This window comes from Pirellulaceae bacterium, assembly GCA_029243025.1.
Taxonomy (GTDB): domain Bacteria; phylum Planctomycetota; class Planctomycetia; order Pirellulales; family Pirellulaceae.
In genome coordinates this window covers 1-115,343 of the sequence record JAQWSU010000047.1, presented here as the reverse complement: position 1 = coordinate 115,343, position 115,343 = coordinate 1, and the positions used below count along the sequence as shown (strand labels likewise).

Annotated in this window: 77 protein-coding genes and 1 tRNA gene (1 of these 78 running past the window's edge); 44 read left to right on the top strand and 34 right to left on the bottom strand. The window is 52.7% G+C overall.

The genetic code is table 11. The features are described 5' to 3' along the window. On the top strand, window positions 1-384 hold the 3' portion of the coding sequence (gene deoC, locus P8N76_23650; protein ID MDG2384684.1) for a deoxyribose-phosphate aldolase. The gene continues 297 nt to the left of window position 1, outside the view; the window shows 384 of its 681 coding nt (coding positions 298-681); its start codon lies off the left edge, out of view; its stop codon occupies window positions 382-384. A 770-nt stretch (window positions 385-1,154) separates the two neighbouring features. On the opposite strand, the gene P8N76_23645 is transcribed toward deoC, so the two are convergent. Continuing rightward, window positions 1,155-1,739, bottom strand: a complete 585-nt coding sequence (locus P8N76_23645; protein ID MDG2384683.1) for a VanZ family protein — start codon at window positions 1,737-1,739, stop codon at window positions 1,155-1,157. A gap of 432 nt (window positions 1,740-2,171) precedes the next feature. Here P8N76_23645 and P8N76_23640 point away from each other — a divergent pair, with 432 nt between their 5' ends. The 5 genes from P8N76_23640 to P8N76_23620 all read left to right on the top strand — a co-directional run bounded on the left by P8N76_23640 (window position 2,172) and on the right by P8N76_23620 (window position 11,339). Continuing rightward, complete coding sequence (locus P8N76_23640; GenBank protein MDG2384682.1) at window positions 2,172-3,020, top strand: alpha/beta hydrolase; 849 nt, start codon at window positions 2,172-2,174, stop codon at window positions 3,018-3,020. A gap of 26 nt (window positions 3,021-3,046) precedes the next feature. Next, window positions 3,047-4,594, top strand: a complete 1,548-nt coding sequence (locus P8N76_23635) for an amidase family protein (GenBank protein ID MDG2384681.1) — start codon at window positions 3,047-3,049, stop codon at window positions 4,592-4,594. 189 nt (window positions 4,595-4,783) lie between these two features. After that, entirely contained in the window at window positions 4,784-5,398 is a 615-nt protein-coding gene (locus P8N76_23630) for an ECF-type sigma factor (protein ID MDG2384680.1), read from the top strand. Beyond that, window positions 5,391-8,447: a protein kinase gene (locus tag P8N76_23625; GenBank protein ID MDG2384679.1), complete on the top strand. Its 3,057-nt coding sequence runs from the start codon at window positions 5,391-5,393 to the stop codon at window positions 8,445-8,447. The genes P8N76_23630 and P8N76_23625 overlap by 8 nt, the downstream gene beginning before the upstream one ends. 21 nt (window positions 8,448-8,468) lie before the next feature. Then, window positions 8,469-11,339 carry an Ig-like domain-containing protein gene (locus P8N76_23620; GenBank protein ID MDG2384678.1) on the top strand — a complete coding sequence of 957 codons (2,871 nt, stop codon included), beginning with the start codon at window positions 8,469-8,471 and terminating at the stop codon, window positions 11,337-11,339. Window positions 11,340-11,648: 309 nt separating this feature from the next. On the opposite strand, the gene P8N76_23615 is transcribed toward P8N76_23620, so the two are convergent. Continuing rightward, on the bottom strand, window positions 11,649-11,843 hold the full coding sequence (locus tag P8N76_23615) for a hypothetical protein (GenBank protein MDG2384677.1): 195 nt from the start codon (window positions 11,841-11,843) through the stop codon (window positions 11,649-11,651). Between the two features lie 132 nt (window positions 11,844-11,975). Next, window positions 11,976-13,634, bottom strand: coding sequence for a SpoIIE family protein phosphatase (locus P8N76_23610; GenBank protein ID MDG2384676.1), 1,659 nt, complete (start codon window positions 13,632-13,634; stop codon window positions 11,976-11,978). 331 nt (window positions 13,635-13,965) lie between these two features. On the opposite strand from P8N76_23610, the gene P8N76_23605 reads away from it, so the two are divergent. The 5 genes from P8N76_23605 (at window position 13,966) to P8N76_23585 (ending at window position 34,580) form a co-directional block, all read left to right on the top strand. After that, window positions 13,966-14,037, top strand: a tRNA-Gln gene (locus tag P8N76_23605). Between the two features lie 1,202 nt (window positions 14,038-15,239). Further along, entirely contained in the window at window positions 15,240-29,654 is a 14,415-nt protein-coding gene (locus tag P8N76_23600; protein MDG2384675.1) for an NF038122 family metalloprotease, read from the top strand. A gap of 503 nt (window positions 29,655-30,157) precedes the next feature. Continuing rightward, on the top strand, window positions 30,158-31,990 hold the full coding sequence (gene mnmG, locus P8N76_23595; protein MDG2384674.1) for a tRNA uridine-5-carboxymethylaminomethyl(34) synthesis enzyme MnmG: 1,833 nt from the start codon (window positions 30,158-30,160) through the stop codon (window positions 31,988-31,990). Window positions 31,991-32,549: 559 nt separating this feature from the next. Then, entirely contained in the window at window positions 32,550-33,134 is a 585-nt protein-coding gene (locus P8N76_23590; protein ID MDG2384673.1) for a response regulator, read from the top strand. A 39-nt stretch (window positions 33,135-33,173) separates the two neighbouring features. Further along, the gene (locus P8N76_23585) at window positions 33,174-34,580 is read left to right on the top strand and encodes an ATP-binding protein (GenBank protein ID MDG2384672.1); all 1,407 of its coding nucleotides are present in this window, start codon (window positions 33,174-33,176) and stop codon (window positions 34,578-34,580) included. Window positions 34,581-34,642: 62 nt separating this feature from the next. Here P8N76_23585 and ispH read toward each other — a convergent pair whose 3' ends face one another. The 4 genes from ispH to P8N76_23565 all read right to left on the bottom strand — a co-directional run bounded on the left by ispH (window position 34,643) and on the right by P8N76_23565 (window position 39,854). Next, a complete protein-coding gene (gene ispH / locus P8N76_23580) occupies window positions 34,643-35,590 on the bottom strand; it encodes a 4-hydroxy-3-methylbut-2-enyl diphosphate reductase (protein ID MDG2384671.1) in 948 nt (315 codons plus the stop codon). Between the two features lie 111 nt (window positions 35,591-35,701). After that, entirely contained in the window at window positions 35,702-36,691 is a 990-nt protein-coding gene (locus P8N76_23575) for a dihydrodipicolinate synthase family protein (GenBank protein ID MDG2384670.1), read from the bottom strand. Window positions 36,692-36,848: 157 nt separating this feature from the next. Then, entirely contained in the window at window positions 36,849-38,504 is a 1,656-nt protein-coding gene (locus P8N76_23570; GenBank protein MDG2384669.1) for a Na+/H+ antiporter NhaC family protein, read from the bottom strand. Window positions 38,505-38,630: 126 nt separating this feature from the next. Then, window positions 38,631-39,854 carry a hypothetical protein gene (locus tag P8N76_23565; protein ID MDG2384668.1) on the bottom strand — a complete coding sequence of 408 codons (1,224 nt, stop codon included), beginning with the start codon at window positions 39,852-39,854 and terminating at the stop codon, window positions 38,631-38,633. A 163-nt stretch (window positions 39,855-40,017) separates the two neighbouring features. Between P8N76_23565 and P8N76_23560 the strand changes: the two genes are divergently transcribed. The 4 genes from P8N76_23560 (at window position 40,018) to dnaA (ending at window position 44,020) form a co-directional block, all read left to right on the top strand. Further along, window positions 40,018-40,440, top strand: a complete 423-nt coding sequence (locus P8N76_23560; GenBank protein ID MDG2384667.1) for a hypothetical protein — start codon at window positions 40,018-40,020, stop codon at window positions 40,438-40,440. Between the two features lie 144 nt (window positions 40,441-40,584). Further along, on the top strand, window positions 40,585-41,316 hold the full coding sequence (locus P8N76_23555; GenBank protein MDG2384666.1) for a hypothetical protein: 732 nt from the start codon (window positions 40,585-40,587) through the stop codon (window positions 41,314-41,316). A gap of 74 nt (window positions 41,317-41,390) precedes the next feature. Next, window positions 41,391-42,245, top strand: coding sequence for a GNAT family N-acetyltransferase (locus P8N76_23550; GenBank protein MDG2384665.1), 855 nt, complete (start codon window positions 41,391-41,393; stop codon window positions 42,243-42,245). Window positions 42,246-42,655: 410 nt separating this feature from the next. Then, a complete protein-coding gene (gene dnaA / locus P8N76_23545; protein MDG2384664.1) occupies window positions 42,656-44,020 on the top strand; it encodes a chromosomal replication initiator protein DnaA in 1,365 nt (454 codons plus the stop codon). 174 nt (window positions 44,021-44,194) lie between these two features. On the opposite strand, the gene P8N76_23540 is transcribed toward dnaA, so the two are convergent. The 16 genes from P8N76_23540 to P8N76_23465 form a co-directional block, all read right to left on the bottom strand. Next, complete coding sequence (locus P8N76_23540) at window positions 44,195-45,511, bottom strand: Gfo/Idh/MocA family oxidoreductase (GenBank protein MDG2384663.1); 1,317 nt, start codon at window positions 45,509-45,511, stop codon at window positions 44,195-44,197. Between the two features lie 151 nt (window positions 45,512-45,662). Further along, on the bottom strand, window positions 45,663-46,880 hold the full coding sequence (locus tag P8N76_23535) for a DUF1570 domain-containing protein (GenBank protein ID MDG2384662.1): 1,218 nt from the start codon (window positions 46,878-46,880) through the stop codon (window positions 45,663-45,665). A 30-nt stretch (window positions 46,881-46,910) separates the two neighbouring features. After that, window positions 46,911-48,503: an ABC transporter permease subunit gene (locus P8N76_23530; GenBank protein ID MDG2384661.1), complete on the bottom strand. Its 1,593-nt coding sequence runs from the start codon at window positions 48,501-48,503 to the stop codon at window positions 46,911-46,913. Window positions 48,504-48,790: 287 nt separating this feature from the next. Beyond that, the gene (locus P8N76_23525) at window positions 48,791-50,197 is read right to left on the bottom strand and encodes a neutral/alkaline non-lysosomal ceramidase N-terminal domain-containing protein (GenBank protein MDG2384660.1); all 1,407 of its coding nucleotides are present in this window, start codon (window positions 50,195-50,197) and stop codon (window positions 48,791-48,793) included. Between the two features lie 7 nt (window positions 50,198-50,204). Beyond that, the gene (locus P8N76_23520) at window positions 50,205-53,186 is read right to left on the bottom strand and encodes a HEAT repeat domain-containing protein (GenBank protein ID MDG2384659.1); all 2,982 of its coding nucleotides are present in this window, start codon (window positions 53,184-53,186) and stop codon (window positions 50,205-50,207) included. Window positions 53,187-53,272: 86 nt separating this feature from the next. Next, window positions 53,273-54,211 (bottom strand): hypothetical protein, encoded by a 939-nt coding sequence (locus P8N76_23515; GenBank protein ID MDG2384658.1) that lies wholly within the window; start codon window positions 54,209-54,211, stop codon window positions 53,273-53,275. Between the two features lie 28 nt (window positions 54,212-54,239). Beyond that, a complete protein-coding gene (locus P8N76_23510; GenBank protein ID MDG2384657.1) occupies window positions 54,240-55,133 on the bottom strand; it encodes an NAD(+)/NADH kinase in 894 nt (297 codons plus the stop codon). A 49-nt stretch (window positions 55,134-55,182) separates the two neighbouring features. Continuing rightward, a complete protein-coding gene (gene dxs, locus P8N76_23505; protein MDG2384656.1) occupies window positions 55,183-57,069 on the bottom strand; it encodes a 1-deoxy-D-xylulose-5-phosphate synthase in 1,887 nt (628 codons plus the stop codon). Window positions 57,070-57,073: 4 nt separating this feature from the next. Beyond that, window positions 57,074-57,973 (bottom strand): polyprenyl synthetase family protein, encoded by a 900-nt coding sequence (locus tag P8N76_23500; protein MDG2384655.1) that lies wholly within the window; start codon window positions 57,971-57,973, stop codon window positions 57,074-57,076. A gap of 153 nt (window positions 57,974-58,126) precedes the next feature. Continuing rightward, window positions 58,127-58,522 (bottom strand): exodeoxyribonuclease VII small subunit, encoded by a 396-nt coding sequence (gene xseB, locus P8N76_23495; protein ID MDG2384654.1) that lies wholly within the window; start codon window positions 58,520-58,522, stop codon window positions 58,127-58,129. Window positions 58,523-58,551: 29 nt separating this feature from the next. Then, window positions 58,552-59,814: an exodeoxyribonuclease VII large subunit gene (xseA, locus tag P8N76_23490; protein ID MDG2384653.1), complete on the bottom strand. Its 1,263-nt coding sequence runs from the start codon at window positions 59,812-59,814 to the stop codon at window positions 58,552-58,554. Between the two features lie 79 nt (window positions 59,815-59,893). Further along, a complete protein-coding gene (locus P8N76_23485; protein ID MDG2384652.1) occupies window positions 59,894-60,685 on the bottom strand; it encodes a lysophospholipid acyltransferase family protein in 792 nt (263 codons plus the stop codon). 189 nt (window positions 60,686-60,874) lie between these two features. Next, window positions 60,875-63,931 carry an AsmA-like C-terminal region-containing protein gene (locus tag P8N76_23480; protein MDG2384651.1) on the bottom strand — a complete coding sequence of 1,019 codons (3,057 nt, stop codon included), beginning with the start codon at window positions 63,929-63,931 and terminating at the stop codon, window positions 60,875-60,877. 838 nt (window positions 63,932-64,769) lie between these two features. Beyond that, window positions 64,770-66,347, bottom strand: coding sequence for an MFS transporter (locus tag P8N76_23475; protein ID MDG2384650.1), 1,578 nt, complete (start codon window positions 66,345-66,347; stop codon window positions 64,770-64,772). A 543-nt stretch (window positions 66,348-66,890) separates the two neighbouring features. Then, window positions 66,891-67,922 (bottom strand): tRNA lysidine(34) synthetase TilS, encoded by a 1,032-nt coding sequence (gene tilS / locus P8N76_23470; GenBank protein ID MDG2384649.1) that lies wholly within the window; start codon window positions 67,920-67,922, stop codon window positions 66,891-66,893. Between the two features lie 422 nt (window positions 67,923-68,344). Further along, the gene (locus tag P8N76_23465; GenBank protein ID MDG2384648.1) at window positions 68,345-68,647 is read right to left on the bottom strand and encodes a hypothetical protein; all 303 of its coding nucleotides are present in this window, start codon (window positions 68,645-68,647) and stop codon (window positions 68,345-68,347) included. A gap of 223 nt (window positions 68,648-68,870) precedes the next feature. Here P8N76_23465 and rny point away from each other — a divergent pair, with 223 nt between their 5' ends. The 12 genes from rny to P8N76_23405 all read left to right on the top strand — a co-directional run bounded on the left by rny (window position 68,871) and on the right by P8N76_23405 (window position 79,377). Beyond that, window positions 68,871-70,424, top strand: coding sequence for a ribonuclease Y (gene rny, locus P8N76_23460; GenBank protein MDG2384647.1), 1,554 nt, complete (start codon window positions 68,871-68,873; stop codon window positions 70,422-70,424). Between the two features lie 46 nt (window positions 70,425-70,470). Next, window positions 70,471-71,271 (top strand): TIGR00282 family metallophosphoesterase, encoded by an 801-nt coding sequence (locus tag P8N76_23455; GenBank protein MDG2384646.1) that lies wholly within the window; start codon window positions 70,471-70,473, stop codon window positions 71,269-71,271. A gap of 304 nt (window positions 71,272-71,575) precedes the next feature. Further along, window positions 71,576-72,355, top strand: coding sequence for an alpha/beta hydrolase-fold protein (locus P8N76_23450; protein ID MDG2384645.1), 780 nt, complete (start codon window positions 71,576-71,578; stop codon window positions 72,353-72,355). 248 nt (window positions 72,356-72,603) lie between these two features. Then, entirely contained in the window at window positions 72,604-73,101 is a 498-nt protein-coding gene (locus P8N76_23445) for a hypothetical protein (GenBank protein MDG2384644.1), read from the top strand. A gap of 105 nt (window positions 73,102-73,206) precedes the next feature. Continuing rightward, entirely contained in the window at window positions 73,207-74,595 is a 1,389-nt protein-coding gene (locus P8N76_23440) for a hypothetical protein (GenBank protein ID MDG2384643.1), read from the top strand. A 26-nt stretch (window positions 74,596-74,621) separates the two neighbouring features. Continuing rightward, a complete protein-coding gene (locus P8N76_23435) occupies window positions 74,622-75,275 on the top strand; it encodes a hypothetical protein (GenBank protein MDG2384642.1) in 654 nt (217 codons plus the stop codon). 166 nt (window positions 75,276-75,441) lie between these two features. Next, window positions 75,442-75,819, top strand: coding sequence for a FliM/FliN family flagellar motor C-terminal domain-containing protein (locus P8N76_23430; GenBank protein ID MDG2384641.1), 378 nt, complete (start codon window positions 75,442-75,444; stop codon window positions 75,817-75,819). A gap of 41 nt (window positions 75,820-75,860) precedes the next feature. Next, window positions 75,861-76,433, top strand: coding sequence for a flagellar biosynthetic protein FliO (locus P8N76_23425; GenBank protein MDG2384640.1), 573 nt, complete (start codon window positions 75,861-75,863; stop codon window positions 76,431-76,433). 22 nt (window positions 76,434-76,455) lie between these two features. Beyond that, a complete protein-coding gene (gene fliP / locus P8N76_23420) occupies window positions 76,456-77,433 on the top strand; it encodes a flagellar type III secretion system pore protein FliP (protein MDG2384639.1) in 978 nt (325 codons plus the stop codon). Between the two features lie 26 nt (window positions 77,434-77,459). Continuing rightward, on the top strand, window positions 77,460-77,720 hold the full coding sequence (locus P8N76_23415; protein MDG2384638.1) for a flagellar biosynthetic protein FliQ: 261 nt from the start codon (window positions 77,460-77,462) through the stop codon (window positions 77,718-77,720). A 31-nt stretch (window positions 77,721-77,751) separates the two neighbouring features. Continuing rightward, the gene (locus P8N76_23410) at window positions 77,752-78,534 is read left to right on the top strand and encodes a flagellar biosynthetic protein FliR (GenBank protein MDG2384637.1); all 783 of its coding nucleotides are present in this window, start codon (window positions 77,752-77,754) and stop codon (window positions 78,532-78,534) included. Between the two features lie 54 nt (window positions 78,535-78,588). Beyond that, window positions 78,589-79,377: an EscU/YscU/HrcU family type III secretion system export apparatus switch protein gene (locus P8N76_23405; protein ID MDG2384636.1), complete on the top strand. Its 789-nt coding sequence runs from the start codon at window positions 78,589-78,591 to the stop codon at window positions 79,375-79,377. Here the strand turns inward: P8N76_23405 and P8N76_23400 are convergent. Continuing rightward, window positions 79,374-80,504, bottom strand: coding sequence for a sulfotransferase (locus P8N76_23400; protein ID MDG2384635.1), 1,131 nt, complete (start codon window positions 80,502-80,504; stop codon window positions 79,374-79,376). The genes P8N76_23405 and P8N76_23400 overlap by 4 nt on opposite strands. A 186-nt stretch (window positions 80,505-80,690) precedes the next feature. Between P8N76_23400 and P8N76_23395 the strand changes: the two genes are divergently transcribed. The 14 genes from P8N76_23395 (at window position 80,691) to P8N76_23330 (ending at window position 97,215) form a co-directional block, all read left to right on the top strand. Further along, a complete protein-coding gene (locus tag P8N76_23395; GenBank protein ID MDG2384634.1) occupies window positions 80,691-82,757 on the top strand; it encodes a flagellar biosynthesis protein FlhA in 2,067 nt (688 codons plus the stop codon). Beyond that, window positions 82,750-83,943 carry a flagellar biosynthesis protein FlhF gene (gene flhF, locus P8N76_23390; protein MDG2384633.1) on the top strand — a complete coding sequence of 398 codons (1,194 nt, stop codon included), beginning with the start codon at window positions 82,750-82,752 and terminating at the stop codon, window positions 83,941-83,943. The genes P8N76_23395 and flhF overlap by 8 nt, the downstream gene beginning before the upstream one ends. A 60-nt stretch (window positions 83,944-84,003) precedes the next feature. Next, window positions 84,004-84,837: a hypothetical protein gene (locus tag P8N76_23385; GenBank protein ID MDG2384632.1), complete on the top strand. Its 834-nt coding sequence runs from the start codon at window positions 84,004-84,006 to the stop codon at window positions 84,835-84,837. A 375-nt stretch (window positions 84,838-85,212) separates the two neighbouring features. Continuing rightward, window positions 85,213-86,031 carry a FliA/WhiG family RNA polymerase sigma factor gene (locus P8N76_23380; protein MDG2384631.1) on the top strand — a complete coding sequence of 273 codons (819 nt, stop codon included), beginning with the start codon at window positions 85,213-85,215 and terminating at the stop codon, window positions 86,029-86,031. A 530-nt stretch (window positions 86,032-86,561) separates the two neighbouring features. Next, a complete protein-coding gene (locus P8N76_23375) occupies window positions 86,562-88,337 on the top strand; it encodes an ATP-binding protein (GenBank protein ID MDG2384630.1) in 1,776 nt (591 codons plus the stop codon). 295 nt (window positions 88,338-88,632) lie between these two features. After that, window positions 88,633-89,547 carry a substrate-binding domain-containing protein gene (locus P8N76_23370; GenBank protein ID MDG2384629.1) on the top strand — a complete coding sequence of 305 codons (915 nt, stop codon included), beginning with the start codon at window positions 88,633-88,635 and terminating at the stop codon, window positions 89,545-89,547. Continuing rightward, window positions 89,534-90,547 (top strand): phosphate ABC transporter permease subunit PstC, encoded by a 1,014-nt coding sequence (pstC, locus tag P8N76_23365; GenBank protein MDG2384628.1) that lies wholly within the window; start codon window positions 89,534-89,536, stop codon window positions 90,545-90,547. Before P8N76_23370 ends, pstC begins: the two co-directional genes overlap by 14 nt. Beyond that, on the top strand, window positions 90,540-91,868 hold the full coding sequence (gene pstA / locus P8N76_23360) for a phosphate ABC transporter permease PstA (protein ID MDG2384627.1): 1,329 nt from the start codon (window positions 90,540-90,542) through the stop codon (window positions 91,866-91,868). Before pstC ends, pstA begins: the two co-directional genes overlap by 8 nt. Next, window positions 91,869-92,627 carry a phosphate ABC transporter ATP-binding protein gene (locus P8N76_23355; GenBank protein MDG2384626.1) on the top strand — a complete coding sequence of 253 codons (759 nt, stop codon included), beginning with the start codon at window positions 91,869-91,871 and terminating at the stop codon, window positions 92,625-92,627. It begins immediately after the preceding gene. 25 nt (window positions 92,628-92,652) lie between these two features. After that, window positions 92,653-93,459, top strand: a complete 807-nt coding sequence (locus tag P8N76_23350; GenBank protein MDG2384625.1) for a phosphate ABC transporter ATP-binding protein — start codon at window positions 92,653-92,655, stop codon at window positions 93,457-93,459. 57 nt (window positions 93,460-93,516) lie between these two features. After that, window positions 93,517-94,185: a phosphate signaling complex protein PhoU gene (gene phoU, locus P8N76_23345; GenBank protein MDG2384624.1), complete on the top strand. Its 669-nt coding sequence runs from the start codon at window positions 93,517-93,519 to the stop codon at window positions 94,183-94,185. Window positions 94,186-94,265: 80 nt separating this feature from the next. Then, window positions 94,266-94,544, top strand: coding sequence for a response regulator (locus P8N76_23340; GenBank protein ID MDG2384623.1), 279 nt, complete (start codon window positions 94,266-94,268; stop codon window positions 94,542-94,544). A 33-nt stretch (window positions 94,545-94,577) separates the two neighbouring features. After that, the gene (locus P8N76_23335; protein MDG2384622.1) at window positions 94,578-94,955 is read left to right on the top strand and encodes a response regulator transcription factor; all 378 of its coding nucleotides are present in this window, start codon (window positions 94,578-94,580) and stop codon (window positions 94,953-94,955) included. A 262-nt stretch (window positions 94,956-95,217) separates the two neighbouring features. Then, window positions 95,218-97,215 (top strand): ABC transporter ATP-binding protein, encoded by a 1,998-nt coding sequence (locus P8N76_23330; protein MDG2384621.1) that lies wholly within the window; start codon window positions 95,218-95,220, stop codon window positions 97,213-97,215. Between the two features lie 531 nt (window positions 97,216-97,746). On the opposite strand, the gene P8N76_23325 is transcribed toward P8N76_23330, so the two are convergent. The 3 genes from P8N76_23325 to P8N76_23315 all read right to left on the bottom strand — a co-directional run bounded on the left by P8N76_23325 (window position 97,747) and on the right by P8N76_23315 (window position 100,006). After that, the gene (locus P8N76_23325; protein MDG2384620.1) at window positions 97,747-97,974 is read right to left on the bottom strand and encodes a BON domain-containing protein; all 228 of its coding nucleotides are present in this window, start codon (window positions 97,972-97,974) and stop codon (window positions 97,747-97,749) included. A gap of 198 nt (window positions 97,975-98,172) precedes the next feature. After that, window positions 98,173-98,847: an adenylyl-sulfate kinase gene (gene cysC / locus P8N76_23320; protein MDG2384619.1), complete on the bottom strand. Its 675-nt coding sequence runs from the start codon at window positions 98,845-98,847 to the stop codon at window positions 98,173-98,175. Between the two features lie 55 nt (window positions 98,848-98,902). Further along, window positions 98,903-100,006, bottom strand: a complete 1,104-nt coding sequence (locus P8N76_23315) for an acyl-CoA/acyl-ACP dehydrogenase (GenBank protein MDG2384618.1) — start codon at window positions 100,004-100,006, stop codon at window positions 98,903-98,905. A gap of 295 nt (window positions 100,007-100,301) precedes the next feature. On the opposite strand from P8N76_23315, the gene glgP reads away from it, so the two are divergent. Further along, the gene (gene glgP / locus P8N76_23310; protein ID MDG2384617.1) at window positions 100,302-102,506 is read left to right on the top strand and encodes an alpha-glucan family phosphorylase; all 2,205 of its coding nucleotides are present in this window, start codon (window positions 100,302-100,304) and stop codon (window positions 102,504-102,506) included. Between the two features lie 146 nt (window positions 102,507-102,652). On the opposite strand, the gene P8N76_23305 is transcribed toward glgP, so the two are convergent. After that, complete coding sequence (locus P8N76_23305) at window positions 102,653-103,555, bottom strand: class I SAM-dependent methyltransferase (GenBank protein MDG2384616.1); 903 nt, start codon at window positions 103,553-103,555, stop codon at window positions 102,653-102,655. Further along, on the bottom strand, window positions 103,548-104,627 hold the full coding sequence (gene waaF, locus P8N76_23300; protein MDG2384615.1) for a lipopolysaccharide heptosyltransferase II: 1,080 nt from the start codon (window positions 104,625-104,627) through the stop codon (window positions 103,548-103,550). The genes P8N76_23305 and waaF overlap by 8 nt, the downstream gene beginning before the upstream one ends. Window positions 104,628-104,946: 319 nt before the next feature. On the opposite strand from waaF, the gene P8N76_23295 reads away from it, so the two are divergent. Then, window positions 104,947-106,140, top strand: a complete 1,194-nt coding sequence (locus tag P8N76_23295) for a glycosyltransferase (protein MDG2384614.1) — start codon at window positions 104,947-104,949, stop codon at window positions 106,138-106,140. 23 nt (window positions 106,141-106,163) lie between these two features. Here the strand turns inward: P8N76_23295 and P8N76_23290 are convergent, their stop codons facing one another. From P8N76_23290 to P8N76_23270, 5 genes are all read right to left on the bottom strand, one after another. After that, entirely contained in the window at window positions 106,164-106,949 is a 786-nt protein-coding gene (locus tag P8N76_23290; protein MDG2384613.1) for a glycosyltransferase family 2 protein, read from the bottom strand. Then, entirely contained in the window at window positions 106,939-108,465 is a 1,527-nt protein-coding gene (gene rfaE2 / locus P8N76_23285) for a D-glycero-beta-D-manno-heptose 1-phosphate adenylyltransferase (protein ID MDG2384612.1), read from the bottom strand. The genes P8N76_23290 and rfaE2 overlap by 11 nt, the downstream gene beginning before the upstream one ends. 171 nt (window positions 108,466-108,636) lie before the next feature. Further along, on the bottom strand, window positions 108,637-109,701 hold the full coding sequence (lpxK, locus tag P8N76_23280; GenBank protein MDG2384611.1) for a tetraacyldisaccharide 4'-kinase: 1,065 nt from the start codon (window positions 109,699-109,701) through the stop codon (window positions 108,637-108,639). 70 nt (window positions 109,702-109,771) lie between these two features. Continuing rightward, window positions 109,772-110,986, bottom strand: a complete 1,215-nt coding sequence (locus tag P8N76_23275) for an NADP-dependent isocitrate dehydrogenase (protein ID MDG2384610.1) — start codon at window positions 110,984-110,986, stop codon at window positions 109,772-109,774. A gap of 161 nt (window positions 110,987-111,147) precedes the next feature. After that, a complete protein-coding gene (locus P8N76_23270; protein ID MDG2384609.1) occupies window positions 111,148-112,716 on the bottom strand; it encodes an altronate dehydratase family protein in 1,569 nt (522 codons plus the stop codon). 236 nt (window positions 112,717-112,952) lie between these two features. Between P8N76_23270 and P8N76_23265 the strand changes: the two genes are divergently transcribed. Continuing rightward, window positions 112,953-115,343 (top strand): hypothetical protein (locus tag P8N76_23265; GenBank protein MDG2384608.1); only part of this gene is annotated, 2,391 nt, incomplete at its 3' end.

Below are 115,343 nucleotides of genomic sequence, written 5' to 3'. Positions count from 1 at the left end.
TCGAAAGCTTTGAGTGGTGACTGGGATTATGTGGCAAAGGACATTCAGGCAGTGATCGATCTGGCGCACGCAGCAGGGCAGAAAGTTAAAGTGATTTTTGAAAATGCGTCTCTGCAGGATGAACACAAGATACGACTTTGTCAGATTTGTTCTGAGTTAGATGCGGATTGGGTCAAAACGTCTACCGGCTACGCATCGGGGGGCGCAACACACGAGGATCTCAAGCTGATGCGCGAGCATTCCGCCACCCATGTTCAAGTCAAAGCCGCTGGCGGTATTCGTGATTTTGATGCGTTGCTCGCCGTTCGTGAACTTGGCGTCACACGTGTGGGGGCGACACGAACCAAGCAGATGCTTGACGAGTGTCGTCGAAGACTGGGCTAGAGCAAAGTCATTCGCTGCCTGCGCGGTTTCCAGCTTTCAATCAGCATCTGTCCCGAAGCCGCTGGCATTATCGCCGACAAAACGTTGTGCGATTATTTTGAATGCAGCGTTTCGAAGTTGGGGGGGGAGCTTTCGCTGAGAAAGCCACGAGCTTCACCGATTATCCAAGTCTCGTCCGCCGCATGCCGAGCGAATCAATCCGTGCCGCCGCTTGTTAGGCAAGGTCCCCTGAACTCGATTGGCGAAGCGACGGGGACTGTGAGTCTTCCGTGAGTCGAGGTTTCAGCGATGGTTCGGTCGTCGATCGACGTCGGTCTTCATAATGCCAGGAAATCCAGCTGCCCAGCAGAGCTCCTGCGATCGCCCCGATGGCATCGGTGATGCTCGGGTAGCGACCAATGACCCAGCCTTGGCTGATTTCGAGAGGCAATGCGATTGCTGCAGAGACAATTGCGGAGACGAGGATCAGCACACTGCGAGTAGGGTAGATTGATGGCAGCAGAAATCCTAACGGAAAAAAGACAAGTGCCGATTGATTGAAGTTTGAAATTGAAGCAAGTGACGTTCGATCGAAGTGCAGAAAGAAAGGCAGCCAGTTCAACGAACGATAGTGGTTGGTCCACTGACAGAGGTGCCAGATTGTGTACCGCTGAGGAAATGGCGGTCACGAGTATCACGACTGTTGTCCAGATCAAGCGAGGGATTTTTTCAAAATCAATAAACGAAAAAAGTACTCCCAGCAGAGAGCTGACCACGGCGACGACCGCGTCCTAAAACGTTGGTATGCGTGATGTGACGATGAATTGGCTACACTCAAGTGCGATCGCCCAACCGATCGCGAAGGTAATTCCCGCCCAAGGATAGGAGCGCTTGTCAAAAGAGCGGAAAAAGAGGGAGGCCGAGCAACCCAAGAGGAAGAAGCGAAAGCCGACGACTAATTCGTCGCGGATGTTTGTGCTTAACTGAAAGGGTTGACGCAAAAAGTGATTAAGCTTCCATCCCACGATGCCAGCGTCCAGGCTGAAATTGAACGGAGCCAGAGCTCCAATCACGGTGATTACCAGGGCGACGAGAAACAGAAACGCCATCCGATTCTCACGCAGGCTCAATTTCAACGAAGCAGGGGTTTGTTGGATTGAGAAGTTTACCGAATTGGCGATCAACAGACCTAGGATCGTTCCGATCGTGTTCGTAGCCACGTCAGTTGGGGATGTGATGCGATAGATGGTCGTGAGTTGTAGAGCTTCTACTGTGAAACTCAACGTCATGCCAGCGGTCACGATCGCCGTGTAGCAGATCCAAGAATGACGACGGAACGAAAAATAGCCGAGGAATCCAAAAGGAAGAAAAAAAATACATTCTGGATCATATCCGGAATCGGGGGACGCGATCCGTCACGATTAAAGAAAGGAAGCCAACTTGTTCTCGCCAGGTTGGCAGCAACGATCTCACTGAGCGTGATACCGTCCATGCGATAGAACGGCATCAATGTTCCGTAGATGATGAATCCTACATAGAGGAGCCACAGCCATCGAATCTGGTGAGTTAGGCTATCTGTTCGGGGTGTTGGCAAGGGACGATTGGGCCGTTGAGTTGGCGATGTCGGATGCGGTAAGTCATTTAGTTTAACATCTGATTTGGCGAAGACGAGAGCAACGGGGGCCAATCGGGCTCTGATCGATGCGAGGATCTGTCCGAATTGGATTTGTCCAGCATCAGTCAGTTGGTAGGATGATGGTTGGTCGTTAGCGCTCTTAATATTCCTGGCCGCCTATTAGGCTCAATCCATGTGGAGTTCTCGAAAAATCAGTTGGTTGCTTCTTAATTTATTTATCTTGTTTTTCGTTGCCAATTTGCTGTTTCTCCTTGGTCTGATGTACTTCGAAAATTCGATGGTCTTTCCCGCACCTCGGTTTCCTCATGGCGATTGGGATGCGTCTTGGTTGGATCATGAGGACGTGACATTTTTTTCCGAGGATGGAACGCAATTACATGGATGGTTGGTCGAACATCCTGAGCCACGAGGGTTTGTTTTGTTCTGTCATGGTAATGGGGAACATGTGGCTTATTTGGCCGACGAGTTGGCTGCGTTTCGGGATCGCTTACAAGTAACGGTATTTGCTTTTGACTATCGAGGCTACGGTCGCAGCCACGGTAAGCCCAATGAAACCGGTGTTTTGGCTGATGGACGTGCTGCACAAGCGTGGCTTGCGGATCGCGTGAGGCTTGATCCGGATCAGACGATTGTGGTCGGTCGTTCGTTGGGGGGAGCCGTGGCGGTCGATCTTGCCGTCCAACAGGGCGCGCACGGTTTGGTTCTCGACCGCACATTTTCCAGTCTTCCTGATGTAGCCGCGCGCCAGTTTCCCTGGTTGCCCGTGCGTTGGTTGATGCGAACTCGCTTGGCGTCGATTGGTAAGATAAGCGATTACCAAGGCCCGCTGTTGCAGTTTCATGGAACGGCTGACGAGATCGTTCCATTCGAATTTGGTCGCGCATTATTTGATGCATCGACTTCTGATCAAAGGCGATTTGTCGCTGAGAAAGGTGGTGGACACAATGCCCCTCACCCTCCAGAATTCTGGAGCGAAGTGGATTCATTTATCGAGTCGCTTGTTGCTTCACCCAAATCGTAGCCGCTTTAGCGGAAATGGTCTCACAAATGCCGTCGGATCCCTTGGTAACAGATCTTAGTGCCAGCGAAATTGCTGGCCGAATTGGCAGGCAGGAATTGCGTGCGATCGATGTCTTGGAGGCTTTCATTTGCCGAATTGAAAAAGTCAATTCTGATTTAAATGCGGTCGTCGTCGATCGCTTCGAGGAAGCAAGGCAAGAAGCAATTTCCGCTGATGCGGCAATTGCAGCCGGACAGTCGACGGGGGTTCTGCATGGTGTGCCAGTGACGATTAAGGAAATGTTCGATGTTGTCGGTTTGCCTACCACAGCCGGGTTGACAACGTTGAGACATCATCGTGCAACCAAAGATGCCGTGGTTGTTTCTCGCCTGCGCCAGGCGGGTGCGATTGTGATGGCAAAAACTAATGTGCCACAACTTGGCATGACGGCTGAATCGGATAATCCAGTCTATGGTTGCACGAACAATCCGTGGGATGTGACGCGTGGCCCAGGCGGATCAAGCGGAGGAGAGGCTGCGATCATCGCTGCGGGAGGATCTCCATTGGGCTTGGGCAGTGATGGGGCAGGCAGCATTCGTTTTCCCGCGCATGTCTGTGGGATTTGCGGCTTTAAGCCGACCGGAGGCCAACTCTCGATGCAGGGACATCGACTTTCCGCGAATTGGCCCTCCGATTGGGTGCAGCCAGGCCCGCTGTCTCACTCGGTCGATGATTTGATCCTGGCGATGGAAGTTCTTACCGCGACAAACGCTCGCAACTTTGACGAGGTTGCCTTGCCGTTGTCCAATCCGAAACGAATCGATCTGTCGAAGCTGCGAGTTGGTGTGTATGACGAACTTGAATCGCTTCCAGTTGCTCCTGCCGTAAAACGCGCTGTGCATGAAGCCAGGGCCAAACTGGTGGGGCAAGGGGTGGAAACGGTCGCCTACAGGCCCGCTTGTCTTGAGGAAATCTGGGCTCTTTACACCCGGATATTCTATGCGGAAGGGCTCAGTGACATTCATGAGCAATTGCGTGGGTCGACCGTCGATTGGCGAACTCGTAACTACCTCCGTTTGGCTCGAATCCCAGCACTTTTTCGTCCGCTCGCAGCGGCAGTGGCAACCCGGATTGGGCAACAACGATTGGGAGCGACGTTGTCGAATCTGCGGCGATCAATTTTAAACGCGAAAGAGTATTCACGCCTGCTAACGCAAGTTCGAGAATTTCGTAGGAGGTTTCAACGGGAATTGGCAGATCAACGGATTGATGCTTTGATCGCGCCGCCAGCGCCGATCGCTGCCTTCTATCACGGTGACTTCTATGCAAATTACGCGCTAATTTATAATGGCGTCTACAACCTTCTGGGAGTTCCTGCCGGCACGGCACACGTCACCTGTGTCAGGCCAGATGAACAATCGGTTCGTGAAAGTCGTCGCGATTTGGTGGATCGGTCAATGGCTCGCAGCGAGGCGGGCAGTTCCGGTTTACCCGTTGGGGTGCAAGTGATTTCGACCCGTTGGCGAGATGATCGGGTTTTGGCCCTGTTAAAAGCGATTCATCAGCCAATCCGTGCTCCCAGATCGTTGAGTTAAGTGCAGATCTGAATTAAGCTTAGGATGGGCTGCCGGGTTTTTATCTCGGCCAAGCGAAAGCTGTTTCTATCCGCTCCTGGAGGATCCGAGAGACGCGCTGGGGAGGGTGGGAAACCGTCGGATTGGTTTTCTGGGATTCTGCTTGGCGGATGGGAGCTGTCAATTCGACTCTCCTTGGAGGGTAGCTGGATGACCGTTTTTGATCACGATGAATCTGAAAGATCGGATCGTTCGTTGCTGCGTCGGTTTCGAGGAGGTGAACCGGATGCTGCGACGGCGCTATACATGCGCTATGCGGATCGTTTGCAGGCCTTAGCCAGGGCACAGACCTCCGGGCAGTTATCGACTCGTTTTGATCCCGAAGATGTCGTTCAGTCAGTTTTTCGAACATTTTTTCGCCGTGCGTCCGAGGGGCTTTATGTCGTCCCACCCGGCGAGCAACTCTGGCAGTTGTTGTTGGTCCTGGCCTTAAATAAAGTTCGAGCTTTGGCTGTTCACCATCGGGCGAAGAAACGAGATGTTTTTCGTACGGTGGGGTCGCCCGGGTTGGAAAGTTATCGGGGCGTTCAAGATGAGAGTCCGATGCAGATTCTTTCCATGATCATCGACGAAGTCGTGGGGAGTTTGCCCGATGTCCAACAAAGAATGATCAAGCTACGAATTGAGGGGAATGAGGTCCAGCAGATTGCCGATGAAACGAGTCGCTCGAAACGTTCCGTCGAACGTGTTCTGCAAAAAGTTCGACAACAACTCGCCCAATTGATTGATGATGATGCCGCCCAGGTCGAGGCACAAGATGAATAGGTCATTGTTAGACGCACAGGAAGATCGCATCGATGCGTTCGAGCGCGCCCGGGTCGAGGATCCAGAGGTTGCGTTGAATGAATTTTTGCCGCCTTCCGACGACGATGATTATGCGATTGTCGCTGTTGAATTGATGCGGATTGATCTCGAGAGTTGTTGGCGACAAGGGACACCGAAACGCTTAGCTGAGTATCAAAACAATTTTGCCAATGTCCTGAAAGATCGAGAACTACTCAGCGAATTGGCATTTGAGGAATATCGTTGTCGTTTGCAATCGGGATCCGACGTAAAACCCGAGGAATACGTGGAACGCTTCGCGATTTCAATCGACCACTGGCCCCTTACTGAATCGTCCACCACCGATCGGTTGCCTCACCAGTTACAGGAAACAATTGATGATTTGGGCCCTGAGTCGGATCGATTAGTTAACGCGATCCAACGGTTTCCTCAACCGGGTGATTGTTTCCAAGATTTCCAGCTTTTGGAGACGCTGGGGCAGGGGACTTTCGGAACGGTCTTTCGAGCGAAGCAAGCTCAACTTGCCAATCGGCTGGTTGTTTTAAAGATTTCAACGGGGCGATCGGTTGAACCTCAACATCTGGCTCGATTGCAACACACCCATATCGTACCGATCTATTCGACGCATGAGTCCGACCAATTGCAGGCAGTTTGCATGCCATATTTTGGCCGCACAACTTTGGCAGACGTTGTGCGATCGCTGAAAAAGCTCAATCGGCTGCCGACCAGTGGACAACTTATTGGTGAGGTGATTCGTGCTCGATCTGACGGCCGTGATACGGATGATTGGGCAGTCAAAAGTCAATTGGAATCGCTCGAAAAACAGAGCTATGTCGATGCTGTGATCCAAATCATGTGGCAGATAGTTGCCGGTCTGGAGCATGCCCACCAACGTGGCATTCTCCATCGCGACATTAAGCCCGCGAACGTGTTGCTGACCGATGACGGTCGTCCCATGCTCTTGGATTTCAATGTTTCAGACGAAATCGTGGTGGGAGGACGTGCCTGCTTGATGGTGGGTGGGACCTGGCCTTACATGTCACCCGAGCAGAAGCGATCGATGACCACTGGGCATCCAATTGATCAACGCAGCGATATCTTCAGCTTGGGCGTTTTGCTTTACCAGCTGCTCTGTCGGCAGCTGCCTAATCCGGAAGAATCGTCGGAAGTCGGAGCGTTTGCCACTCCCGCAGGTTGCCCCATCGATGTGCCTCACATTCGAGACCAGAATCCGTTGGTGCCCCGTAGTGTAGCGGCCGTGGTTTGCCGCTGTCTTCAGCCGGATCGCGAGCGGCGATACCAAACTGTTAATGAGCTTAAGCAGGATCTCGAGTGTCATCTCGAGAATCGCCCGCTTCGATTTGTAGCCGATTGGTCGGTCACTGAGCGAGCTCAAAAATGGTGTCGTCGACATCCACGCATCCTGTCGGCATCGACCATTTCGGTCGTCGCCGCCATTTTGTTAGGGGTGGCGGCTTCGATGGCCTGGATACGAGATCAACAGTTCCAGCGAGCCCATCTCATGACGGTCGGGCAGACAATCGATCGGGAGCTGCCTCGGCTGCGAGTCCTGTTCGGCGCACACGATTTGGATGCCCATCTCGCACTTGACGCGACGGAGCGCGCTCAGGAGCTTATTCAACAAGTTGATTTAGAACCGGCGCTGGCCTGGAGTGCGAATCCACTTGTTCGCCATTTCGATCGGATGGAGCGACAGGAGTTGCGTGATGATTTGGCCGAATTGTATTTTCTATTGGCTGCGGCCAGTGTGAGGCAGGTGGCGGATAGCACGCTGTCGACAGATCAGCTCCAACGCGCGCAGTTGCACAACCAGTTGGCTCAACGTCTCTTTGTAGACGATCGATTACCAGCAGCGTTATCCGAGCAGCAGTTGACGCTCGAAAAGCTGGGGCAGGATGAAGAGCTAACTCCTACACGACAGGACTTGAGCAAGGGTTGGGTATCTTCTGGACAACGAATGATGTTAGCTCAACAGCTGATGTCACAAGGTGATTATGTTGCTGCAGTGAATCACTTTGAGCAGCTCAGAGCCGCCGATCCGTTTGATTTCTCTTCCTGGTTCCTGCTGGGGAATTGCTACGTTTCACTCGAGCGGCTTTCAGCAGCCGATGGTTGTTTCACCACCTGCGCTACCCTGTGGCCGGACATGTATTTGACATGGTTCAATCGTGGGCTCTGTCGATTTCAATCGGGTGAATTCATGGATGCCAAGCATGATTTCGACCGGGTATTGGAGTTACAGGAAGACTTTGCACCCGCTTTATTCAATCGAGCACTCTGTCAGAAGAGACTCCGGAATTTCAAGGCGGCGATTCAGGATTTGACAGAAGTCGTTCGTCTTCAAGGACACCGTCCGCGAACCTTGTTGGTTCGAGCTCGCGTCTACGATCAATTGGGCGAAAACGACCTGGCTGAGGCCGATCGCCAAAAGGCGTTCGCGAGCGCGCCGGTCGACGCGAAGGGATGGATGGCCCTGGGACTGGCTCGTGTCGAAGAAGATCCTCAACAAGCGTTGGCCGATATCCAACGCGCTCAAGAACTGATGCCTTTTTCCGCTCAAGTCGGTCGTAATCTGGCTTTTGTCTACGGAGAACATTTGGAGCAACCAGAAGCCGCCGCTGATGTTTTGTTTGACTTAGTTCAGCGTTTTGAAGATCCCACCGATAGGATGGCTCGAGCCGTCATGTTGGCTCGTATGGGAAACCAAGCCCTGGCGGTTCAAGAGGGCCAGCAAGCTTTGCAGCTTCGTCGGGATGGAAAACTCCTTTTTCAAATGGCCTGTGTCTATGCTTTGGGGGTGGCGAAGGATTCGGAGCAAACAGAAAACGCTGTGGCTTATCTCGCAGAAGCCATCTCGATCGATCCGTACTGGTTGACGAAAGCTGCCAGTGATTCTGATTTAGATTCGATTCGTCGGACAGATGGATTTCGCAATCTGGTGCGGGCTGCATTGGTAATCCAGAAAAGGGTCCAATCGAATCGAAGTACAACTATTCCTGCGTCAAATTAGCTACTCAGCTTTGAGGGTATCATGTCAACGAATTGGTTTCGTTTGCCGAAGGGTGGGAAAGACCGTCGATTGACGACGCATCGGCGCCTGCAAGTAGAAAGTCTGGAAACTCGTTGTTTGCTCGCAGGCTCAGGCCTTGTCTGGAATGATACGTCGCAATTGACGCTGAGTTTTGTTCCGGATGGCACCGAGATTGGTGATGAACCGAGTACGCTTTTTCAGGAATTTGACGAATTGGCGGCACCGCGTGTCTGGAGGGCCACCCTGTTACGCGCTTTCCAAACCTGGGCGGTGCACACGAACGTCAATATTGGAGTTGTGACGGATCAAGGGCAACCGATGGGGACACCGGGACCTCGGACTCAGGATTCTCGATTTGGTGATATTCGCATGGGAGCTCGGCCGTTAATGGGCGATGCGATGGCGCTGGGCGTCTCTCAAAACTCCGTGATTGCCGGTACCTGGGCTGGCGATGTGTTCTTTAACACCGAAGCTGAAATCAACTCACTCGATCAACTGTATGCCGTTGCGCTTCACGAAGCGGGACACGTTTTTGGGCTAGATCATAGTGAAAACCATGATTCCGCGATGCATAGTCACAATCTGCCTCAGTCTCAAAGATTGACAAGAGAGGATATTGAACACGTACAGAGCCTGCATGGTAAACGAGTTCCCGATCTGCACGAACCGAACGATACATTTCGCACGGCGACTGACCTGTTGATCCCGGATCCTGATCTGGAGGCACAACTGCCCCCCATCGTAGTTTACGGCGATCTGATGACTCGGAGTGATAAAGATTATTTTGCCATGCCAGATGAGGGATTTGGCAGCACCGTCACGGTCCGTTTGCAGTCGAGTGGGATTAGTATGTTGGCTCCCCAGCTGCGAGTGCTGACTCGAGATGGAGTGGAAGTTGGCAGCAGCTCGTCTGCAGGAGCCGAGGGGGCTACGCTGCTGGTACGTTTCGATGAGATTGATGCGGATGCAGGTTATTTTATTGAAGTGAGCTCGGCACGAAGCGATCAATTCGCAGTTGGGGCGTACTCGCTCGTTGTTTCGTTTGACAGTCTTCCGCAAGTGGACGCGCGAGCTGTCGATGATGTCGTCACAGGACGTCTTCGTAACCTGAAAGCGGAGCAATTGCAAACACTGATTTCCGATCCAAAAGCTCTGCTAAACAGTGATCTGAGTCAAGATGATCAGCTGGAAAACGCCAGCGATTTGCAGGTCAGTGACGGTTTTACTGCATCCAGACGTTTTGAACAGATTGCTAGTATTTCGAATAAACATGATGTCGACTACTTCCACTTCGCGACCAATGAAATTCAGAAATCCCCTGTGCTGAATTTGACAGTGCGCTCGTTGAATCTTGCTGGTCTCATACCGGAGGCCATTGTGTTGGACTCCAGAGGAAGACGGGTTCAGTCTGAAATCTTGGTCAATGGAAATGGGGAACTCGTACTTCAGGCACGCTTGAAACCGAATTCACAGTATTTTGTGCGCGTGCAGCCCAACGATACGCAGGGAGCTTTTCGGGTCGGGAATTACCGCTTGTTGGTGAATTTGGTGGACGAGTGGGTGCGCATGGACAGTTTCATGGAGGGAGTCATCAGTCGAGATCATCCGGTTGTGGTCCAAGCGCTCTACGTTGCACGCCCACAACTATTCCATTTTGCTGTCGATACGGTAGGTAATTTACAGCAAAACGACGGTCAGGTCGTGCTCGTGCATTTTTGGAATGAAGATCGCGAGTTGCTCTCCAGAGTCTCCGGACCGCTGAATGCCACGCGAACCTCCCACGGGATTCTCTTGATGCCTGGCAGTTATGCCGTGCAAGTATCGACCGATCGGGTGGGTGGACGTCCCCGTCAGCTGGCCGAATTCGTCCTCCGGGGGGCCTCTTTTTCAGATCCCTTCGGGATCGATCCCCACGATCCGACGGAAGACCCGATTTTCGAGTGCCCCGACGAAGAAGATTTATTTTGCTATCCCGGAGGCGTTATTTCGGATGACCCGTTCCTTTGGGACGAATTCCTGGATACGCTCCCCGACGTACCCGATTTAGACCTATCGGAGCTCGTGTCTGCCTTGCTCGGTGATTGGTGGTCTTGGTATTGGTTGGCGATCGGGCAAAACGGTCCCGTGCTGTCTCTGGAGGATGCGTACGAAACGCACGTCGGAGTTCCCTTGGTCGTGGATGAATCGGCGGGCGTGTTAGCAAATGATTTCGATCCGGAGGGCGACGCGAAAGCTGCGTTTGTGGTGAGTGATCCGAACCATGGTTTGTTGGATTTTAATATGGATGGCAGTTTCACCTACCTGCCGGAGACCGGATTCGCTGGTTTCGACGAGTTTTCGTATTTTGCCACCGACTTTGGCATCGATTCCGATCCGGTACTCGTTCGCATCGAAGTGATTGGGACCGGCTTTTTACTCGGTGACTTTAACGAAGATGGGCTCATTCTTGTCGACGATGTGGAGCTGCTTTGCGACGCAGTAAACTATGGCGACGACGACGAGTGGTTTGATCTAAATCAAGATTTACAAGTGAATGTGTTCGATGTGTATTTCCTGATGACCGACATCTTGGGCTCTGTGATTGGTGATGTCAATCTTGATAAACGTTTTGGTTCAGAAGACATGGTCGCAATTTTCCAGGCGGGCTACTACGAAAATCCTGCGGCCGGCGAGGCGTCTTGGTCTTCCGGCGATTGGAATTGTGATGGCTTGTTCGATTCGAGCGATTTGATTGTCGCTTTCCAAGCGGGAGGGTATTCGATGGAGGCAGGTTTCGCCAGCCTACCGGCACGGCCTACCCCGGATCAGCTAGAGGAGATGCTCCATCCGAAACAGCTACTTGGGCGCCGACAAGCGGTTTACGTGGCTTGAGTCTAACTCGTGGCAGTTAATCATCTCGTAAGATTGACAGCCTAAAGAATTCTCGCGACGTTCATCATCGCGTCATCAGATCTTCACATTCGATGTTTAAACTGATCAAAGTCGAGGCATGAGTGGAGTACATCAAAGATAAATCACGAGCCTCGACATCACTTCGGTTACTTGCTCGTCGCCTCGCAAGTTACTGATCCTGAGGGCAGTGGTTGAGTTGATCCACTGCCCTCTCTTTATTTGGGAAAGTCCCATAAAAAAAGGGAACAGACTTGGTGCCTGATCCCTTTGATCCCAAACCGGACGAGCTTAGTTGCCTTCGTCGGCGTGGGTGTCGTCTTTCTTGGTATCATCTGCTGCCGCAGCATCCTTGTCCGCTGGAGCATCAGTTGCAGCTGGAGTTGCAGCTGGAGTTGCAGCTGGAGTGCTGGATGGTGTCTCCGACTTCTTACAGCCTAAGCTAACGAAGCTAACCAGCGCCAAAATAACAAACAACTTCTTCATAATGAAACCTTTCAAATTGAAATCGGGTCGTCTTGTAGCTTTCCGTTGGAAACACTCCGCCGGATGCGTATTTTTTTCGATACCGCTGCCTGGCTACTTATTCCCCTGAATGGTTCAAGTATTGGTTATAACTTAACTTTTATCCCGTCCACAGCAGACTAGACACATATCATCCTTCGCGGGACCCGCATCAACAAAGTTGTGGACATCAGCCACAATTTGCTGCCCAATTTTTTCGGGCTGTGAGATCGCGATACAGTCACGTAATCGTTCAATTCCGTACAATTCGTCCGCTTTGTTCATGGCTTCTGTAACGCCATCCGTGAATAAAACGAAAGTATCACCTGGACCGATTTGATCGACATGTTGTCGATATTTGTAGTCTGCGTCAATCATGAGCGGCAAACCAGCCTGCTCGGCTCCAATTTCGGTCAGTAAACCATCCGAGCGACGAATTAGCGGAGGCATGTGGCCGGCATTGAGAACGGTGATTTGGCTGGTTGTTGGATCGAGGATCAGCATCACTAAGGTGATAAAGCGACCGTCGAACGTCGCCGGTGCCAAGGATCGATTTAAATGTGTCAGGGCCTCGGATGGGTAAGGCTCGGATACGAGAGAAAATCGAGCAGCGGCTGAAAGCTTTGACATGAGTAAAGCGGCTGCCGCGCCATGTCCTACGACGTCCGCAACGATGATTGCCAGCCGACCGTCAGGCAGTTGGATGTAGTCGAAATAGTCACCACCGATGTGATTAGCGGGTTGGTAGAAGTCGAAAAACTCATAGCCGGGAACGACGGGACGATGGTCGGGGAGAAAGCTCTTTTGGACCTCTCTTGCCAGTTCAAGATCTCTTTCATACTCACGCTGTAAAAGCGCACTTTCGTGCATTTGAGCGTTGTCGATTGCGATGCCCGCTTGTGTGGCAATACTTGCCAATACCTCCAAGTCCTCTTCGCGAAATCGATTTCGCTGATTGTCCGTGTCAATCTGCATTGCCCCAATCACTTCGTGTTCGCTGTTGACCAGCGGAGCGCAGATCATCGATCGGATGTGGAAATCAGCAATACTTTGGCTCATCTCAAATCGTGAATCCTCGGCTGCGTCTGCTGAGAGTATCGCTTGTTTTGAGCGGATCACTTCATCGAGGATCGTTTTGCTGATCCGAAACGTCTGTTGGGATTCGTGGCGAACTTTCGACCATTTTGTCTCTAGTTCACCCTTTTCGTTTTTCAAAATGATGAAGCCCCGATCTGCCTGAATGAAAATTCTGAAAAGACTTTTCAGGACTTGCGGCAGGACTTGGTCTAACGCGACTGATTTCCCCAGACTTTTGGTGATCTCGAGCAACGCCTTTAACTTCACATCGGCGGAGGCGGAAGAGTGAACACTGCCATTCTCCAAAGATAGATCCACCTTCGACATAATGGTGGAAGGAGATGATTCCTGTGTGTCGTCGAACAGAATTGCTTTGTTTGACGATTTGGAATCTTCGGTTTGGTTCGCCGAATGAAAGGTAAACGAAATGTCACATACTCGGATCACGTCGCCCGGTTGTAAGCGATGTTCACCGCTGATGGGCTGGTCATTGACGAAGGTGCCATTTCGACTTCGCATGTCCTCGACAAAAAAGGTCTCACCAAGTCGTTTCAGCCGCGCGTGCACACGACTGACGGCACCCCCATCGGCGACAATGTGGCAATCAGGGCTCCGCCCCAGTGTTTGTGTATCTGCCAGGCCGAGCTCGTACTGGGTGCCGGCGCTAGGACCGTTATTGGCCTCGAGGTAAGCCATTCGTTCACCGCTGTAAAAATAAAAAATCCCTAGATTTCAATTTTAGATGCCGATCGAACGGGTCGTCAACGGGCAGGGTGCCAGCCGACGTATGACGGATTCCCCGTTCTCCCCAGCTGGAGGGCGAAATTCTTTTGGGCTCAACGACCGGGTCGATCGAGCGGGGCGGGCCGACAGAAAAGTGGTCGTGGGGATTTGGGAGACCCAGGAAGAGCCAGGTAGAGTCTGCTGAATTGGCCCGATTTCGCCGACTCAACCGTCAGCTGCAGATCGGTACCCGCTACGGACTTTCGTGGAAGATGGTGGATGTGTTAGATTAACCGCACTGCATTGGGGCGTGGTGTAATTGGTAGCACGACGGATTCTGGTTCCGTTGGTCGGGGTTCAAGTCCCTGCGCCCTAGCTTCTCTCTTCTGCTTCTCGATAGGCACTCAATCGTCCGTTGAAACGGCCGATTGGTGGGGACACCTTTTCGAGCAGGCGGCGTGTACTCGGCGTGTACTCGGCGATGAATCGGCCGTTTTGCATTGTTTTGCTCATTTGATCGCTTGAAATTCATTTTGAAATTCGGCATCATAGGGCTCTGGTGCAGGCAAGGCGGAATAGGTAGGGATAGGCAACGGAATGAAATGTCGTAGAAGATGCTTTTGTAGCAGCTGTTGGAGAGAGGAATATCACTCTCCGCTTCAGTTGGATGCTATTTCGAGGTTCGTATTGATCGCTGTGACTTTTGGGGTTGCTTCGATTCTCTGGCCGTACCGCTGTCGGTGTTGTGGAAGTTTGCGACCCCAGCACTGGTTTGCAAAGCGAGCTTAACGTCGCTTTTCTGGAACAGCGCCTTCGCGAGATCAGCCACGAATGTTTCTGCTGGAACGCTATTTTCTTCGCAAATAGGTGGTTGGCTGAACGAGGGATCCGTCCCGATCCGCGATTGGGCGTGATTACCCTCCGGACTTACTCCTGGTTCGGAAACTGGTTCGACAGCGGGCAGGGCTCAGCGTTCTCAAGAGCCAAATCTGGTCTCCGTATTCAAATCCGACGAATGCTCTGGTTTTTCTCACAATTGATAAGCCATCCCTTGCTAAAATGGTGCGATTAGGCTGGCTGTGGTGATTGCATTCTTGAGGTTGGCCTTTGCGAGACTATAATCGGTTCTTACACAAGTACTTTTACTTCAATTAGTTAACAGCGGCAGGTCGCAAGTGTGGGCGCGTCGAGTGCCGACCGGGCGCTTGTCTTTTAAGCACTTTTTTGCGGAGCGTGCGATTGGATTGCGTCTTAATCGATCGGGAATGCTGAGTCGTTATCGATCGGTTGTCGCAAAATGCGACAGTCGCGCGGAACTTATTAGGTTGTCGTAAGTTGTTTGGTTTCAGAGGTTTGTTGGAATTTGTGTTGCGCAGAGTCTCAATGGTACGCCGGTTGCATGCAGGGCGGACTTCAAAACCGGGATGGTTACTGCGCGAGGGGAGGATCATGTGTTGGTTGGCCCATTCAACCTGCACCTGCGCCACCGGCCAGATGCGATTCCAAGGATCCGATTCGGGCTCTGACATGAAATTCAGAGCCATTCACCGAAGTCGCGAGATTTTCGAGGATTAATTCATGAGCGAAAGATACGCTCGTCGTTCGAAGTTGCTACACGGACTTTCCCATCGCAAACGACGCACACCGCTTGATCGATCGATCGCGCAACGAGCTCTTCAGCAAGAGTCGTTAGAAGATCGTGTTTTGTTGGCAGTCGCACCCCAGCTGATTTCCATTCAGCCGAATTTCGGTGATGTTTTGCGCGACGGCGCGATTCGCAACATTGCGCCGCAAGAACTTACATTCGTGTTTGATGAATCTCAACGCATCGATGGTGAGACGTTGGATGGGATTCAGATCACACGCGCCGGATTTGATAATTCGTTCGATGGTGTTTCCGATATCATCGTGCAGCCCGGTTACGTGGGAGTGGATGAAACCCGTACCAACGAAGTGGTGATGCGCTTCGCGGAAACCCTGCCTGATGATCTTTATCGGATCGAGGTGTTCGCGATTGATGATACGAATAACGACTACGTCGCTCTACGTAACGAGGAAGGCGATGCTTTCCGCCCGGAAGTGCCGGGTGCAGATCGAACTCGAGTTGGATTTGAGCTTGATTTGGGTGCTCAGTTGATCGCCGTTGTCCCACAGCCGCTCAGTCGCAATGAGCAAGGTGGACTTGAGCAAGCGACCGACCGCATCGACATCCATTTCAACGAAGATGATTTGGCTGCAGACTCCGCGACGAATCCTAATTTTTATCAATTGATCTTCACGAATGGTACCGTCACCAACACGGATGACGTGATTCACGCGCCAAGTTCTGTGCTGTACGACCCGGCGGAGAACCTGGTTAGTCTGACATTTGCCTCGAGCTTGGACCAGCTTTCGACTGGGGCGGGCACCTACCGGCTCCGCGTGGGCACGGACGAAGCAATTCCTGAGGTTCCTGTTGCCATTCAACCGGATGCGGACGCCGGATCCAGTTTTGATCTGGCCAATGATTTGGGTGTGTTGGCAGCAAGCAAGATCGTTAGCGAGAGTATCGATCCAGATGGCTACCCACTTGATTTTCCAGGTGCGATAAATGAACCGGGGCACCGAGACATCGAACACATTCAATCTCATTTTGATTACGAGGATGGGAAGGATGTTACAGATGGTTTGTTGACGATTGAATACAACTTCCAGGAAGCCTACGGGCAAGATCCGTTCGGTAATCCACTGTTCAATCTGATTACAGAGAATCAAAAGCAACGTGCTCGCGAGATCTTCGGTCTATACGCCTACTACCTGGGGGTTCAATTTACTGAGACGCCGGACGCTGGCATCACCGTGGTGACAGGCGACATGCGCGTTTTGGACCCAGGCGCGGTCGTGGAGCCGGGCGGAGATCTCGGGCTCGCGGGTTTGCATCCGGAAACTGAGCTACCGATGGCGATCATGGACAGTACTGAACTCTGGGATGATTCGTTCGGTGAGACGATCGACCCGGTTCGCTACAGTTGGTTTGAGAACGCGATGCATGAGATCGGTCATTTGCTTGGATTGGGGCACACGGACGAACTACCGCCATATACCCTGATGGGCAACGACCTCGACTTAGCATTCACGAACGAAATCGAGTATGTCTTCCCGGGGCCGCACGACATTGTGCACGGGAAGTACTTGCACCGTCCGGAGTCTAACGACATTGATATGTTCCGTTTCTCAGTCGATGAGCCGGGGCTGTTTGCGGCAGAGATTATTGCGGAACGGTTGGATGATTCGAGCCATTTGGATTCGGTTGTGACCTTGTATCGCGAGGCGGACGGTCAACGTACCGTCATGGCTCGCAACGATGATTACTTCAGTGAAGATTCGTTTGTCTCCGTTGAATTGGACGCCGGAGTTTACTTCCTGGCGGTGACGTCGACTGGCAATGTAGATTTCGATCCGACGGTGGAAGATTCGGGTTTTGGTGGAACGAGCCAGGGGCGGTACGACCTGCGATTAGATTTTCGTCCCCGCGTTGATAACTTTTTGACGGATGTGACCGGGACGGCCTTGGACGGAGATGCCGATGGAGTTCCCGGAGGCATTTTTAATTACTGGCTCCAAGTTGCCTCGCCGGAGGATCATGTATTTGTTGACAAAGCTGCAGCCGACGGGGGTGACGGAAGTTTGCTGAGTCCCTTCAACAATCTGATCGATGCGGTTGACGATGCGGAGAACGGAGTTCAAGCAGGTCAAATCATGCGGGTCGTCGGTAACGCTGGTGCAGATGGTGATCTGGCAACGGTCGGCGACAACCTGGCCTACGAACTGGGGGTCTCGAACGGAAATGTGCTCAGCGATGGTCCTGACTTCATCTTGCCCAAAGGCGTCACCGTGATGATTGACGGTGGGGCGATTTTCAAACTGCTCAAAACAAATCTCCAAGTTGGTAGTGCTTCGGTGACCATTGACCGAAGCGAGTCCTCGTTGCAAGTTTTGGGAACTCCTGAGCACAACGTGATCTTCACCTCGTATGACGATGAAGAAACCGGTGTCGATACCAATCCACGCATTACGCAACCCAAAGCCGGGGATTGGGGTGGAATTATTTTTCAAAACGACGTGGACCGAGCCGAAGAACGCTTTGACTACGAACAGGTCGGTATTTACCTCAATCATGTCGGGCAGGCGGACATGCGCTATGGCGGTGGGAACGTGACCGTCGATTCGATTCAGCAGGTGATCGATCCGATTCATATGATTCAGTCTCGACCGACGGTGAGTTACAACACCATCACGAACAGTGCTGATTCGGCTTTGTCTGCTGATCCCAACAGTTTCGAAGAGACCAATTTCTCAGCGGTTGATTCGCTCGGTGTGAATTATCAGGAAGTGCCGTTCACGCCCGACTATGCACGAGTTGGACCCGACATCCGTGGAAATCGAATTGTTGACAACAGCATCAATGGCATGTTTGTAAGGATTCAGACGCCGGCAGGAGATTCGCTGCAGCGAATGACGGTCACCGGTCGTTGGGATGACATTGATGTGACGCATGTCCTGCCGGAAAACTTGCTGATCGACGGTCGGCCAGGTGGTCCGATGGCTGGCGAGGATGCGCTACTGGCTCGCACGGATGCCGGCCTCAAAATTGACCCCAGCATTGTTGTCAAGTTGGACGGGGCTCGAATTGAGGTCACCTTCGGAGCGCAACTCTTAGCAGAGGGTCTTGCAGGTCAAGAGATCATCATCACGTCGTTACAGGACACTCGATATGGTGCGGGCGGTACTTTCCGCACGAGTAATCCTCGCCAAGGTAGTTCCGAGGCACCGGAGGCAGCTGATTGGGGTGGGATTTTTGTTGCACCCACGGCACGAGCCAGTATTGATTATTCGGTGATCGCCTACGGCGGTGGGCTTACTCGTTTAGAAGGATCATTTGCCGGTTTCAACGTCGTTGAGACACACCAGGGCGATTTGCGACTTACACGTAGTGTGCTGGAAAACAATGCAGACGGTCGCGGTGGGCAAGCTGAAGTGACTCGTGAGGGACGCGGTACCAATACCTCGTCCGCAATTTTTGTTCGCGGAACTCAGCCCGTCATTGCAGCGAATATCATCCGGAATACGGACGGCTTTGAGACGCCGGCTATCAGCATTAATCTGAATTCGATCAATCAAGAGCTCTTACCCGATGTGGGACGTGCGACCGGAGCCATCGATCGAATTCAAGGTGTTGAAGAGAATCGCGGCCCGTTGATTCGTTACAACCGCTTGGACGGCAATAGCATTAATGGAATGGTGGTTCGTGGGCAGACCTTAAATGTTGAAAGCGTTTGGGACGATCCGGATATTGTTCATGTTGTGTTCGACGAGATTTCCATTCCTGATTTCCATACTTACGGTGGCTTGCGGTTGGAGAGTAGTGCGACCGAGAGTTTGGTGATCAAGCTTAGAGGCGAGAATGCTGGCTTCAAGGCGACGGGTCGTCCGCTAGATATCGATGATCGCAAAGGTGGATCGCTGCACGTTATTGGGCAGCCAGGTCACCCTGTGGTGATGACTTCGCTATCCGATGATTCTATCGGTGCGGGCTTTACGCCGGCGGGTGCCCCTCAAAATGACACGAATGGCGGGGGACGTCCCGATCGTACGCAACTTCCTGGTAGCTTCCAGATCGATCTGAATTTTGGCCCGATTATCACGGGTCGTCCTCAGATTGTCGGGGCGTTAGAAGAAGCTGCGCGAGTATGGGAGCAGCTACTGGAAGATCCCATTACCGTTACCATCGATGTGGAACTGGCTGATTTGGGAGACGGAACACTTGGGCTGGCGTTACCGGAAAATGCGCTCGTCGATTTCGACACTTTCCGCACATTACTCATCAATGATGCGGGTGAGCATGAATCGATCGTAGAACAGCTGCCGACGTTCTCTGAACTTAATTACACATTGCCGGATGATCCTCTCAGTCCTTTCACGGTGTCGCCTACCATCAGCTTGAGCGTACCGAATGCCAAAGCGGTTGGAATCGATCCGGGTTTTCTCTTCTTGCCTGCCTCGCAATTTGATCCAACCGAAAGTCGGGATGCCGTAATCCAATTTAATGCGGATCCACATCTGCTGGATGCAGGCGGTGGCGCTCCGGCATTCTTTGATTATGATCGCTCGAATGGGATTCAGCCGGGCTACACCGATTTCACCGGGGTCGCGATCCATGAAATCGGTCATGCTCTCGGTTTTGTTAGTGCGGTTGACGATGTTGACGCAGCGCTTGGAGCGGGTGGAGGAGGGCTCCGAACGATCCAGATGAAGCCGCTTGATTTATTCCGTTTTGAACCTGGTGACGGGGCTGAAGACTTCACCGAAGGGGCCCGCGCACTGGACCCGAATCTTGTGCACGTTTTCTACGACGGTGGTGAATTCGATCCGATTAATCTGGATGCCGCGATTCCGGGCATTGGACGTGGTGATATTCCGCTTTCAACGGGAAACAACTTTGGTGATGGACAACAAGCAGGACACTGGAAAGACTTGTTGGATATCGGTCTGTTGGGACCGACCGCTCTTCAGTCGGTTGAGGAGAATTTGTCAGAGCAAGACCGAATAGCCTTCGATCTAATTGGTTGGGACGTGGTGGGTGATGGTGTTCCCGGGGATTGGCGAGGAATCACACTCGAGCAGAATTCCAATGATCGAAATGTGGTCTTAGCAACGGAGCTTGAAGCCAATACGGCGACGGCACCCGGTACGAATGCTTTGCCGACGACGGCGGAATTCCTAGGGGCGATGGGGCGCGGCGAAAAGAATAGCGACGACAACCTCCGCTTGGGTTTTGAAGTCCACGGATTCCTTAACGCACCAGCTGACGTTGATGTTTACAGCTTCAATGCTCGGGCTGGTTCCGAGGTCTGGTTTGATGTCGATCGAACGACGTCATCGTTGGATTCGGTTGTTGAATTAATTGATGCTAATGGCCGCGTGCTTGCCCGTAGCGACAATTCATACGCAGAGCAGTTAGGGGAAGAGGCTGTCTTCTCGGCAGCGGGCGTGAATGCCTACATCTTGCAGAAGTCAGTTTTTCAGCCGGAGGATTTCTGGACACTCAATCCGAAAGACGCCGGTTTCCGTGTTGTCTTGCCCGGTGCCGAGGGTGGCGAAGGCACTTACCACGTCCGAGTTCGCAGTTCGAGCGACAATCTGGATGTAATTTCAGCCGGGGAGACTTCTGGAATCTATCAATTGCAGATTCGTTTGCAAGATATCGACGAATTTCCCGGTTCGACGGTGCAATTCGCCGACATTCGTTACGCGGTGGACGGAATCCGCATCAAGGGATTGCCTCAACATTCACCTCTCACGGGTGAAGTCGGTGAAGATCTTGGTATTGTGTCCGATCTGAATGATGCACCGGCCTTACCGTTTAATTCCAAAGCGCTGCTTCGACCCTCTGCCAATGGATTTGCAGTTCCTGATTTTCAGAGTTCGCAGTACATCGGAAACGTACTCGTCAGCGATCGCGCCGCCATCAGTGTTGGCGGAAAACTCGACGCTTCCGTCCAGGACCAGCAAGACTGGTACATGTTCGATGTCACCTTTGATTCGTTGAAGGAGCCGGGTGGGAATACGGCCGAGTTGATTTTCGATTTGGATTACGCAGACGGTCTTTCCCGAGCGGATCTTTCGTTTGGGATTTTTGAGGCACTTCCTCAAATCGTGACGGATTCGGGGCCTGAATACGCGCCGGGTACCTTGATTTATTCCAGTAAGGATTCGGTTATCGGCGATGATCTTCCGGCACCTTTGTCGGGCGACGACTTAGATGATTTGTCTCGGGGTACGGTTGGACGACTGGATCCCTTCGTCGGACCCATCTCGTTGGCGGAAGGCACTTATTTACTGCAAATCACCACGGCGACCATTCAGCCTTGTGATCTTGGACAATTTACCGAGGAACTGCCGTGTAACACTTACGTTCGGGCTGAGCCGATCGACGCCCTGCAACGAATCGCCGATGATCATGTGGGCGACATGGGCCCCTTGGTGAGTGCGGCGGCAGAAGATCCCATCGTTCCCGTGCTCGTCAATCGGAAAGGCATCGTGCCGTACACGCTCGGTGATGTTGAACTGTTTGTGAGTTCGTCGACGAGCCTGTTCACCGTGGATCCTTTCACCGGTAAGCGGGAAACACGTCTGGGGGCTTATACGGGTCCATTCAATCCGGTGATTGGTGATTTCGCCCTTCGTGACAACCCGGCCTTCGATCCGACATCGGACGATCCTGAGATTGCTCGAAGACAACGTTTTTATGCCTACAGCAACAGTGATGGTGCCAATCCACCGACCGACGCGACAACCGGTAATTATCTCTGGCTTGACCTCGATCCGACCGATCCGGCATTGCGTTTGAACGATGGAGTCCTGGTGAGGGGTACCGGTGAAGATGGAGCCATCACCGATGATATGGTGGAAACCTATGAGGATGCTGCCGATCCGGATGCCGATCCGCCGCCGACAGAACCTCAGATCGCTCGACCCAACGAAGGCGCCGGGTTTGGGATGCAGTACGACGCCATCACCTTCGGTCTGCCCGGTGGACCTTTGCAAGATATCCAGTTTGGTTACGCCGTTGGCCGGCGATTGCAGACCGACACCGAGCTGGCTTATGAACCCGTCGAAACGCTACGCTATCTTCCCAACATTCTCTACCGGTTTGAAGCGGTGATGGGAGTCGCACAGAGCGCCACGGGCGCCGAACGTGCTGACGTGGAACGCATTCCGATCGGGAAGCCTTTCAGTCCGCCTGATCCGGACTTTCCTTTCCCGGAAGAACGACCCAATGCGGGAACGCAAGTGGTCGAATCGGGCGTCATCGAGGTGACCTACGAAGACGAAAACGGCATCGAAATCTTTGGTGGCAATATCACAGGAATTGATTTCGTCGGTTCTCGCATGTACGCCGTGACCGACGAAGGCCACTTCTATCGGATCTCTGGACAAGATGGTCCTGGCGCTCGAGCTAGGTATATCGCATCGATCACTGACGAAGAGGGTGAGTTTGTTTCCTTTAGCGGCCTTTCCGCTGGACCGGCCAACGCGGATGACGGTCTGTACCGGGACGTCCTCTTCGGAATTGCTCGAAACGGTGATCTCTACGCCTTTAACGTGGATGGAGAAGTCCAGCCCGTATTTGTCGATGGACAAACATCGATCAAGACAGGAGTGGGTGGAGCCGTTGGTCTACAATTTGGAACTGTTGACGAAAACCTTTGGCACACGACCACGGCACGTGGTGACGATTTTGGCCATACGAGCGGATTCAGTTTCTATTTTGGTGAGGACGATGTATCGCCTAATTTGGGCCGTCACTATGATTTCCTGGGCGGAGCCCACGGAAGTCTGATGAGTTCAGAATTTGACCTCGCTGGATACACGGGTGCTGACTTACCAGCGTTGTATTTCACCTACAACCTTTCGACCGAAGAGGGCTTTGCCGGGACGGCTCGCGATACGTTCCGGGTCTTTATCTCGGATAACAGTCGACCTGATAATCCTGGGCAATGGCATCTATTGGCGTCGAATAATCCGAATGAGCTCGGGGACTTACTTGACTTCGATCCTGATGATGACATCCTGCTCGACGTTCAACAGTTGTATGACAACACCTGGCAGGATGTACCCTTCCCGAACGGTCGAAACGGACAGCGAGATCCATTCCCCTATCCGGATGATGATGCTCGACGGCCTTTCGATCCAAGCGGGAATCCCTGGGGAACCTTCGATCCACCCCTGAATGAGACCGAGACGGTTTGGCGACAAGCGAAACTTGATCTGAGGCAATTTGCAGGTCAAAGTAATTTGCGACTGCGATTTGACTTCAGCACGGCTGGGTCGATGGATTACGGTGGAGCTCGTTCAACGGGCGGTACCGAGTTGCACGCGATCGCGGGAGCCGACCTTCGAGATGGGGATACATTCGTCATTGATGAAGAATCGTTTGAATTCGACCTCGGATTCACTGCGGTACTCCAGGCTGCAATTGATCTGCCCGAGGGTGAAACCATAACGCTCGGTGATGGTCTGACCGAAGTTACTTATGAATTCACTCGTGACGGTGAAGTGGAAGGGACCAATGTCCCGGTCACCATTACGGATGACTTGACAGCCAACGATGTGGCTGCCTTGTTGGCCGAGTCGATTGTGGCAAACGGTCCGGCAGCAGTGATTCCTCATCAGCTGAGCGAACGACTTAATCTCGAGGGAGCTCTGAGTCTGACTCAGAGTGCCGATCCGATTGTTGTAGTCGAAGGTGAGCCTGGCACAGTGGGGCGATCGGTCGTCGTTCATTCCGAGATGGATCCCGATGAAGTTGCCGAAGCAATGATCCAACCTTTGGCCGATACCTTTTCCGGTGGAGTCCTTGAGGTGATCAAATTCCACGATTTCAAGGTTCAAATCATTGGACATGACGTTGTCGATCCTGGTCCGCTCGGTATGACTCAAGTTTTACCCGCTGATCAGCTCGGTAGCTTCGGTGTTCGCAATCGTTTTGAAGCGAATACGCAGGTCTTGTACGATTTTGGTGATGAAGAGTTAGACTTTGCCGTTCTGCAAGAAGGTGTCTATATCGATGACCTGTTGATCGGTTTTGCCGGTCAAGGCGAGGAATTGATTGATACACGTCCTGACTATCCAATGTCCGCTGAAATTCCGGATGTATTTGCAATCGATCAGGGAGCAACAATCACAACACCTACGGCTGGGATTGAATATGGTGAATACCAAATCGAGATTCGTCGCGCCTCGCAGTACACTTTGGGAGGAGCACCGGATCGCAGCTTCGATCCACGCGATCGACTGACGAATGTTGTTACCTTGTTGGCCCCAAATGGCGCTGATGTGTTCGATGGTAAGACATTCACGATTGGTGATGGCTTGCGAGAAGTGGTTTTCGAATATGAAAACGTTGCGTTCAACGACGGCGTCGCAGCCGGTCATATCCCGGTTAACTTTGATGTGACCGATCCCGGATTCGTGCTTGCTGCTCAACTTCGTGACTTGATCAATTCGGCGGATGTCAATCTGGATTTGATCGCGTCACTGTCGGGCGGAGTGGTCGTGGGAGAAACGACTTCGAATCGAGTCGACTTGTACGGCAATGTACTGATTGAAGTCGAGGCGGCTCCGAACGGCATTGAGTTCATGGCGTTTGACGAGTTCGGAACGTCGAATAGTAAACGTGACCAAGGCCAGATTATTGTTCACTCGAACAATATTCAGAGCTCGCGCCAGTACGGAATTGTTGTCGAAGATGGTTTGCGAGATCTGCCCGAATACACGTTTTATGATCCGCTGAATACAGTCAAAGATGCACAGTTTGCGAACGGCGATTATATCCCGCATACGGGAGCAGTCCGTAACTTGCGTGAGATCAACCAGGATGAATTGGCGCCTGGCGTGACAATCACAAACAATGTTATTGCCTTCAATAATGCCGGCGGTATTCACTTCAGTGGAGATCCCAATGGTGTCTTGATGATCGCACCCGTTGCGGCAGCTGACGGGGAAGCTCGTGATGGTTTCCTCTTCAGTGTGGTCGACTTGCACGGAAATTCGCAGACATTCCAGATTCAAGCGGGTGCCGCCACGCGTGATTTGGCCAACGGGGTGATTCCTGTGCTCTGGCAGGCGAACGGCGGCTGTCTGGCGGTTCATGGTCTGAACGATTGTGCCAGCCGATATGATCAGTTAGGGCGAGACATGGCTGACGCTCTCATGCACGCCATTGATAGCTCAAGTCTTGACGTATCACTCCTTCGTGGACGGGGGGATGAGATCTTCATTGAGGGTGCTGCCGAGGTGATCAGTCCTGGTAATTGGACCGATACCTTCACCCAAGAAGTGCAACACGGTGCCGTGCCTTACGGTCGGATCGTCAATAATACGGTGGTTGGACTTGGTGGAACACTCACCAGCAATAACCTCTACGACACGGATGATTTCCAAGATGTGGGGATCTATCTCGAAGACAATGCCAATCCGACAGTGATGAACAACATTGTTGTGAATTTCAAACAAGGTATTTTGTCTGATCTTTCACAAGCCGCGATGTCAACCATTGGTGGCACGCTCTATCAAGGCAACGTTGACAATGCAGTGAATCTCAATGTGGGTGACTTTCCAATTTCGATCAACCCCGATGAAGAATTGTTCGTTGATCGAGAAGATGGAAACTTCTATCCCGCAGAGGCGTCACGAGCGATCGACAGTGCGTTGGACTCCCTGGAGGACCGGCCCAATTTGGTGACGGTGAAAAATCCACTTGAGATTTCGCCCTCGCCGGTGTTGGCCCCCGAATTTGATGTCCTCGGACAATTACGAGCAGATGATCCGTCCGTCGAACCTTCGGGAGGAATCGGCGAAAATATTTTCAAGGATCGTGGGGCGATTGATCGAGTTGACTTCGCTGGACCGACCGCACAGTTGGTCCGACCCGTTGATAACGATGCGGAAGGCACTGATCAAAATCCGATTGTCGACAGGGTGCGTGTCGAAGATGCCAATCTGACTTCGTTTGTCGTGAAGGTCCTCGATCTGGGTGAGTCAGGAACGGCAAGTGGCACCGGGGTGGATGACAGTTCGATCACGGTCGATTCGGTTGTTTTACTGCGAGACGGAGTTCCACTCCAAGCAGGTCTCGATTACCGATTCGATTATCAACCGACGAGTGATGAAATCCTACTTACTCCTCAAGCCGGTGTTTGGGCGCCTGGTTTTACCTATGAAATCGAATTGATTAATACTGATCGCCATGTGATCGCCACCACTTCGGCTGATCAAATTCCGGATGGTTTCGAGTTCCTTGTCGCGGATCAGGGGCAACTTGCGACTCGCTTCGAATTTGAAAGTGGTTACACACTGGAAATGCCCAAACCTTTGGCGTTAATTGTCCCAGCGGGTAACAGCGGCTTGTCGGCAGTTTCGGACGAGGAGTTGTTCACCTTGAGCAATGGTATTGGTCTTGTGACTTTTGAATTTGATTCAAATCAAGAATTTAGTCCCGGACGAATTCCGATCCAGTTCGCACCGTCCGATACTCCCGATGACGTGGCAAATCTGATTGTGAACGCCATTGAATTAGCCGATCTTGGCTTGGCACCACTCAATTTGGGCGATGGACGTGTTCACGTCGGTGGTCCGACGAATACTCTGATGGACACTTCGCTGTCCGCTCTCGTCCAAGAGGGCATGTCGGGCGCTGTTCTCGATGGTCAGACCTTTACCATCGAGGATTCACGGCAGTTGGTGACGTTTGAGTTCGACGATGACAATGTTTTCGGTGTTGGAAACGTTGTGATGGATTTCAACGATAACGATACTCAATTCAAGACTGCTGCAACGGTTGCTGACGCCATTGCGTCGGTCGAATTTGCCACGCTTAACCCTGCGGATTTGGGCAACGGTAGAGTGCACTTGGGCGGGACCGAAGATGTTCAAATTCGAACACAATCGAGCAGCATCACCGTATTGGGTGAACCAGGGCTGAGCTCGGAAGGGACGGGGCAATTAGTCCCGATCACCTTTGTTCCATCTCCAGAAATTGACCAAAACGACGTGGCTCAGCTGATTGATTCCGCGATCAAGTCGAGTTCGCTCAACGGCATCTATAGCTTTGTCACCGAGGGTGATGAAGTGGCGTTGATTGGCGCCGAAGAGGTGCTTGGAGTGAATGCCCTGATCATCGAGGGCGTCCAAGATAACGCGGGTAACAAACTTCAGACGAACCAAGACGAAGCTCCCTTCTCGGTTCGCTTTGTGATCGACCTACCGGCTCCGTTGGATTTTGGTGACACACCCGATCCTACTTATCCGACGTTGTTGAACGAAAATGGGGCACGGCACGTCGTTGTTTCAAACGTGTTCTTGGGGCAAAATGTCGATTCGGAGCTTGATGCAAATACAAGTCCGGATGCCTCTGGAGATCTCTTTGATGACGGGGTTGAATTCTTGGGGCCGATCGCTCCTGGCGGCAGCGTGCCCGTGCAAATTCTCGCCTCAACTGCCGGTTTTATCGATGCTTGGATTGACTACAACGGCAATGGAACGTTTGACGATGACAGCGACCGCGTCTTGGACAGCGTCTCGCTTGATCGAGGCTTGAACAGCCTCTTGTTGAGTGTGCCGAGAGATGCAGTAATTGGCGATGCGTTTGCTCGCTTCCGATTCAGCACGGGCGGTGGTTTGTCACCGATTGGCCGAGCTGACAATGGTGAGGTTGAGGACTACTTGTTGGTGGTCGAAGATATTGATCCACCAGTCGCTCGTGATAATCAGTACAGTCTGGAAGAAGATACGGAAATCGATGTTGCACCTGTCGACGGTGTCCTGACCAACGACGAGGATCCGCAGGGTGGATCATTAACTGCCTCGCTTGTCAGTGATGTGACCAACGGAACCTTGACGTTCCGTCCAGACGGCTCGTTCACTTACACACCGGACATGAATTTCTTCGGATTTGATTCATTCAACTATGTAGCTTCAACGAGTATTCTTTCCTCCGATCCAGCCGTCGTGACACTCGAAGTTGTTCCGGTTCCCGATCCTCCCTTTGCCGGTGACGATCAAGTGACCACGGAGGAAGATACGTCCGTTTTGATCGACATTCTGGCGAACGACTTCGATCCTGATGGTGCGATTGATCCGAGTTCGGTTGAGGTGGTCACCGATCCTGCCAATGGTGTCGTACAAGTGAACCCTGATGGCACAGTACTTTATACGCCTGCTGCAAATTATTTTGGTCAAGACTCTTTTGAGTACACCGTCCGAGATATCATGGGCGTCTCTTCAAACGTTGCCACGGTCACCGTCACCGTTGAGAAAGTCAATGATCCACCAGTAGCCGTTGATGATGTGCTGTTCACGCAGGTAGGTTCGTCTCAGACGATCAGCGTGATTGCAAACGATTATGACCCTGATGGTGAAATTGATTCGAAGTCGGTTGTGGTGACTTTGATTCCGAAGAGCGGAATTGTTGATCTGAATGGTGACGGGACGGTCACGTTCACACCGTCGCTGAGTTTTCTTGGAACAGACACTTTCCGGTATACCGTTCGAGATGACGAAGGTGCTGTTTCTAACGAGGCAGTGGTGACCGTTAATGTGTCAGATGAAAATCAACCACCGGTTGCGAATGATGATTCGGCTGAGACCACGCAAGGTGAATCGGTCACAATCGACGTGATTGGAAACGATCTGGATGCGGATGGCATTATCATCCCTGGCTCAGTCAATATTGTTTCGCCAGCAACCAACGGATCGGCCGTCTCCAACGTTGATGGGACGGTGACTTACACGCCCGATGTCGATTTTGTCGGTGTCGATAGCTTCCGGTATACGATCCGCGACGAGTTCAATTTGATTTCGAATGCGGCAACAGTAGCCGTCGATGTGATCTCTGTAACGCCGCCTTGGCAAAATCAGACTGACCGGTTGGACGTTGATGCCAGCGGATTTGTCGTACCGCTTGACGCCTTATGGGTGATCAACGAGCTCAACAGCGGCGGTTCCCGGCCACTCGATCCGCCACCGGCGTCGCAGGAACCAATCGAGCCGCCACCCTATCTCGATGTGAATGGCGACAATTTCTTGTCTCCCGTGGATGCACTCCTGGTAATCAATCATCTCAATCAGAATTCGGCAATGGCTGCCGTCAAAGCGATCGCCACGCCGGACACACAAATTGTCGGTGCGGCACTCGACATCGAACCGCGTTTCCAAGTTGGCGAAGCGCGAACTGGGGCGGTTGAGCAAGCGTTCGCTGAGGAGTCCATGAAAATGCACGGCACCCTTTCGCACGACGCAGTGTTGGGCGAAGACATGCTCAGCAAACAATCGGATGCTCTCTTCGCTGAGCTTGCCGACTCGACGAGGTCGCAAGAAGCTGACATACTCGATGACTTGGTGATCGAACTGTTAGCTGACGATGCAGAGCGAAAGCGAGCTGCCGAATTCTAAACAAGGATGGGGCAAGGCTACCCGCTTCACACGGGGAGCGGACGATCCAGTACGGCGCCAGAGGCGCCGCACTGGAATCCGTTTTTTGCCTCAGCAGGAATGGCAGCGATTTCGAAGACGGTTCTCCCAAACCCCCAATCTGTGCAACGGGCAAACAGCCTGATTCGTGAAGAATCCAGCTGGAAAATAAGTCGGCTAATGCCTTTTCTACCGCATGGTTGGTCGCTGACAGCGAGCTTAAATTCTGATCTGGCCCGTTTCGCCCCTTTCCGGATTTCTCAGGGTCTCGATAATTGATGGCTGCAGAGACGTCTGCAATACGCTGGAAAGTGTGTACCTCGAGGTTGCCCTGATACTCCCTGTGCTCGTTTCAATGCCGGCTATTGGTTCTCCAGCAAATGCTGTTTTGAACCAGGTGTTTCGGATGAGGGCGAACCGAGTTGCGGAGGCGAGGCATGTTGAATGAAATGTAGTAACCAACGATGGGCCGAGATTGCGAAAAAATGAACAGTAGCCGTTACGATTACGATGTGATTGTCGTCGGTGCCGGCCATGCGGGGACGGAAGCGGCGCTTGCTGCCGCACGTGTGGGCGCACGCACCGCTTTGTTGACCACCAATTTGGATACGGTGGGGCAAATGAGCTGTAATCCGGCAATTGGTGGTGTCGGCAAAGGGCAAATTGTTCGCGAAGTTGATGCTTTGGGCGGGTTCATGGGGCAAGCGATCGATCGGAGTGGCTTGCAGTTTCGCATGCTCAATTGCCGAAAAGGTCCGGCCATGCACAGCCCGCGCGCCCAAGCCGATAAGAAACTCTACCAGCAGACGATCAAGCACGCCGTGGAAGATCAAGACGGGCTCCATCTGATTCAAGAAGTCGTAGAAGATCTGGTCACCGAATCAACCCAGCAGGGAGAACGAGTCACCGGAGTTCGTGTGCGTGGATCGGCGACCTATCAGGCGCGATCCGTCATCCTCACGACGGGGACGTTTTTGCAGGCGCTGATGCACACGGGCGAGTCACAAACGGCTGGAGGACGGGCTGGAGAAGGGACCACAAGTGGGATCAGCGGCGCTTTGAAACGGTTGGATTTCCAAGTCCAACGATTCAAGACGGGCACGCCACCTCGTGTAAACGGGCGATCCATCGACTATGCAAAGTGTGAAAGACAGCCCGGCGATGACGAACCGCAACCGTTTTCTTTTCTAAACTCGTCACTAAAAGTTGAGCAGCTGCCCTGTTGGATTACCTACACAAATCCAGCCGTGCACGATTTGATTCGAGCAAACTTGCAACGAGCCCCTATTTATAGCGGGCAAATAGAATCCAACGGACCACGCTATTGTCCCTCGATTGAAGACAAAGTCGTCCGCTTTGCGGATCGAGATCAACATCAGCTGTTTCTAGAACCCGAGGGTTATGAGACCCAGGAATACTATGTCAATGGAATTTCAACAAGCCTACCTCGGGACGTGCAGGATCAAATGTTTCGTCTGATTCCAGGGCTCGAAAATGTGCAAATTATGCGATATGGGTATGCTGTTGAGTATGATTTTTGCCCTCCCGATCAACTCCGGGCGACGCTCGAGACGAAACGAGTTCAAGGTTTGTTCTTTGCCGGTCAAATCAATGGAACGACCGGATACGAAGAGGCCGCTGCCCAGGGCTTGGTCGCCGGTGCGAATGCCGCGCTGAAGATCAAGGATCAATCAAGTTTGATCATTCCTCGAGAAGATGCCTACATCGGGGTCTTGATCGACGATCTGATCACCCAGGGGGTTGACGAACCTTATCGGATGTTCACAAGCCGCGCCGAACACCGGCTTCGCTTGCGGCAAGACAATGCCGATCGACGCTTGACTCCGATCGCCTTTCAGTGCGGACTTGTCGGCGACGAACGCTCTGAATACTTGCAAACAAAAGAGCAACAAATCAATGAATTAAAATCCATGCTTGAAAGGGAGCGGATTGAATCTGTGACCGCCGCCAAGTATCTGCGCCGTCCCGAGATCACCTGGGCTGAAATGCAAGAACGCTTTCCTGTTTTGGCAACTGTTACTCGAGAAGTGGCTTGGCAGGTGGAATGTGACATCAAGTATTCTGGGTACATTGCGAGGCAAGAAGTCGAAGTCGCCCGGCAGAAACGACTGGCGGCAAAGCGCATTCCAGATAGCCTGGATTATGCATCGATCGGGCAGCTTCGGAATGAGGCTCGCGAAAAGCTGTCGAAAATTCGTCCCGTAAGTCTGGCTCAGGCCAGTCGCATCAGCGGAATCACGCCAGCCGACGTTGCCTTGTTGATGACCTATCTGGAAGGAAATCGATCCACCAGCTGAGACGCATCGATTCAATCTTTTCTTCTTTTGCCGAGTCGCGCTGGCAAGGCAAACAATCGTTTTGCCGTGGAAGCAATGACCGCTTGAGCTGGTCACGGAAAGGCGTATGGCCGATCGATTAGCTAGGCAATCTTGGGTCATTTTTTTGGTTTAGAGAGAAAGCGGGATTAAGAAGCAAAACAGCAGTTTGGATAATTCAAAGACCTTTACTAGGGTTTTTCAGATTGGAAAATATCGGGTGATTTGGCATCAAAATGTGAGGTTTCCAGTCGTAAATGCATACAACATAGTAACTTGCGTTGCGATTATCGATCTTGACGCTCTTTCTGGGATCCCTATAATGCAGGGCAGTTGGGAGGTTCGGCAAAGTTGGAAGGATCGCTTATAACTGGCCGAATGGATGGATGCAGGAAAGTGTGCGTTCTACGCATAAAACGGAATCTTGCTCAACGAGGGAGCTAGGCGCGTTCTGTGACATTGTCAGCGAAACGGACTTGGGTTTGACGACTCCGTGTGTTGCAAGCGGCCTCATACAGGCTAGGAAAGGATATTCGTAGCCATGAAAACTGTGTTTACTACGGGCGAAGCGGCAAAGATTTGTAAGGTCAGCCAACAGACCATCATTCGTTGTTTCGATTCCGGTCAGCTCAAAGGATTTCGCGTTCCAGGTAGTCGTTTTCGGCGCATTCCGCGCGATCAGCTGTTTGCCTTTATGAAAGATAACGGCATTCCGACTGAGGCGTTGGAAAGTGGCAAACGCAAAGTGTTGATCGTCGATGACGATGAGGAACTGGTTGAACTGTTGAAGGATACCTTTGATCGAGATGGTCGTTTCGACGTTCGTACGGCGAATAATGGGTTTGATGCTGGGATGCTTGTCAAAGAATTTCGTCCTGATTTGGTCGTGCTGGATGTGATGCTACCGGACATCAATGGACGCGAGGTTTGTGTTCGAGTCCGAAGTGACAGCACGTTGGATGAAGTCAAAATTATCTGTATTTCCGGAATGGTCGAAGCCGATAAGGTTGCCGACTTGAAAGCTGCCGGTGCAAATGATTTTGTGCAAAAGCCGTTTGCTGTTGATAAGTTGTTAGAACGAGCTTGTGAGTTGCTGACACTCGAGGCAGCACCCTCAAACGCCTGATAAGGCTTGGATCAAAACGATTTTCGGAGACGCGTACCGATGACTCGGTACGCGTTTTTTTCTATGAGTTCTCCCGATGTTCGCGACGTGTTGGGTGTGAAATTGGCGGATGGGTTGCCATGGCGGCCTCTCACCGATCTGACCGTTTCACGATTGGTCGAGGCGACTGTCTCCGGAGACGCCGATCAGCTGCTCGAGGTGATTTTAAGCGATTCATCGTTGGCGAGCTGGTTATTGAGCCAATGGCCAGCTGACGAACTTTGTTTTGAAGATCTCAGCCACCTGCTCCGCCATGCGCCTGCCTTGGGGATCGCGCGTCGGCTACGGGATTCGCTTGAAGCTCGGCAGCTGAGTCAGGCGGAGTGGTTCCAGTTTCAGCGGTGGTGGATTCGAGCCGCGAATTTAATGCGACGCACCGCCGCGGCGCTGCATGACCTCGGCGCAGCCGAACGAAATACGGCTGCGGTCTTGTCCCTCTGTTTTGCTGGTAACGTAGACGAGCCGTTTGAAAAAACGTCCGAAATTCCTGTTTGTCTGACGGGTGAATCTCGTGGTGGGCAAGCAGTGCTCCGAGCGGCGATCGAGCGTTCTCTCGAGGAGGTTGATGACAGTCGAACAGGAAAAGAGTGTCAGGTAAGCCAGCTGGAGCTGCAAGGCTTCGCCCTTTGTTTAACTCCATTGCACAAAGCCTTGCCCAGGTTGTTCGAGCTGGTCGAGCAACAGGCGCATTTGGAGCATGCCTTTGAACGAGAGCTTGAAGTGCAGAAAATCGCAGCCATGAAGGAGTTGGCTTACGGTGCGAGCCACGAGATCAACAATCCTTTGGCAAATATTTCTTCACGCGCTCAAGTCTTAATGCGAGATGAGGCGAATCCGGAGCGTCGTCGAAGTTTGGCCACGATCAATAGTCAGGCTTTTCGGGCCCACGAGATGATTGCTGACATGATGTTGTTCGCCAAACCTCCCGCTTTGACGTTGCAGCCGATTTCAGTTGGTGAGTTGTTTCGTCCCTTGGTTGCACTGTTGGAAAGCGACTTGAAGGACACCATTGAAATGTCATGGAGTATCGACAGCGAAGCAGAAATGGTTTCCGTCGACGCGGAACAGATGGCTGTTGCAATTCAGGCGATCTGCGCGAACGCGAGTGAAGCGATGGGTGGGCAAGGGCAATTCTCCATTCGCGTGCGGCGCGTGACTGATCCACTGCCATTCGGGGGGCCGCGGCTGGAAATTGAACTCCGAGACAACGGTCCCGGGGTAAGCGACGCCGTACGTGCTCACCTTTTTGATCCCTTCTATTCGGGCCGTGAGGCAGGGCGGGGCCTCGGCTTCGGTTTGTCAAAAGCCTGGCGGATCGTTGAATTACACGGAGGGACGATTGTGGTGCACAGTGAAGCCGGGCGAGGGGCCACCTTTGTCATTGCGCTGCCAATTGTCGACTCCTGAGGTCCGAGTGGCTCAAGCATGCCAGACAGGAAACCCAGACAGGAAACCCAGACAGGAAACCGCTAGGAAGTCGGTTTCGATTCCGCGACTTGCCGTAATTCCTTGGGAAGTTGAAAGTGCACATCTTCTTTGCGAATTGATCGGACTTCGACAGTGGCACCGAATTGTTTCACGAGGAAGTCAATACATTGTTCGACAACCGATTCAGGAGCACTCGCCCCTGCGGAAACCAAGATGTTGTCGACATTCTCAAACCATTCAAGTGAGATGTCATCAGCACCGTCAATCAAATAAGCAGGCACTCCACATTCGCGGCCTAACTCGCGTAAACGCTGGCTGTTCGAACTGTTTTGGCTGCCCAAGACAAGAACGAGGTCGACTTTTCGAGCGAGTGTTTTAACGGCTTCTTGCCGATTTTGCGTCGCGTAACAAATGTCTTCCTTGGGCGGCCCTTGAATGGCTGGAAAACGTTGCTTGAGGCGATCAATAATCCGATTTGCATCGTCAACCGAAAGAGTGGTCTGTGTCAGATAGGCGAGCTGGTTTTCGTCGTCCACCTGAAGTCTATCGACGTCTTCGACATTTTCGACCAACTTGATCGCATGCGGTGCTTCGCCCATCGTTCCCACCACTTCATCATGGCCTTCGTGGCCGATCAGCACGATCGTTTTGCCCTGTTTGGCAAAGCGAATCGCCTCGAGATGGACCTTGGTGACGAGCGGACAGGTTGCGTCGATTGCAAACAGTTGACGATCGCGCGCTAGTTGCCGAATTTCCGGAGAAACGCCATGAGCGGAAAACAGAAGGTTGGACCCCTCTGGAACCTCTGACAATTCGTCGACAAATACGGCGCCTTTTTCAACGAAGGAGTCGACAACATACTTGTTGTGAACAATCTCATGGTAGACGTAGACTGGACTACCAAAAGTTTCGATCGCCAGATCGAGGCTGTCGATGGCCATGTGAACTCCGGCACAAAAACCACGCGGACTTGCGAGCAGAATCTTCATCGGCTTAATCTCTCCCTTTCCGACCATCCTAACTCATTACAGGAATTGAGCCCAGGTGTTCCCCAGAGCTGGAACCGCAATCGCGAGTGAGCAGTAACCTGGGAGAGTCAATTAGGAGCGTTTTAATCCTCGGCGTTCGAGGTCGTCGAGCACTTGTCGGACGATACGGGCCACATGGTCGTCATCAAACAGGTCATCGGTCCAGCCCTGTTCCTTGAGTAGACCGTAGAGTTGGTCCTTGAGATCCGAGAGATCTTTTTGTTGCACCGATGACTGAGGCTGACGGCCCGGCCCGGTCTGGATTCCCCGGAGATTGAGTGCCACTCGGAAGCCTTCTGGAAACTCGGCCGAGTAAAGCATCGCGTCAAAAAGTCGCAACAATCGATATTGCAGCTGGCGGGCTTCATCAATATCACCGCTGAGTGTCAAATCATAGAGCTGACGCGTTACTTCCGGGACGATTCCACTGGTCGCATTGGTACCCCCATCACATCCAATCAGCAACATGGGCATCAAGGCCGCTTCCCAGCCGGTGAGGAAACTGAAGTCATCTCGCTTTGGTCGAACAGCGTCGATCATCCGCATCATGTGAGGCACATCGCCCGACGAATCTTTAATCGCTACCACACGCGGACACTCTTCAGCGAGTCTTTCAACCGTTTTTACTTCGATCGGCGACGCGAACATGGGAATATTGTAGAGCGTAATATCGATCGGTGACTCGTCCGCAATTTCTTTAAAATAAGCGTAAACGCCCTCGCTGCTCAGGCGATAGTAGAATGGGGACACGATCGCGACAGCTCGTACTCCGAGTTCATGGTAGTACTCACAGGCCTCAATGGTTTCACGAGTATTCGCCTCTGCTGCACCGGCAAGAATCGGCACACGGCCGCGGGCTTGGTCAGCAATAATCTCGACAATTCGTCGTCGTTCTTGGGCATTGAATCGGACAAATTCCCCCGTGGAGCCGTTGGGGTAAAGCCCGTGCACACCTCGGTCGATCAACCAATCAACGTAACGACGAAGCTCAGGCTCGTTGATTTGGCCTCGTTGATCAAGGGGAACGATATTCGGGGTAAAAATACCTTGGATGCGTGACATAGATGCTGTTCGAGATTGGATTGATTGGCCGCGGAGCATTTGGACTGAAGTCCACCGTCACAATCATAGCTTGCGTGATTCGCCACGTCACGCAAGTCGAATTATCGCTACAGAATGTATCACTGGTGAAACCTGCATGCTGGGCGAGCTTTGTGAATTAGGATTTGGAGGATTGGGCCTGATCGGCCGGGCGCCCTAAAAGGTAGATCAAGGCCACGATGGCAATCACTCCCAGCGGCAAAAGATAGACGACCGGGACGCCGAATCCGATCGGCAGCGTTCCGGCGACTACGGACAGGGCGGCGACGCTCAACGCGTAGGGGATTTGCGTCCAGACATGTGCGGAATGGTCGCATCCGCAGGATTGGGACGACAAGACGGTCGTATCGGAAATGGGAGAGCAGTGGTCGCCGAAAATCGAGCCAGCGAGCACGCTGCCGACGGCGCTGATCATGATCGGATTGTGTTGCCAGTTCATGCTGCCCGGTTCGGCGATGGCACCATACGCGAGCGGGATGGCGATTGGCATCACGATGGCCATTGTTCCCCAGCTCGTGCCCGTGGAAAATGAAATGCAGGCCGACAGCAAGAAAATGATGGTGGGTAGCCACGCGGTCAAAGTCGGAGTACTTTCCTGACCATTATTCGTGATCAATCCGGCCAAGTAATCGCCCGTATACAAACGGTATTCTTGGGCGGGATAGTGTTCACTTCCAGAATTGGGCGCAATTTCTAAGGTTCCATTACCCGTCATGGTGGATAGTGTTGACGCGAGCCAAAGCACCACGAGCGGTGAGATCATCAGCTTCGCACCCGTCGCCATCGCTTCATTGACTTGCTGGAAAGATAGCAATCGTTGGAGCAAAACCATGGCGATAGCGATCGTCAGTCCGGCGAAAGAACCCCAAAGCAAAGCAAAGTAGGAATTGGCGGCCCCAAAGATTTGCCACGCCGTGGCACCCTCGATGGTGCCTTCTTGCGCCAACGACTCGTAGCCCGTTTGAATCATCAACGCCAACACACACATCACGGTTGCTGTGATGGGGATGACCGCATTCCACCAGCCCGCGATGGGGACGTTACTTTGATCTTCAAGATCCGGAGCGTCCTGGGAAAATACCTTCCGCTCGGCCGTTAGCATTGGACCAAAGTCTCGATTCGAGATGCCAATCACGAAGACGAATACTAGCGCCCACAGGGCATAGAATCGGTAGGGGATGCTGTTGATGAATAGCGAGAATGCATTTACCTGATCTCCATCCGGTAAGTTATTGAGTCCGTCTTGGACAAAGCTGATCTCGCCGGCGACCCACGTCGAAATGATCGCCAGCCCCGCGACAGGTGCGGCGGTGGAATCGACCAAGTAGGCAAGCTTTTCCCGGCTGATTTTTAAACGATCACAGAGTGGCTGCAAAGTCTTCCCGAGTAGCACGGTATTGGCATAATCATCAAAAAAAACCAGCATGCCGAGAAACCAAGTGGCAATTTGACCACGCCGTCGATTCCTGGCCCACGGTGAAACTAGCTCAATCAAGCCACGCATGCCGCCCGCGCGCTGAATGACTGCGATCATCGCACCCATGACCAGCGTGAAAGCGAATACGCGTAGTCGTTCCTCTTGAATCAGTGCGTGCCACAGATGGAGCTCAAGGGTGTCGGAGATGCCGCCGAAGGGGGATCCCTGATTGGTAATTATCGCACCCGCAAAAATCCCGATCACCATCGAGAGTACCACGTGTCGCGTTGTAATGGCTAGACCGATGGCGACGAGGGAAGGCAGCAGGCTTAACCAGCCGTACGGGTGTGGGTCCATCAAAAATCCCCGCGCGCGAGGTGTTAATGTTAATCCAAACGACTGGAATATTCAGGCAGCTTACAAATCGGTCGATTCCACCAATCTCTGATTAGCATATCAGTTTTAATTCGTCGTGCTACGCCGTCATGATTCGGGGTGAATATTTTTGATGGAGTTGGATTTTTGTTCGTTGATCGGTTGTGTGATGATTGCGGTTACACGTTCCTGGATCGAAGTGACGAACAGCACGGCGGAATGCTCTCCTTGACTTGGTTGGCAGCTCCGTTGCACTTGTCGAGGATCTTGATTGACTGCTCGTTTTTTTACCACGAGATGCCCCACATTGCGTTTTTGGAGAGCGGACTTGATCCGTTTGGGTCGAAAGGGCAGTATCTCGATAACTTGGTAGCTCGAACAGAAAGGAGACCGAATCGCCGCGGCGCCAGTCAGGTAGCCACCGCCGTGTGTAATGAACGATAGGTTGTTTTCATTGGCCAACTGACCTGCCAATCCTGCGGCCAGTACCGGCGGATGGGGTTCGATGAGATAATTGCCCAGCTGACTGGTTATTTCACCGGGAATCAACGCACCCGAAAATGACTCCCAACCAGTCGCATCGATCAGTGTGGCAACTCGCTTGCCTGGCTGATTTCCCAGGCGACCGAACCAAGCGACTAATTGTCGGCAATCTCTTCTCGAACCGATCCATTCCAATTCGGCTGGGGCGAGCATTGAGGCCGTTGCCTCGGTAGCTGGAGCCAACTTGATCGCCACATTTGCGGTCTTGTCTACGAGTCGCTCAAGAAACTCCAGCGAAGGTTGGTGATTTGCGAGCTGCACTGATCGATGCCCTGATGTCCGCCGATCCGGGTCGATATGAACCGAATCAAAGCTGCCAAAATCGATTTCCGTGACATCTGCCTGCCTCACGGCACTGTCCGTGTGTTGCAATGTTTTGACGTTGGTCTGGGCGAGATAACAGGCGATCTGGTCGCGGTCAAATCCCACGGTCGGGCCACGCTGACCGATCGAGAAAAGATCGCCACCAATGCCGCAGCAGAGATCCGCAACTCGCTCGTTTGTCTTGAATCGATGGGACTTGTAATCAGCCGTCATTCGATCGGAAGCTTGCTCTAATCCAATCGGGGTGAAAAATAAATTTTCGGCATTTGCGAATTTTTTGCGGGCCCGATGGCGCAATTGATGCTGTTCAATTACCAAGTGAGTTTCTGTCAGATTAAGTTGGCGGCGTAGTTTTCCAGCAAGCTGATGGAGAGGCAGAGAATCGTCGATCGCATTGTCCAGCCAGCCACGCCCAGCGCCTTCAACGAGCCAATGGTAATCGTCGAGTGTGATTTCGGCAGACAAAGGGCGTTAAGCTCCGCTTGAATTGACTAATTTATTTTTATCGGGGCGGAGATAATCCAAACCACTTGTGCGATTTCGCCAACAAGGCGATGATTCAACGCATTGGATGGATGAGGTGCTGGCTGTGCCGCGTCGTCGGATCTCATAATTTGAATGGATTAACATGAGCCGTAATCTTTCACACCCGTTAGGGGTCTATTTGCATCTTGCCCAAGCCAGTTTGCGAGGAAAACGACCTCTCATGCGGGATCGGATGTTGGTTTTGGCGAGCGTGATTGCCGCCGAACTGGGCCTGGGCTCGATCGCCGCCTACTGTCGCGACGAAATCCTGCAAAACAATCCTCGCCATATCGTCCGACGTTGGCCTTCCGTTGTGATTGCCCTCAGCGATGAAGATTTTCAAGCGTTCTTGAAGCAAATCCGACGACGCTATCCGGCCGAACGAGCTGAGCGAATGTTGGATGCACTCGGCTTTGTCATGGGGCAAGAACGAGAAACTTACTATTCAGACGCAGAGTATGCGGCTGCGATCCTCGGAACAACGCCCGATGAGCTCGATCAACGTTTCAAAACGCCTCAAACTTGACGTAATGTAGCGGTCATCGCGACCACCGGCAATCAACCGATCGCGACGATTCTTCCTCTCACCTGCTACTTTCTCATCCTCAACTGCTCCCACAGCCGATGGATGAAGACGGGGTAATCGGATTGGCTTGAGGGAGGTAAGTTCATGGGACGCACGATTTTGTTTGCCGTTGTGCTGCTTGTCGCCGCGTCAGCTCCCTACCTGTTGCATCACTCCTCGAAAATCCTACAGCCAACAACCGCAGAGGGGGATTCGGGCAATCTGTTCACTCGCCTGATTGGCGGGAAGGCCAACAAGGATCCGGTCCCACTGGAGCCCAAATCGAGCGATGCGAACGGCACTGCCCTTTCAGGGCCGGGAATGCGACATGTTCGGCTAACGGGCCCAGTTGGCCTCTCTGTCGCCGATCTGCTGCGGTTCGACATCACGAAAGCTTGGCTTCAGCAGAATTGGAAGACGGTCACCACCGACCTTCCGGCCCATCCGCTCCACGGCTATCGAGTGCCAATCATGACGGGGACGCAGCCCTATGATGTTGTCGGTTCCCTGACCTATTACTTCAATGAGCACCACCGCATCGAGCGGATCACGCTCCATGGGTTCACATCCGACTACACGGCACTGACAACGCTTGTCCAGCAGCGATTTGGACTAAAACAGTATGCGTCTGTCGGACCGGCCACCTATTTGGCCTTCTATGGAGAAAATCCGATCAATTTCATGCAGATTCAGGTCGCGCCGGCTCCGACGGCTGGAGCAGGCCCGGTAACCCGCTTTGAGATCGAATTGGAGCTTAATCTGCCGACGCAAGAGGCGTTGCTGAGCGCTGAAAAACTGCAGAAATTGTATGAAATGCAGCGGGCTGATATGATTTGACCGAACCGGCTCGCGGGTGATGGGCAGCTGTCCCTCTTGCTGACGCGTTGCCGCAAATCTGCGAAGAATTGGCAATGACCGCTCCAAGGTTGTCGGTAGAAATTCTCTCAGCGAATTCGATCGAGTTGGTCGCCCGTGTCCGGCATCGAGATGCGGCCTGCCTACCGACCGACGGGAAACTCGTTTGTGCTCGTCGCGATGATCGAATTGTCATGGTCGCTGCGGTGGGGCGACCTGCGGGTCGAGTGATCGACGTTCTGTTGCCCGAGAGGTCGGAACGGTTGGATGAGGAAGAGGGAGCGGCGGTGCTCCAGGCGATTGATGATCTTATTAAACAAAATTCCGAAATTTATCTTGCCCAGGTGCTGCTGGGAGCTCATTCTCGCTCGTGGAACCCATTACTGCTTGCGTTTGACTTTTTGCCGATTACGACGGTTGAGCTGTTTGCCGCCGTTCCTGATGTGGCGGATATCGATTCCGCCCTCGTCTTTTCCACCGTTTCTCAATGTTCGGCGTTCGCCGATTTGCTCCGGGCAACCTGGCAAGGTTCGCTGGATTGCCGAGATTTAAAGGACGAACGTACGAGTGATGATGTGCTCACGGAATACTTAGCGCGATGCGGCCGTGATGCGACTCACTGGTATCAGATTGAATTTCAAGGGCGGGCGATTGGTTGTGCAATCCTCGCGGCTCCGACGGATCCTCGCGTCATCCATCCGCTGGAAACACTTTATTGGGGGATCTTGCCCGAGTATCGAGGGAGAGGCTTCGGTGATGAAACGTTGCAATTCCTTCGGGGGGTTGCTGCCCGGGAGGGGCGTATGTTGGCCGCCGCGGTGGATCAGAAAAATTTGCCGGCCAAGTCGGTCTATCTTCGAAATGGTTTTCAAATCGTGGATTCTCAACGTCTGCTCGTTAAATACCTTTGAATTTACCGTGAAAAAATCGATTTCTGGCGGCCTCCACGACGATTTTTTCGTGTCGCTTGTCGCAGCTAGCGAAGAGTTTTCCACGTCGCTGGCTGCCCGGATCGAGTTTCCTGTCCAGAAAGCTACTTCTATTTTTGTCGAAGAAAGAGCAGGTTCACGGGGTGAAATAAAAAAAGGAGCGTTCCAAGTGCATCCATGGTTTGACAGCGTCCTCCACAAAAGTAAAATCGGTCTCTCGGACGTAACCAGGACTTAACATGTTGACGAAGTTTTTCGACTTCGCAACACGTTCTTTGTATCGATTGCAGGCTAAGTGGCCAGCCGCGCGCAATCGCCTCAGTGCAAAATGCGCTAGGTGTACGCGCGGGTAAAGGAAACCGCAGGAAGTGATAATTTGCGATAAGGAGATCGTGTCCGCAATTCGCTCGCGACTTGCGGATCGGCTTGGAGGTGATCGATTCGAGCTTTGGTTCGGACCATCGATTAACATTTCAAGCACAAAATCGATCGTGAGCGTTCAGGCGGACTCGATGTTTCGCCTCGAGCGATTGCGAAAGAGTCTTCTTGCAGATATCGAAAGCGTTGCAGCAGACGTACTGGGGCCTTCAGCCGTTGTGGAATTTTCGGTTGATCCCGCTTTGCGAGATCTCAAGTCGCCTAGTTCCTCCTCCTTGATGGCCCAAGCAACTGCATCCAAGCCGACGATCAAACCGTCCGTCAGTAAGACTCACCTTGCCGGTCGGCGTCGTTTTGCGAGTTTTGATTCTTTTGTCGAAGGCCCCTCCAATCAGGTGGCTTATCGGTCAACCCATCTGGTGATGGATCGAATTGGCGAGATCTCGCCGTTGCTCATTCATGGCCCTTCGGGGGTGGGCAAGACGCATCTGTTGGAGGGAATTTGGACACAAACACGCCGTTCGGGTGGTCAGCGCGTGATCTACTTGTCTGCTGAGCAGTTCACAACCTATTTCTTGCAAGCTCTGCGAGGTGGTGGATTACCGAGCTTTCGGCAGAAGTATCGCGCTGTGGACGTCTTAATTATCGACGATTTGCAATTCTTTGGTGGTAAGCAGGCAACGATCAATGAACTGTTGCACACCATGGACGCCTTGTCGCGTGATTCGCGGCAGCTCGTTTTGGCAGCAGATCGCAGTCCGATTAAATTGCGGAATTTGGGGCCCGAACTAACCGCCCGCATTGCCGGTGGCTTAGTCTGCAGCGTAGAACCGCTTGATGTTGCCACGCGAATCCAAGTGCTTTCGCAGTTGGCCCATCGTCGGAAAACGAAAGTCTCGGGGGAGGTGATCGAGCATATTGCTGAGCGGGTGTGTGGTGATGCGCGTCAGCTCACGGGAGCGATCAACCGCCTGTGGGTGACAAGTCAGGCTCTAGGCCAGCCGATCAGTATTAAATTGGCGGACCGCGTCATCGAGGAACTTTTTCCTGAAGCGTATTCGGTTGTGCGGCTTGATGATATTCAGCGGGTGGTATGCAACGAGTTTGACATCGATCCGGAAATGCTTAAGTCGGACAGTCGCTCTCGACATGTGAGCCATCCTCGTATGTTGGCGATGTGGTTGGCGCGTAAGCATACGCGGGCCGCTTTGACCGAAATAAGTGAATTCTTTGGCCGCCGTAGCCACAGTACCGTCGTGTCAGCGCAAACCAAAGTCGACAACTGGGTGAATCAGGGCGAACAATTGCAGTGCGTTCGGCGCGAGTGCAAGGTCGAAGACATGTTGACTCAGCTTGAGCAGGTGCTCCGCGCGTCCTGAGATTATGCCAGCCGTCGGAGGCCCCGCTTTTCGGAGGCCCCGCTTTTCGGAGGCCCGGTGGCAATCCCGTCCCGCGCAGGAGGAATGCGGTGTTTAAGCCGGTCAGGGAGGTGCCCCATCAAGGCTGTGGTTCAGACGGCCACGTGGCGGTGGCCGCAATTCCGACTAGGCCGATTATGAAAACCGCGTAATTCCGGGCATCGGAACGGCCGGGACAGGCACATCACCAAACTCGTAGGATTTGGGGCGAAGATCTTCGGTTGAATTCAACGCCTTTTCGCCCTCGATGACTTCGCCCGTATAGCAGGCCATGCGGCCCATGATCGCCATTAGCGTGCTGTGCGCCATGTATTCGCCGTTGTTGATGTGGTTGCCACTTCTGAGCCCTGCAAAAAGCTCTTTGTGTTCGACGTCGTACATGCTGGGGCGAGGACCGTCGTATTTCCACTTGTCGCCCGCGCTATCGATTTCAAAACTTAGCAACGCGGCCTTGCCGCCGGTTCCCAGAATGTAGTCATCGACGTTCGTGTGGCAGTTGGTCATTTGCCGGGTGTATGAGAACACCTTAGGGCCGTTATCGAACTCGTAACAAACAGCATGGTGATCATAGATGTTCCCCCACTTTTCTCCGGTACGAACCTGTCGGCCACCCAGTCCGAAGCAACGTGTGGGAAGTTGGTCATTCATCAGCCAAACCGCTTTGTCAAGGCTATGGATATGCTGTTCGACGATGTGGTCACCCGAGAGCCAAGTGAAGTACATCCAATTTCGGAGCTGGTATTCCATTTCCGACCACTCGGGCTTACGACCTCGATGCCAGAGGGTGCCGGCGAGATAATTGGTATGGATTGCGACAATGTCGCCGATGGCGCCATCCATAATTCGCTGAACCGTTTCGCGAACACCCAGGTCGTATCGCCAGCAGAGTCCTGAAACGATGCTGAGATTCTTTTCTTTTGCTTTCTTGACCGATTTCATGACTTCTCGGACACCTGGTCCGTCGACAGCCACCGGCTTTTCACAGAAAACATGCTTGCCCGCATCGATGGCGGCTGCCAAATGTTTGGGGCGAAAGTGGGGTGTGGCTGCCAGGATCACGACGTCCACATCGGACTGCATCACCTGTTTGTAGGCATCAAACCCGCTGAAACAGTGGTCGTCTGCCACATCGAATTTGTGGCCCATATTTTCCGATTCGGCGGAGGTGCGAATGTTGCGGCGACTTCGTTGCAGCCGATCTTCGAACAAATCGGCCATGACGGTTAGCTTCATGTTCTCGTCAGCGTGCATGGCATTAATCGCAGCGCCGCTGCCCCGTCCCCCACATCCGACCAAGCCAACCTTGATCGTTTCGTCGCCAGCAGCGTGGACCATTTGCGAGCTCGCGAGCGATCCCACGACTGCGCCGGCGGCAATTCCTGCTGAAGTTTGTCGCATGAACTGTCGCCGCGAGGAGGCGGGAGAGTCATTCCCAGAATTTGGACGTGTCATGAGGGCTCCTTTTGTGGCGAACAGAGGTGGCGAACAGAGGTGGCTGGTGGGAGGGCCTGATCGCGCTCATTCGAGTATTCGGTGTGTGTCTCTGAATCATACCGCTAAACCGCAGCCGATTCCAGGTTTGGACTTTTGCTGCGGTGGTGTTCTATTTTTTTGACGACCGCCATTGCTGAATTGCCTTACTAAATTCTTTGTCGATTTCGGACACATTCTCACCAAATGCGACTTCGAAATCTCGTAAGCGAACTTTTGGACTATCAACGCCCAGCGGGGTTTTTGTGCCGATTTTTTCCAGATACTCTTTGAACTGATCTGGACGACTCCGGATCAGGTGGTAACACAACGACCACGCCTCAGCATAGGCATCATCCGCCTGTCGTGCGTCCCGAAAACGCTGGTCGTCGGTCAGCAGGCTCGCCAACGAACCTTGCGGCCGACGCGGTAAATAGTTTCGCATCTGTCCTAAACGAAAGTGATTGACTGCGCCGATTCGCCGCCAACCTTTGCGGCTCTTCAAATCTGGAGACTCAAAATAGATCGCTAAACCCTCGCTTAACCACAATGGGTTATCTGCAAATCGCGTCTGCAAGCCACTATTAAACGCAAGTTGATGGGTCGCCTCGTGGATTACGGTGGCTACGGTCCGTTCGGCAGCAGGACGAGTGAGCATTCGGCTGATTTGGGACAAAGAGCCCGAGCGATCTTTTGGGGCTCGCAACGCTTCGATACCGGTGAGATCGTAAGCAGTGATTCGATTAGTTTTGAGACTATAAAACCCAATGATGGAATCGCTTGCCTCACCAAGTTCGGATCGCCCATACGCGCGAAATGCCGCTTTGTCTCGAAACACGACGGCGACGAGCGGGCCTGTTTCTTTGAGCTTAATACCTCGACTCTTCCAAAACGTATAGAACGCGCGATGCAGTCGTTCGTAAAGGGCCCCACACCACTGAGCATAAGCCTTGGATGTGTTGTAGCAAATCGAATAATGGGCCGTTTCGTGAATGCGAAATCCGGGCGGTAGCTCCTTCAGAAGGGCGGCTGTCAGTTCGGTCCGTTTGGCGGGTTGGAATTCGGTTTCGTCTTGTTGACGACTTTCGATTTCATTCGGCTGAATGACCCAGATGATTTGATCTTGAGTTTCCAGCAGCAAGCCACCGTCTTCTGCTTCGACGAGGATTCGTCCCGATAGGATTTGTTGGATCCCCTGTTGGTTGATCGTTACCGTTTCCAAGGCGTACGTCGGCCAGTTGGGCAAGGCGAGTAGGCCAAGCATTGCGAAGAGTAAGAGTCGAAAACGGGTGCGATCCAAAATCTTGCTTTCTACATGGAGGAATTGGTGGACGTACGCAGATTGAAGCAATCCAAAGCTACTCTATTATACACTCCATAATCAATCCGTATCCTCGGCCGCGGTCAACCAAATGCAAGTTGCCGCAATTGCGACGAAACCAAGCATCGTGACGAGGCAGAGTCCTGCAAGCTGATCTTCAACTCCGTAATGAACCAAATTGAAAATGCGAATTGCGACCGTCGTCACACCTGGTGGAACCGCCAGGATGCTTGTTGACAAGTCTCCCACGGCGATCGCAAAGGAGACGATCCAGATGCTTGCGATCAACGTTCCAATCTGCGGAAGAACGACGTAAAACAATTGGGCGAATCGTCCAGCGCCGTCAATGTTTGCGGCATCTATTAACCGATCTGGAACGCGTTGGACGGCGAAGGTTGCAATCAGAAACGCAAAAGGAAAAGTTCGAAATGCCAGAGCGCACCACGGCAGGACAAGGGTGCGGTCGTAGAGATAAAAAAGCCAATCTGAATTGGGTTGGTTGAATAGGCGACCAAGACCCAAGGCGATAATCGGGCCCGGAATGGCGAGTCCCAAGATGGTGAGCGCCCAACCGATACTGGCCACCCCGCGATGCTGTCGGGCGAACCAAGCCAATGGCAGACTTACCATCAGGACGGCGATGGCAGTGAGTTGGCCCAAAGCGGTTGACCAACCAAATTCCTCGGCGAAATCTAGCGGACTGGAGACGAAAATCGAAATGCATTTCGTCAGGCTCCACTCTCGAATTCGTTCGGCGCCTGACTGTTCGACTTGAATACCCGCTTTGTAGAGAAGATTTCCAATAGGGAGACCTACCAAGACCAGGAGGATCAGAATCGTGATGGCGAATGCTAGCCATTTCAGTCGCCCCCAGGGGAATAACCACGTGCGGCTAATCCGATTTGGACTCACTGTGGTTGATAAGGTTTGGCAAGTGATTAACGCTGCCAGACAAAGTCCTGCGATCAGTAACGTTCCTGGCAAAGCACGGATTTGGGCGGCTCCAATGTCGTCACCGAGGGCGAATCCCGTGTAGATTTCTTCGGCGAATGTACGAACCTGGTACACATCGGTAATCGTGATCTCGCATGCGGTCGTCACAAAGATCCACAAAGTGGCGGCGATTAACGATGGCAAGCACAAGGGGAGGGTGAGAAACAAGCAGGTTTGCCAAGGGGGACTGTCGAGTAGTGCTTGCTCTGTGAGATGTCGAGGAATGTGTCGCATGCCAGCACCAACGATCAGCGTTACCCAGGGAATTGCGACTACCGTGTGTAGAAAGATGCTTCCACGCCAACCCTCGAGCAAGGCAACGGCTTCCGAAAGTAGAACTTGGCGTGAGAACCAACCTTGCTGGCCGAAGCCTGCGTTCCAACCGGCAACTTGTAAATAAGCCGGCATGAACAGCAGGGCGAGCAAGATAACACGAAAGAGTCGACGGCCGGGGAGATCCGAGCCATAAATGAGCAAAGCGAGGCTGGAACCAATGGGCACACTGAACAGGATTGTTCCGATTGCCAGCAGAAGTGTGTTGGTGAGTAGTTTGTCCGTTGCGTCATTGGAAACGAAAAAGGCTGTCGTGATGGCACATGCCGCCAACAGCAGGGGCGTCGTGCCGCGAATGCGCTGAGCGGTAACAAATTCGTAAGCCATGAATGGAATCTTTGTGACGCTGCTGGTCGTTTTATCGAGTCAGGAGCTTGGAACTGCGTGGATCAACGTTTCGCAAATGGAGTCTGTGGATGCGCCTGCAGGCAGTTGAAGCTGTTTCCATGTAACCAATTGGTCGTCTCGCGATGCGCGAACTGATCCTCCCGACGGCGTGGCTTACTTTTTTAACTTGCTGCTGGCTCCATTTAGACGGTTTTGTCTCCGATCTGGCTCCGAAGCGAGTGGTGGGCAGTTGAGGCGGAGAGGGGCGTCACAGGCCTGTTTCACCATCAAGGCTTTTGCTTGGGAGTTGCGTCTTTTAACTGACGATCGATCTCGGCATGGATTACGTCCTCAACAGAACTGTGCCAACGGGTTGGCAAACCGTAATACATCATTGCACCGGCGCCTTCGTATCCACCTTCGAGCCAAACTCGCTTGGATGGGATATAGGCCATGACGTCATTGGTGTAACCGGCGATCCAAGCTCCAGGAAATCGTGTCTTCGTTTTTATTGCAAAGTCAACAACCACTTCGCCACCCAGTAGTACGAATCTCACTTGATCCCCCAGTTTCCAATGCGCGATCGGATAGGGGTAGGTTTGGGGTAGTGGATGGCCCTGCCTCATGTTTTGCAACAAGGTTCGTGCGCGTGCCGCCAGATACCGATTTTTCGACGTTGCTTCGTCCTCGAGTTCTTTTTCAGTGGGCAATTCGTCGAACGGTAAGTCGATTTCTTCATAAGTTGTTTCCAGCTTACCTGCCACTTTTGATAATGGACCATTGACTGCGCTGATGACGCTTTTTGCCAAAGTGGTTCCATACTCTTTAGCGAGTTCGACTGAGCGACGAGGGAGCGGATTTTGGTCTGCGCCACAACCTGCCCAAAACATGGCGACACAATTGGGATAAGCGGCTTCAATTTCGATTTGTGCAAAACCGGGATAGTCACCGGACCATTCGTATGAACTGAGGACTGTTGCGTGGCAGGCGTAGCCAAAGACAATTGCTTTTTGCTGCTCTCCGTCCCGAATCGATAAAACGGGAACCGCATGGTCGACCGGTCCGACCAATTGATTTTCCGTTCTCAGTCGTGGTACATCTTGCTCGGGATTGTTGCGGCGATTTACTGCGAAGTTCGCTCGGCCTTCACCCCAAAAGAGATCGACCTGTCTGAGATCCGCGATTGATTGCCCAACGAGGCTAACAATCGTTTGCTCTAAATAGTCTGCATAGCCGTCGATCTGCTGCTGTTGCTTGGCCGTTAGCATTTCAAAATGCATAGGACGCAAGTTTTTTGCGACAACCGGGCCGGTGTGAGTGTGGGAGCAACAGATGGCAATCTGCTCACGGCGCAGTCCATAACGACGACTCAATTGGTTGCAAATGGATTGCGATAATGCTCGATCAATACCGATTAAGTCGAGCGAAATTAGCGCCGCTTGTTGGCCGTCATCATCACGTAGAACCAAGACTTTCGCCCACAGCTCCGTCAGCTTGCCTGTCGCTGGTTTGTCTCGACTGGCATAGCCAGCCATCCAGATCGGTTCGCTGGGGGTAATCGCTTTCCGTGCAACGCCCGCTTGCCATGCGGCGGGACTTTCTTGCGGCAGCCAGCAGCAAATGATCGTTGCCAGCAAAAATCCGATTCCGTGTCGGACCGTTTTGAGAGGTAGCTGCTTTTCGATGATGTTCATATCTTATTTACTTGAGTGACATCAAAAAGGAAATGAGATCGGTCATGCCCTGCGGGTCGATTTCTTTTTCGAAGCCTTCGGGCATCAGCGATCGCCCTGTACTTCGCAGCTCTTCAAGATCCACCCGCAGTAGGGTGTCTGAATTTTCTTGATCGCGACGTATGGTGACCGAGGTGGCCGTTTCATCAGTGAGCATTCCTGAAAGAACGCGTCCGTCTTGTGTCGTCACCGTGTAGGACAAATATTGAGGGTTCACTTCTTGATTGGGGAGGATGACATTCGTCAGGATTGCCTGCCTGCCACGATTTTTCATTGCCGCCAGATTCGGCCCAATTTCGAAGCCGGTGTCATCTGCCTTATGGCAGCGGGCGCAGTGTTGCGAAAACAGTTTTTTGCCACGGTGCGGATCACCCGTTTGCTGCAAGGCGGCTTGATACTGTTTGAGAAGTTTGTGCCGGTCCGCACTCGTAGCGGTAGAGACCGTTAATTGATTCAATCGAGCGAGAATCGGCGAGTTATCCTTGAGGAGAGATTTCCAACGAGGTAGGTCGATGTCGCCGCTGGCGATGCGTCCAGACTCGAACGCCTCAAGCAATTGCTCCTGCCAACTTGTTCGTGTCATCAGTTTGTCGGAAACTTGACGGCGCAATTGGGGGCTACAGGTTGGCCAGGCTTCAATGAGAATGTTGGCCACGGTGGGGTGATTGAATTGAGTTAGTGTATTGACGGCAGCCAGCTGCACACGAAGATCTTCGGACGGTGAAATCAGCTCGGTGAGCAACGGTGTCTGATCAACCAATTGGCCCAGTGATAGTCGCTCGATGGCAGCGACGCGTTGGGCAGATGTTTGGTTGGTATCCTGCGCGAATTGCCGCGCCTCTGTCAGCATCTGCTCACGAATCTGGAGCCAGACACCGGTGGTCATTGTTCGGGCCAGTTCACTTTCGGCAGGTGGATTGAGGTTTGCTAGAATCGTGGCTGCCAGACCGTCATTTTCGCGTTGGAGTCGTTGTAGCAATTGCTCTAATTCGTGAATGTCACCCGCCGTTTGTTGACGAGCAATTTGTGTTACCAATTGTTGGATCAGGGGTAAGTTGTTTGATTGCTGACACCAGCTTCGGTCTTTGGCCAAGTGGGCAAGCATCGCTCCACAGCCCGAACCGAGTGAGCTCTGAATCGCAGCTCGCATGTAGCGAGACTTGGCATCTTGTTTCGCCAATTCGCTTAACGGTTGAATTCGATCTGCGACGCCGATTCTGCCCAGACTAAAAGCCAGTTGATATCGGACAAGTAGCGACGGGTCGTCCGTCATCGCACAAAGTTTGCTGGTCAGCCTTGAGGAGGTTGGAAGTAGCTCTTCTGTCAACTGGACCGCGTGCCGGCGGACTTGCGGGTGCGGGTCGGATAAAGCCTGGTGCAGCAGCGTTGGGCTGATCTGTTTCGCACTTTTTAAAGAGCGTAAGGCACGAATCCGACCTTCCGGATGCGCGGCTTTTGTGACAAGACGTTTCAGGATCGGAACGGCCGAATTATAGTTGCGTTCCCAGAGCAACCGCGCGGCGGTCTCACGATGCCAGCCGTTAGGATGGTCAAGCAATTCGGCTAATTGTGGATTGCTTAAGTTACCTAGTTTGGCCGGCGACTCTTGAGAAAAACTTTCGGGGATAATTCGATAAATACGACCGCGTTCACGACCGCTGGTCAGATCAAGATGGCGCTTGATGACTGGTGGTAGCGATTTGGGATGTTCAATCACTTCGCGATACATGTCGACGACATAGAGTGCTCCGTCGGGGCCATTTGCCAGTTGAACCGGACGGAACCAGATGTCGGTAGAGGTCAAGAACTCGTCACCTTCATCAATGCGATTGGCTTGATAGGAAATTCCTGTTCGATGTAGTTTTTTGCGATGAATTAGATTGCTGCCAACATCGCAGACAAACGCCAAGTCATATTCGTCGTGCGGCCAGGCGTCCCCACGATAAATCGTAACACCGGTGGCGCCGGTGAAGTATCCGGCTGCTGTGCCACCCCCCTCCACCGGGCCCGGCACGTCCCCTGCGACGCGCAGTCGCGTTCTGACGACACGCCATGGCTCGACGGGGCTGGCGCGAAAAACGTTGGCCTGCGGGCCATCTGATGCGATGCTTTGTCGGGTAGGTGGAGGTGCGAGGAACGGATTGCGTTTGATGTAATGGTCTTCGAAACAAATGAACTGGATGTGATCACTGTTGGAGCAAACAAAACGTTCTCCCCAACCATTGAACGACATGCCGTGCTGAGCGCCGCCGCTGATGGGCGTAAGTCGTTCCGTGCGAGGGTCAAAGGCGAAGTCGCGACCGCGAAGATTAATTGGCGCCGCGTTCGTGCGTTGGATGGTCGCGCCGCTGCTGCTTGTGGCGCCGTAGAGACGTTGGTCCAGTCCCCACTTAAACGTGTTTAGCAGGCCCTGTACATTGGTGCGACCGAATCCATCAAAGACAATTCGAGATTCATCTGCTCGTCCGTCGCCATCTTGGTCCTTGTAGTACCAAATATGCGGCGCTGCGGCGACGAAAATGCCACCGTCGTAACAGGCGATGGCCGTCGGCCAGGATAAGCCATCGACGTAGGTCGTGCTATGATCGAATTGTCCATCGCCATCTTGGTCTTCCAGTCGACGGATCCGGCCAATCTGTAGTTTTTCGTCCTCGGAATATCCTCGCATTTCAACCACGTACAGGCGCCCATTCTCATCAAACGCGATCGCGACGGGATCGGTGACAAGAGGTTCGCTGGCAACTTGTTCGATCTTGAATCCGGACTGCAGCCGAAAACTCTTGATAGCTTCGGCTGGCTCGAGCGGTTGGATGCGTGGCAGCTCCTCGGAAAAATCGGGAGCCTGTCCGCAGCAGTTTCCAGCAGGAAGCGACGACAGGATGAAGGTTGCCATGAGGCAGACGGAAAATCCTGGCACAACGGTGAGATAGTAGAAGGTGTGGCGTAGCATTCTAAAGATTGTACCATTGAATGCCGATGGATTCTCGCCGTACTCTCGGACCTGCTTTTTTTGTTTTTTTCCGCTTTTCGTCCAATCTATTTCTGGCGACGGCCATTCGTGTCAGACTTTTTGGCGGTGCGGTCCGAATCGACCAAAGTTTCTGTCGAACGCGCCAGATACTTCATGTTGCTTTCGGGGCCGCTAAAACCGACGACCGCTTCATCCCAGTCCAGTTGTTTAGAGATCAGTCGGCCAGCATCCAGGTCAAAACGAAGCTGACCTTGAGAAATTCTTTGCACTAACTGTGATCTTACTCTTGGGTTGTTGACGGGAGTCAAGATCTGTGTCTTGACGGAGATTGTCGCAACGCCAGTTTCCACCTTTTCTAACGCATAGAGTTGCCGTGTCTTGATGGTCTTGATGCGTTTGTCTTCGAGCCGAACTTTGATCTCCAGCGGTTGACTCCACTTGTAGCCGACTTTTATTTCTTGACGTGGCAGAGGGATTGATAGTCCTCCGAGGCCAAATTCCGGGTGAACCACGTTGTCGCTTCTGGAAACGATTTTTCCGTGAGCATCCATGGTGATTGTGCTGAGTGGAATGCCGATCGTTTTTTTGACTTGTTGGAACTCCGGAGGCGGCACTTCATCTGTTGCGCTGTTGTATCGCACAGCTTCGCGCCCAGCGACCTCGGACCACATGTCGACATCGTCAATGATGTGGACGAATTGCATGTGACCTTCGGCAGTCGGTTTTTTGACATGGATCGAACGCGTCGATTTGGTGCGAAGCTTGGTTTTCTGATTGTTGCCGGTGATTGTCGTATCGACAGTCGCAAGGTGTTCAATTGAATATTGAATCACCTCCTCTGCAGCATATTTATACTGCAGCAGATAGCTCTCGTTGGTCAGCTCTTCTTTGGCAGCGCGAAGTTCGTCTGCAATACTGGAATCGCCGTCGGCAAGAACGTGAAGCGGAGACGAAAGAAACGTCAAACAAAACAATGTGATCGCGACGAAGTTGAGTGACTTCATTTTTTGCATCCATGCGAAAGGCTGACGGTTAGTCGTCCTGGACGAGTTGAATCCGTCCGCCCCAACCAAGTTTGTTGCGAAGCGTACGGTAGTAGCTGTGGCCGGAAACTTCGATCAGTTGGAATTGAGGTTCGGCGCGACGCACGATGACTCGATCTCTCGGTGTCAAAACTTGGAGCATCTCGCCGTCAACAACAACTGAAGTGTCAGCGTTTGGTTCCTTCACAACCATTTCGTACACACGGTCCGCCGTGTCCACCACGGGGCGAACAGTCAGTGTGTGTGGGCTAATGGGCGAGACCACAAAAGCCTGCAGGTTCTTTCTGAGGATGGGACCGCCTGCAGAAAGGCTGTGAGCCGTTGAACCCACTGGCGTACTAATGATCAAGCCGTCGCAACTATAAGTCGTCACCAATTCTGCGTCAACGTAAAGATCGACGTCCATGATTGAGTAAGGTGGACCCCCCAGAACGGCCACTTCATTGAGGCCGAGGCGATCGATAATCGGTTGACCATCCCGTTCGACACGGCATGCCAGCATCAGGTGGTCGATGACGCTAAATTTTCCGGCACACACATCTGCAAAAACTTTGATGAGCGCGTCAACTGACAAGTCTGCCAGGAAGCCTAGTTTGCCAAGATTGACTCCAAGCACGGGCCGTTGACGAATGCCCATCTGTCGAGCCGACCGCAGAATGGTGCCGTCGCCTCCCAGAACCAAGGCAAAGTCGGCTTCAATCGATTTTAAATCTTGCTGAAAAGTGAAGTCTTCGAGCACAATCGTGGCATGTTCGGCCAGAATCGGGCGGATTCGACTCAAAGCGGCTTTGACTGAAGACTGGTCAGAACCCAACAGCATTACGGATGGACGGCGATTGGCAGCAGCCAAGGCGTTGCTCGGTTCTTGACGCGATTCATTCATGATTGCCGGATCCTCGGTGAGACGAATTTTTTTCGACAACGCCGGCAGGTTAGGTCTGAAGTTGCCCGGTTAATTCTTGGCAGGTTTGCACGATCCCAGCGACATCTAACCCCAATTCAGCTAGCAATTCATCTCGCTGGCCGTGTTCGACAAAACGATCCGGGATGCCGAGTCGTCTTACGTGACGGGTGTCGAGAGCTTCATCCGCAGCGGTTTCCAGTACGGCGCTGCCAAAGCCACCCGCCAAGGCTCCCTCTTCGACGGTGACCACGAACGGACATTCCTCAAGTGCTTGCTTGATCAGATTCCGATCAATCGGTTTGACGAAACGAGCGTTGACGACGCCCACATCGATACCGTGGAGAGCCAGTTCGTCGCGTGCCAATAAGCAGTCATTCAGAGGCGTTCCACAGCAAATGATCACGCCATCAGATCCCCAGTGAAGGATTTCCGCTCGCCCCAGTTCGACCGGTGCACGTTCGAGCACGATGGTCGTTGCGGATGTCTTGGGATAGCGCAGCGAACAGGGCGAATCGTGTTTCAAGGCGAAGTCGAGCATGGAAGTGAGGTCAGAGGAGTCGCCCGGAGCCATCACAACAAGATTTGGGAACAGACGCATGTAGCCGATATCGAAGACGCCATGATGGGTTGGTCCATCCGGTCCTGTCAGTCCAGCTCGGTCGAGCATGAAAGTAACGGGAAGATCTTGGAGCGCAACTTCTTGGAAAATCTGGTCGTAGCTTCTCTGTAGGAATGTGCTGTAGATATCGACGATTGGTCGCAGGCCGGCTTTCGCCTGTCCGGCGGCAAAGGCGACCGCATGCGACTCGCAGATACCCACATCGAAAAAACGATCGGGGAATTGATCGCGAACCGGTTCAAGCTTGTTGCCCTGGCACATCGCGGCAGTCATCACGGTCACCCGCGGATTCTTTTGCATTTGTTCGAGAATTGCATCACGAGCAAAGTTCGTGTAGGCCGGAACGGCCGAACTGGGCTTAGGAATTGCTTGGCCGTTCTCCTGACGGAAGGCTGGCGGCGTGTGAAAGAATACTGGATCTTCTTCTGCCGGTTTGAAGCCGTGTCCCTTATCGGTCACGATGTGTAGCAGCACGGGCCCTTGAATGTCACGAATCATGTTCATGTATTTTCGAAGCAACACAATGTTGTGTCCGTCGATCGGGCCAATGTAGTTGAAGCCCAGATCTTCGAAAAGCATACCGCCGTGTAATCCCGCTTTGGCGGCTTCCTTGATCTGTGCCAAGAAACGTTCGGCCGGATCACCGAACACTGGCACCTTGTTCAACACTCGCACGACTTCGGATTTGAGTCCCGTGTAGAAAGGATTGGTTCTCAAACGATCAAGATAATCGGCCATGCCACCCACGCGCGGGCAGATCGACATTTTATTATCATTGAGCACGACGAGCAGTTTTTCTTTATGAGTGCTCGCGTTGTTCATGGCTTCAAAAACGATGCCTGACGGAAAGGCACCATCGCCAATCACAGCCACGGAATGGCGACCCTGTTGCCCCATTAGCTGATCGCCGCTGCGAAGTCCCAGAGCGGTCGATACACTGCAGCCGGCGTGTCCCGTCATGAACAAGTCATATTCGCTTTCGTGCGGGTTGGGGTAGCCCATGAGGCCGCCGCGGGTGCGCATCGAATCGAACTGGTGGAAACGACCGGTCACCAGCTTGTGCGGGTAGATTTGATGGCCCGTATCCCAGATCAGTCGATCGGAACGAAAGTCGAAGCTGGAATGAAGTGCAACGCAAAGTTCCACCACTCCGAGGTTCGACGCAAAGTGGGCGGTTCGATCCGATACGAGATCGCAGAGAACCTCACGGATTTCAACGGCAAGCTGATTGAGTTGTGCATTTGAGAGTTGATGGAGGTCGAAGCCTGATTCAATCGTGGGTAGTATCTTCTGCATCGGTTCAATGGTTCCTCTGCACAACAAAGTTGGCGAGCGCCTCCAAGCGGCTCGCATGCAGCCTCAGAGGTGCTAAATCTGAAATTGCTTCGTGAACCAGCGTATTGGCACGTTGCTGGCTCTCTTTGACGCCAAGCAAACTAGGGTAGGTCAGTTTACCGCGATCTGAGTCCTGTCCGGCGCGTTTTCCCATCTTTTCCTCTTCGCCGACTTGGTCGAGTAGATCGTCCACAATTTGAAACGCCAACCCCAATTTAGTTCCATACGCGGTTAACCCCTGTAATTGTTCGTCAGTCGCATTGGCGGTCATGGCACCCATACGGAGCGACGAGGTGAGCATTGCTCCCGTTTTTCGCCGGTGAATACTGATCAGGTGATCGAGATCACCGTCTGGGAGTGTTTCGGCATTCAGGTCGTCCGCTTGTCCTCCCACCATCTGCGTGCCGCCGGCGGCGACGGCTAGTTCCGCACAGCACCAATTTGCGGCTTCGACCGGCTTTTGATGAACCGCAAGAATTTCGAACGCCCGTGTTAACAAGGCGTCACCAGCCAAGATGGCTGTTGCTTCATCAAAAGCTTTGTGACAGGTCGGACGGCCACGACGTAAGTCATCGTCGTCCATCGCGGGCAAGTCGTCGTGGATTAGTGAGTAGGTGTGGACCATTTCGATGGCACAGGCGGCAGGCATCGCTCCCTCGTAACGGGAACCGCATGCTTCTGCTGCGTATAACACCATGAGTGGCCTGAGACGCTTGCCCGGTGCCATTAAGCTGTAGTGAATTGCTTGTTGTAAACGCTCGGGACAGCCGTCCCCCAAGCTGCCGAACTGCTCGAGCTGTTCATTGACTCGATCTCGTAATCGGGATGCATTTTGCAAGAATTCGTCTGTCGTGATGTCCGACATGGGGAGTCTCGTTGTCCTACTGCAACTGGAAATGAGGTGGTTGGGGTAAACTACCCAAAAACTGTTTTTCAGCTTCCAAGGCACTTTCCGTGTGCCTTCCTACCAGTTCCTTTCCGCCAATATTTGGCCGCGAGTCGAGCTGCCGCCCCCATTCTAGAAAAGCCCGGGCGAGCCGTCTATGTTACCCTCTGACACAGAACCGGTATCTTGAGCTTTGGATTTGCTTTTTTTACGAGTTCTCCGCGTACCTCGCGCTGCCGCTTTTTCCTCTAGGGTCATCGCTGACTCCTCGAACGGTTCGGTGACCGCCGTGCCGTCCTCTGCCATTTCACTCAATAGTTCTACTCGCCGTTCTGCTTTGGCCAGCTCCTGATAGCACTGTTTTAGATGCTGAACTCCGTCCTCGTACTGTTGGAGTGATTCGGCGAGCCCCAATTCTCCTTGCTCAAGTTGTTGAACGATCTGCTGTAATTGAAGCAGGCATTCCTCGAAGCTGAGTTCGGGTTGCTTGGGCTTTGATTTTCGTTTGGCTTTTGTGGTTTTGCTCATAATTAGCTGGGGAAAACGATTAATTGGCGTTATTTACTTGGGGCATTATCAACAGCGGCTTCCATGGATGTGACACGACTCGTGACCGCCCCGTGGCCCAATCGGGTGTAGAGAACATCACCTTCCTTGAGCTCGCTAGTTTCACGGATCAATCTACCGTCGTCGGCTCGTTGAGTCAGGCTATAGCCACGACTGAGAACGGCAAGCGGACTCAGGGCGTCGAGTTGTTGCGAAAAGTGGCCCAATTGCTCTCGCGTCTTTGATAATTTGGATTCTAATCCGCGCGACATGCGATCGGACAATTCGTCAACGCGTTGCGTGAGGTCAATGATCGGCTGTTCTGGTCGCATTAACGCGGGACGGGATGCAAGCCCGTCGAGGCGTGCTTTGAGTGTTTGAAAACGCAAGCTCATGCAGCCGTTCATGCGATCGAGCAGGTTGTGCAATTCAGCGGCGACATCCGCACTGGATGGCACGACGCGCTCACCCGCTTCGGTGGGAGTGAGTGCGCGGACGTCGGCCACGAGATCTGCCAACGTTACGTCAATTTCGTGCCCAATGGCAGAGACAACCGGAACCGTGGCAGCAAAGATTTCCCGAACAACGGCTTCCTCGTTGAAGCTCCATAGATCTTCGAGGCTGCCACCACCTCGGGTGACAACGAGGACGTCCGGCCGCGGTCGCAATTCTTGACTGATGCGAATCGCATTGACGATTTCATCGGAAGCACCCTCGCCTTGAACCCGTGTCGGGACGACCGTGACATGGCTGCCAGGCCAACGCCGTTTCACAACTTCCATAAAGTCTCGCACCGCTGCACCCGTGGGACTGGTGACGACCGCAATATGTCGCGGAAATCGGGGCAGGGCTCTCTTGTTGACTTGTTCGAACAAACCCTCGGCAGCCAACCGGTCTCGCAATTTTTGCAATGCCAGTTGGAGTGTGCCTAGGCCCTGAGGTTCGATCTTGCGAATGATCAATTGGTAAGTGCCACGTGGCGGATAAACGTCGACCTGTCCCTGGCAGAGCACTTGCATGCCATCTTGCAGATCAAAGCCCAAGCGGCTGGCAGTCGCTCTCCACATTACGGCCTTGAGTTGCCCCTGGTCATCCTTCAATGACAGATAAATGTGTCCAGACTGAGGGCGTGCTAGATCAGTGACTTCGCCGCTGACCCACACACTGGGAAACGAACCCTGCAGACAGTCACGGATTTGCGAATTTAGCGCGGAGACCGTGATGATCTGACGGGAATCTGCGGAATCCGAGGTTGGAAACAAAGATGAGTTCATGATTTAAGAATACGAAACCAAGCCGTCGCCTGCCACAGGGGGCGTTCCATCCAAGCGGTCGAACCGTTGGTTGGGCCTGCTAGGCGGCTTTTGATTTTGCCTCATACAGCCGATTGTTACGCAAGGAAACGGAGGCGGTTCCAATTCGGCCGTGATGCTTGGCCGACGCCGGCCGAGCGTGAATTGGTTGTTGTCCTTGCATGCGTCGTCCGGAGGCAGCCCATACTTCGGCATCCTTGGTCAAACCTTGCAGCAATCGCTCGACTCGTTGACGGTAATGTTCCAGTCCTGCACGATCCAAATTAGCCGGGATTTGTAAGCGAGGGCTGACTAGAATACGCGCCCGTGAGTAGGGGCGGGGGATTGCGAATTGGTCCCAGGTTGGCATTCGCCAAGGGCGATCAAAACCGACTGCATAGGTGATTAATGGGATCTGTAATTTTGACGAGAGGTAAACCGGTCCCTGGGCCAATTTCCGCCGAGGACCTCGGGGCCCGTCACAGGCGATACCGACGTTGCACGTCCCTTGACTCCGTATCAACTCGAGTAGTGCTTTGGCGCCGCCTCGGTTCGTTGACCCGCGAACGGTGACAAAACCCAAGTGCCGAGCCGCTTCGGAGAGCCATTCTGCGTCACGATGGCGGCTCGTTAATATTGCCGAATTAGTCCGCCCTCGCAAAAAAAACGGAGCCAGTAAACATTCATGCCAGAAGGCGACGATGACCGGACCGTGGAAATCGTCTCGGACTGGATCCACTGTCGGGTCATAGAGAATACCTTGGATATCGAGACTATTCATCCATGTTCGCACCGCTGCGGAAGCCAGTAAACCGCCAAGCTTGGTGGTGAATGATTTTTTGCCCGTTGTCATTCGAGTGACCTTAATCGAAAACAAGGATGAGAGGGCGACCGCTAGCATCCTTGCGCGGCCTACCAAGCAGTCCGTTTAATGCTTTCGACCATTCAACGCAATACCGTCTGAGTAAATGTCGACTCGCTGATCAGCCAACACTGCACGAGCCAAAACGGGGATGGGATCAGGTTGAAGCCAACCGATTGGTCATTTCCATCGTCCGAGAATGCTTGGACTGGCCGACGTGCGGGATTCCTGCGTTGGGGCGATCTGTTCCGGGAACAATTGTTGCAGCGTTTCATTCAGGCCCGGCAGTACCTCTTGTCTTGTGACGGGATTGTCAAGCGTGCCATCAACATGGATTTGCAGGAATTGGCGACTGGCTTCGCCCAAGAAGGGTCGTACGATTGGGCTCCAAAGCTGTTCGCGGCCGACGATACTGTAGAAGTCGAGATTTAGTTTGCGTTCTAGACTCATTTCGCCAATGCCCTTCAAGGTGATGGCATCACCGCTCAGGTCGAAACGATCGAAGTAAACGTAGCCGTTACTAATACGATATGCGATATCGCTGTTCGTGAAGGCGGTGTTGTCTGACTTTCCTGAACTCATGCGGCTAAGCACCGCTAAGACGATAGGCAGTTCGTACATGTTGGCATCTCGAAGTTGTAGAGAGCCTTGTCCATTGAAAGTATGTTTTCCGCGAGTGGAGCCAGTCATGACCAGTTCAGCAAAGGCTTTTCCTGAGAGATTACCAGATCCGATTTGCAGATCACGTCCCATGGTTGCGACGTCGGCGCTGTTGATTTGAATGCGGGTGGCAAAATTCGCATGCTCTGCCAGCGTCACTTCGAGATCGGCAGCGATGCGGCCGCCATACAATTTGGCGAGCAAAGGTTGGCTGGGAGCTTGGCGATCGGCTGGCGGCACACGTCGACCGATTGCGAGCCGAGTTGAGTCGAGCCAAATCGGTCCTTGAAGCTCAGTCAGCTGAATGTTGCGACAGAGCATCGAATCAATGTTCACGACTCCGCGTGACCAAAATTGCTGTCCCAGTCCGCTACCTCGCAGGTTGATCTCGCCAAAAATATTCGTCAAAGGCTGTCCTGCATGCAGACTCGCTTGTTCCAATTGCAGGGCGACGTCCCAGCTGGATTCGAGCGGTGCGTCCCCATGTTTCTTGGCGAAGATTACCGCGCCATGGATAGCGAACAGGCCATTGGCACCAATCTGATTGATTGCGCTGGACGCGCGTTTGGGCAGTGCATGGGTCAGGTCGTTGTCCAGTTGGAGATTGTCGACGGCAACATCAGTCAGGTTGATTTGCCAGGCGCCCGTGGCCGAAGTGGTTCCACTTAGATTAGCTCGCAACGTTGTATCGTTGTGTTTGGCAACAAGTCGTTGCACGGTAAGCTCTCCGTCACGCCAGTGGGCGAGTCCGCTGACATCTCCCATGCGGTAAGGAAACCAAGTCGGTTGAATGGCTAACTCTTGTCGTTGCTCGGGGCGATTCTTTGTCGAACGTTGTAACGCGTTGATGTCGAGAGAAATGTCAGGGGAACGATCCGACATTCGTAGTTGGATTTTGAGCTCTTCCAGTGCTCCATGCGGTCGGAGGCCGTCCCAGACTTGTTGAGCGTTGGGCCGCAAGGCTCGTTTGAGCTCGTTGTCAAGTGTGACATTGTTTGCGAAAAAATCGAGCTTAAGCGGTCGGTCGGTCAAAGCGGCGTCCCAACCGCCTTGGCATCGAATTTCACATCCGTCGTTCCAGCCTTTGAATTCTTCCTCGATTTTCCAGTTCCCATTCTTAAGAACAATGCGACCGCGAATGTCACTGATCGGATAAGGAAACATCTCATAGTTGATCCAGCCCTCATTGAGCGCCACGATTAAATGAGGTTTGGGGGCCGGCAGCGAGGGGTCTTCCCGCTCCAAGCGAATCCAAAAGCCCACATTGCCTCTCAGCTGTAACTTGTGGGCGAATTGTTGCGCTTTGGGGGGCAGCGCTCGAATCAACATGTCGTCAATCGGTTTCCAGCCTCGCGTGCTGATTTCGCAATAGCCAAGCGATTGCGGTCCCGGATTACGCATCGATCCATTAATTGTAATGGGAGTTGTTCCGGCGAGCCCTTCGAGATTGAAACCGAAAACGCCATCACGAAATTTCGCATGGCCTTGGCAATTAGTGATCGGATATCGGTATTTGTAATGAGTCAGCTTGAGGTTGTGGCATGTTACGTCCGCATCATAATCCGTGGTGCGGCCGTCGTGGGTGATCTGGATTTGGCCACTCACCGTTCCAATTGGCTGATATTTCTCCCACGTTGCTTGAAGTGATTGGGGTAACGCTTCGATTAATCGTCGTGTCACCGGGAATTCTTTTGCTGTTAACGAAAATGCATAGGGGTGTTGGAAGTCGAATCCGTTAATGTGCAGTTCGGTCCGAATCCGACCTTCACCTAAACTTGCTGACAGTCGACGAACGACCACGCCTTGATTGTTGACTTGAAATTCCCCCGTCACGTTGGTAACCGGTTGGGGGAGACGAGGTGGATGCCATTGGCCTTGTGTCACAATCCCGTCAAGCTCAAATTGGGGCGGCGCGTTTGCAGATGCTCTCGATACATGAAAGGTAACCTGAGCCTCGGCTCGCAGCCCGGATTGGATTTCCTCGCTCATAGCGAATGGTAAGGTGGTCGCCAGTTCCGGTGACCATTCGATTTCCTGCATGTTGCCCGAAACTTGCCAACCTCCATGCGCGGTTGTTGCCGCACCTTCAAGCTCGATATGACGACAAAATGGAGTCGCCAACTTACCCGAGAACATCGCAATCACATGTTCGGTGGGCTGTTGCAGATCATCCAACACTCGAGTGAGGTTCACCTGTAAATCGACGTTTTCGCATTTGATCGTGGGTTGCGACCGTGAAAGATCGGTGACTTCGATGGTGCCATTCACGATTGTCAACGTCGGCAGTTTAATCTGTTCAGGATTGAAACGCGGTAGCGGCAAAAGCTTGGAGAGATTCCAGCTTTGGTCTCGCTCACGAATTAACTGCGCTGACAAGCCGTCGACGGTGACGTTCTGGACGCTAATACGACCTTGTAATAGGTCATCCAATGCCGGGTCGCATTGAACCTTGATCTGATCGACAAAAATCAAAGAGGATAGCTCACCCGAATCAGGATGCGGCTGCGAGATGGAAAACTTGCGGATCAGAATGCCCTGATTGGAAATCAGTTCCGTGGAGCCGATGCTGATCGACATGCCAGGGTAGTGATCGTTGAGCTTTTTGAGCAAATGGGCTCGCAGCTCATCTTCGCCATAGTGGTAGAGGTACAGCGCACCAAGAACTGCAGCGGCAAGCCCGATGAGCGCTAGCCACGAAAGAATTGACCAACAGAATCGTATTAATCGCCCAATGATGGGTCGGTTCCTTGGTGGTGGAATGTGGTTGTCAGTGTGTTCCGTCGTGATTCAATGTCCTTGATTCACGACAAATTGGCGGGGGATGGTAATTGGAGAGAGACCGAGACGTCAAGACGGCCTGGAGTGATGTCTCAGCATTGATAGCGTCCGCTGGACGGCCGAAGCGATCAATTACGGTGGCAATTCATCGAGTCGGGGACCAACTTGGCCGGATCGAAAAAAATGGGCGCAAACTTAGCCGGGGAAAGGGACGCAAAAAAAGTCGCTCTCCGTGGGGATGGCTTAGGGGCATCTTGTTTGCCACTGCTGTTGATGTTTGAGCATCTTCTTGCTCGATCGAGCTTGGTTGATCACCCTCCACCGATTTGAAGTAGAGTGCTAGCGATAGGGAGCATGATTGCCATTTCTGTCAGAATCATTGCATCCGAACGGAGTGTCATGCGATCGAGCGTGAAGCCGAGCGAATTGCAGTTGGTTGGAACGGCACAAAACACTCACCCCAATGGGTCACATTGCGAGTGACAGTCGGGTGCTTTCAAAAGATGAGTTCTCATAACTGAATTTGGTGGTCAGAAAAAAAAAGGGACTCCGCATGGGAGTCCCTTGAGTTGATGAAAGGTGCCAGCCTTTTTCAAGCTTTCCAGATTGGAAACGAATGAATCGGGCAGACTCTTCATTAATGTCCGTCGCTGAGGGACACTGGCTTATAGCCCCCCTTTGATTTGAAGTAGAACCAAATCAGGATGTAGCAGAACAACATGATCAGCGGAAAAATCACCATGCTGGCAAGTGCTTTTTGTCCACTTCCAGCGCTGGCCTTTTCGATTTCTTCTTTGAGCTTGGCTCGATCTGCATCGGGTGCCTTGCTGACTACCAACTCATCAACTTTTTCTAAATCCAGAGTTTTGTATTTGATAATCTCGTAGATGCGTTTTTCGGTCAGTACATCGCCCTCTTTGACGTTTTGGATGTACGGTTTAACCGCCTCGAATTCTTTGTCGGTTTGAAGCGCGCCGATGAGGGGAAAGCCGAGGGTGCCGACAGCCAGCATTCCGATTCCTGAAATCGCATTCAGGGTCAAGGCGCCGCCTCGAGGTGTTTGCTCCGAGACAATACCGAGCATGGTCGGCCAAAAGAAGGTTTTTCCGAGGGCGTACAACGTTGCTGCTGCGAAAACGATTGCGACTCCTTCTGCGATAGAAAGAGACCACAGGCCTGCGATTGCCAAGACGCAACTAACCATCAAGAGTCCCAGGGCAGAAAGATTGTGCACGATGGGACCGGCGAAGAAGCGTAAAACCATCATGATGAATGATGTGTAAACCAAAATCCACCCAGCGTGGAATGTCACCGCATTCGTCATAATACCCGAGATCCAGCCATCGGTGCCGATTTCGGTCGTCGCCAGAGGCATCATGATCAGAATCAAAACAAACATCAGAGGACGGCCAAGACTCTTCGTGTACACGCCGAAAGACACAACCATGGCGACACCAATCCCGATGAAAATCGCTTTGTTTCCGTCTGGGAAAAAGTCCATGAGTTGGAGCGTCACCAAGAAGCCCACAACGGCAGCTCCTAAGATGCCGAATTCGGAGAGCATTTCCTTATAGCTAATACCCGCTGCAACACGTTCTTGTTTGGGGAATTGGACTTTGATCAGCATGATGAAATAAATCACTGCTGGAATGGCGATCGTCGCCAGCTTGTATTTCCATTCAAGATCCATCGATTCCATCACAATGGTCAGGACACCTGCGACGACTAAGCCTCCGGGCCATCCTGCGTGCAGGATGTTCAACCATTTGGTTTTGTCTTTATCGAACATTGTGGCAACGACAGGGTTAATAAACGCCTCAACGGTTCCGTTGCCCAACGCGAGAATCAGTCCACCCCAATAGATGAGAAGTTTGGCTCTTTCTGGATCGGAGTCGAGTGTTGACAGCGCGAAAACGCCCATCACTGCCCAGATAAACTGACAGATGAAGGCGAACACCATGGAGAACTTGTAGCCGACCTTGTCGATGATCAGGCTGAAAATGATGATACTCAAAGCAAAGGGCCAAACTTGAATCCCCTTGTAGGCACCGACTTGTGCGGGATCGAGTCCTAGCGTTTCGATAATCGCTGGGTCATCCAATAGAAACATCCGGGTAATGAATCCGAATGCTGTTGTAATAAGTGCAATGAAGCAGCCCCAAAACAAAAACATGTTTGTTTCTTGTTCGGTCTGGTTCGCGTTTGTATCTGACATGCTTGGTTACCTATTTTTAATAAAGCAGTGGAAGCGGGCTCCGAAAATCTCAGTCGAATGGTTGGTGTAAGAGTTGTTGAGTCGCCCAAAGGTGATTTGAATTCTGCCAAACAGTATTCTGCCAAACAGTACATCGATCAAAACCATACATCTTGTCTACAATCATGCCGCCGACAATGATCTCAAGACAAGAAGACCGGTGAAGCCGGCACACCGCTCATCTGTCCGAGCTGAGATACGGTGAATAGCAACGAATTCGGCGTGTATCAATCGGTACGCATTCGGTGCGGTGATTTCAGCTTGACCTTGAACCATCTTTAAAGACCTTGATTCCTCCGTGATATGGGCCATGGCAGATTGAAACTGAACGGGTTGAAAAGCGACCGCCATCTAGCCAGGCCGTAGGCCGTCTCGTCGAACCTCTGATTCGACAAGGTATGGATTTCGCTTTGGTTGGGTGCAGCCGCCTTCACAGTACCCCTTCGCACGATAAAGCCGCATAGTATACCGCGATGGCATATCGTGTAAACCAAAATTGGGCAACTAACGAGTTGCCGTGAGCCGCAGCAAATTCTCGATACGCTGTCCAGAAATCCCCCCCGGAAACTGGCAGAAGCTGGTGGAACCGCTCGAACTGGAGAGATCGGCCAATTGTTGCCAGTGACGAAACTGCATGGATTGCAAGGGCCACCCCTGGCGTTGCCAGAGGCAAACAAAGCATTCTCGCCGCAAATGGTCTGAGATTGATTCAAAATAGGCGGTATTAAGGGTGGTTTCGTTTGAGGCAATCTTTTCTGTGGCCGCATCGAGTAGGTCCGCTGCGATTTGGTGCAGGGTAGATTGGGCCTCCTCGGCGATTTGCGCCAATCGAAGCAGCGCGGATCGGACTTCGGGATTAAATTCTCGTTCCAATTGAGGCAGCAGATTCAAGCGAATGCGATTGCGCGTAAAGCAGGTTTCGAGGTTGGCCTCGTCGAACTGTGGTTCTTCTCCTAAATCACTCAGGTACTCCAGGATGTCGGATCGTTGCATTGACAATAGCGGTCGGATGAGCGTGACCGCCTCGTGGATCACTCGAACTCGAGGAATGCCTGCAAGCCCCGCCAATCCGGTTCCGCGCAGGATGTGATGAAGAACGGTTTCGATTCGATCATCCGCCGTGTGGCCGGTGGTAATGAAGCGGGCCCCCAGCTTTTTGGCCGTGGTGGTTAAAAAACGATAGCGAAGTTGGCGGGCTGCCGACTCGATACCTTCTCCCGATCGATGCTGCTCAAACTCGCTTGGATCGGCAAGGCCAACCACGCATTGGATTTGCAGCTTGCGGCAGCAAGCCTCCACAAAATATTGGTCTGCAAGGGAAGCCTCCCCGCGGAGTTGATGGTTGAAATGGGCTGCGAAAAGGCGTTCTCGGTGTGGCTGTAGTTGCGAAATTCCATGCAAAAGTGCCGTACTGTCGGGGCCGCCCGAGACGGCAATAATCACGTTCGAGTTATTCCAGTTTGCCGGTGGCCAATCGGCTTTGAGTCGCTCGGCAAAGTGGTGATTGACCGTTTCACTTGAATCGTCAGCAGACATGGGGTAACCGAGTTTGGGGGCCGAGGAGCCCGTTACGAGGGATTTGCATCTTTCGCCGTGGTAAGGCTCCTTGTCCACGAAGTCAAGAACGCTCCGAGTGATTGGGTCGGCTGATGGCCATTTTCACGGCTCGCCGTTGGAATTAATCGATTAAATCTTTTAGGGGGTTTACCTAGGAAAGGCGGTTGATGCGGTAGTGGTTCGTTTTCTTTTCTGCCGCGCCGGTGGGTCTGGTGCCGATTGTGTAAGGAAGCCGAGATTAACGGTTGAGCCCTCTTCGGCTGTTAAAAAACGTATCGACAAGCGACCCGCCGCGTTGCAGATCACCCCCGCTTTGTTACGATAGTAGCTCTGGGGGTTGAGGTGTTCGTTCGTTTCAACCTCTTTGAGACTACAGAATTAGTAACAGTCGATCGTCGCGGTTAGCGGGTGATCGGACGGTTCAGCAACGACATGGAAACATGATCGGGAAACAAGCCTTGAACCAACAAACGTTGATTGAACGTTGTGTGATTTTGTTGTGCGTCTGGTTGATCCAGTCCCTGTGCCGATGCTGCCTCTTGGTGGTCAAGACGTTGGAGCACAGCCGGTGGCTGCTGAAAGATCTTTTGTACGACAGCCTTGGGGATTGCCATTATCTTTTTGGTTGCGTCCGTCGCCAGCTTGAATGGCGGTGGATGTTGGTGTTCCCATTGGCTCCATCGTTTTGGCCTCAAAAAGTTCATTGGAACATCGTTGGCTTGCGCGCACACCCTGCGCGATTATGGATAACACACACGCGGTATTTGCGTTAATTGTTGGGCTCGTTCTCCGTCAAAGTCTCGCTGAATCCGTCGCGATTTTCTTCTTCGCACGGGCTTGTTGTTCGCTCAATTATCTGGGCAGCGGCTTCTCCGCGTTCGATCATGACTTCAGACATATCCTGATAATTGGAGAAGGAGAAGGGTGATGCATCCCGTCGTAGTCGGAGCGATCAGCAGTGTGGTCGGAGCGACGCTCGCTTTTCTGTTCGTGAAACTCCTTGATCGTTTACGAAGGAGAGATGCCGAGTCGGAAGCTCAATTGATTTTGGGTAGCGCACGTGTCGAAGCAACAAATCGCATGAAGGAGGCGGAGCTGGAGATCAAGGAGGCAAGTATTCAGCAAAAAGCCGATATGGATAGCGAGTTGAACAAGAGCCGCGACCAATTGCGTGATCGAGAACGCTCGCTTGACAAACGGCAGGAAGCCACGGAGCAGCAGACCGAGCATCTCCGCAAGCAGGAGCGGATCGTCGAGGCGACCCAACGCCGCCTAACGGAAAAGATTAACGATACCGATAAACGCAATAACGATTTAGGAAAGTTGTTGGACTTGCAGCGACAAACGTTGCATGAGCTAAGTGGTTTGAATCGCGACGAGGCGACCGGTCGCCTGTTGGAAATGCTTGAGAAAGAGCTGCAACAGGAAACGGGTGCCATCATTATGCGTCACCAAAAAAAGGTGGAGGAAACCTGTCGCGAGAAAGCCCGCGAACTGCTGATCACCACGCTGCAACGTTATGCCGCAGCTCATACGGCCGAATCGACCACCAGTAGCGTGGATATTCCCAACGATGAAATGAAGGGACGCATCATCGGACGAGAAGGCCGTAATATCCGATCTTTTGAAAAAGAGACGGGTGTTGATGTGATCATCGATGATACCCCCGGTGTGGTGATCGTAAGTGCCTTTGATCCTGTGCGACGTGAAATCGCACGTCAATCATTGATCAAACTGATTGCGGATGGTCGGATTCATCCCTCCAGAATTGAAGAGGTTGTTGCTGAAACGACCAAAGAAATTGAGCAGTACATCGAGAAGCAGGGGGAAGAGGCGGCACATGAGGCCGATGTACATGGTTTGAATCCGCGCATCGTGAGCATGCTTGGCCGACTTTGTTTTCGCACAAGTTACAGCCAAAACGTGCTGCGGCATTCGATCGAAGTTGCCTTCTTGGCCGGCATGCTCGCTGAAATGGTCGGACTTGATGGCCAAATCGCTCGTCGTTGTGGTTTGTTGCACGACATCGGGAAAGCGGCAGATCATGAGATGGAAGGTGGACATCCGAAGATTGGTGCCGATTTGCTCAAGCGGTCGGGCGAAGGTCCGGAGGTCGTGCATGCTGCCTTGGGACATCATGATGAGATCGTTGTTGAACACCCCTACACGGTGCTTGTTGCAACTGCCGATGCTTGCAGTGCTTCACGACCGGGGGCTCGACGTGAAACGTTGGAAAGATACATCAAACGTATGGAAGAATTGGAGTCGATCGCGAACGAGTTTAGCGGTGTTGACCAAGCGTTTGCCATTCAAGCGGGACGTGAGTTGCGCGTCATTGCCAATGCAAGGGAGACAAGTGACGAGGCGGCGTCCAAAATCTCCCACGATATCGCGAAAGCTTTCGAAGAACGTTTGACCTATCCTGGAGAAATCAAGATTACCGTTGTGCGTGAATCAAGGTTCACTGAGATTGCTCGTTAATTGCTAATTGTTCTGTCGAAAAAGATCTGCAAAGAGAGACATCCACGTGCGAATTCTGCACATCGGGGATATCGTTGGGAAACCTGGACGCAAAATTGTTTCTCAATGCCTCCCGATTTTGAAGCAACGCGAAGAGCTCGACCTTGTAATCGCTAACGGTGAAAATGCCTCCGGTGGTTCCGGGATCACTCCGCAGATCTATCGTGAACTCATCGACGCCGGTGTTGATTGCATCACTCTCGGCGATCACATCTATCGCCGCCGAGAAATCATGACGATTCTCGAAGCGGACGAACCCATTGTGAAGCCGGCAAACTTTCCGGCGACTGCTCCAGGAAAAAACTGGACGACGGCCACCGGTCGCAATGGTGTGCAAATCGCCGTCTTTAGCCTGCTAGGACGCGTCTTTATGCGGCCTGTAGATTGTCCCTGGACAGCTGCTGACCGAGTTTTGGAGGAGATTCCCACTGAGATTAAGATTCGCTGGCTCGACTTTCATGCGGAAGCGACGAGCGACATGCAGCTGATGGGCCGATATCTTGACGGTCGCGTCACGGCCGTTCTCGGGACCCATACCCATGTGCCGACAGCCGATGAGCAGATCTTGAAAAACGGAACGGCATTTCAGTGTGACATCGGGATGACAGGACCGCACGACAGTATTCTCGGCCGACGCGTTGATCGTGTGCAAGAGACGACGCTTTCCTTTCGGCCAACCCATTTTGAAGTTGCCTCCCACGACCTGCGCCTGAATGGCACGATTGTCGATGCGTGCGAGGAAACGGGAGTGGCGAAATCAATCCAACGGGTTGCTGTGACCGAAGCGATCTTGAAGAGTTGGCAGTAAAGTAAAGGGTCCGCTCTAACTCGAATTGTAATCGCGGCTAGCAATGCCAGCGTTAGATTGTGGGGATCGGTCCACTCCGACCACGCCGCATTGACAGACACGCGGCGATTGGGGTAGAGTCCACACCCGTTCGGCGGCTGAAAGGCGAGCTTACAAAACGTGTGCCAAGAATTGGTCGCGGAACAAAGTGGGATCACGCAGTGATCCTCGGAGGCTCTCACCAGGATTGCTCACCACACCGTGGATACGAGCGTCTCGTGAGCATCTTTGGCAGTTCGAGAAAGACAAAGGTCGATCGAATTCGATGAATCGCATACAGATGCTTGATCAGGATTTAAACACCAACTCTTTATCCACAAATCGAACTTCCACGACGGGATCGAATTCGAAGCAAGCTGTCGAACACAGCTTTTTCGTGCCCCTGCACTATGAGCCCAACTATGCTTATCCCTTAGTCGTCTGGTTGCATGGACCGAGTGACGGGCATCGGCAACTCAAGCAGGTGATGCCGCATATTAGTATGCGCAATTATGTTGGTGTCGCGCCCGGATGGCCTCCAGCGAAAGCTGCGGAGCAGGGCGAGTCTGAGTTTGCCTCGGTATGGTCGCAGGATGCCCATGGCATCGTGGAAACCATGTCGCGTGTTCACGAGTGTGTTCAATTGGCGAAAAATCGTTTCAACATCGCTCCCAAACGGGTCTTCCTGGCCGGTTTCGATTGTGGGGGAACGATGGCGATTCGCTTGGGATTGGCGGCACCGAACCGGTTTGCTGGAGTGGCTTCCTTGGGAGGGCCCGTTCCCACCGGAAATAATCCGCTCTCGAATTTGCTTCAAGCACGCAGCTTGCCTATGCTGATCGGCTATGGTCGTGAAAGTGAGCAGTATCCGGTCAGTCAGATCTGTGAAGAGCTGCGCTTGTTTCATATTGCAGGGCTCTCTTTGAACCTGAGACAGTATCCCTGTGGTCATGAATTGACGACTCAGATGCTGAGCGATCTAGATGCTTGGATGATGCAGATTGTCACGGGAGTCGACAGCTGCTCGGAGTCAGCACCCGAATATCTCCGCTTCGAAGAAAACTGATTCTTCGGTTTTACAGCCGCGTTACGATCTGCTAATGCGGATGCTCCGTTTCCACTTTGACCGGTGTTCTCGATCGCATCGGTTGATTTACCTCGCCATTCTTGTCAATGTCATCCGCGTTGCCTTGGCGTTAGTGGATGAAAGGGGGTTTCAGAACGCGTTGACACGTTTGTCCATTGGCGTTACAAATTGCCCGCTTTTGTCTCAATTCAGGTGCGAGTTGTACCGTAAGACGAGGAGTTGAAACGTTGAACCAGATTCCATTTCGTGCGTCCGTGATCCGACCCCCAGTCGATACCGTTTCGAGTTTGTCGCGCCCCGAGGACAGTCCGGTTGAGATAAACGTCCGTGAAATGGTGCAGCGCGCTTGTCAAGCCTTCGAGGCTCGGATGAAGCAGCAACGTATCGAGTCGATTGTCGATGTGGACGCTGAACTCCGAGCGATCGTGAGTCCGCAGCTTACCCAGGAGATTCTCGCACATCTGATTGAGGACAGTTTGAATGCGATGCCCGAAGGCGGGCAGTTGGATGTGATTGCGGTGATTGGTTCGATCGGTATTGAGATTGAGGTATCGGATTCGAGTTTTGCGTTTGGAGGCGGCGTCAATCAGCCGTCTCAGCTAAAAACATGGCAAGGGATCGCCGCACGATCTGGCTTGCAAATTGACACGATGTCGTGTCCCCAAGGTGGTCTCGCTCGTACCTTACTGTTGCCTTGGCCGAATCGTTCACGTGCTGCTGCCTGACGTTGTTGGGTTGCTTGGATGATTAAGGGAGCATTTTGTAGATGCGGAATCCTCAGGATGTTGACTTGTTTTGTTTGTCATTTTGAATGATCGGTAGCGTTGAGTATGAATACGCGGATCGATGAGTGGCGACGACAAACGGTGTTTTGGTCGTCCAAATTCAGCGAAATTTCGGCTGGTTGGCGAGTTGCGATCTTGGTTGTCGTCATCGTTACGGGGGTGACTGTACTTGGTTCCTCGCGATACGGCTCTCCAGCGAAAACCGAAGTGTTGTACCAGACTCGCAATCTGTCGACTCAGGAGCTGGATCGGATGACCGCAGCTTTTGCGAAAGCAAAACTTAGCGGCTATTCGATGCTGGATGGAAACATACATGTCCCGACGGGACAAGCCGATCGGTTTTTGCAAGCGCTTGCCGATAACTCGGCATACCCAAGGGCTTTTGATCACAAAGATGCAGCGATCCAATCGACGGGATTATTAGAACGAGAATCTGAACGTCGCAGTAAACTGTTGCGGGCTTTGGAGCAGGATTTGGCCTTCGCAATTCGGACGATGCCTGAAATCGATGACGCATATGTCCATTATGATGAGATCGAGGAACGCGGATTGAAACGCTCTCGGATCACCACCGCATCGGTATGTATTTTGCCAAAGTCATCTCCTCAGGGTGCCAAAGAAGTATTAAGTCGGCCTCAGGTACTTTCGATTCGCAGGATGGTCGCGTCGGCACGTGCCGGGATGGTGATCGATGATGTGAATCTCACTGTTTTGGGCTCGGGCCGGTCCTATGGCGGCGGGGCAGTGGATCTTGATGAATCTGCAGATCTGTTGCTGTTACGCGCTCAAGAGATGGAAGAAGCCCTCACAGCCAAGGTTCGTAAGGTGCTGCGGATGGTACCGCAGGCGGAAGTGGTTGTTGGTTTGCAATTGCCAGAGAAAGCTCCCGCTTCGGCCGAGCTTTTGGATTTGAGCTCTTTTGGGCAGGTGGCCATCTCGGTGATTGTCCCCAGGAGTTATTACGCTTCCTTGTTTGCCAAGCGACAACGTGAGGATTCGCCGGGTGAGTGGACGTTGGCTTCGGTGACTGCCGACGCTGACGAGCGAATTCGGACGGCGATTCTGGGCGCCATGCCCGATGAGCATCGTCAGCTGAACGTGACCGTGACAACCTTCGACGATCTTCAAACTGCCAGTTCCGTTTCGACGAGGCAGAGGCTCAGCAGTCGACTGAGAAATTGGTCGGCAGCCGTAGCGTTGATCATTGCTGCTTTAGGAGTGCTGATTGTTCAATTGATCAGTCGCAAGCAGGCCGCGGTAGCGACAGCCCATCGGATCTACCCATCGACGGGTGAGTCAAACGACGCCGGAGAGGTGGTGCCAAATGAGTTAGACGAGGATGCGGCTTTGCGCGAGACGCTTACCGATCTGGTACGAGAAGATCCGGATCATGCCGCCCGGGTTCTCAATCAATGGATTGCAAAAGCAGGGTGAAACTTTTGAGCGATCAGGTGGAAACGATGCGAAAAGCCGCTGTTTTGGTAGCCAGTCTGGATCGAGATGTGGCAGATGCCTTGTTGGAACAGATGGATGATTCTCAGGCGGAGTTGATTCGCAACGCCATCATGGGGATCTCTGATGTCGGCCCCCAGGAGGAGTTGGCTGCGATTCGAGAATTTTTGGGGCAGCAGGGGCAGTTGCAGTATCGTGAAATTCCTGTGGAGACCAACGTCGTTGGGCAGCATGCTATCGGAAGCGAGGCTCCCAGTGAATCGACTCTCGACCGTGCATCGGACCGACTTATTGCCGATTGTTTGTGTGACGAATTGCCGCAAGCGATCGCCGTTGCACTCTCGCAACTATCCACTCGACGCGCTTCAGAGGTGGTCGCTCACTTGCCTGCAAGCGTCCAAACACAGGTTCTCGAACGACTCGTCGAACTCGAGCCAACCGCCATATTGGAGCTCAATGATGTGCGCGAGGAATTTAAGCGTTGGTTAAATCAGCAAATTGAACGTTCGATCCATCGAGCCGAGGTGGCTCAACGGTTGGCCACGATCCTCGACGTCACGAATTCTCCGACACGAGAACGAATTCTCGATAACGTGGCCAACAGCGATGCTCGATTGGCCAAAGAGCTACGGCATCGGGTCGCAGGGGTTATCGAACACTAGCCCAACCGACAAGTTCGTGACGATTAGCATCGCTAGCGGTGATGGTAAGGTCAGTTGATCTTGCATTGTGGCCCTCGATCGACGACAGTCCGCATCGCCTTTTGTCAGCGATTTCCTCGTGGCCGGAAGTTGCGTCGTTTTCCGCCCCAATGGGAGGATTTTTCTGATGCCGAGTGACGTAAGCGTTTCCGTGACTCACCAAGATGACGATGAGACACGTTCGGCCAGTTCGCCACAGGTGCGAGTTGATGGTGCGCACGACAAGCCGATTTCAACGCCAGCTCCCTACGCCTGGCAAGACCTCAATCTTTCATCCGAGAAAATTGAGGTGGAAGTCAGGTTGGGAAACCGCGGACTCACGTTGCGCGAGTTGGAATTACTCAAGTCGGGACAAGTGATTCGGCTCGAGACCTTGTTGGACGAACCGGTGGAACTCCTGATGGATCGGGAGGTGATGGCTTACGGACGAATTGTGATTGTCGATTCTCGTATGGCGATTCAGATCACGGAATTGCGACAGTCACCTCGTCGACGAACAGCCTGACTCTTGGAATTGATAGGGTGGCAGAGAAAGAAAAATCAAGCATGCAACAAGATAAATTGAAATACAAGTGTCTTCCGGTTGTCATTTTTCTGGCCTGGTTCTGCCTGGGGATCGCCTCCGTCACTGCGCAGCAAGTCGAGAGATCGGAGGCGAGTGCTGTTGGCTCTGCGGTCCCCGAGACCTTGGGGCGTGAACCGTTGAGATTGGAGCCGCCGGTCGTCAAACAAGGCTCGGAGTTCTCAACTCAATCTTGGCAACATGCCATTCCTCGGAACTCAAAACAGTTTGGCGTTATCTTGGCGATTTTTGCCGGCTTGATGCTGCTCTGGCGCCTTTCAAAAGGACGTGAAGCAGGATTGCCTGCAGACTTAGTCGAAGTGTATGGCAAGGTTCCGATGAACGGCAAGCAATCGTTGCATTTGGTGCGGGTTGGTGGCCGATTACTTGTGTTGATCGAATCCTCGCAAGGCATGCAACGATTGGCGGAGATCTCTGATCCAGACGAAGTGCGAAGCGTCATTGATCAGCTTGGCAAAGGTCATGTTCGTCGTCTGCCGACGAATCTTCAGGGGCTTGTTACGGACCGGAATCTATCTTCATTTCGGGCTGGTTAATCACCGCTCAGGAGAGATCTCTTTGAAGAGTCGACGACGACGAGTTGAGCAACGCAGGCGACTGGCACTTGGGAGTGCGGCGGTCCCGATGTTGCTTGCCTTTTTATCGACAGGCATCGTCAGAGCCGAGGTTCCGCGACTGGATTCGGAGACTGTGGCTAAGGAGACTGTGGCTAAGGAGACTGTGCCGAACAGTCCCGTCGACACGTCTGCCAATCGGCTGTCGACCGAATTTGCGGAAGAGCCGGGTAGCGATTCGTCGCCCATAAGTTCCGGAGCAAATCTTGACGCGATGTCCGAGTTCGCTTTGGAGCAGGCTGAGTCATGGATCACACCGGATCGTATGTCCTCTTCGGCTCAAGTGTTTATTACGATGGCGTTACTTGGGCTGATTCCCGCTTTGCTGTTAATGACCACATCCTACGTACGCGTGGTGGTGGTGCTGGGCTTGTTGCGGCAGGCGTTTGGTGCCCAACAAATGCTGCCCGCTCAGGTGACGACGGCGATCGCCATGTTCATAACTGTCTTGGTGATGTGGCCTACTTGGGAACGTGTCTATCATGACGCTGTCGAGCCGTATACTAACGAAGAAATCGACATGAGTGTTGGCCAGGCTTGGCAAGCTGCCGAACGTCCGATACGAGAATTTATGAGCAGCCAGATTCGCGATAATCAAAACAGTGAAGATGTCTGGTTGTTCTTGCGATACTTGCCGGATGTCAAGACTCCACCCACCGTTTACGACGAAGTTCCCCTGCGAGCGTTGCTGCCCGCCTTTATGTTGAGTGAACTGAAGACCGCTTTTCTGATTGGGTTTGGGATTTATCTACCGTTTCTCGTGATTGACCTGTTTGTCTCTGCGGTCACCACCTCGATGGGAATGTTCATGCTGCCACCCGCGATGATTTCCATGCCGTTGAAGTTGTTGTTGTTCGTACTTGTTGATGGGTGGAATTTGGTGGTTGGAATGCTGCTTGAAAGCTTTCAAACTTATGCCTGACGGTTTTGAATAAAGGAAGGTAACAGGTGGAGGATTACCAAGTCATTGAACTTGCCAGCGATGCGTTGCTGACGACGCTGATACTTTGCGCACCGATTTTGATTGTCGGTGCGGTCGTGGGTATCGTGGTTGGATTACTCCAATCGGTAATGCAATTGCATGATCAAACTTTGACATTTGTGCCAAAGTTACTCGCAATTCTCGCGGTGTTGACAGTGATGCTTCCCTGGCTGATGCAACATTTAACTCAGTACGCTTCCGAAATGTTTTCGGGCGTTCATTACTGACCTGATACTGAGGCTGTGATTCGTTGAGAAAATGCTGGGCTTAACCAACCTGATTTTGCCGTTTGTTTTTATTTTGGCTCGACTGCTGCCGCTGGCAATGTTATTTCCCGTGATTGCGGGGCGCACCATTCCGGTGCGTTTGCGTTTTGCCTTGGTGGTCGTGGTTTCGGTAATGATCACGCCCCTTTATCTGTTCACGCTGCCACTCGCCGATTTGAACAGTTGGGAGTTGGCAATCCGATGTGTGCGAGAACTTGTTTTTGGGCTGGGATTAGCGCTCTCGGTGTTGATTATCATTTCCGGTCTCCAGCAAGTCGGGACGTTGATCAGTCAGATGTCAGGACAGTCAGCAGTGGACGTCGACCCTGGCACCTCTTTTGGTGCGACGCCGGTGGAGCGATTTTTCGGTCTCTTGTCGATCGCCATTTTTCTGTCGATTGGCGGACATCGGCAGGTCGTGCACGCGTTGCTGCAAACGTTTCAGTGGGTTCCGCCGGGCGGCACAGCGCCTTCGATGGACGCGGTGGTGCTTCTGGGTGAATTGCTCAAGCACAGTTTTGAGTTGGCGATTCGAGCCGCTGCGCCGGTCGCTTTCTCGCTGCTGATGTCAACTTTGTTGATCGGGCTGTTGTCGAAAGCCTTGCCGCAAGTGGGGACATTCGGTTTTGGCTTGGGGATTAATTTTGCCGTGATGTTGGCCGTTGCCTGCTTGTCCATTGGGGGCTTTGCCTGGCTATTTCAATTGCATCTTGAGACCGGGCTAGAACAAGTGTTGACCTCGATTCGTCGGTCGGTTGTGAATGTGGGCGGCTGATTGGCAAGTTGAAGCAACGGATTGATTAGTGGTTTCTGCAAGGCTGACTAAATAATGTCCGAAGATAGATCACAAGCTGCAACGCCGCGACGTCGCCGGTTGGCTCGCGAGCAGGGGCATCTACCTCGTAGCCAAGAACTGGCCTCGGCGGTGATCTTCTTAGGGGCGGTCGCAGCGATTGTGGTGTCCGCTCCACGGATGTTTGAAATTCTCTCGCAGCTCATGCGTCGTCAATTGAGTGCACCCGGTATGAGACATGATCAACTTGCCGATCAAGCAACAGAATTACAGCAAGTCGGTATAGAATCTTTGATCGGGTTGCTTCCTGTGCTGGGACTCATCTGTGGCGCCGCTGTCATGGTGCATTTGACCCAAACGGGCTTTCTCTGGCTTCCCCAAAAAATGATGCCCGATTTCAACCGACTCAATCCGTTCGCCAGGGCACAGCATTTGGTTTCCTGCAGCCAAGTTGCGCGCATCGGCTTGTTGATCGTTCGGATCGTTGTCATGCTGGTGGCCGGGGCGGCTTTGATTCGACATCTTTTGCCCAACTTGCTGCAACTTAGTTTGCAGCCGACAGATCGTCTCTTGAACGCGGGAGCCGGTTTACTGATACAATTTTCGACCTCGGTAGGAGCCGTGCTGCTGCTGTTTGGAGTCATCGATTACCTGCTCCAGAAACTCAAGTTCGAACGCGATCTGCAGATGTCGCCCGAAGAGTTACGCGAGGAGATTCGAGCGGTACAAAACGATGTTTCGTTAAGTCGAAAACGTTCACTCACGCAGCAAGCACTGAATGCGAGTCGCGTTGCGCAAGCATCGGAGCCTGAGATGAAAGACTAGTGGTTCTGGTTTACGTAGCCATACTTGGTGGCGTAGCACCCCCACTTGTCGAGAATCTCGTTTTGAGTTTCCGCCGACAGTTGGTATTGATTGGTGCGGTATTCGCGCTTTCCACCGGCAAATTCCTCGAGACGCTTGCGGACGGTGCTAAAGTCGCCCAGATTTAAGTGATCGTAGGCTTGCGAGAGGATCTGGCTGGGGTTTTCCACCAGCTCCTCGTAGCGAATGTCGAAGATTTGATCGTCGGCCAACTGGTTTCGCTGCTGTTCGAATGCCTGATACATCCGTTGGAATGCTTCAATGACGTAGGGTTCAAGCTTGCGATGTTTGGGGATTTGAAACCCTTGCACATGATCTAAGACTTTCCACAGCTTCAAAGTCGATGGGTAGATGGCCAACGGATCGCGCACGATGTGCAAGAATTTTGCCCGTGGAAACATTTGTGAAAGCAAGCCGACTCGAGCCGTATGTGTCGGTGACTTCAGAATGAGCCGTTTGCCACTGTCGAAAGTCAGCCCTTGCAGAAATGCTTGCATGGCTTGCTGCCATTCCATCAGCTCATTGGCATCCAGGGACTTCAGATCCAAGTAATTAAGATAGCGGTCCTCTTCGTTCGGAAATGCCATCCGCAGATAAGGCGAGGGGATTCCCATCGAACAAAGGGCGAATTCATCTTCCTGGGGCGCATTCCAGCCTACACTCACATTGTCCATCGGCCGCTTTGACGGCATCAGGAACCACAGGAGACGTGGCACCCATTTCTCGGTCATGAGGAAATGATTGGCCGCAAAGCATTGGTAGGTGGTTGGTGTTGCAAAGCGGCTATCGCAGGACATCAGTTCGTGGAGGTAGGTTGTGCCGCTCCGCCAGTGTCCCAGAATGAAGACAGGATCTTGTGGGATTGGCGTTTCAAGAGCTCGTCTCGCATAAATTGCCTGACTTGCGAGCCGCATGGTCGAGTTAAAGAAAGTCGCTCCGGTAACCGTTGCAGCCAAGCCCCAGCGGAGTGGATGAACACGGAATCGATGCGTGCTCAAGAGCTTGATCCAATCGCCGAAGAGCATGCCGTGCCAGAATCGGGGAGCCCAGGTGGGGTACTGTGGTCGCTTCGTGCTGTCTGAATTCATATTGTTTTCGCGGATAACGGATGGAAGCAATGCTGATATCACATGCTGGTGCCGACTGAAAGCGATCTAGACATTCGCTTTTCAATGGAGTACTCTCCGCCCGCACTTCGCCACATTTCCTTGTTTTTTTCTTTTCTGTATTTCTTGCGACCTGTTCATGACTCGGTGTTCACCGAGTGAGAGAAAATGTTACGGTTTCCACGGGCTTCTGAACTTCTGCTGCCGCTTGCTTTGATTGTATGCCTGTTGGTGGTCTTGATGCCTGTACCCCCGGTCGTGCTTGACTTACTACTTATCGCCAACATTGCGTTGTCGGTCATCATTTTGTTGACGACAATTTACGTATCCGCACCGTTAGAGTTTAGTGTCTTTCCGACTGTGCTGTTAGCGACGACTCTGGGCCGTCTTGTCTTGAATGTGGCCACAACCCGACTCATCTTAACGGAAGGTTCGCAGGGAATGAGTGCTGCGGGTGGTGTGATTCAGAGTTTTGGGCAATTTGTGGCTGGCGATCAAGTGCTGGTTGGCTTGGTGATCTTTTGCATTATTGCGGTCATTCAGTTTGTGGTCATTACGAAGGGGGCGACGCGGATCAGCGAAGTCACTGCTCGGTTTGCCTTAGATGGGATGCCGGGAAAGCAAATGGCGGTTGACGCCGATCTGAGTGCGGGGGTGATTGACGACGTCGAAGCAGGGCGTCGGCGTGCCAATATTACTCGCCAGGCTGATTTTTATGGGACCATGGATGGAGCGAGTAAGTTTGTCCGTGGCGACGCAATCGCCGCTGTCTTTATTACCGTGATCAACATTGTTGGCGGGTTGGCGATCGGAATACTCCAATACAAGATGTCTCCGTTGAACGCAGCGGATGTGTTTACAAAGCTCACGATTGGTGACGGGTTGGTGAGTCAATTACCGGCGTTATTCATTGCGTTGGCGGCGGGATTATTGGTGACTCGTTCTACGCAAAAATCGAATTTACCGATCGATTTCTTGACGCAGCTTCTCAATCGTCCGCAGGTAATGTGGGCGTCCGCGGGCGTGTTGTTGCTGATGTTGTTAACCAGTCTCCCCTCGCTACCGCTGATTGTCTTGGCGGCTGGCTGTTGCGGTGCAGCGGTCTTGATGAAGGGGCCGCAGGAAACGGAGATGGTATCTGCGGTGGAGAAGAAGGAAAGTGCCAAGCCAGCGCCTCAGAAACTTGAGCCAAGAATCGAAGAGTATCTGACGGTTGATCCGGTTGAACTGGAGTTGGGATTGTCGCTGGTGCGTCTGGCGGATACGAAACGTGGCGGCAGTTTGTTGTCGAGAATCACACAGCTGCGCCAGATTATGGCAACCCGTTTGGGGCTTGTGCTACCGAAGGTTCGTATTCGCGACAATCTGCGACTCGCCGAACCCCAGTACCGCATCAAGGTGAATGGCAATTCAGTGGCGAGTGCCGAGTTACCTATCGACTTGGTGTTACTCACGCATTCAGATTCGCAACGCCCTCGCTTTGACGGGAAATTGATTCGACATCCGGCCTACGTGAATCCGCTCTTGGGCGTTGCTCCGGAAGATGTCCAGGCAGCCAAGCAGATGGGATTTGAATTGCTGGATCCGGTGAATGTGTTGATGCAGCATTTGCAAATGGTGGTGATTCAGCACGCGCCGGAGTTGCTGACGCGTGACGCAACACGGCATTTGATTGACGAGACGCAACGACAGGCTCCGGCTGTGGTTGACGAACTCATTCCCGCGGTGATGAAATTGTCGGATGTGCAACGGATTCTGCAACGATTACTTGCGGAAGGCGTGTCAATTCGACAATTGAGCATGATTTTGGAAACGTTGGGGGATGAAGTCGGGCAAGTGGATTCTGACGTCGAGTTGACGGAACGGGTGCGTCAGCGATTGGCTCGAACCATCTGTGCCCAATACCGAGATCAGCGAGAGCGTTTGCATGTGATCACGCTTGATCCGGCGCTGGAAGAACGAATTCTCAATGCGAGTCAAACTCGCGATCGGGAGTTGGTCGTCAATCTACCGCAGAAACAAATGGAAGCGATCAGTCGAACAATTGATGCAGAATTGACGAGCTTACGGAATCAGGGGCGGCCTGAAATCCTACTTGTTCGGGCCGAAATTCGTCCCGCAGTACGTCGCATGTCGCGCCACGCACTGCCACAGGCCATCATTTTGAGCTACGCAGAAATCACTGCCGAAACAAAAGTTGTTTCCTTGGGAATCGTGAGTGAGACCGATGAGTAAACAAACGTCGCAGATCAAGACGTATCGAGCCAAGTCTTTGCAGGAAGCGCTGCAGATGGTACGACTGGAGCTAGGTCCCGAGACGACCGTTCTGCAGACGCGTGAAGTGCCGACTGCTTGGTGGTCACGCATGGCGGGTGGTCGACAATACGAAATCGAAGCGAGACGAGCGTCTCCAGGGCAGGGCAATGTCTCGGTCCATTTACGCCGCCGCCCTTCGCCCTTGAACGGTCTGGCTGGAACTGTGTCGACAACAGACGTGCCCAGGGCGGATAGCCAAGATCACCGACAACGTATGCGGGGAGGACTCGCGCGTTTAGAGCAGGATGGTCCGACCGGTTTGGAGCAATTACTCTCCAAGCCGCGGCAGAAACGTGAAGCCACGGGGCCCATCTTTGATCTGCTGGCCGAGCTCTTGGATGCGGGTGTTTCCGAGTCGGTGGCACGCGAATTGATCGCCGAGGTGCGTCGTGCGGCGTCCGATGTCGACTTGAACGACTTGGCCCAATTACGTGGGAAACTACAAGAACACCTTGAGAATCAGTTGCAAACATCGGGGCCGATTTGTCTTACTCCCGACAAACGTCGAGTCGTGGCGCTCATTGGACCGACTGGCGTGGGAAAGACCACAACGATTGCGAAACTTGCTGCCAATTTGCGTTTGAAAGACAAATTGCGAGTTGGGTTGATCACGGTGGACACTTATCGCATTGCCGCCGTCGACCAATTACGCACTTATGCCGAAATCATTGATCTACCGATGGAAGTCGTCTCCACGCCCCAAGAAATGAGAGATGCCGTTGTGCGATTGTCGGAACAAGACATCGTCTTTATTGATACGGCCGGCCGGAGTCCTCACGATGAAGTCCAAATACAAGAACTCAAAGCTATGTTACAAGAGGCGCGCGTGGACGAAGTTCATTTGGTGCTGAGTGCAGTTGGAGCCACATCGCATCTCACCAAAACGGTACATTGCTTCGAGTCGGTTGGCACGACCGCATTGCTGTTCACGAAACTGGATGAAGCCAGCGGACTGGGTAATTTAGTTCCCCTGGTGCGGTCGGTGGGGTTGCCGCTGAGTTATCTTGGTTGCGGACAAAGCGTGCCCGACGACATCGTCGTTGCTGAACGAGAAAAATTAGCAAGCGTGCTTCTGGGGACGGAAGGGTTGAAAACATTGGTGTAGTCAGCGACTTGTTGTTTCGGGTAACTTTTCACCCTTGGTAGTCCCGCACGGATCGAATGCATGACAGATCAGGCTGAAGCATTGCGACAACTGGTAACTCAGGTGTCCTCGCTCGATTCGAGTGAGGAACAACGGGGGCTAATTGGTATCGTCGGGGCGCAATCGTCGATTGGAACCACCACAATTGCGGTGAATTTGGCGGTTTCCCTCGCTCGTCTGGGGTGGCCGATCACCCTGGTCGATGCTGATTTTCAACGGCCTGCTACCGCTCGTCATTTAGGGCTGCAACCGCGGCGGCGTTGGAGTGAATTTTTAGTGGGGAGTAAATCGATCCGTGAAATGTTACAAGCAGGCCCCGCCGGTCTGTCGGTGCTGACAGGAGTGCAACTCGAATCGAATGATGCGAGTACGAAGGAGCTTGCGACAGAACGTCTCCAAGAACAATTGCTGTCGTTGGCCGAATCCAGATTAGTCATCCTTGATTGTGGGCATGCTGGCGATGAAATGTCTCTCCTTTCGGGGGTCGACGATCTGATGATTGTTACAACGCCGGCAGAAGATTGCGTGTTGGCCGCCTATTCCACCTTTAAACAGACGGTTTCCAAGCCAATACGTGCTGGGTGCTGGTTGATTATTAATCAGATGCTGGACGCGAGCGAGGCCAGAGAGGCTTCTCAACGCGTCTCGCTATCCTGTGATCGATTCCTGAACCTTTCGCTCCATCAACCGAACCCTTTGCCTCGAGATGAAAATGCCAGCGAGGCCGAGCGGGCACAACGCCCGCTGATGCTGCATGCTCCGTCCTCCCCGTTAAGTCGGTCGATGGAGGATTTTGCCAACGAGTATACCGAAGTTCGGCGTGCATTTGGACGTGCGATTCCAGTCGGAGTTTGACGTTTATTTGCACTCCAATTTGCTTGTCCTATCGAATTCAGAGGAAAGATTTAATCGAGCAGTATTGAACGACCGATAACAAGACACAGCGTTGCCGCGCGAGGGTGCGGTAAACTGTAGGGAGTACGAAGACTTTGACTGTCAAAGGGCCAAGGATGGCTTCGGACAGCGGTTAACGCAATCATCTGCGATTGTGACAACCCGTTCTCTGGCATCCGCCCTCCGAGAAGTTCATTCACTGAATGGCGACTCGGTGATCTTGGCGTTGAAGTGATTCCTTGCAACAAACGCTGAGCGTCGAAGTCCCTCAGGTCTTAGTCCCAAGGACTGTACGGTCGTTCAAAGATTGCCGGTCAACATATCATGGAGGATTGCATGGCAGTCACGACAGCCACAAAGGTTGCCCCCGCTAAGCGAGCGCGCGACGAAGAGATGGAACGCGTTTGGCAAACGTACAAGGCGGACATGACCAACAAAGAGCTGCGGAATCGGCTCGTGGAACGGTATTTGCCTCTGGTGAAATACAACGGCGAACGGATTTGGGCTCGATTGCCAGATGGCGTCGAGCTTGATGACCTCATTTCAGCCGGCGTGTTCGGGTTGATGGATGCGATTGATGCCTTCGACTTGTCGCGAGGTGTCAAGTTCGAGACCTACTGCGTTCCGCGTATTCGCGGTGCCATGTTAGACGAACTGCGAACGATGGACTGGGTGCCTCGTTTGGTCCGCTCCAAAGCCAGTAAATTGGGTGAAGCCACCAAGACATTGGAGGCTCGCTTCGGCCGCCCACCGACCGAACCGGAACTCGCCGGACACATGGAATTGAGCATGCCGGAATTGGAAAAGATGATTCTGGAAGCCAACGCTGTGAACCTAATCAGTCTCAATAAAAAATGGTATGAGACGGATAGCTACAAAGATGTTCGCGAAATCGATATTTTGGAAGACAAGAAGGGCGAGGATCCCACTCGTCGCGTTCAAAAGAATGACCTGATGCGATTGGTGACAAAAGGCCTGAATCGTAACGAACGTTTGATCATCATCCTCTACTATTATGAAGAGTTGACGATGAAGGAAATTGGTGCGACGCTTGATTTGAGCGAGAGTCGCGTAAGTCAGATGCACAGCAGCATTGTGCAACGACTGCAATCTCAATTGGGCCGTCGCCGACCCGAATTCGGGCAAGTCTTTTGATTGTCTGATCGGTTCAAAGTCAATGAACGCACGTCGCAACGGTGAATTGTGACGTGCGTTTTCATTGGGTGCGCTCACTTCCTGGCGGCTGAACAGCGATCAGCCCCATTTTACGTCTGACAGGATATGACGATCATCGCTTGATCGCATTGTCACGTTCTACGAGAATGACCCGCGTAGCGGATCCGTGCTTACCTGTTTTCGTCTGCTTGACCGCCGGTTTGCAGGGAGGTACGTATTCGATCCAATGCGTCCCGTTCAGCCAAGGATGGTTCGATGCCACGTTTTCGATTCGCTGTTCAAGCGATTCACTGATGTGTGACGATCGCCAGGGGGGCCGATTGGCGTTGCCTGGTTATGCCAGATCACGCTCTTTGTACGCGAGTTGCGCGGTGATCACCATCGCCGTTATGATACAGTGAGTCGGGTTGGAGGATCGGAATTCGCGGGAGGTGCTGCTGGTTGGTGAGCATCCGTCGCGTTTTGCGAGGGAGTATTGATGTCAAACGAGCGAAGAGGCAATTGAATCCATGTGGTCGTCACGTCTTTTCTGGAAATTCCTGTCCGGTTTCGTAGGACTGATTGGTTTGTCGGCACTCATCTTCGGTGTGCTAATTACCGATCTACAGGAGGGCGAAATGCGGCGACAATTCAGTGAACACCTGCGAGTGAACGCGGTGTTATTGAGCCAAGTTGTAGCCAGTTCGATGGATCATAATACGCCTGAACAATTCCAGGAAATGGTTGAGAGTTTGGGGACAAGAACCGACTGTCGTCTCACTGTAATCTCGTTAGATGGTCGCGTTTTGGCCGATTCGATGCAAAGCTCGGTGCAGCAGGTCAATCAGATGGACGATCACCGCAATCGTCCGGAATTGATCGAAGCTGGGCGGCAAGGTGTTGGTTTTTCGGAGCGATTTAGTGCGACTTTCGGTGAATCCTACATCTATCGAGCAGTGCGAGTGGATAGAGATCAGGAACCGATCGCGCTGGCTCGAGTTTCGTTGCCCGTTCGGCAATTCGAGGAACGCTATGAACGGATTCGTCAATTAGTTTGGTTCTTTGCTGCAATGGTGATTTGTTTCGCGATTGGGGTCGGCTATGTGTTAGTCGCCCGCATTATCCAGCCGCTGACGCAACTGACCTCTGCGGCGGAACGAATTGCGGCCGGAGATCGTCATCAGCCTATCTCGGTTTCTAATCGCGATGAAATTGGTATTTTGGCCGCCTCTTTCAATCGGATGAGCAATACATTGACGGAACGCATTGACGAGTTACGCGAGCGTCGTGACCAGTTGGCAGCCGTTTTGGGTGGAATGGACGAGGGAGTCATCGCTCTCGATGACCAAACGCGGATTCTGTTCGCGAATGACCTTGCTGGCCAACTATTCGAGTTTGAGGCATCGACTGCACAAGGGCTTCTCTTCTTATCCACCATTCGTGATGAGATGTTACGCGAAGCAGTGGAAAAAGCTTTTGCAGAGCGTAGTTCGGTGATCGTCGAGATTGAATTGCGCGGACATCGGAATGGGATCTTGTCAGTACATATTAGTCCTCTGCCCGGTGAGCCGTGTCCTGGCGTGATCATGGTGATCGATGATCTAACAGAACTGCGGCGTTTGGAGTCCCTGCGTCAAGATTTCGTCGCCAATGTGTCGCATGAATTGAAGACTCCGCTGAGTTCGATCAAGGCCTATGCGGAAACGTTGCGAAATGGGGCGATTGACGATCGGGACCACAATGTGCTCTTCGTGCAACGTATCGAAGATCAAGCCGATCGACTTTACCAATTGATTCTGGATTTGTTGAGCTTGACTCGGATTGAATCTGGCCAAGAAACTTACGAGATGCACAATGTGGTCGTGCGGCCGATTGTCGAAGCCTGTCTGGAAAGGCACCAGGCGGCGGCCAATGCAAAGTCCATTCAACTGATCGCGGAGAATTCTGACTCGTCGGTCGCACTGCGAACGGACGACGAGGCTCTGCTGCAAATACTTGACAACTTAGTCACCAACGCGATTAAATACACACCGGCCGATGGAAGGGTGGTGATCCGGTGGGGGCAAGATAACCAGATGGGCTTGATCGAAGTGAGTGACACGGGAATCGGGATTGCAACGGAAAATCAAGATCGACTCTTCGAACGCTTCTATCGTGTCGACAAGGCACGATCTCGAGAGCTGGGCGGCACGGGTTTAGGGCTTTCGATTGTGAAACATCTCGTTCAGTTCTTTGGTGGCAATGTGGGGGTGGAAAGCCAGCCGGGGAAGGGCAGCACATTTTGGGTTCGCCTTCCCTTGGGTTGACGAAGATTCTTTGAATTGTTTGGGGTGATGCAAGGAATTTCCAGGCGTGCGGGCCGTTCAGCTACGGAATCGGCATTCTTTGAGCGAAAAATAAGCTGCTTGGCTTAATTCATTAATCGTTCACATTCTCTTCATGGTTTTTTTATCTTTGTTTGTTAAATTTCTAGCCGTTTCAGACTGATATTCAAACACAGACTGATATTCAAACTCGGTTCGTCGCCGTCAAAGCGAGCATTCAGGGGCCAAATGCGTTGATTCCTAGGTGCCTGATTGATGGTCAAGGAGATTAAGCACGATGTTGCGTCTTGTTGCATCCGGTATGGTTCTGGTTGTTACTCTGTCAATGCTGAATGGTTGCGGGTCTGGGGGGAGTTCAAGTCCCGATCGGATTGTCCGAGTGAGTCGGCAAAACAACTCGGGTACTTACGCTTATTTTCGTGAAGCGGTTTTGGGGAAAGATGGTCAATTCAAGCTTGGATCGATCGATCAGAGTGGGTCCAAGGACGTCGTCGAACTGGTGTCTACGACCCCCATGGCAATTGGCTACAGCGGTATGGGCTATGCCACCCCGGAAGTCACGATGTTGGCAGTGAAGAAATCTTCGGGCGATACGGCTGTCGCGCCCACCTCCGAGAACGCGGCATCTGGAGCCTATCCGCTTGCTCGCGGGCTCTTCATCTATGTGCTCGGTGAACCCGAAGGGGCAACCAAGCATTACTTGGATTGGATTCGATCTTCTGAAGGACAGGCGATCGTCAAAGAAATTGGTTACGTCCCAGTTGAAGCGATTGAAGTCAAAGGTGACACATCGCCTCGCGATGGACGGATCAAGGTGGCCGGCTCCGATACGATGGTCAATCTTGCTCAGGCATGGGCTGAGCAATATATGAAGAAGTATCCGAATGTCGATGTGCAGGTTTCGGGTGGTGGATCCGGAGTTGGCATTGCAAAACTGATCGAAGGCACCGTCGACTTAGCAAATGCGAGCCGTGATATGAAGCCGGCCGAACGAGAAAAAGCCAGCGAAAATGCAGGCGGTAAAAAGGTGAAAGAAATTACCACCTCGCTCGATGCCTTGGCCGTTTATGTACACAAAGAAAATCCATTGAAGGAGATTTCCCTCGATGATTTGAAAGAGATTTATGGCGAGCACGGCACCATCACTCAATGGAATCAAGTAGAGGGCTGGCCTGAGAATGAAGGCGAATAATCGATCGGGAAATCGGGGCAAAAAAAATTCGATTCGGAATTTATTTGTTTACTGGTTTCATTTGATTGCGGACAAAACTGAACCGGTCGTCGAAGCCGTCATCTGGTTTTGCGGTTGGAGCGCTATTCTATTCGTTGCCGCCATCTTCATGTTTGTCTTTACCGAGGCGGTTGGTAGCCTCGGAGAAGGCTTTGTGTCGATTGAGGGGTTCAGTTTTAAGGAGTTCTTTACGTCAACGGCTTGGCGACCGGATCGAGAAGATAAACCTCAGTATGGAATCTTTGCTCTTCTGGTGGGTACGGGTGCTGTGACTATCGGCTCGATGCTGCTGGCCGTCCCGTTAGGATTGGGGGCGGCGGTGTTCATTTCTGAGTTTTGTACGGGCCGTGTGAGAGAGACGCTCAAGATTGTGATCGAGCTTTTGGCGGCGATTCCGTCTGTTGTTTGGGGATTCATCGGGGTCGTGGTGTTGGGGCCGATGATCATTACCTCAACCCACCATCTCAGTCATGTGTTTCCGTTTGTCGAGCCGGCGTATGTGGGTGTGAATGTTCTGAACGCGAGTGTCATCTTAGCCTTGATGAGTGTTCCGGTCATCGTTTCTGTGGGAGAAGATTCCCTGAAGGCGGTGCCGGACTCTTACCGGGAAGCGGCGCTTTCCCTGGGTGCTTCCCGTTGGGAGATTGTTTATCGCGTTTTGTTTCCCGCTGCTAAGAATGGGCTACTCGCAGCCGTCCTGTTGGGAGTGGGGCGTGCGATTGGTGAAACGATGGCGGTGCTATTGTGCACCGGACACGCGGTAAATATTCCCACCCGACTGACCGATCCTGCTCGTACATTGACGGCGACGATCGCTTCTGAATTGGGAGAGGCAGTTCGTGGTGGAGGTCACTATCGTGTGTTGTTTGTGATCGGAGTTGTTTTGTTTGCTATTACCTTCCTTGTGAATCTGATCGCTGATCTCGTGGTCAAAGGAATCCGGGGCCGCGAAGATGTCTGACTTTGACTCAACCCGAATCGACAATCCGGATTCAGACGGAAAAGAAAGCGACTGGAGGAAACAGGCACTGGCCTACACCGTGTGCAGTAAAACCTCTGACGTTGTTAGCAGCGACGAGAATGCGTTTCCGACTCTTGAGGATGCGTTCGAGGCGGTGATGGCAACTTGCCATCAGGAGGATGGATCCTGCGCAGCTCCTGGCAGCATCGATGTCTCATTTTCCAAGCAAATGAGTGACGTTCGAAAGAAACGAAAGCCAAATCAGACTTTCTACTATGACACCCACTTACTGGGTGCTGCTGGTGATGGGAGTGAACGCGATCCTTGGCCCGATGTGCCGTCTTCCTTGGTCGGCCTAACCGAACTCCATCAAGCCGGCAAGCTCGCCACGAAACCGGGCGATTTGATCCGGATTGAGAAACGCTTGGTGTTTACGGCAACGCGACACGAGCGCAAGAAGCAGTGGTCGGAAGCGATCGCCAAGTTAGTATTCTTCGTCATGTCGATGATGTTAGTCGCGCCCGTCCTGTTGATTTTGGGCTATCTGCTTTACAAGGCCATGCCGGCGTTGAGTTGGGGTTTTCTGACAGAAAATCCACGTGAATACATGACGGCGGGTGGCATTTGGGCACCGCTGATCGGTACCTTTTTCTTGGTCTTTATCTCCTTGCTGGTTGCTGCGCCGATCGGGATCTTGGCCGGAGTTTATTTAAATGAGTACGCTCGAGAGAATTGGTTTACGCGTTTGATCAATTTAGCGGTTGTGAATCTCGCGGGTGTTCCCAGCATTGTTCACGCGTTGTTTGGCGTTGGTGCCTTTGTCTTGGCGGCTGGGATGGGTGAATCTTTGTTAGCAGCCTCCTTTACTTTGGCGGTGATGACTCTTCCGGTCATCATTACGAGTACTCGAGAAGCACTTGCTGCTGTTCCGATGTCTTTTCGAGAAGCATGCTGGAACATGGGAGCGACTCGCTGGCAGACAATTCGCACTATTGTGTTGCCGAATTCGATCAGTGGAATCTTGACGGGAGTGATTTTGCAGGTTGCTCGTGCTGCTGGAGAAACCGCCCCGATTCTATTCACCGGGGCCACCTTCTATCAACGCGTCGCGGATAAAGGTTGGGAGTCATTTTTTCCCTACGGTCTAGGGGATAAAATTATGGCACTCTCGATGCATTTGTTCACGTTGATGACTCAGGTGAATAACGCGCCGGAGGAGGTTGTTTATGGCACAGCCGTTGTGCTGATCGGTTTGGTGCTGGCGGTAAACAGTCTTTCGATTGGCGCGCGAGTTTATCTTCGATCGCGAAAGAAGTGGTAAATGACATCAGACACGATCATTGAATTCGATCATGTGACGGTAAAGTACGGCAGCGATGTTGCGCTGGACAATATCTCGTTTCGGGTTCCTCGCAATACCATTCTGGGTGTGATCGGGCCGGCGAATTCGGGGAAGACGACGATGCTTAAATGTATCAATCGTACGATTGATTTTATCGACGCGGCGAAAGTCACCGGCGATGTGTCCGTGGGCGATGAAAATGTGCGGAAAATGCGGAGTGTTTATGCGTTGCGTCGTCGGGTGGGAATGGTGTTTCCGCTGCCCGTTGGATTGCCGCTTTCCATTTACGAAAATGTGGCCTACGCGCCGCGCCGCAAGGGACTGCATGATCGGGAAGCATTGGACGAATTGGTGACAACCTGTTTGAAACAGGCCATGTTGTGGGATGAAGTCAAAGACCGGCTGGATTCGCTTGGAACCAAACTGTCAGGCGGTCAGCAACAGAGGCTCACGCTGGCTCGCGCGCTTTCGAATCGTCCTGATATCCTGTGCCTGGATGAGTTTTCGATTGCCATTGACCCGGTCACCACGATGAAGATTGAGGACGTCCTACTCGAACTGAAAAATGAGATGACCATCGTACTGGTTACGAACCTCGTTCAGCAGGCTCACCGCCTTGCTGATAACACGTTGTTTCTCAATGATTCCAAACTTGTGGAAATCGGAGAGACAGAAAAGTTGTTTACTGAACCTGAACAAAAAATAACTTACGAATATGTGACGGGAGGCTTTGGCTAGAATGAAACTCCATGAGGCAACCAAGATGGCGCGTTCTCCCGTCAAGCTGACTTCGCACAATGTCCCCGCGAAATACAGCATCACGGCGACGCATTTAGACCTTTGGTATGGTGATTTCCAAGCTTTGAAAGATGTGACATTCAAAGCCAAGCGTGGCATCATCACCGGCTTGATTGGTCCATCAGGCTGCGGGAAAACTACACTTTTGCGTAGCTTCAATCGCATTAATGAACGCTACGGGAATGTGACCACCGAAGGCGAAATCAAGATCTTAGAAAAGAATATCTACGATGAAGATGTTTCGCTGAGTGAGTTACGGAAAAGCGTTGGAATGGTGTTCCAGCGTCCCAATCCGTTGCCAATTTCGATCTACGAAAATATCGTGTTTGGTGCTCGTGTGCACTCAAGTCGCCGGCAGCTAAAACGGTCGCGACGCGATGAAATGGTCGAAGAATCGCTGACCGAAGTTCACCTGTGGGACGCCGTGAAGGATAATCTGAAACGACGAGCAACATCGCTCACGCTTGAACAACAGCAAAAACTCTGTATTGCTCGTTTGTTGCCGCTTAAACCACGTGTGATTTTGATGGATGAACCCTGCTCCGCGCTCGATGCCGAGGGAATTGAACGGGTTGAGGAGTTAATTGCGAGTCTCCGTGATAAGTTTACGATTGTCATCGTGACCCACAACATGGCTCAGGCACGTCGAGCAACCGACGAATGTGTCTACATGTTGCTAGGAGAAATTGTCGAGCATGCGGAAACTGCCGAACTGTTCTTGAATCCCCAAAAAAAAGAAACCGAAATGTACATTGAAGGTCGGTATGGATAATCGTCCTTCAGGAAAGTGTGGTTTTGGCTTCGTTTCACCCTCGTACTGGTTTCGACAATGAAAAAGATGGATCATGATTTGTCGGTCTTGCGTCAGCAAGTCATTGATATGGGAAATTTGACCGAGCAAATGGTGTTGCAGGCAATTGATGCCATCTCAGGTGCCGATAACGAGGAAATGACTGGTCGGGTGCTGAGTGAAGAAGTACGTCTCGATCAAATGCAACTGGAAATCGACAAGGAAGCTGTCAGGTTGCTGACACTTTACAGTCCAGTTGCCGGCGATTTGCGGCTTATTCTATCCATTACAAGGATTACAGCCGAATTAGAACGTATTGGCGATCACGCGGTGAATATGTGCGAAAGCTTGCAGTTGATGGTTACCAAGAATCAACTTCAGTTGATGCCTGAAATTCATAAAATGGGCAACGTTGTCAAGACCATGATTAGTGATGCGCTCAATTCCTTTGTCCAGGGTGATATTCTCAAAGCAAAAGCGACGATTGCAAGCGATAATATGGTTGATGCACTCAACGACCAGGTCGTTGGTGAGTTGTTGAGTCTCGAGGTTGTCCGAGAAATACTGAAAGGTCCCAGTGAAGTTGCGGGAGCCTTGGCACAAGTATTGATCGCACGGTCCCTCGAGCGAATTGCCGATCAGGCGACAAACATCAGCGAAGAGGTTGTCTACATGGTACAAGGCGATGACATTCGTCATCAACCATGAGTCGTAGATCTTACCGATGCAGTGCAATAAATAGCTCAGCGCTTGAGTAAGTGCCGGGCAGCTTTAAGGTATGCAGGTTGATGAATATAGGGACGCGAATACTAATTGTTGAAGATGATTCTGCGATTTCGGAGATCCTTTCTTACAATCTTCAGGCAGACGGATATCAAGTCGATTTGGCGACTGACGGTCACGAAGGGCTCGAAATGGCTCGCCGAAATCATCCTGCGCTGATTGTCCTCGATCTGATGCTGCCGACGATGGATGGAATTGAAGTTTGCCGACAATTGCGAAACGATGTTCTCACTCGTGATACGCTCGTTTTGATGCTGACCGCCAAGGCGGAGGAGATCGATTAAGTTGTTGGATTCGCTGTGGGCGCCGACGATTACGTGACAAAACCCTTTAGCGTCAAAGTGCTGATGGAACGCATCAAAGCGTTGATGCGGCGAAAAGACATTGTCAAGGATGTCACGGAAATTGTCGAAAAATACGGCGTCGTGGTCGACCGTCGCAGTCACGTTGCGACCGCCGACGATCGTGTGATGGAGCTGACTCCAAGCGAGTTTGCATTACTCGACGCACTCATCTCACAACCTGGTCGAGCTTTTTCCCGGCATGATCTGATCGATGCCGCACTGGGGGGCGATGCAGTGGTACTAGAACGAACGATTGATGTTCACATTCGTTCGCTACGGAAAAAATTAGACCGTCATGCCGATGTCATTCAAACAGTTCGCGGCGTCGGCTATCGGTTTCGTGATTTTTAACGATCGCTTGACAGGTCAGTGATCGCAGCGACCGTATTCTCTCCTCAGCCAAATCGTCGACAAACTGGCCGTTTGTCCTCCCTGCCTACCTTTCCCGGATTGTACGCGCCGCCGTTTGACAACCTTTGTTGTCGCTAGCGTTGCTGGTATCTCTCTCGCAGCCGAGCGAAATCTCACTCTGCCACTGCGTCGATATTGGTGGATGGGCGCCGTCCTGCTAAAAGATTGCCTCAATGTTTGGAAGCCAAGATAGGTGCTGATAATGAAGAATTTTGGGCGAGTGCTGAAGATAGCCTGCCAGTTCCGGTGGACCGTTGCCGGAACCTTTACGTTTTCGTTGCTGGTGGCCGTCCTGTGGGGCGGAAATATCGGCGCGCTCTACCCCGTGATTCAAGTGGCTTTCCAAGGTCGTTCGCTTCAAGCCTGGATTGACGATGAGATCCAAACATCGGAAACCACGATAGACCGTTATGAGAAAGAGATTGCTCAGACCAAGCAGCAATTGTTTGACGCAACGGCTCAGCGTACTTCGGAGCTGAAGGGCAAGTTAAATCAGATCGAATTTGATCTGACGGCGGAACACAGGGTTTTGGCGGCTCGCGAGCGAATTCGACCGGTGATCTATCGTTTGTTTCCCAACGATCCCTTTCAGACTGTTGTTGTCATTGTGATTTGCCTGGTATTTGCCACGTTTCTCAAAGGCATTTTCATGTTTGCCAACACGATGTGTGTGGCGAGACTTGAACAGCATACGACGTTTGAGATTCGCAGGCAGTTCTATCATCAGGCACTACGACTCGATTTAGCGGCGTACGGCGAGGAACGGACGAGTGGCATGCTAAGTCGCTTCAATACTGACATTTCTTACGCGACATCCGGGCTGAAGAACCTTTTTGGCAGTGCAGTTCGTGAACCACTGAAAATGCTTGCTTGTCTAATTGGTGCTTCGCTGATCAGTTGGCGACTGCTCGTGTTTTCGTTGTTTTTCGCGCCGATTGTCGCATTGTTGATTCGAAAACTGGCTGGGTCGATTAAACGCGCGAATCGACGCGTGCTGGAAGAGATTACCCAACTGTATGGAGTTCTCACGGAGACATTCAACGGAATTCAAACGGTTCAAGCTTATACCCTCGAGCAGCGTGAGCGAAAAAAGTTTTATCGAGTGGCGAGGGAATGTTTGAAGAAAGCGATGAGGATTTCGTTTTACAGCGCTCTCGCAAAACCGATTACCGAAACCTTGGGCATTGCGATGATCTCTCTGGCTCTCGTGGCCGGCGCCTATTTGACACTGAATCAGGAAACGCATCTCTTTGGAATACGGATCTGCGATCGTCCTTTAGACGTACCTTCATTGCTGGTTTTCTATGGGTTGTTGATCGGGACGACGGAACCGGGCAGAAAACTATCCGAGATTTTTAACTCGATTCAAGCGGGTATTGCAGCATCCGATCGCCTTTTTCCGTTGCTGGATATGGAGCCTTCAATTCAAGCTCCCCAACAACCGGTTGCCTTGCCAAGGCCCCACCATCGTCTTGAGTTTGAGGACATCCGATTTCATTACGACGAAGGAAGCCCTATTCTCGAAGATATCAACTTGTCAATCAAGTTTGGTGAGACGATCGCTATCGTCGGCCCGAATGGGTGTGGTAAATCGACGTTGGCACAAATGATTCCCCGATTTTTTGATCCGGTGGAAGGATCACTGGCCATCGATGGTGTCGACGTGCGGCAGGTTCGGTTGCGTGACCTGAGAAAGCGGATTGGATTTGTTACGCAGCAGTCGATTTTATTCGATGATTCAGTCTTCAGTAACATTCAGAGTGGTAGACTTAACGCAACGGAGTCCGAGGTGATTGAGGCGGCTCGAAAGGCAAGGGCTCATCGCTTCATCACTGAAAAACTTATCGACGGTTACGAAACAAACGTTGGCGCCGGTGGCAGTCGACTTTCGGGCGGACAGCGTCAACGGATTGCACTGGCACGAGCGATTTTGCGTGACCCAGAGATTCTGATCCTGGATGAAGCAACCAGTCAAATTGATTTGGAAAGTGAGCAACTGATTCATCAAGCCCTGGAAGAATTCAAACAGGGACGTACGGTGATCATGATTACCCATCGTCTGGCGTCATTGGATCTCGCTGATCGGATTATTGTCATGGATGCGGGACGAATAAGTGATTGTGGCACTCACGACGAACTCATCAATCGCTGCGGCTTGTATCAACGACTTTACTCGATCCATTTTCAAAAAAGCGCTTAGTAAGTGCAGGCTCTGACGCTCGCTCCGATTGCTGTGTCAGACTACGAAGGCGGTATCCTTGAGTCCATCTGAACCATTTGCGTCACATCATTGATTCATTTGCTCTGTTCGGAATGAGTTTTCAGTTCCGAAGCTCGCTGGTAAAAATCGATAGGTCGTCAGGCTGTTCAGTACGCCAACAGGCACACGCTCGAACCTCTGTTTGTTACTGGTTGATCCAAAGCTGTGTTTTCACAGAGGCCGCTTTCTCACGCAGGATTTTATCCTGCAGGGGGAGCGATCTTGCCGTTTCGAATGACTGGGTGTAACTGCAACGGATGGGCTTTTCCAATCCCATCGAAGTCTGTATCGATACGGTTGATGCCGTGCTCCACAATCGCCTCGTCAGATGGGCCATTCAAGCAGATCGTGATGTTGACAACGGAGGCCTCCGTTCATCGATCAAGAAGCTGCAGTCCTGGTACGAGAAAGAGCGGATCTCAGGTGAGAGATAATAGATGTTTTGCTACGAAACGCTGCTACGAAACGCTGCTACGAAACATAGTCAACATGGATTGCGTTCACAAGTTCCCGTCCGTTGAGCACCGTGCGCACAATCTCTTGTGCGAGCTGTTTGTGATAATACGTTTCTACGCGACCAGAAATAATTATCGTTTCAGCGTCTTGCTCGACTTGCAACTCTCGGAGTGCGTAAATCGGGCTGCTATGGAGCGCGGTTTGAACTTGCTCGGGGATACGTGCGGCCTCGGTATCGGCCATGTTTCAGGTCCCTCCGTGGATCTTTAAAGGCGTGAGACTGCGGTCATAGTCATCAGATGTTCGTCTTAAATTGGGCCCGCCTGGAAAGAAGGAAGGTCGCGACCTCTTCGAATAACCTAACGTTGACTCGCGATTGATGTCAAGAGCGAGCTATGTGTTGGGCACTGATTCATGCGTTTGCTGGTAAGCTTGGTAGTGCTAGCTGACCTTCGGGATTTTTCCGATTGCTTCGAGATGAGCGATCACTTGGTCTGCGAGCACTTCGGGTGTGGCGCCATCTGACTTGAGCGTGATTTCTGGCTTCGTGGGAGGTTCGTAAGGATCGTCAATGCCAGTAAAGTTCTTGATCTCCCCAGCTCGAGCCTTCTTGTAGAGCCCTTTGGGATCGCGCGACTCGCAAACACTGAGCGGTGTGTCAACGAAAACTTCGATGAAGTCGTCCGAACGTCCCCGCGAAACGACCAAGTGCTTCACCAATTCTCGATCTTTGCGATACGGACTTACAAAGGCTGTTAGCGTTACGATTCCCGCCGCACAGAACAGTTGAGAGACAGCGCCGATTCGACGGATATTCTCTTCTCGGTCCATTGAACCGAATCCTAACCCGAAACGAGTTGCAAATTCTTCGCCATGTTCTTCCGATAGCATTGCAGGTCCCGAATTGAGACCATGCCGAATATTGTCGCCATCGAGTAAAAACGCACGGATTTGGCGATCGTGGAGCTTCAGGTCAACCGCGTTGGCGACAGTACTTTTGCCGCAACCACTCAGTCCCGTGAACCAAACGACACATCCACTGTGATTGGCCAGTCGTTCGCGATCTGCTCGAGTTACGTTGTGTTCGTGCCAAGTGACATGCGTATCTCGCGTCATCTCGTTTCTCCAAGCATGGAAAGGGTAACTGTCGAGCGGCTAGCTCGAGGGGGGATTACTCAGTTTGGGGGTGAATGAGCTCCATGCGGTAGTTTTCGACTACCGACGGGGGGCAACTCCAGACCAGAAAGAAAAGAGCTTCCTGACACCATCGTCCGGCGCAGTGGCCCCGCACGTATCCACTGCCTTTCGCAGCGATCAGGGCGGCCTGCGTCGCACGTAGTGCCAGGCTATTGGCTCTCGCGCGACATTGAAATGGATCAAAGGGGGCCGAATTGCTAACCGGGGAGGATTGGTTGACCGCGCCGGATAACAATTCGGCCTCCAGTGCATCCAATTCGCGACGCAAGGGAGTGGAGAAATCAGTCAATTCAGGTCGTTTTTCTGCGGCTTCCGCGATGAAATCGATTGATTCGCTGGCCAAGCCGATTGCGAGAGCAGAAGTTTGCAGCCCGCCCGCGTTTCCGCCTCCGCGACTCATTAAATCCGGCGCGGGGCCCGCGATTTGACGATCAGAGGCCACCAACACGCCTTCCAAAAGTACCTCGCTGGTCTCGCTTCCCGTGAGGCCGACCAGCTCGGGGGCTGGTTTGACAAGCACTCCCGGCTCTGTGCTGTTGACAGCACAGAGCATCTGTTGGCCTTCTTCGGTGGCGGCGGCAAGCACAAATAGATCGGTATGACGGGCACCCGTAACCCAAGGACTACGACCATCCAAACGATAATTGTCACCCACCCGAGTGGCGAGTAGTACAGGCCGTCCCAGATGACGCTGGCTCGTGGTGAGTTGAGAAATACCCAAGGTGGCCAATCGTCGGCCCGTGGTGAGATCGGTGAGCAATTCGGCTTTTAAGGCTCTGTTTTCTGAAGCGGCGATCCGTTGAAAGGCTCCCATGCATTGGGTCAATACAAAGGCCGTGGTCAGACAGCCCGCCGCCAATTCAAAATAGCCGCGGAGCAGATCGGTGGTTGTCCAACCTGCACCACCCGCGGATTGGGGGAGAAACCAGTAAAAGACTCCCGCCTCGGCACAAAGTTGCAGCTGGGCAGCGGGCCAAGTGGTCTCGTTTTGCTGAGATCGCATTTCACGAAGCTGGGCTCGGAGTTGTCGGAGTCGGCCAGGATCGTAGCGATTAATTCGCTTGGTCGGGAATTGCATAGGTGGTTGGTGTCAACGAATAATCTTTTTTCTAGACTTCCAATTTTAACATGCTGACGCTGGCTAAGCTGTCAAACGAATGGCTTTACTAAGATACCCACTTGTGTAGGTCGATTGGAAGCGTATAAACCGTCTAGACGGCTGGAGCCCCGTTTTCGGCACTCTTCAGCAGATAGCACCGACATTAAATGCTGGGCTTTGACAACTCGACAAAAGTTGACGAGTTTTCTGGTCGATAGCAAACTGCACTAACAGGTCACGCACAGGGTGCATGAGCGTCCATAAGGGAGCATCGATGAGCCAGACGCAGACGGTTTTACCGGAAGAGTCTTCAACAACGCCTCGCAGTCACGAAATGGGTGCCCAAACGCTCTACGACAAGTGTATGGCGCTAGCCAGCAACATGTGGTGGGCTTGGCATCCGGAGGTCATCAATCTGTTCCGCGACTTGGATCCAATCCGGTGGCGACAATTGGATCACAATCCGATTGCGTTGTTGAAGGAGTTTACGCCAGCCCGACTGGAAGGTCGAGCGACGGAGATGGTCCTCTATAGTCGCATTCACCATGCTTATCGGCAGCTGAAAGCCTATGTGTCCTCGAACCGTCCGACCTGGGCGACCAACCACGCGGGCGTTTTGGGTGCCAAACCGGTCGCTTATTTTTCGGCTGAGTTTGGAATTCACGAGTCAGTACCGATTTATTCGGGTGGCTTGGGCGTGCTTTCGGGTGACCACATTAAGAGTGCGAGTGGCCTTGGTCTGCCTTTAGTGGCCGTCGGTCTGTTCTACGATCAGGGGTATTTCAAACAGCGGTTGGATGAGGACGGCTACCAACTGGAAGAGTACCTCGACACACGCGTCGACAACCTTCCGCTCAAACCCGCCTTGGACGCGGATGGCAAGCATTTAACCATTTCGATCGAAACCCGCACGGGCAAGTTATTGGCGCGTGTCTGGTTGATGTTTGTAGGTCGCGTTCGACTCTATCTTTTGGATTGTGACGTCGAAGGGAACAGTCCCGAGGATCGATCTTTGACGAGTCGGCTCTACGGCGGTGACGAACGAACTCGAATCCGTCAGGAATTGGTGTTGGGAGTTGGTGGCGTCCGCGCCCTGTCGGCCTTGGGCATCTCGCCCGGTGTGTACCATTTGAACGAGGGACACAGCGCATTTGCCCCGCTAGAAGCGGTTCGTGAACGGATGGTCGAAGATGGTGTCAGTTTCGATGATGGTTTACGAGAAGTAGCCCAGCACACGGTGTTCACGACGCACACTCCTGTGCCCGCGGGACATGATCGGTTCGATCCGGAATCGGTGGAAGAACATCTCGGCCCGCTGCGAGACTCGCTAGGCATTTCCTACGACCAGTTGATGGGATTTGGTCGTGTCGAGCCGCAAAATGGAGCCGAGAGTTTCTGTATGACCGTTCTCGGGCTGAAGCTGTCGCGTCGAGCCAACGCGGTAAGTGCTTTGCACGGTCATGTGTCACGACGCATGTGGGCCCACCTTTGGCCTTGGCGTTCGGAAGAAGAGATTCCGATTGGGCACATCACCAATGGTGTCCACATCCCGAGCTGGTTGGCTTGGCAAATGAACCAGCTTTATGATCGCAGTTTTGAAGCCGGTTGGATTCATCGGATGGGTGAGCCAGAGGCCTGGCAAAATATCTATGATGTGGATCCGGGTGAGTTGTGGGAGACGCACAATTCACTGAAAAACTTGATGTTGGCCTTCGTTCGTCGTCGGATCAGTCGACAATGTCGCCGCCGAGGCGAGAGTGACGAGGTTGTAGAGACCGCACGAAATCTGCTCGATCCTGATGTGCTCACGATCGGATTCGCAAGAAGGTTTGCAACGTATAAACGAGCCGATCTGATCATGTCGGACGCTGAGCGATTGATCGCGATGTTGTCTGACGAGTCGCGACCGATTCAGATTATCTACGCCGGTAAGGCTCATCCGAAGGACGAGCCAGGTAAAGAGTTGATTCGTAAGATCGCAAACGTGCGTTTTGACGCGCGATTTCGAAATCGCCTCATTTTTATTGAGGACTACGATGTCAACGTTTGTCGGCATTTAATCCAGGGCGTGGATGTTTGGCTGAATAATCCGAGACGTCCACTGGAGGCTTCCGGGACAAGCGGTCAAAAAGTCGTCTTGAACGGTGGTCTGAACATGTCCGTCCTTGACGGTTGGTGGGCCGAGGCGTTTGATGGCCGTAACGGGTTTGCCATTGGCAACGGAAACAGTAACGTATCAGACGAGATCAGTGATCAACGCGACGCCGAGTCGTTGTTCGATGTGTTGGAAAATCGTGTGATACCGCTCTACTACAACCGAGATGTCGATGGGTTGCCTCGCCAATGGGTGCGAATGATGATGCACTCAATCGGATCGCTCGCATGGAGATTTAGTGCCCATCGTATGCTGATGGACTATGCTCGCACCTGTTACGTACCGGCTGCCGGTGGTTTGAGTTGCGATATGAATTTCCGCTAGTCGGAACCCCAAACTCGATTGATATGAAAGTCGCGTCGTCACTTAGGTTGGCGTCGCGGCTTTTTTTTCGAATCGAATCGGGCCAGCTGAAAGTCGTCTCCCCACAGACCGACGGTTCCGTAACGCTTGCACGTCTTCGATGTTGCCTAGGCGTGAGCTGCGAAGTCCGTTCGGACCGACCGAATCCAGCGGTCGGGTTTCACTCGCTGGTGGGGCACGCGGGCCCGAAGCAGCTTGTAATGCAGCTTGGCCAGACCGCGAGGTGACTCGGGTTGGCAGTGGTAATCAACCAAAGGAAGCAATTGATCGTGTAGCGCCTGTTTCTGGTCGGAAAATTCAACTGCGTCCGCCGGGTCATCCCAATATTGTGCCCATCCGATGGAGCCACAAATTCCGACCGCTCCGAAGTGGGGCGAATTCAGAACGTCCTCGCTGAAAACGCGGATGCATCCGTCGTATCTGGACAATACGTCGTGCATCGCAAGCATGCCGCCGTTCACGAGGTGGGGTGAAAAGAGATCAAAGTCCTGCTTGGTCGACGGATAGCTGTGGTCGCCGTCAATCCAAAGCAACCGCAATTCTCGATTCCACTCCTCAGCCAAGTCATAAGAGTAGGCTTGATGGAACTCGATTTCCCGATCGACCCCCGATTGTCTGAGGTTCAAGTCAAACAGTGCGCGAGCACTTCGCTCGCCACGAGCTGATTCCGTCATCGGTTCTTCATTTGGCAACGGATCGATCGCCACCAGAGTCGAATCGTCACCGTCGACAAGTTGTTTTGCTTTTGCCAGGACGACTGTCGAGCGCCCGCGAAAACTTCCAATCTCGAGAATATCGCCCGTCGCTGTCGGGCAGGCACCAAGCAGGGCTAGAAATGAGGCCTCTCGGTCTGTCAGCCAGCCGTCGATAGGACGAATGGTTGAGCGGATATCTTGGAGCGTTTTAGGGAAACCGTTGGGGATCATTGTTCCTTGTCCTTCCAGATGGCGACCTTGGTATTCGGTTACCCATTCACGATGGCGTTTCAACGTTGCCTTGCGATTACGCAACGTGGCGGGAACTCTGTGTCCTTTGGATCAAGTGATTGGCCGCATTGAATACATGATCGACCGTCAATTCACGCATGCATCGATGGTGTCCAATCGGGCAAGAGCGTTCCGCACAAGGACCACAGGCGACCTCCCGACTCAAATGAATTGCGTTTTGATGGTAGTTTTCACTCCAGCGGGGATCGGTGGGGCCGAACAGCGTGATGGTCGGGACGTTAAACGCAGCACCGAAATGACGCGGTCCGCTGTCCGTGGAAATTAGGAGATCCGATCGCTTGACAATCGCTTTGCTCAGCCCGATTGAGACCTTCTTACCTGCCAAACTCTTGACTTGATCCGAATTCGCTAATTCAACAATCCGCTCCGCGCTGGAAACTTCTGCGGGTCCGCAGAGTACCACCACATGTGCATTCAATTCTCGCGTTAGACGCGCGGCCAGCGTGGCAAAGTATTCCAATGGCCACTGTTTTGCAGATCCGTAGGCGCCGCCCGTATTTAGCGCAACGACTTGACGCCCGCTGCCGAAACCAATCTGGTCCCAGATTGCGTCTGCCTGCTGTTCCTCTGCTGAAGTTGTCGCGAGTTGGGTTTGTCGACTGTCTACCGTGGCACCAACCGATTGAGCGAGATTCAGGTAATAATCCAACGCGGATACTGGCTCCAGTTGGAAACCGTCTCGCGGAGGATAAAGTCTTTCAGTCAACAGAAATCCACGACCGTAGCGGACGTACCCGATTCGTTGCGGTACCTGAGAGACGCGGGCGATGGCGGCGGAACGTAGAGAGTTTGTCAGCAGCAGGACAGAGTCCAGACGCGTTTTTCGAAGTCGACGGATCAAAGAAACCGTACCGATACTCGAATCATTTGACCGACGATCGTATGGAAAAATGTTGTTTATCCAATCCGTACCGCTTAAGACTTCGGCGACATAAGGACGCATGATTCCAATCAGTTGCGTGTCACGTCCGTAAAATTGACGGAGGATTCGCAACGTGGGTGTGGCCATGACCACATCCCCGATCCAATTTGGCAAGAACACCCCGACCTTAATGGTTCTTCTCCTGCAGTGCATCCTGCGTTGTCGTGAAGCCCCGAAATGCCCCTGTGATGAGCAATCTGTGAAGGACTATAAGGCTTCAGAGGAATTTCGAAAATGCCAACTTGGCCCAGGTCGGCACGGTCCTATCGTTGCTAGCGTGCTTGGTGGAGCGGTTTAAATGGATTGGCTTTGACCTGAGACTTAGTTTCGGAGTAATCTTTCGGCCCGATGTTCGCGGCTGAAAATGCGTGTGTGAAACGGGCCTGGTTTCCCAACCGGCTGGGCTGTCGAATCACATCTCGCCACCCGACTGCGACTTGCGAATCTACCTTGCTGTTGTCTCGCAGAACCTATGATCTCCACTTTTGAATATCCGATTGGCGTCAGCGGCCCTCTGGCTCTGCCCCGTATTGCGATTGTTTCCACGCAACGGCGCTGGCATGGTGGAGAGGTGCAGGCCGCTTTGCTAGCGGAAGGACTTCGCAATCGGGGCCATCACTGTCTGATCCTAGCGCGCCAGGGGGGAAGCTTTGCCAAACGCATGCGCGAGAGAGGTTTTTCGGTGGTGACCTTCGGCGGTCGCGGTCGCCTGCCTGCAGCGCAATGGAAGATTCGTCGCGCGCTTCAACGGTTTCGCGTCGATGTGCTGCACTATAACGATCCACACGCAATGGTGGCTGCCGGAGTTGCCTCTTGGGGGCTGCAGGTTCCTCTGCGCGTTGCGTCACGTCGCGTTGACTTTCCACTTAAGTCCGTCCAGCTCTATCGAGCCTTTTGCGATGGTCTGATTTGCGTTTCCCGAGCAGTGAAAACGATTTGCCAACAGGGAGGCTATCCCGAGCATCGTCTGCATTTGGTGCACGACGGTGTTGATCCGGCACGCATGAAGGTGGGGAAACGATCCGTTGGACGTCGGTCTCTTGATTTGCATGCCAAGCAACAACTGTTGCTTTCGGTTGCCAAGTTAACTGATCACAAAGGGCATCGTTATCTGTTGGAAGGCATGCCTCGCGTGTTTCGAAAGTTTCCCGATGCGATTCTTGCACTTGCCGGAGAAGGTAGTTTGCGGCAGGAATTGGAGCAACAAGTCGATCAATTGGGGCTTCAAGACAAAGTTCGTTTCTTGGGCTATCGATCGGATGTTCCCGATTTGATGGCGGCTGCGGATCTGTTTGTGGTTCCGTCGCATATGGAAGGACTCTGCAGTTCTATCATCGACGCCATGTTGATTGGCTGTCCCGTGGTTGGCACACGTGCGGGCGGCATTCCCGACCTGTTAGAAGAGACGACTTCACAGGCAGAACTGGGGTGGGTCGTTCCATCTCGCGATGGGGACGCTTTGGGTGATGCGATTGTGATGGCGTTGAGCTCACCTCAGTTGGCTCGTGATCGTGCCAATGCAGCTCAGGAACGAGCCTTGTCGGAGTTCACTGATCGATCGATGGTGAACGGTACGATCGGCGTCTATCAACGCTTGCTGCGACAATCCCAGGCCTTTCAAAGGCCGAGTGATCTGTTGACGACAGCCTCCTGTTCGGCGACCTAGCGTTCGGCGACCTGCTTGTGTCTTTATTGGGTTTCGAGTTCTGACCGATGCCTGGCGTGATGCATGTGCCAAAGCCTCGCTTGTTTCATGAACGAATAAAACCCGGTCAACGCGGAAACTTGAAATCCGGCAAGCCCGTCGAGAAAACCTCGTTGCACCACATAGCATCGGAAGAAACGCAAGGGCCCGTTGCAGAACAAGCGGAATAGGCTTGGTTTTCGACCTTCCTGGTACCAGATTTTGGCTTGTTGGTCTGTGTATCGCAGCATTTTTTGTAGGTAATTGTCGTAGTCCCAGCACGTGTAATGGGTCAGTCTTTCTTTCAAAAAGCCAACTTGATCGGCGGGCATGGTGATTTCGCTATGGTCGGTGTATTCGCGATAGCGTCCGACGTCACGACGGAAGAGTCGAATGACTCGATCTTGGCCCCAGGACGTGTGGCGGAGCGGGTGACCCATGAAGTGATTGTTGCGATAGATCCAGTAGCCGTTTTGGGATTTTTCATCTGTGAGGGTGTTTTGAATTTCTGCTGCGAGTGCAGGTGTGACTCGTTCATCCGCGTCAATGGTTAACACCCACTCGTGAGTCATTTGTGGAATGACCCAGTTTTTGAAGTTGCCCGCATCAACGTATTCTCGTTTGATGACTCGGCAAAATCCTAGCTCTTCGACGAGAGGCAATGTATTGTCTTCGGACCCGGAATCGGCCACCACGATTTCGTCGGCGATTGCACGAACTGACTCAATGCACGACAAAATGTTTTCTTGCTCGTTTTTACAAGGAATCATGACACTCAGTTTATGACGCATGGCGAAGCCTCCCTGGCGAAATGGATGATCGCGTTTTTGACGGTTTTTGGCCAGGCGAGCTGAGGGACTCTACGATTCTGGTTGTCGAGACGCCGTCCAGAACTCGAGTAACGCTGACTCGCCCTCCGTAGGATTCGACAACTTCTCGCCCAACGACTTCGTGTGGTTGGTAGGTGCCGCCTTTGACAAGCACATCAGGTTGAATTCTTTGCAGCATCTGATGCGGGGTATCTTCATCGAAAATTATCACGCGACTTACGCAGGCCAGCGAGGCGAGCATGGCGACTCGGTCTTCCTCGGAAATAATGGGTCGCTGTGGTCCTTTTAATCGCCGGACACTTGTGTCGCTATTGACGCCCACAATCAGTGCCTCGCCATGAGATGCAGCCTCTTCGAGATAGGTGACGTGTCCCACGTGAAGGAGGTCAAAGCAGCCGTTGGTAAATACTACCCTTTGGCCACGTCGCCGACTTTCCTCTGCGAATTGGGCTGCCTGATCCAACGTCACTTGTTTTCGCAGTGAGTTTCGTTGAGCTGTGAGTTCGCTGCGGATTTCATCTCGCAAAATGGTGCAAACACCCGTGCGGTCGACGACAATTCCAGCCGCAATATTAGCCAATTGGACCGATTCTTCTGGAGGAAGGCCACTTCCCAAACAGAGGCCCAAGACGGAAAGAACCATGTCGCCGGCGCCGGTGATGTCAAAGACCGAACGGGCTTTCGTCGAATAAACCTCACCTGCCCCGTCACTTGGTACCAACGCCATGCCGTCTGCATCGAGCGTGATGACCGCCATCTCAAAGTCATATTGTTGGCAGAGTTTTTTTCCTGCTTGCATGGCATCTTCGGGATGTTCCATTCCGGACTGGGTTGCTTCTTCCGTCTCTGTTCGGTTTGGCTTGATCAGGGTTGCATGACGATAGATGGAAAAGTCGCGACAGCGGCCCGGGTCGACAAGGATCGGGATCTCAGCGTCTTTTGCAGCGTGAATCGCTGCTTGCACGCATTTCTCGGTGCACGCGCCTTTTGCGTAATCAGAGATTAATAATGCGTCATGTCCAGGCAATGCACGGATCAGACCTTCAATCAATCGTTGTTCGATTTGCGGGCTAATTGCTGTGGTCGCCTCCGTGTCGACACGGAGTAATTGACCTGGGAGTCCAGAGCCTGAATTTCCAACAAACCGTTCTTTTTGCGTGGTTAACCGTTCCTCGCACTGAAGCACAAGTTCTGTGTTAATGTCGGCCGCAGCGAGCAATTCAATGAGCGTTTTCCCTGCTGCATCTGCTCCGATCACTCCCGCACAAGTGACGTTGCTGCCCAAGACTTGAAGCATATGGCAGACGTTGGAGGCGCCACCCAAGCGGTGTTCCCGCTTCTGCACCTGGAGCACCATCACGGGAGCTTCCTGGCTCGTGCGATTGGTCGTTCCCCAGGTGTACTGGTCTAGCATCAGATCACCCAACACCATGATTTTCGGTTGCTGGATGCGCGAGAGAGAATTGAGTAAATTCACGGTGACCGTTTCTTCTTTGGAATTAGTGAGCGCTTGCTGCAAACAAGTTGATCGTTGGGCTTCCTGACCCGCACGCCCTGAGTTTATCCGCCGACTTGGAAACGGTCCTAGACCAGTTGCTAATATCTTGCCAGCTTTGAGACGCATTGCGCGCATGGTGTGCTGGCGATGCTATCGCTCAGCTTGGGGCAGTAAGGGGCGGAGTAAATGCTCCAATTGATCGCCACCGTGTTGAATTGTGAGATCGATGATGAGAGCGTAAAGGGGGTGCTGCCCGAGGCGATCGGCTGCAATTTTGACCAAATCTTTATGGGTACAGATTACTGCTTGCTGGGCGGATGAGTGTTGCGACCAACTTGTCAGATTTTGGATGTCGTCTCGAGAATAGGCATGATGATCGGGAAAGACGCGGAAGTCGCTGACCATCAATTGGTGGGCTTCAAGCGTTTGTCGGAAAGCCGTGGGATTTCCGATTCCGCAAAAAGCCGTCACCGACTTTCCAGCGAACTGATCTAGAGGAAGGCATCTGCCACTTGAGCTTCGTAGTTCGGTTGCTTTGTGACCGACTTCGATCCAGGTTGCCTGGGGGGCCAGCCTCATCACTTCTGCTCGGATCGTTGCGATCTGTTTTTTGTCGACAAGATTACAGCGTGTCAAGATAACTGCGTTAGCACGTTGCAAACCGCTGAGGGGTTCGCGGAGCATGCCTCGCGGAAAGACATGTTCATATCCGAATGGTTCGGTGGCATCGATGAGTACCAAGTCTAAATCGCGATGCAGTCGGCGATGTTGGAATCCATCGTCGAGCAAGATCAACTGCGTGTCGAGTTCGTCGATAGCGATACGGGCGGCATGATAACGTTCGGGGTTCTGCAGATGAGGGACATCTGGCAGTCGAGCTTCGAGTTCTTTCGCTTCATCATTACTCGAGCTGGGTTGGGCTCCATATCCACGGCTGACGATGGAGACTCGCACACCTTGTTGTCGAAACCAGCGAGCAAGCCAGCCGACCATGGGCGTTTTTCCGGTGCCCCCGAGGGTCAGATTTCCGATGCTGATGACCGGCACTTCAACTCGGTCTATTCTCGCGTTACCCCGATTGAAGCGACGATTACGAATTTGCATCGCCCAGGCGTAGGGGTATTCGGCGATGCCCAAAAGGCCACGGGCGACGTTTGCCGCCGGGCCTCTTTTTTCGCCGCTCACGATCGCTCGAAATGCTTCCGCCGACAGCATAAGTGCGTCCTGTCACGTGGCTGCGGAGTGGGCGTTGGGTATCAGCGCCAAGGCCCGCGATGAATCAGCGTCAACCCATTTTCTGCTGCAGATTTTCGTCGAGTTTTGACAAGAATTGGTTGGTCGTGAGCCAGGCTTGGTCGGGGCCGATGAGTAAGGCCAAGTCCTTGGTCATCTGTCCGGCTTCGACGGTCTCCACGCAAACTTGCTCCAACGCTTCCGCGAATGCGACAACTTCGGGCGTTTCATCGAACTTGCCGCGATACTTGAGACCCCGCGTCCAGGCAAAGATCGAAGCGATTGGATTGGTCGAGGTCTCTTGACCTTGTTGGTGCTGGCGGAAATGTCGAGTCACGGTTCCGTGTGCTGCTTCGGCTTCGACCGTATGGCCATCGGGTGTCATCAACACAGAGGTCATCAGGCCAAGCGATCCGAAGCCTTGGGCGACCGTGTCAGATTGGACATCACCGTCATAGTTCTTGCAGGCCCAAACGAAGCCACCAGACCACTTCATCGCACATGCCACCATGTCATCAATCAAGCGATGTTCATAAGTGATCCCTTTGGCTTCGAACTCTTTTTGGAATTCTGCTTCAAAGACTTGTTGAAATAAGTCTTTAAAGCGTCCATCGTAGGCCTTCAAGATGGTGTTCTTTGTTGACATGTAAACGGGCCAGCCTCGTTGAAGGCCGTAATTCATGCAGGCGCGGGCAAATCCTCGGATCGATTCATCCAGGTTATACATGCCCATCGCGACTCCGCTGGAAGGGAATTCGAACAGTTCGTATTCAACGGGGTCACCGCCGTCGTTTGGCTCGTAACGCATGGTTAATTTGCCAGGACCAGGAACGAGAAAGTCTGTCGCACGATATTGATCGCCGAAGGCGTGTCGACCGATCACGATGGGTTGGGTCCATCCTGGTACCAAACGATCGACGTTGTTACAGATGATCGGTTCACGGAAGACGGTTCCCCCCAAGATGTTACGGATCGTGCCGTTGGGGGATCGCCACATTTTCTTGAGCTTGAACTCTTCGACGCGATCTTCATCGGGGGTGATGGTGGCACATTTGACACCCACTCCATGTTTTTGGATCGCGTGGGCCGCGTCGATGGTGATCTGATCGTCGGTTTGGTCGCGTGATGTGACGCTTAGGTCAAAATAGATAAGCTCCACGTCGAGGTAGGGCAGGATCAGCTTGTCCTTGATAAACTGCCAGATAATCCGCGTCATTTCGTCACCGTCGAGTTCGACGATCGGGTTGGCAACTTTGATTTTGCTCATCACTTTTCTCTGCGTGTGGATTCGTTTCGGGCGGAGCCCATCGTGATTTCTTAAACTGATTTCTTAAACTGAGTGACGCTAACAGATGGTCGCGATGGCGTCAACGGACTGCCGCTCTTCGTTGCTGGTTTGGCGGTCGTTGAAGCTTGAAGCTGGGCCAGTTAGAGGACCGGACCGATCATCCAGGGTACGAACTCCTCGTCACCGATTCCCTGTCGCTCGCTCTTGGTTTTTTCTCCGCTGGCGACCGCCAGAATGGATTCGAAGATTTCTTCACCCACTTCGGTAACGCTGCGACCGTGGAGAATTTGTCCCGCATCGATGTCCATGTCTGATTTCAAGCGTTGGTACATGGGGGTATTGGTTGCCACTTTGATTGAGGGAACGGGCTTGCAGCCGAAGCAACTTCCGCGCCCCGTGGTAAAGACCACCATGTTTGCTCCGCTGGCCACCATCCCTGTGATACTACATGGGTCAAACCCTGGCGAATCCATCACTACCAGACCGTGCGTGGTGATGGGTTCCGCATAGTGATAGACATCTATCAGGGCGGAACTCCCTGCTTTCGCGACTGCCCCCAGCGATTTTTCGGCGATTGTTGTTAAGCCGCCCGCTGCGTTGCCGGCGGACCGATTGTCGTCGAACGATTCGCCAAAGATGGCCGCGTACCATTTCCACCATTCAATTCGATCCAATAGTTTTTTTCCGACTTGCTCGGAGATCGCTCGGCGGGTCAGAATCTGTTCGGCGCCGACGATCTCGGTGGTCTCTGCCAAAATCGAGGTTCCGCCGCAGGCGATCAACCGGTCGCTCGCCACGCCGACAGCTGGGTTGGCCGTGATTCCTGAATTACCGTCTGAGCCACCACATTGAGTGGCTAGGGTCAGCTCGCTCGCTGGAATGGGTTCCCGTTGCACATGATTGACTTGAGGTAAGAGTTCTTCCACTTCTCGGATGGCTGCGGCAATCGTTTGTGCCATGCCTCCCGAAGCCTGAATTGTCATCGTGATCGGGCCGCGTTGCTGCCCTTGATGGCCATCGATTTGAACAAGTCGTTGATCGGACACGAGGTGATCGAGGGTGACTTTTTCACAGCCAAGACCGATCAGAAGATAGCCGCCGATATTTGGGTGACGCGCGATGCCACCCATCACTCGGTTCAGTATCTGATGTTGTTGTCCCGCAAATTGCATGGCACAGCCACTGTGATGAGTGAAGGCAACCACCCCGTCGACATTTGGATAGTCACGCAGTCGTTCTGGAGTAAAGTGTGCAGCCACTGCCTTGCTGGCTGTCGCGGAGCAATTCACGTTGGAGATAATTGCGAGATAGTTACGCGTACCGGCCGTACCGTTGGCACGGCGGTAACCTTGGAAGAAACGCGGCTCGGCAGCATCCTTGGGCTTGGGCACATCGGTAGCGAACTGATAACGGCCTTCCTCGCTTTGCCAGCTCACATTTTTCGTGTGAACCCATTGGCCGCAGTTGATCGTCGCGGTGGCAATACCAATCGGCTGGCCATATTTGATGATCGATTCTCCGGCTAATATCGCGGCTGTGGCCAGTTTGTGCCCCTGCGGAATGGCTTCCAGGAGCTCGATCGCTTTTCCAGCCGAGTTTCCGTTGAGCTCTTCAATCCGGGCTCCGAGCGGCAAATCCTGGATTGCAACCAGGACGTTGTCGGCCGAGTTGAGTCGGATCGTCTGTGTCGTGCGGGCGGAGTCGGTCATCGGGGGCCTGCGGGCGGGGGGTGACGGAAAAAGGGGAACTATCGAGTCGGCAGAGTCGACTATACTACATCAGGCGGCCAAGCGTGGCCGCAGCGTGGGGAGCTCGGATTGGTCTGTAATCGAGCTTCTGGCGGGCTCTGATCGGCTTTGCGAAGCCGCTTTTAGGGCGTCCCACTGTTCCCGATACAGCGGGATGCTGGGCGATTTGACAGCGATTTTTGATGCGGATTGGATGCATGGCTACTGATACTCAAAAGTCTCCAAACGACTCTGCCGAACTTGATCAGTTTATCGAAAAACAGATTCAGGTGACCCGGGCGCACGTCAAGATGGTCTCGGTTGCCACCGGTTTCACCACCTTGGCGGCCGGGGTGTTGGGCTTTCTGCTTTTGCTTAGTCTCATCGACCACTGGCTTTGGGGGTTGACTGTTTGGACCCGTCTGTTCGCTTTGGTGGTGTTGCTGGTGGGTGGTGCCGTGTTTTTTGTTTGGCGGATTTTGCCGGGGCTGTTGCGTTCGGTGAATCCCGTCTACGCGGCTCAAACGATCGAACAGTCCTCTCCGTCATTGAAAAATAGCCTCATCAACTTCTTACTCTTGCGGCGCCCTGATCGTGGCATTCGTCCGGTGATTTATGATGGTGTTCGTCGACAGGCTGCCAAGGGTTTGAATAACGTTCATGTCGATTCGGCTGTTGATCGGTCGGAATTGATCCGCGTCGGCTACGTTCTCGCAGCGTTGGTTGTTGTATTCGGCATCTACCGAATTCTCTCGCCAAAGGATCCGTTCCAGACGGTAGCCCGAGTTGCGGCTCCATGGAAAAGTATCGCTCGTCCCTCGCGAGCAACTGTTAACCAAGTCGAGCCCGGAAATGTCGAGATTTATCGTGGGCAGTCATTGGCCATTTCCGCAGTAGTTGACGGGTTACGAGAAGGCGAGCGAGTCGAATTGATTTATTCGACCAACAATGGGCAGATTGTTGATCAAACAATCGCCATGTTGACCGACGAAGCTGTGCATCGATATCGATGTGATCTGACAACTGGCTCGAAAGGCATCCAGCATGATCTCGTCTATCAGATTCGAGCAGGTGATGCCGAGTCCGAGCCCTATCGAGTGACGCTCAAGGATGCTCCTAGTATCGTGGTGCAGCAGATCACTTACCGGTTTCCAAACTACACACAACGTCCGGAGGAAGTGGTGGAGCAACAGGGGGATTTGGTTGCTTTGGAGGGGACGCGTGTGGAAATTCAAGCGTTGGCCAATCAACCCATTCGTGCCGCCTATCTCGAACTGTTCGAAAATAGCGGTGATGAGCGACCCGTTAAATCAGTCCCCATGAGTCATCAGGGAGAACTTGCCCGGGGACAGATTACGCTGACGCTCCGTGCCGATCGTGAAACGCCAAGCTTTGCTGCCTACCAGCTTCGCTTCTCGAATCACGATAACGCTCGTAACGAAGAGCCGGCTCGCTATCAAATTCAGGTCACGGCTGATTTATCGCCATTAGTCGAAATCCTGAATCCGCGACGACGTGAAATTGAACTCGCGGAAAATCGCAAAATGATGATTGAGGTTCGCGCGCTCGACCCCGATTTTGCGCTGACTGCTGTAAGGCTTCATGCCGCGGCTGGTGGTCTGGAACTTCTGAAACAACCGCTACTCGACGCCCCACACCAAGGGCAGGGAGTTTTTGTCTATGAACTTCAGCCGAATCGCTTGGGTTTGACCGCAGGAGATACGCTTGTCTACTGGGCCGAAGCCGAAGACGATCGTCGAGAAGCAGCAACTAATGCGGCCGCACCCAACCTAACGCGAACTGAGAATTACCGAATTCGTGTCGTCGCCCCAGAGGAAACGACCGACGGGACCGACGATAACCCCGCATCGGACCGCTCTGACAGCCAAGATGACCAGCAAGATGAAACGGGCGACGAGGCGGGAGGCGAAGGTGAGCAAACGAGTCAAGGTACCGAAGGTGGGCAGGGTGAGGCAGAAGGATCCGAAACAGCAGAGGGAGCAGAGGGGAATCAATCGGCCGACGATCAATCGGGGCAGGACGATTCTGAGGCGGAATCCGCTGGCGATGGCTCCCAGTCGGGGGATTCAAATCAAGCGGGTGAATCGAATTCCAGCCAGGATTCGCCCGAGCAAAATAGCGCGGAAGCGGGTAAGACGAGCCAAACAGGTAACGGTGAGGCTCAGCCCTCTGTTGGCGATCAGAGTGGAGATCCGCAGCCAAATCAAGAGCCGGTTGCCAGTGACGGCAGCAATGACGCGGATGCCATTGACCGTATTCTCGATCACAATCGGCGGCAAAATCAGTCTCCCAGTGACGGGGAATCGAATCCCAACCTGAATCGCCGTCCTGATGAAATCAAGGATTCATCGGAGCAGGCTTCACTGGATCCGAAAGATAACGCTGACGGTGACTCGGCCGATTCAGAACAGCAATCCACCAATTCGACGGCGGAGCCATCGGGGGACCTGCCCGTTGAAGGTGAGCCCGGTGAAGGTGAGCCCGTTGAAGGTGAGCCCGTTGAAGGTGAGCCCGTTGAAGGTGAGCCCGTTGAAGGTGAGCCCGTTGAAGGTGAGCCCGTTGAAGGTGAGCCCGTTGAAGGTGAGCCC

Excerpts from the sequence above, each read along its gene's own strand:
- P8N76_23425 (MDG2384640.1), top strand. The coding sequence starts at position 75,861 with ATGCAACAAGATAAATTGAAATACAAGTGTCTTCCGGTTGTCATTTTT.
- P8N76_23635 (MDG2384681.1), top strand. The coding sequence starts at position 3,047 with ATGCCGTCGGATCCCTTGGTAACAGATCTTAGTGCCAGCGAAATTGCT.
- P8N76_23325 (MDG2384620.1), bottom strand. The coding sequence starts at position 97,974 with ATGGCCGATACCGAGGCCGCACGTATCCCCGAGCAAGTTCAAACCGCG.
- P8N76_23630 (MDG2384680.1), top strand. The coding sequence starts at position 4,784 with ATGACCGTTTTTGATCACGATGAATCTGAAAGATCGGATCGTTCGTTG.
- P8N76_23525 (MDG2384660.1), bottom strand. The coding sequence starts at position 50,197 with ATGAACATCATCGAAAAGCAGCTACCTCTCAAAACGGTCCGACACGGA.
- P8N76_23550 (MDG2384665.1), top strand. The coding sequence starts at position 41,391 with ATGACCGCTCCAAGGTTGTCGGTAGAAATTCTCTCAGCGAATTCGATC.
- P8N76_23385 (MDG2384632.1), top strand. The coding sequence starts at position 84,004 with ATGACAGATCAGGCTGAAGCATTGCGACAACTGGTAACTCAGGTGTCC.
- P8N76_23610 (MDG2384676.1), bottom strand. The coding sequence starts at position 13,634 with ATGGCTTACCTCGAGGCCAATAACGGTCCTAGCGCCGGCACCCAGTAC.
- waaF (MDG2384615.1), bottom strand. The coding sequence starts at position 104,627 with ATGCACTGCAGGAGAAGAACCATTAAGGTCGGGGTGTTCTTGCCAAAT.
- rny (MDG2384647.1), top strand. The coding sequence starts at position 68,871 with ATGCATCCCGTCGTAGTCGGAGCGATCAGCAGTGTGGTCGGAGCGACG.
- P8N76_23620 (MDG2384678.1), top strand. The coding sequence starts at position 8,469 with ATGTCAACGAATTGGTTTCGTTTGCCGAAGGGTGGGAAAGACCGTCGA.
- P8N76_23435 (MDG2384642.1), top strand. The coding sequence starts at position 74,622 with ATGCGAAAAGCCGCTGTTTTGGTAGCCAGTCTGGATCGAGATGTGGCA.
- phoU (MDG2384624.1), top strand. The coding sequence starts at position 93,517 with ATGAAAAAGATGGATCATGATTTGTCGGTCTTGCGTCAGCAAGTCATT.
- P8N76_23560 (MDG2384667.1), top strand. The coding sequence starts at position 40,018 with ATGAGCCGTAATCTTTCACACCCGTTAGGGGTCTATTTGCATCTTGCC.
- P8N76_23375 (MDG2384630.1), top strand. The coding sequence starts at position 86,562 with ATGTGGTCGTCACGTCTTTTCTGGAAATTCCTGTCCGGTTTCGTAGGA.
- pstC (MDG2384628.1), top strand. The coding sequence starts at position 89,534 with ATGAAGGCGAATAATCGATCGGGAAATCGGGGCAAAAAAAATTCGATT.
- P8N76_23590 (MDG2384673.1), top strand. The coding sequence starts at position 32,550 with ATGAAAACTGTGTTTACTACGGGCGAAGCGGCAAAGATTTGTAAGGTC.
- P8N76_23465 (MDG2384648.1), bottom strand. The coding sequence starts at position 68,647 with ATGAACTTTTTGAGGCCAAAACGATGGAGCCAATGGGAACACCAACAT.
- P8N76_23510 (MDG2384657.1), bottom strand. The coding sequence starts at position 55,133 with ATGAATGAATCGCGTCAAGAACCGAGCAACGCCTTGGCTGCTGCCAAT.
- P8N76_23330 (MDG2384621.1), top strand. The coding sequence starts at position 95,218 with ATGAAGAATTTTGGGCGAGTGCTGAAGATAGCCTGCCAGTTCCGGTGG.
- P8N76_23600 (MDG2384675.1), top strand. The coding sequence starts at position 15,240 with ATGAGCGAAAGATACGCTCGTCGTTCGAAGTTGCTACACGGACTTTCC.
- P8N76_23400 (MDG2384635.1), bottom strand. The coding sequence starts at position 80,504 with ATGAATTCAGACAGCACGAAGCGACCACAGTACCCCACCTGGGCTCCC.
- P8N76_23395 (MDG2384634.1), top strand. The coding sequence starts at position 80,691 with ATGTTACGGTTTCCACGGGCTTCTGAACTTCTGCTGCCGCTTGCTTTG.
- mnmG (MDG2384674.1), top strand. The coding sequence starts at position 30,158 with ATGAACAGTAGCCGTTACGATTACGATGTGATTGTCGTCGGTGCCGGC.
- P8N76_23350 (MDG2384625.1), top strand. The coding sequence starts at position 92,653 with ATGGCGCGTTCTCCCGTCAAGCTGACTTCGCACAATGTCCCCGCGAAA.
- P8N76_23475 (MDG2384650.1), bottom strand. The coding sequence starts at position 66,347 with ATGTCAGATACAAACGCGAACCAGACCGAACAAGAAACAAACATGTTT.
- P8N76_23625 (MDG2384679.1), top strand. The coding sequence starts at position 5,391 with ATGAATAGGTCATTGTTAGACGCACAGGAAGATCGCATCGATGCGTTC.
- xseA (MDG2384653.1), bottom strand. The coding sequence starts at position 59,814 with ATGAACTCATCTTTGTTTCCAACCTCGGATTCCGCAGATTCCCGTCAG.
- ispH (MDG2384671.1), bottom strand. The coding sequence starts at position 35,590 with ATGAAGATTCTGCTCGCAAGTCCGCGTGGTTTTTGTGCCGGAGTTCAC.
- lpxK (MDG2384611.1), bottom strand. The coding sequence starts at position 109,701 with ATGCTGTCGGCGGAAGCATTTCGAGCGATCGTGAGCGGCGAAAAAAGA.
- P8N76_23570 (MDG2384669.1), bottom strand. The coding sequence starts at position 38,504 with ATGGACCCACACCCGTACGGCTGGTTAAGCCTGCTGCCTTCCCTCGTC.
- P8N76_23480 (MDG2384651.1), bottom strand. The coding sequence starts at position 63,931 with ATGTCGATCAGCATCGGCTCCACGGAACTGATTTCCAATCAGGGCATT.
- P8N76_23555 (MDG2384666.1), top strand. The coding sequence starts at position 40,585 with ATGGGACGCACGATTTTGTTTGCCGTTGTGCTGCTTGTCGCCGCGTCA.
- P8N76_23270 (MDG2384609.1), bottom strand. The coding sequence starts at position 112,716 with ATGACCGACTCCGCCCGCACGACACAGACGATCCGACTCAACTCGGCC.
- P8N76_23370 (MDG2384629.1), top strand. The coding sequence starts at position 88,633 with ATGTTGCGTCTTGTTGCATCCGGTATGGTTCTGGTTGTTACTCTGTCA.
- P8N76_23585 (MDG2384672.1), top strand. The coding sequence starts at position 33,174 with ATGACTCGGTACGCGTTTTTTTCTATGAGTTCTCCCGATGTTCGCGAC.
- P8N76_23615 (MDG2384677.1), bottom strand. The coding sequence starts at position 11,843 with ATGAAGAAGTTGTTTGTTATTTTGGCGCTGGTTAGCTTCGTTAGCTTA.
- P8N76_23315 (MDG2384618.1), bottom strand. The coding sequence starts at position 100,006 with ATGCAATTCCCGACCAAGCGAATTAATCGCTACGATCCTGGCCGACTC.
- P8N76_23440 (MDG2384643.1), top strand. The coding sequence starts at position 73,207 with ATGAATACGCGGATCGATGAGTGGCGACGACAAACGGTGTTTTGGTCG.
- P8N76_23275 (MDG2384610.1), bottom strand. The coding sequence starts at position 110,986 with ATGAGCAAAATCAAAGTTGCCAACCCGATCGTCGAACTCGACGGTGAC.
- P8N76_23520 (MDG2384659.1), bottom strand. The coding sequence starts at position 53,186 with ATGCTACGCCACACCTTCTACTATCTCACCGTTGTGCCAGGATTTTCC.
- P8N76_23515 (MDG2384658.1), bottom strand. The coding sequence starts at position 54,211 with ATGAAGTCACTCAACTTCGTCGCGATCACATTGTTTTGTTTGACGTTT.
- P8N76_23405 (MDG2384636.1), top strand. The coding sequence starts at position 78,589 with ATGTCCGAAGATAGATCACAAGCTGCAACGCCGCGACGTCGCCGGTTG.
- pstA (MDG2384627.1), top strand. The coding sequence starts at position 90,540 with ATGTCTGACTTTGACTCAACCCGAATCGACAATCCGGATTCAGACGGA.
- P8N76_23575 (MDG2384670.1), bottom strand. The coding sequence starts at position 36,691 with ATGTCACGCATCCAAGGTATTTTTACCCCGAATATCGTTCCCCTTGAT.
- P8N76_23380 (MDG2384631.1), top strand. The coding sequence starts at position 85,213 with ATGGCAGTCACGACAGCCACAAAGGTTGCCCCCGCTAAGCGAGCGCGC.
- glgP (MDG2384617.1), top strand. The coding sequence starts at position 100,302 with ATGAGCCAGACGCAGACGGTTTTACCGGAAGAGTCTTCAACAACGCCT.
- P8N76_23450 (MDG2384645.1), top strand. The coding sequence starts at position 71,576 with ATGAATCGCATACAGATGCTTGATCAGGATTTAAACACCAACTCTTTA.
- P8N76_23410 (MDG2384637.1), top strand. The coding sequence starts at position 77,752 with ATGCTGGGCTTAACCAACCTGATTTTGCCGTTTGTTTTTATTTTGGCT.
- dxs (MDG2384656.1), bottom strand. The coding sequence starts at position 57,069 with ATGCAGAAGATACTACCCACGATTGAATCAGGCTTCGACCTCCATCAA.
- P8N76_23540 (MDG2384663.1), bottom strand. The coding sequence starts at position 45,511 with ATGACACGTCCAAATTCTGGGAATGACTCTCCCGCCTCCTCGCGGCGA.
- xseB (MDG2384654.1), bottom strand. The coding sequence starts at position 58,522 with ATGAGCAAAACCACAAAAGCCAAACGAAAATCAAAGCCCAAGCAACCC.
- P8N76_23485 (MDG2384652.1), bottom strand. The coding sequence starts at position 60,685 with ATGACAACGGGCAAAAAATCATTCACCACCAAGCTTGGCGGTTTACTG.
- P8N76_23430 (MDG2384641.1), top strand. The coding sequence starts at position 75,442 with ATGCCGAGTGACGTAAGCGTTTCCGTGACTCACCAAGATGACGATGAG.
- cysC (MDG2384619.1), bottom strand. The coding sequence starts at position 98,847 with ATGACGCGAGATACGCATGTCACTTGGCACGAACACAACGTAACTCGA.
- P8N76_23290 (MDG2384613.1), bottom strand. The coding sequence starts at position 106,949 with ATGCGTCATAAACTGAGTGTCATGATTCCTTGTAAAAACGAGCAAGAA.
- flhF (MDG2384633.1), top strand. The coding sequence starts at position 82,750 with ATGAGTAAACAAACGTCGCAGATCAAGACGTATCGAGCCAAGTCTTTG.
- P8N76_23500 (MDG2384655.1), bottom strand. The coding sequence starts at position 57,973 with ATGTCGGACATCACGACAGACGAATTCTTGCAAAATGCATCCCGATTA.
- P8N76_23355 (MDG2384626.1), top strand. The coding sequence starts at position 91,869 with ATGACATCAGACACGATCATTGAATTCGATCATGTGACGGTAAAGTAC.
- P8N76_23640 (MDG2384682.1), top strand. The coding sequence starts at position 2,172 with ATGTGGAGTTCTCGAAAAATCAGTTGGTTGCTTCTTAATTTATTTATC.
- tilS (MDG2384649.1), bottom strand. The coding sequence starts at position 67,922 with ATGTCTGCTGACGATTCAAGTGAAACGGTCAATCACCACTTTGCCGAG.
- P8N76_23340 (MDG2384623.1), top strand. The coding sequence starts at position 94,266 with ATGAATATAGGGACGCGAATACTAATTGTTGAAGATGATTCTGCGATT.
- P8N76_23295 (MDG2384614.1), top strand. The coding sequence starts at position 104,947 with ATGATCTCCACTTTTGAATATCCGATTGGCGTCAGCGGCCCTCTGGCT.
- P8N76_23530 (MDG2384661.1), bottom strand. The coding sequence starts at position 48,503 with ATGGCTTACGAATTTGTTACCGCTCAGCGCATTCGCGGCACGACGCCC.